The 115,343-nt window shown below is 39.6% G+C and carries 112 protein-coding genes and 1 rRNA gene (1 of these 113 running past the window's edge); 57 read left to right on the top strand and 56 right to left on the bottom strand.

The window, feature by feature from the left end; all coding sequences use genetic code 11:
- From murA to mlaF, 7 genes are all read right to left on the bottom strand, one after another.
- Positions 1-974, bottom strand: partial view of a UDP-N-acetylglucosamine 1-carboxyvinyltransferase gene (murA, locus tag ABN212_RS00560; RefSeq protein WP_349442697.1) — the 5' portion only. It extends 289 nt beyond the left edge of the window; the window shows 974 of its 1,263 coding nt (coding positions 1-974); the start codon lies at positions 972-974; the stop codon falls past the left edge of the window.
- A gap of 47 nt (positions 975-1,021) precedes the next feature.
- Positions 1,022-1,276: a BolA family iron metabolism protein IbaG gene (gene ibaG, locus ABN212_RS00555; protein WP_006535338.1), complete on the bottom strand. Its 255-nt coding sequence runs from the start codon at positions 1,274-1,276 to the stop codon at positions 1,022-1,024.
- Between the two features lie 141 nt (positions 1,277-1,417).
- Positions 1,418-1,711 (bottom strand): lipid asymmetry maintenance protein MlaB, encoded by a 294-nt coding sequence (gene mlaB / locus ABN212_RS00550; protein ID WP_098941205.1) that lies wholly within the window; start codon positions 1,709-1,711, stop codon positions 1,418-1,420.
- 1 nt (position 1,712) lies between these two features.
- Positions 1,713-2,342 carry a phospholipid-binding protein MlaC gene (mlaC, locus tag ABN212_RS00545; protein ID WP_109371945.1) on the bottom strand — a complete coding sequence of 210 codons (630 nt, stop codon included), beginning with the start codon at positions 2,340-2,342 and terminating at the stop codon, positions 1,713-1,715.
- A gap of 96 nt (positions 2,343-2,438) precedes the next feature.
- Positions 2,439-2,975, bottom strand: coding sequence for an outer membrane lipid asymmetry maintenance protein MlaD (mlaD, locus tag ABN212_RS00540; protein WP_099074096.1), 537 nt, complete (start codon positions 2,973-2,975; stop codon positions 2,439-2,441).
- Positions 2,976-2,978: 3 nt separating this feature from the next.
- Positions 2,979-3,758, bottom strand: coding sequence for a lipid asymmetry maintenance ABC transporter permease subunit MlaE (gene mlaE, locus ABN212_RS00535; protein ID WP_109371950.1), 780 nt, complete (start codon positions 3,756-3,758; stop codon positions 2,979-2,981).
- 3 nt (positions 3,759-3,761) lie between these two features.
- Complete coding sequence (gene mlaF / locus ABN212_RS00530; protein WP_100159974.1) at positions 3,762-4,574, bottom strand: phospholipid ABC transporter ATP-binding protein MlaF; 813 nt, start codon at positions 4,572-4,574, stop codon at positions 3,762-3,764.
- Between the two features lie 239 nt (positions 4,575-4,813).
- Here mlaF and ABN212_RS00525 point away from each other — a divergent pair, with 239 nt between their 5' ends.
- From ABN212_RS00525 to rnk, 12 genes are all read left to right on the top strand, one after another.
- The gene (locus tag ABN212_RS00525) at positions 4,814-5,794 is read left to right on the top strand and encodes a calcium/sodium antiporter (protein WP_198619277.1); all 981 of its coding nucleotides are present in this window, start codon (positions 4,814-4,816) and stop codon (positions 5,792-5,794) included.
- Between the two features lie 18 nt (positions 5,795-5,812).
- The gene (kdsD, locus tag ABN212_RS00520; protein ID WP_075671453.1) at positions 5,813-6,787 is read left to right on the top strand and encodes an arabinose-5-phosphate isomerase KdsD; all 975 of its coding nucleotides are present in this window, start codon (positions 5,813-5,815) and stop codon (positions 6,785-6,787) included.
- A gap of 27 nt (positions 6,788-6,814) precedes the next feature.
- Positions 6,815-7,372 (top strand): 3-deoxy-manno-octulosonate-8-phosphatase KdsC, encoded by a 558-nt coding sequence (kdsC, locus tag ABN212_RS00515; protein ID WP_198619276.1) that lies wholly within the window; start codon positions 6,815-6,817, stop codon positions 7,370-7,372.
- Between the two features lie 16 nt (positions 7,373-7,388).
- Positions 7,389-7,967 carry an LPS export ABC transporter periplasmic protein LptC gene (gene lptC, locus ABN212_RS00510; protein WP_196569980.1) on the top strand — a complete coding sequence of 193 codons (579 nt, stop codon included), beginning with the start codon at positions 7,389-7,391 and terminating at the stop codon, positions 7,965-7,967.
- Positions 7,948-8,481 carry a lipopolysaccharide ABC transporter substrate-binding protein LptA gene (lptA, locus tag ABN212_RS00505; RefSeq protein ID WP_198625948.1) on the top strand — a complete coding sequence of 178 codons (534 nt, stop codon included), beginning with the start codon at positions 7,948-7,950 and terminating at the stop codon, positions 8,479-8,481. The genes lptC and lptA overlap by 20 nt, the downstream gene beginning before the upstream one ends.
- A gap of 6 nt (positions 8,482-8,487) precedes the next feature.
- Positions 8,488-9,213 carry an LPS export ABC transporter ATP-binding protein gene (gene lptB / locus ABN212_RS00500; RefSeq protein ID WP_006535352.1) on the top strand — a complete coding sequence of 242 codons (726 nt, stop codon included), beginning with the start codon at positions 8,488-8,490 and terminating at the stop codon, positions 9,211-9,213.
- A 59-nt stretch (positions 9,214-9,272) separates the two neighbouring features.
- A complete protein-coding gene (gene rpoN, locus ABN212_RS00495; RefSeq protein WP_109371958.1) occupies positions 9,273-10,754 on the top strand; it encodes an RNA polymerase factor sigma-54 in 1,482 nt (493 codons plus the stop codon).
- Between the two features lie 23 nt (positions 10,755-10,777).
- Positions 10,778-11,065 (top strand): ribosome hibernation promoting factor, encoded by a 288-nt coding sequence (gene hpf / locus ABN212_RS00490; RefSeq protein ID WP_036913954.1) that lies wholly within the window; start codon positions 10,778-10,780, stop codon positions 11,063-11,065.
- Between the two features lie 149 nt (positions 11,066-11,214).
- Complete coding sequence (gene ptsN, locus ABN212_RS00485) at positions 11,215-11,682, top strand: PTS IIA-like nitrogen regulatory protein PtsN (RefSeq protein WP_023582879.1); 468 nt, start codon at positions 11,215-11,217, stop codon at positions 11,680-11,682.
- A 79-nt stretch (positions 11,683-11,761) separates the two neighbouring features.
- Entirely contained in the window at positions 11,762-12,616 is an 855-nt protein-coding gene (gene rapZ / locus ABN212_RS00480; RefSeq protein ID WP_023582880.1) for an RNase adapter RapZ, read from the top strand.
- Positions 12,613-12,885 carry a PTS phosphocarrier protein NPr gene (gene npr / locus ABN212_RS00475; RefSeq protein ID WP_006535359.1) on the top strand — a complete coding sequence of 91 codons (273 nt, stop codon included), beginning with the start codon at positions 12,613-12,615 and terminating at the stop codon, positions 12,883-12,885. The genes rapZ and npr overlap by 4 nt, the downstream gene beginning before the upstream one ends.
- A 175-nt stretch (positions 12,886-13,060) precedes the next feature.
- Positions 13,061-13,471: a nucleoside diphosphate kinase regulator gene (gene rnk, locus ABN212_RS00470; RefSeq protein WP_075671465.1), complete on the top strand. Its 411-nt coding sequence runs from the start codon at positions 13,061-13,063 to the stop codon at positions 13,469-13,471.
- A gap of 116 nt (positions 13,472-13,587) precedes the next feature.
- Here rnk and pmbA read toward each other — a convergent pair whose 3' ends face one another.
- Positions 13,588-14,916 (bottom strand): metalloprotease PmbA, encoded by a 1,329-nt coding sequence (pmbA, locus tag ABN212_RS00465; RefSeq protein ID WP_109371960.1) that lies wholly within the window; start codon positions 14,914-14,916, stop codon positions 13,588-13,590.
- A gap of 187 nt (positions 14,917-15,103) precedes the next feature.
- On the opposite strand from pmbA, the gene yjgA reads away from it, so the two are divergent.
- Entirely contained in the window at positions 15,104-15,664 is a 561-nt protein-coding gene (gene yjgA / locus ABN212_RS00460) for a ribosome biogenesis factor YjgA (RefSeq protein ID WP_088495963.1), read from the top strand.
- A gap of 73 nt (positions 15,665-15,737) precedes the next feature.
- Here yjgA and ABN212_RS00455 read toward each other — a convergent pair whose 3' ends face one another.
- The 10 genes from ABN212_RS00455 to mreB form a co-directional block, all read right to left on the bottom strand.
- A complete protein-coding gene (locus tag ABN212_RS00455; protein WP_198619275.1) occupies positions 15,738-16,019 on the bottom strand; it encodes a barstar family protein in 282 nt (93 codons plus the stop codon).
- Positions 16,019-16,519, bottom strand: a complete 501-nt coding sequence (locus ABN212_RS00450; protein WP_198619274.1) for a ribonuclease — start codon at positions 16,517-16,519, stop codon at positions 16,019-16,021. The genes ABN212_RS00455 and ABN212_RS00450 overlap by 1 nt, the downstream gene beginning before the upstream one ends.
- Before the next feature lie 86 nt (positions 16,520-16,605).
- A complete protein-coding gene (gene tldD, locus ABN212_RS00445) occupies positions 16,606-18,051 on the bottom strand; it encodes a metalloprotease TldD (protein ID WP_109371966.1) in 1,446 nt (481 codons plus the stop codon).
- Positions 18,048-18,908 carry a deaminated glutathione amidase gene (gene nit1, locus ABN212_RS00440; RefSeq protein ID WP_349442694.1) on the bottom strand — a complete coding sequence of 287 codons (861 nt, stop codon included), beginning with the start codon at positions 18,906-18,908 and terminating at the stop codon, positions 18,048-18,050. The genes tldD and nit1 overlap by 4 nt, the downstream gene beginning before the upstream one ends.
- Positions 18,905-22,705: an AsmA2 domain-containing protein YhdP gene (gene yhdP / locus ABN212_RS00435; protein WP_349442693.1), complete on the bottom strand. Its 3,801-nt coding sequence runs from the start codon at positions 22,703-22,705 to the stop codon at positions 18,905-18,907. The genes nit1 and yhdP overlap by 4 nt, the downstream gene beginning before the upstream one ends.
- A gap of 45 nt (positions 22,706-22,750) precedes the next feature.
- A complete protein-coding gene (rng, locus tag ABN212_RS00430) occupies positions 22,751-24,220 on the bottom strand; it encodes a ribonuclease G (protein WP_109371972.1) in 1,470 nt (489 codons plus the stop codon).
- Complete coding sequence (locus ABN212_RS00425) at positions 24,217-24,804, bottom strand: Maf family protein (protein ID WP_196532389.1); 588 nt, start codon at positions 24,802-24,804, stop codon at positions 24,217-24,219. The genes rng and ABN212_RS00425 overlap by 4 nt, the downstream gene beginning before the upstream one ends.
- 52 nt (positions 24,805-24,856) lie before the next feature.
- Positions 24,857-25,345, bottom strand: a complete 489-nt coding sequence (gene mreD / locus ABN212_RS00420; RefSeq protein WP_100159963.1) for a rod shape-determining protein MreD — start codon at positions 25,343-25,345, stop codon at positions 24,857-24,859.
- 5 nt (positions 25,346-25,350) lie between these two features.
- Entirely contained in the window at positions 25,351-26,403 is a 1,053-nt protein-coding gene (mreC, locus tag ABN212_RS00415) for a rod shape-determining protein MreC (protein ID WP_109371976.1), read from the bottom strand.
- Positions 26,404-26,494: 91 nt separating this feature from the next.
- Positions 26,495-27,538: a rod shape-determining protein MreB gene (gene mreB / locus ABN212_RS00410; protein ID WP_023582893.1), complete on the bottom strand. Its 1,044-nt coding sequence runs from the start codon at positions 27,536-27,538 to the stop codon at positions 26,495-26,497.
- Positions 27,539-28,225: 687 nt separating this feature from the next.
- On the opposite strand from mreB, the gene acuI reads away from it, so the two are divergent.
- The 11 genes from acuI (at position 28,226) to ABN212_RS00355 (ending at position 38,083) form a co-directional block, all read left to right on the top strand.
- Complete coding sequence (acuI, locus tag ABN212_RS00405; RefSeq protein WP_198619271.1) at positions 28,226-29,200, top strand: acrylyl-CoA reductase (NADPH); 975 nt, start codon at positions 28,226-28,228, stop codon at positions 29,198-29,200.
- Between the two features lie 478 nt (positions 29,201-29,678).
- On the top strand, positions 29,679-30,122 hold the full coding sequence (gene aroQ, locus ABN212_RS00400; RefSeq protein WP_006535378.1) for a type II 3-dehydroquinate dehydratase: 444 nt from the start codon (positions 29,679-29,681) through the stop codon (positions 30,120-30,122).
- 33 nt (positions 30,123-30,155) lie between these two features.
- Positions 30,156-30,626, top strand: coding sequence for an acetyl-CoA carboxylase biotin carboxyl carrier protein (accB, locus tag ABN212_RS00395; RefSeq protein WP_023582895.1), 471 nt, complete (start codon positions 30,156-30,158; stop codon positions 30,624-30,626).
- A gap of 12 nt (positions 30,627-30,638) precedes the next feature.
- Positions 30,639-31,988: an acetyl-CoA carboxylase biotin carboxylase subunit gene (accC, locus tag ABN212_RS00390; RefSeq protein WP_109371980.1), complete on the top strand. Its 1,350-nt coding sequence runs from the start codon at positions 30,639-30,641 to the stop codon at positions 31,986-31,988.
- Between the two features lie 272 nt (positions 31,989-32,260).
- The gene (locus ABN212_RS00385) at positions 32,261-32,509 is read left to right on the top strand and encodes a YhdT family protein (RefSeq protein WP_349442690.1); all 249 of its coding nucleotides are present in this window, start codon (positions 32,261-32,263) and stop codon (positions 32,507-32,509) included.
- Positions 32,499-33,944, top strand: coding sequence for a sodium/pantothenate symporter (gene panF / locus ABN212_RS00380; RefSeq protein WP_109372079.1), 1,446 nt, complete (start codon positions 32,499-32,501; stop codon positions 33,942-33,944). Before ABN212_RS00385 ends, panF begins: the two co-directional genes overlap by 11 nt.
- A 23-nt stretch (positions 33,945-33,967) precedes the next feature.
- The gene (gene prmA / locus ABN212_RS00375) at positions 33,968-34,849 is read left to right on the top strand and encodes a 50S ribosomal protein L11 methyltransferase (protein ID WP_198619269.1); all 882 of its coding nucleotides are present in this window, start codon (positions 33,968-33,970) and stop codon (positions 34,847-34,849) included.
- A gap of 321 nt (positions 34,850-35,170) precedes the next feature.
- On the top strand, positions 35,171-36,142 hold the full coding sequence (gene dusB, locus ABN212_RS00370; RefSeq protein WP_069368388.1) for a tRNA dihydrouridine synthase DusB: 972 nt from the start codon (positions 35,171-35,173) through the stop codon (positions 36,140-36,142).
- A 20-nt stretch (positions 36,143-36,162) separates the two neighbouring features.
- The gene (fis, locus tag ABN212_RS00365) at positions 36,163-36,459 is read left to right on the top strand and encodes a DNA-binding transcriptional regulator Fis (protein WP_004245342.1); all 297 of its coding nucleotides are present in this window, start codon (positions 36,163-36,165) and stop codon (positions 36,457-36,459) included.
- 237 nt (positions 36,460-36,696) lie between these two features.
- Complete coding sequence (locus tag ABN212_RS00360) at positions 36,697-37,329, top strand: hypothetical protein (protein WP_198619268.1); 633 nt, start codon at positions 36,697-36,699, stop codon at positions 37,327-37,329.
- A gap of 1 nt (position 37,330) precedes the next feature.
- Positions 37,331-38,083: a DUF3307 domain-containing protein gene (locus ABN212_RS00355; RefSeq protein WP_349442689.1), complete on the top strand. Its 753-nt coding sequence runs from the start codon at positions 37,331-37,333 to the stop codon at positions 38,081-38,083.
- 4 nt (positions 38,084-38,087) lie between these two features.
- Here ABN212_RS00355 and ABN212_RS00350 read toward each other — a convergent pair whose 3' ends face one another.
- Positions 38,088-38,615: an SMI1/KNR4 family protein gene (locus ABN212_RS00350; RefSeq protein ID WP_232797542.1), complete on the bottom strand. Its 528-nt coding sequence runs from the start codon at positions 38,613-38,615 to the stop codon at positions 38,088-38,090.
- Between the two features lie 140 nt (positions 38,616-38,755).
- On the opposite strand from ABN212_RS00350, the gene ABN212_RS00345 reads away from it, so the two are divergent.
- Together ABN212_RS00345 and ABN212_RS00340 are read left to right on the top strand one after the other, a co-directional pair.
- Positions 38,756-39,502, top strand: coding sequence for a hypothetical protein (locus ABN212_RS00345; RefSeq protein ID WP_198619265.1), 747 nt, complete (start codon positions 38,756-38,758; stop codon positions 39,500-39,502).
- A 119-nt stretch (positions 39,503-39,621) separates the two neighbouring features.
- The gene (locus ABN212_RS00340; RefSeq protein ID WP_349442686.1) at positions 39,622-40,812 is read left to right on the top strand and encodes a cyanate transporter; all 1,191 of its coding nucleotides are present in this window, start codon (positions 39,622-39,624) and stop codon (positions 40,810-40,812) included.
- 100 nt (positions 40,813-40,912) lie between these two features.
- On the opposite strand, the gene ABN212_RS00335 is transcribed toward ABN212_RS00340, so the two are convergent.
- Both ABN212_RS00335 and ABN212_RS00330 read right to left on the bottom strand, forming a co-directional pair.
- Complete coding sequence (locus tag ABN212_RS00335; protein WP_198632050.1) at positions 40,913-41,860, bottom strand: carbamate kinase family protein; 948 nt, start codon at positions 41,858-41,860, stop codon at positions 40,913-40,915.
- 323 nt (positions 41,861-42,183) lie between these two features.
- Positions 42,184-42,918: a glycerophosphoryl diester phosphodiesterase gene (locus ABN212_RS00330; protein WP_109372016.1), complete on the bottom strand. Its 735-nt coding sequence runs from the start codon at positions 42,916-42,918 to the stop codon at positions 42,184-42,186.
- A gap of 174 nt (positions 42,919-43,092) precedes the next feature.
- On the opposite strand from ABN212_RS00330, the gene ugpB reads away from it, so the two are divergent.
- The 5 genes from ugpB to ABN212_RS00305 all read left to right on the top strand — a co-directional run bounded on the left by ugpB (position 43,093) and on the right by ABN212_RS00305 (position 48,544).
- Positions 43,093-44,400, top strand: coding sequence for a sn-glycerol-3-phosphate ABC transporter substrate-binding protein UgpB (gene ugpB / locus ABN212_RS00325; protein ID WP_198625940.1), 1,308 nt, complete (start codon positions 43,093-43,095; stop codon positions 44,398-44,400).
- Positions 44,401-44,462: 62 nt separating this feature from the next.
- A complete protein-coding gene (gene ugpA / locus ABN212_RS00320) occupies positions 44,463-45,347 on the top strand; it encodes a sn-glycerol-3-phosphate ABC transporter permease UgpA (protein WP_109372020.1) in 885 nt (294 codons plus the stop codon).
- The gene (gene ugpE / locus ABN212_RS00315; RefSeq protein WP_109372022.1) at positions 45,347-46,195 is read left to right on the top strand and encodes a sn-glycerol-3-phosphate ABC transporter permease UgpE; all 849 of its coding nucleotides are present in this window, start codon (positions 45,347-45,349) and stop codon (positions 46,193-46,195) included. The genes ugpA and ugpE overlap by 1 nt, the downstream gene beginning before the upstream one ends.
- A 1-nt stretch (position 46,196) precedes the next feature.
- Positions 46,197-47,297 carry a sn-glycerol-3-phosphate ABC transporter ATP-binding protein UgpC gene (gene ugpC, locus ABN212_RS00310; protein WP_349442685.1) on the top strand — a complete coding sequence of 367 codons (1,101 nt, stop codon included), beginning with the start codon at positions 46,197-46,199 and terminating at the stop codon, positions 47,295-47,297.
- 494 nt (positions 47,298-47,791) lie between these two features.
- On the top strand, positions 47,792-48,544 hold the full coding sequence (locus tag ABN212_RS00305; protein WP_109372027.1) for a M48 family metallopeptidase: 753 nt from the start codon (positions 47,792-47,794) through the stop codon (positions 48,542-48,544).
- A gap of 55 nt (positions 48,545-48,599) precedes the next feature.
- On the opposite strand, the gene ABN212_RS00300 is transcribed toward ABN212_RS00305, so the two are convergent.
- On the bottom strand, positions 48,600-49,067 hold the full coding sequence (locus tag ABN212_RS00300; RefSeq protein ID WP_349442684.1) for a MarR family winged helix-turn-helix transcriptional regulator: 468 nt from the start codon (positions 49,065-49,067) through the stop codon (positions 48,600-48,602).
- Positions 49,068-49,182: 115 nt separating this feature from the next.
- Between ABN212_RS00300 and ABN212_RS00295 the strand changes: the two genes are divergently transcribed.
- Positions 49,183-50,370, top strand: a complete 1,188-nt coding sequence (locus tag ABN212_RS00295; RefSeq protein WP_198625936.1) for an MFS transporter — start codon at positions 49,183-49,185, stop codon at positions 50,368-50,370.
- An 11-nt stretch (positions 50,371-50,381) separates the two neighbouring features.
- Positions 50,382-50,789, top strand: a complete 408-nt coding sequence (gene panM, locus ABN212_RS00290) for an aspartate 1-decarboxylase autocleavage activator PanM (RefSeq protein ID WP_349442683.1) — start codon at positions 50,382-50,384, stop codon at positions 50,787-50,789.
- A gap of 101 nt (positions 50,790-50,890) precedes the next feature.
- Here panM and ABN212_RS00285 read toward each other — a convergent pair whose 3' ends face one another.
- From ABN212_RS00285 to ftsY, 5 genes are all read right to left on the bottom strand, one after another.
- A complete protein-coding gene (locus ABN212_RS00285) occupies positions 50,891-52,033 on the bottom strand; it encodes a glycerate kinase (RefSeq protein ID WP_198625935.1) in 1,143 nt (380 codons plus the stop codon).
- Positions 52,034-52,127: 94 nt separating this feature from the next.
- The gene (gene rpoH, locus ABN212_RS00280; RefSeq protein WP_023583733.1) at positions 52,128-52,982 is read right to left on the bottom strand and encodes an RNA polymerase sigma factor RpoH; all 855 of its coding nucleotides are present in this window, start codon (positions 52,980-52,982) and stop codon (positions 52,128-52,130) included.
- Positions 52,983-53,349: 367 nt separating this feature from the next.
- A complete protein-coding gene (gene ftsX / locus ABN212_RS00275) occupies positions 53,350-54,327 on the bottom strand; it encodes a permease-like cell division protein FtsX (RefSeq protein WP_109372037.1) in 978 nt (325 codons plus the stop codon).
- Positions 54,320-54,985 carry a cell division ATP-binding protein FtsE gene (gene ftsE, locus ABN212_RS00270; RefSeq protein WP_349442682.1) on the bottom strand — a complete coding sequence of 222 codons (666 nt, stop codon included), beginning with the start codon at positions 54,983-54,985 and terminating at the stop codon, positions 54,320-54,322. The genes ftsX and ftsE overlap by 8 nt, the downstream gene beginning before the upstream one ends.
- A gap of 5 nt (positions 54,986-54,990) precedes the next feature.
- Positions 54,991-56,757 (bottom strand): signal recognition particle-docking protein FtsY, encoded by a 1,767-nt coding sequence (ftsY, locus tag ABN212_RS00265; protein WP_349442681.1) that lies wholly within the window; start codon positions 56,755-56,757, stop codon positions 54,991-54,993.
- Between the two features lie 228 nt (positions 56,758-56,985).
- On the opposite strand from ftsY, the gene rsmD reads away from it, so the two are divergent.
- On the top strand, positions 56,986-57,570 hold the full coding sequence (rsmD, locus tag ABN212_RS00260) for a 16S rRNA (guanine(966)-N(2))-methyltransferase (RefSeq protein WP_198619254.1): 585 nt from the start codon (positions 56,986-56,988) through the stop codon (positions 57,568-57,570).
- A 17-nt stretch (positions 57,571-57,587) separates the two neighbouring features.
- Entirely contained in the window at positions 57,588-57,884 is a 297-nt protein-coding gene (locus ABN212_RS00255) for a DUF1145 family protein (RefSeq protein ID WP_109372044.1), read from the top strand.
- A gap of 80 nt (positions 57,885-57,964) precedes the next feature.
- Here ABN212_RS00255 and ABN212_RS00250 read toward each other — a convergent pair whose 3' ends face one another.
- Positions 57,965-58,351, bottom strand: coding sequence for a DUF2500 domain-containing protein (locus tag ABN212_RS00250; RefSeq protein ID WP_198619253.1), 387 nt, complete (start codon positions 58,349-58,351; stop codon positions 57,965-57,967).
- A 147-nt stretch (positions 58,352-58,498) separates the two neighbouring features.
- Here ABN212_RS00250 and ABN212_RS00245 point away from each other — a divergent pair, with 147 nt between their 5' ends.
- Both ABN212_RS00245 and ABN212_RS00240 read left to right on the top strand, forming a co-directional pair.
- Positions 58,499-59,125 carry a lysoplasmalogenase gene (locus ABN212_RS00245; RefSeq protein WP_349442680.1) on the top strand — a complete coding sequence of 209 codons (627 nt, stop codon included), beginning with the start codon at positions 58,499-58,501 and terminating at the stop codon, positions 59,123-59,125.
- Positions 59,126-59,304: 179 nt separating this feature from the next.
- Complete coding sequence (locus ABN212_RS00240) at positions 59,305-61,686, top strand: zinc/cadmium/mercury/lead-transporting ATPase (protein ID WP_349442678.1); 2,382 nt, start codon at positions 59,305-59,307, stop codon at positions 61,684-61,686.
- A 60-nt stretch (positions 61,687-61,746) separates the two neighbouring features.
- Here the strand turns inward: ABN212_RS00240 and tusA are convergent, their stop codons facing one another.
- A complete protein-coding gene (gene tusA, locus ABN212_RS00235) occupies positions 61,747-62,001 on the bottom strand; it encodes a sulfurtransferase TusA (RefSeq protein ID WP_109372081.1) in 255 nt (84 codons plus the stop codon).
- A gap of 205 nt (positions 62,002-62,206) precedes the next feature.
- Between tusA and ABN212_RS00230 the strand changes: the two genes are divergently transcribed.
- The 3 genes from ABN212_RS00230 (at position 62,207) to ABN212_RS00220 (ending at position 65,554) form a co-directional block, all read left to right on the top strand.
- Complete coding sequence (locus tag ABN212_RS00230) at positions 62,207-62,881, top strand: 7-cyano-7-deazaguanine/7-aminomethyl-7-deazaguanine transporter (protein WP_349442677.1); 675 nt, start codon at positions 62,207-62,209, stop codon at positions 62,879-62,881.
- Positions 62,882-63,245: 364 nt separating this feature from the next.
- A complete protein-coding gene (locus ABN212_RS00225) occupies positions 63,246-64,349 on the top strand; it encodes a glycerol dehydrogenase (RefSeq protein ID WP_198619251.1) in 1,104 nt (367 codons plus the stop codon).
- A 59-nt stretch (positions 64,350-64,408) separates the two neighbouring features.
- Positions 64,409-65,554, top strand: a complete 1,146-nt coding sequence (locus ABN212_RS00220; protein ID WP_349442676.1) for a phosphoenolpyruvate-utilizing N-terminal domain-containing protein — start codon at positions 64,409-64,411, stop codon at positions 65,552-65,554.
- A gap of 180 nt (positions 65,555-65,734) precedes the next feature.
- On the opposite strand, the gene glpC is transcribed toward ABN212_RS00220, so the two are convergent.
- From glpC to glpA, 3 genes are read right to left on the bottom strand one after another with little or no spacing between them, the layout of a single operon-like run.
- A complete protein-coding gene (gene glpC / locus ABN212_RS00215) occupies positions 65,735-66,928 on the bottom strand; it encodes an anaerobic glycerol-3-phosphate dehydrogenase subunit GlpC (RefSeq protein ID WP_088493856.1) in 1,194 nt (397 codons plus the stop codon).
- A complete protein-coding gene (gene glpB, locus ABN212_RS00210; RefSeq protein ID WP_198630462.1) occupies positions 66,925-68,232 on the bottom strand; it encodes a glycerol-3-phosphate dehydrogenase subunit GlpB in 1,308 nt (435 codons plus the stop codon). The genes glpC and glpB overlap by 4 nt, the downstream gene beginning before the upstream one ends.
- The gene (gene glpA / locus ABN212_RS00205) at positions 68,222-69,880 is read right to left on the bottom strand and encodes an anaerobic glycerol-3-phosphate dehydrogenase subunit A (RefSeq protein ID WP_171455253.1); all 1,659 of its coding nucleotides are present in this window, start codon (positions 69,878-69,880) and stop codon (positions 68,222-68,224) included. The genes glpB and glpA overlap by 11 nt, the downstream gene beginning before the upstream one ends.
- Positions 69,881-70,260: 380 nt before the next feature.
- On the opposite strand from glpA, the gene glpT reads away from it, so the two are divergent.
- The 6 genes from glpT to ABN212_RS00175 all read left to right on the top strand — a co-directional run bounded on the left by glpT (position 70,261) and on the right by ABN212_RS00175 (position 75,830).
- On the top strand, positions 70,261-71,613 hold the full coding sequence (gene glpT, locus ABN212_RS00200; protein ID WP_198630461.1) for a glycerol-3-phosphate transporter: 1,353 nt from the start codon (positions 70,261-70,263) through the stop codon (positions 71,611-71,613).
- A 135-nt stretch (positions 71,614-71,748) separates the two neighbouring features.
- A complete protein-coding gene (gene glpQ, locus ABN212_RS00195; protein ID WP_198619248.1) occupies positions 71,749-72,828 on the top strand; it encodes a glycerophosphodiester phosphodiesterase in 1,080 nt (359 codons plus the stop codon).
- Between the two features lie 387 nt (positions 72,829-73,215).
- Entirely contained in the window at positions 73,216-73,773 is a 558-nt protein-coding gene (locus ABN212_RS00190; protein WP_160229943.1) for a LemA family protein, read from the top strand.
- A gap of 21 nt (positions 73,774-73,794) precedes the next feature.
- Positions 73,795-74,868 carry a hypothetical protein gene (locus ABN212_RS00185; RefSeq protein WP_349442674.1) on the top strand — a complete coding sequence of 358 codons (1,074 nt, stop codon included), beginning with the start codon at positions 73,795-73,797 and terminating at the stop codon, positions 74,866-74,868.
- A gap of 90 nt (positions 74,869-74,958) precedes the next feature.
- Positions 74,959-75,420: a LemA family protein gene (locus ABN212_RS00180; protein ID WP_232806233.1), complete on the top strand. Its 462-nt coding sequence runs from the start codon at positions 74,959-74,961 to the stop codon at positions 75,418-75,420.
- Positions 75,417-75,830: a hypothetical protein gene (locus tag ABN212_RS00175; RefSeq protein WP_198619245.1), complete on the top strand. Its 414-nt coding sequence runs from the start codon at positions 75,417-75,419 to the stop codon at positions 75,828-75,830. The genes ABN212_RS00180 and ABN212_RS00175 overlap by 4 nt, the downstream gene beginning before the upstream one ends.
- Before the next feature lie 45 nt (positions 75,831-75,875).
- On the opposite strand, the gene epmA is transcribed toward ABN212_RS00175, so the two are convergent.
- Positions 75,876-76,853: an elongation factor P--(R)-beta-lysine ligase gene (epmA, locus tag ABN212_RS00170; protein WP_023583702.1), complete on the bottom strand. Its 978-nt coding sequence runs from the start codon at positions 76,851-76,853 to the stop codon at positions 75,876-75,878.
- A gap of 944 nt (positions 76,854-77,797) precedes the next feature.
- On the opposite strand from epmA, the gene frdA reads away from it, so the two are divergent.
- From frdA to frdD, 4 genes are read left to right on the top strand one after another with little or no spacing between them, the layout of a single operon-like run.
- Positions 77,798-79,594 (top strand): fumarate reductase (quinol) flavoprotein subunit, encoded by a 1,797-nt coding sequence (gene frdA / locus ABN212_RS00165; RefSeq protein ID WP_109374308.1) that lies wholly within the window; start codon positions 77,798-77,800, stop codon positions 79,592-79,594.
- The gene (locus ABN212_RS00160; RefSeq protein ID WP_023583701.1) at positions 79,587-80,324 is read left to right on the top strand and encodes a succinate dehydrogenase/fumarate reductase iron-sulfur subunit; all 738 of its coding nucleotides are present in this window, start codon (positions 79,587-79,589) and stop codon (positions 80,322-80,324) included. The genes frdA and ABN212_RS00160 overlap by 8 nt, the downstream gene beginning before the upstream one ends.
- A 14-nt stretch (positions 80,325-80,338) precedes the next feature.
- A complete protein-coding gene (frdC, locus tag ABN212_RS00155; protein WP_088493866.1) occupies positions 80,339-80,731 on the top strand; it encodes a fumarate reductase subunit FrdC in 393 nt (130 codons plus the stop codon).
- A gap of 14 nt (positions 80,732-80,745) precedes the next feature.
- Positions 80,746-81,105, top strand: a complete 360-nt coding sequence (gene frdD, locus ABN212_RS00150; RefSeq protein ID WP_006535438.1) for a fumarate reductase subunit FrdD — start codon at positions 80,746-80,748, stop codon at positions 81,103-81,105.
- Positions 81,106-81,243: 138 nt separating this feature from the next.
- On the opposite strand, the gene ABN212_RS00145 is transcribed toward frdD, so the two are convergent.
- The 6 genes from ABN212_RS00145 to hydN all read right to left on the bottom strand — a co-directional run bounded on the left by ABN212_RS00145 (position 81,244) and on the right by hydN (position 84,075).
- On the bottom strand, positions 81,244-81,573 hold the full coding sequence (locus ABN212_RS00145) for a helix-turn-helix domain-containing protein (protein ID WP_198619244.1): 330 nt from the start codon (positions 81,571-81,573) through the stop codon (positions 81,244-81,246).
- The gene (locus ABN212_RS00140) at positions 81,566-81,952 is read right to left on the bottom strand and encodes a type II toxin-antitoxin system RelE/ParE family toxin (protein ID WP_198619243.1); all 387 of its coding nucleotides are present in this window, start codon (positions 81,950-81,952) and stop codon (positions 81,566-81,568) included. The genes ABN212_RS00145 and ABN212_RS00140 overlap by 8 nt, the downstream gene beginning before the upstream one ends.
- Before the next feature lie 400 nt (positions 81,953-82,352).
- Complete coding sequence (gene sugE, locus ABN212_RS00135; protein ID WP_064718792.1) at positions 82,353-82,667, bottom strand: quaternary ammonium compound efflux SMR transporter SugE; 315 nt, start codon at positions 82,665-82,667, stop codon at positions 82,353-82,355.
- 137 nt (positions 82,668-82,804) lie between these two features.
- Positions 82,805-83,095 carry a hydrogenase maturation factor HybG gene (hybG, locus tag ABN212_RS00130; RefSeq protein ID WP_198619242.1) on the bottom strand — a complete coding sequence of 97 codons (291 nt, stop codon included), beginning with the start codon at positions 83,093-83,095 and terminating at the stop codon, positions 82,805-82,807.
- An 8-nt stretch (positions 83,096-83,103) separates the two neighbouring features.
- Positions 83,104-83,445: a hydrogenase maturation nickel metallochaperone HypA gene (gene hypA / locus ABN212_RS00125; RefSeq protein ID WP_198619241.1), complete on the bottom strand. Its 342-nt coding sequence runs from the start codon at positions 83,443-83,445 to the stop codon at positions 83,104-83,106.
- A gap of 72 nt (positions 83,446-83,517) precedes the next feature.
- The gene (gene hydN, locus ABN212_RS00120) at positions 83,518-84,075 is read right to left on the bottom strand and encodes an electron transport protein HydN (RefSeq protein WP_198619240.1); all 558 of its coding nucleotides are present in this window, start codon (positions 84,073-84,075) and stop codon (positions 83,518-83,520) included.
- Positions 84,076-84,479: 404 nt separating this feature from the next.
- Between hydN and ABN212_RS00115 the strand changes: the two genes are divergently transcribed.
- Together ABN212_RS00115 and ABN212_RS00110 are read left to right on the top strand one after the other, a co-directional pair.
- Complete coding sequence (locus tag ABN212_RS00115; RefSeq protein ID WP_196532423.1) at positions 84,480-86,093, top strand: sigma 54-interacting transcriptional regulator; 1,614 nt, start codon at positions 84,480-84,482, stop codon at positions 86,091-86,093.
- 170 nt (positions 86,094-86,263) lie between these two features.
- Positions 86,264-87,151: a 2OG-Fe dioxygenase family protein gene (locus tag ABN212_RS00110; RefSeq protein ID WP_109374303.1), complete on the top strand. Its 888-nt coding sequence runs from the start codon at positions 86,264-86,266 to the stop codon at positions 87,149-87,151.
- Positions 87,152-87,251: 100 nt separating this feature from the next.
- Here ABN212_RS00110 and fdhF read toward each other — a convergent pair whose 3' ends face one another.
- On the bottom strand, positions 87,252-89,396 hold the full coding sequence (fdhF, locus tag ABN212_RS00105) for a formate dehydrogenase subunit alpha (protein WP_198619238.1): 2,145 nt from the start codon (positions 89,394-89,396) through the stop codon (positions 87,252-87,254).
- Positions 89,397-89,927: 531 nt separating this feature from the next.
- On the opposite strand from fdhF, the gene eptB reads away from it, so the two are divergent.
- Positions 89,928-91,619 (top strand): kdo(2)-lipid A phosphoethanolamine 7''-transferase, encoded by a 1,692-nt coding sequence (gene eptB, locus ABN212_RS00100; RefSeq protein ID WP_198619237.1) that lies wholly within the window; start codon positions 89,928-89,930, stop codon positions 91,617-91,619.
- 110 nt (positions 91,620-91,729) lie between these two features.
- Here eptB and ABN212_RS00095 read toward each other — a convergent pair whose 3' ends face one another.
- The 7 genes from ABN212_RS00095 to ABN212_RS00065 all read right to left on the bottom strand — a co-directional run bounded on the left by ABN212_RS00095 (position 91,730) and on the right by ABN212_RS00065 (position 102,195).
- Positions 91,730-92,926, bottom strand: coding sequence for a lactate oxidase (locus ABN212_RS00095; protein ID WP_196569896.1), 1,197 nt, complete (start codon positions 92,924-92,926; stop codon positions 91,730-91,732).
- A gap of 121 nt (positions 92,927-93,047) precedes the next feature.
- Complete coding sequence (ycaC, locus tag ABN212_RS00090; RefSeq protein ID WP_023583682.1) at positions 93,048-93,671, bottom strand: isochorismate family cysteine hydrolase YcaC; 624 nt, start codon at positions 93,669-93,671, stop codon at positions 93,048-93,050.
- 363 nt (positions 93,672-94,034) lie between these two features.
- On the bottom strand, positions 94,035-94,712 hold the full coding sequence (gene narI, locus ABN212_RS00085) for a respiratory nitrate reductase subunit gamma (RefSeq protein WP_349442671.1): 678 nt from the start codon (positions 94,710-94,712) through the stop codon (positions 94,035-94,037).
- Entirely contained in the window at positions 94,709-95,434 is a 726-nt protein-coding gene (narJ, locus tag ABN212_RS00080) for a nitrate reductase molybdenum cofactor assembly chaperone (RefSeq protein WP_167392502.1), read from the bottom strand. The genes narI and narJ overlap by 4 nt, the downstream gene beginning before the upstream one ends.
- Complete coding sequence (narH, locus tag ABN212_RS00075) at positions 95,434-96,987, bottom strand: nitrate reductase subunit beta (protein WP_088493882.1); 1,554 nt, start codon at positions 96,985-96,987, stop codon at positions 95,434-95,436. The genes narJ and narH overlap by 1 nt, the downstream gene beginning before the upstream one ends.
- Positions 96,987-100,748 (bottom strand): nitrate reductase subunit alpha, encoded by a 3,762-nt coding sequence (locus tag ABN212_RS00070; protein WP_198632038.1) that lies wholly within the window; start codon positions 100,746-100,748, stop codon positions 96,987-96,989. Before ABN212_RS00070 ends, narH begins: the two co-directional genes overlap by 1 nt.
- A 52-nt stretch (positions 100,749-100,800) precedes the next feature.
- Complete coding sequence (locus ABN212_RS00065; RefSeq protein ID WP_349442669.1) at positions 100,801-102,195, bottom strand: NarK family nitrate/nitrite MFS transporter; 1,395 nt, start codon at positions 102,193-102,195, stop codon at positions 100,801-100,803.
- A 297-nt stretch (positions 102,196-102,492) separates the two neighbouring features.
- Here ABN212_RS00065 and narX point away from each other — a divergent pair, with 297 nt between their 5' ends.
- Both narX and narL read left to right on the top strand, forming a co-directional pair.
- On the top strand, positions 102,493-104,298 hold the full coding sequence (gene narX / locus ABN212_RS00060; RefSeq protein ID WP_198619234.1) for a nitrate/nitrite two-component system sensor histidine kinase NarX: 1,806 nt from the start codon (positions 102,493-102,495) through the stop codon (positions 104,296-104,298).
- 25 nt (positions 104,299-104,323) lie between these two features.
- Positions 104,324-104,977: a two-component system response regulator NarL gene (gene narL / locus ABN212_RS00055; protein ID WP_109374313.1), complete on the top strand. Its 654-nt coding sequence runs from the start codon at positions 104,324-104,326 to the stop codon at positions 104,975-104,977.
- Here the strand turns inward: narL and ABN212_RS00050 are convergent.
- The gene (locus tag ABN212_RS00050; RefSeq protein ID WP_198619233.1) at positions 104,974-105,876 is read right to left on the bottom strand and encodes a LysR family transcriptional regulator; all 903 of its coding nucleotides are present in this window, start codon (positions 105,874-105,876) and stop codon (positions 104,974-104,976) included. The two genes, narL and ABN212_RS00050, sit on opposite strands and share 4 nt — an antisense overlap.
- 110 nt (positions 105,877-105,986) lie before the next feature.
- Here ABN212_RS00050 and ABN212_RS00045 point away from each other — a divergent pair, with 110 nt between their 5' ends.
- Positions 105,987-106,427: a PACE efflux transporter gene (locus ABN212_RS00045; protein WP_109374292.1), complete on the top strand. Its 441-nt coding sequence runs from the start codon at positions 105,987-105,989 to the stop codon at positions 106,425-106,427.
- Positions 106,428-106,465: 38 nt separating this feature from the next.
- Here ABN212_RS00045 and ABN212_RS00040 read toward each other — a convergent pair whose 3' ends face one another.
- From ABN212_RS00040 to ABN212_RS00010, 7 genes are all read right to left on the bottom strand, one after another.
- Positions 106,466-106,696: a hypothetical protein gene (locus ABN212_RS00040; RefSeq protein WP_349442668.1), complete on the bottom strand. Its 231-nt coding sequence runs from the start codon at positions 106,694-106,696 to the stop codon at positions 106,466-106,468.
- 104 nt (positions 106,697-106,800) lie between these two features.
- Positions 106,801-107,598 (bottom strand): sulfite exporter TauE/SafE family protein, encoded by a 798-nt coding sequence (locus tag ABN212_RS00035; protein ID WP_349442666.1) that lies wholly within the window; start codon positions 107,596-107,598, stop codon positions 106,801-106,803.
- 183 nt (positions 107,599-107,781) lie between these two features.
- Entirely contained in the window at positions 107,782-109,527 is a 1,746-nt protein-coding gene (locus ABN212_RS00030) for an acetyl/propionyl/methylcrotonyl-CoA carboxylase subunit alpha (protein ID WP_349442665.1), read from the bottom strand.
- A 16-nt stretch (positions 109,528-109,543) separates the two neighbouring features.
- A complete protein-coding gene (locus ABN212_RS00025; RefSeq protein WP_198619231.1) occupies positions 109,544-111,121 on the bottom strand; it encodes a 5-oxoprolinase/urea amidolyase family protein in 1,578 nt (525 codons plus the stop codon).
- Between the two features lie 14 nt (positions 111,122-111,135).
- Positions 111,136-111,942 carry a putative hydro-lyase gene (locus ABN212_RS00020; protein ID WP_198619230.1) on the bottom strand — a complete coding sequence of 269 codons (807 nt, stop codon included), beginning with the start codon at positions 111,940-111,942 and terminating at the stop codon, positions 111,136-111,138.
- A 2-nt stretch (positions 111,943-111,944) separates the two neighbouring features.
- Positions 111,945-112,730, bottom strand: coding sequence for a LamB/YcsF family protein (locus ABN212_RS00015; protein ID WP_198619229.1), 786 nt, complete (start codon positions 112,728-112,730; stop codon positions 111,945-111,947).
- 13 nt (positions 112,731-112,743) lie between these two features.
- Positions 112,744-113,994 carry an NRAMP family divalent metal transporter gene (locus tag ABN212_RS00010; RefSeq protein ID WP_160229930.1) on the bottom strand — a complete coding sequence of 417 codons (1,251 nt, stop codon included), beginning with the start codon at positions 113,992-113,994 and terminating at the stop codon, positions 112,744-112,746.
- A 469-nt stretch (positions 113,995-114,463) separates the two neighbouring features.
- Here ABN212_RS00010 and ABN212_RS00005 point away from each other — a divergent pair, with 469 nt between their 5' ends.
- Positions 114,464-115,123, top strand: coding sequence for a GntR family transcriptional regulator (locus tag ABN212_RS00005; protein WP_198630452.1), 660 nt, complete (start codon positions 114,464-114,466; stop codon positions 115,121-115,123).
- Between the two features lie 145 nt (positions 115,124-115,268).
- On the opposite strand, the gene rrf is transcribed toward ABN212_RS00005, so the two are convergent.
- A 5S ribosomal RNA gene (gene rrf / locus ABN212_RS18820) occupies positions 115,269-115,343 on the bottom strand; the annotation flags it as partial.

Genomic DNA, 115,343 nt, shown 5'->3' with positions numbered 1-115,343 from the left:
TCAGTGATCATGCCCGCGCCTTCAGCAACTAAATTTAAAAGGCTAAATTGTGCTTGCATATCGGTTGGAAAACCCGGATGTGGCGCAGTACGCAATGTTACCGCTTTAGGGCGTTTACCATGCATATCAAGGCTTATCCAATCTTCACCCACTTCAATATCTGCACCAGCTTCACGTAATTTTGCTAACACAGCATCTAACGTATCAGGTTTTGCATTACGACAAACAACGCGACCACGCGAAATAGCAGCAGCAACTAAGAAAGTCCCTGTTTCAATACGATCAGGTAGAATTTGATAAGTACCGCCACCAAGGCGTTCTACACCTTCAATAGTAATGCTGTCTGTACCTGCACCACTAATTTTGGCACCTAATGTATTGAGGAAGTTTGCGGCATCTTCAATTTCAGGCTCTCTTGCCGCATTCTCAATGATGGTTTTGCCTTCAGCTAATACCGCAGCCGTCATAATAGTGATAGTGGCGCCCACGCTCACTTTATCCATGACAATATGTGCGCCTTTTAAACGCCCATCAACACGTGCTTTCACATAACCTTCATCCAGTGTAATTTCAGCGCCTAATTGCTCTAAACCTGTGATATGAAGATCAACAGGACGAGCACCAATGGCACAGCCACCCGGTAAAGAAACCTGACCTTGACCAAAACGAGCCACCAGCGGACCTAAAGCCCAAATAGAAGCACGCATGGTTTTTACTAACTCGTAAGGAGCGCAAAATTCATTAATGTTACGAGCATCAACAAAAACAGAGCCATTACGTTCAACATTAGTTCCCAAGCGATTAAGTAACTTAATCGTTGTATCGATATCTTTTAATTTAGGAACATTGGTTAATTCTACTGGCTCTTCGGCAAGGATCGCAGCGAACAGGATTGGTAGTGCGGCATTTTTTGCGCCTGAAATAGTGACCTCACCTGATAAACAGGTTGGTCCTTGTACTCTAAATTTATCCATCTGTAGAACTCTCTTTTTATTTTGCTGTACGCTGTATACCTACTGGATTAAAGCCCGTTAAGTTTACGATCTCTCTTCCACTCTTCAGGTGTGTAGGCTTTAATAGACAAAGCGTGAATACGGTTATCTGCGATATATTCCATCAAAGGGGCATAAATGGTTTGTTGTTGTTTTACTCTGCTCATTCCCTCAAACATTGCGCCAACAACGACAACTTGAAAATGACTACCATCACCATTGACGATGACTTCATCTAACGACAGGCTGTCCATTAATACTTGTTTGATTTCATTTGTATCCATAATTGCTCAATCTCAACGTTAAAATAATAATCAGTCGTCTATCCTAATGGAATCCGCTCTACTCTTAAACCATCAAAAACCCCCTTAATGATAAAAGTATCACGAAGGGGGCTTTTTAATACCTTTACTCAAAAATCTGTATTAGGCAATATTCATAATTTCATCAAGATCATAGAGTGTAATTAATGTTTGAAAACGCTCACTTACACCTTGAATAATAAATTGACGATTTTGCTCTTCCATTTCTGCTTTTAAGTGAACAAAAAGTGCCAACCCTGTTGAATCAATATGTCCTAAGGCAGAAATATCAATGATATTAATATCAGCTAATAATGCTTTACGCTGCTGCCAAGCAGGCAATAACGTTTCACGATCTAGCGTTCCTTGGAAATAGAGGACACCCTCCTTTTTTTCCCAATTTAACGAAGCTGACATGTTATTTTTTCTCATCCAGTGTGATTGGTGTTTTAGCACTGATTTCTAACTGTTTTGTTAAACCATCAACACCTTTAGAATTTAAAATATCTGACCACTCATTCTGTTTTGTTGTGATCATGCTTACACCTTCAGCAATCATATCATAAGCTTGCCATTCACCTGTTTTACTGTTTTTACGCCATTGGAAATCAAGGCGAACAGGTGGGCGGCCATTTGTATCGATAATGGTGACGCGAATAGTTAGCGTTGACTTATCTGCGAAAGGTTTTGCTGGCTCAATACGGTATTCTTGACCTTCATACATGGCTAATGCTTGACCATAGACTTGAGCAAGATACGCTTCAAATGCAGTGAAATAAGCATCACGTTGCGCTGGTGTTGCATTACGATAATGTGGGCCTAACACTAATGCACCTGCATATTTAATATGTACATAAGGCAGTAATTCTTGCTGAACAATTTGACGTAAAAGTTCAGGATTTTTACGAATTTCAGGCTGTTCATTTTTTAATTTACTAAAGGTCTTTTGTGCCGCATCTTCCATCAATGCGTAAGGATTGGTTTTATCTACCGCCATAGCAAAAGGCGTTATCACTAATAGTGCGACCATCAATAAGCGTTTAAACATACGTTCGCTTCTCCTCAAATAGGGTTTCAATAATACGATGCATTTATTACGCTAAATCTAGCTAAATGTATAAGTGCATCGTATAGGAATTCATGATTAAGGTAATGCAGAGTGTTCTTCTGTTGGTTTAGATTCAGATTTAGCTGAATCATCACCATCACCCGTTTTATAAAGGAATTGACCAATAAGATCTTCTAGCACCATTGCTGAATTAGTGTTTGTGATCCGTCCCCCGTCTTTTAACAGAGTAGAATCTAACGCTTCATCATAAAAACCTAAATTCAATGCAAGGAACTGCTCACCTAATAAACCAGATGTACGAATAGACAGTGAGCTACTTTCTGGAATGTGGTCATAAATGCTCAGAATATCGAGCGCGACTTCAGGGCGATAGTTTCCTTCATCTTCTTCTTTTAAGGTGATAGAAGAAACACGACCAATCACCACACCACCAATCTTAACTGGAGAGCGCTCTTTTAACCCACCAATATTACCGAAGCTGGCATAAACGCGATAAGTCGGTTGGTTACCCATTTCTTTAATATCAGCGACTTTAAGACATAAGAAAATCACAGCAGCTAACGCAATCAGAACAAATAGACCAACCCAAACTTCAATTTTTTTACTTTGCATGACTTAGTTCCCAAACATCAGTGCTGTTAGCACAAAATCTAAACCCAATACGGCTAACGATGAATGAACAACAGTACGTGTTGTTGCTCTGCTAATCCCTTCTGATGTTGGGATTGCGTCATACCCGTTAAAGAGCGCTATCCAAGTGACGGTAATGGCAAAAACGACACTTTTAATAAAGCAGTTCACTAAATCGAGTCGCCATTCAACGGCACCCTGCATAGATGCCCAGAAAAAGCCTTCATCGATCCCTTTCCAATCCACCCCCACAATTGCACCGCCCCAAATACCGATGGCAACAAAAATAAGTGAAAGTAATGGCATACTAATAAGCCCCGCCCAAAAGCGAGGGGCAACGACACGTCTTAAAGGATCGACTGCCATCATTTCTAAACTAGAAATTTGTTCTGTGGCTTTCATTAAGCCGATTTCAGCGGTTAAGGCTGAACCTGCTCGACCTGCAAATAATAATGCAGTCACCACAGGACCTAATTCTCTTAACAATGAGAGTGCGACCATCATGCCAAGACTAGCTTCAGCACTAAAAGTGGTTAAAACAAGATAGCCTTGTAATCCCAACACCATGCCAATAAACAGCCCAGACACCATGATAATTAATAAGGATTGAACACCAACGTTATACAGTTGCTTCATTAACAGAGGCCACTGTTTACGAAATTCGGGCTTACCGACTAATGCTCGAAAGAGCATAATGCCAGCTCTCCCGAAGGTTGCAAAAATCGCTAATGCTCTAGTGCCAATGCGAGATAATAAATTTACCACGTACTAATTTCCTCGTCCTAATAGGTCGTCCTGATAATCTCCCGCAGGAAAACGGAAAGGCACAGGGCCATCAGCAATACCATCTAAAAACTGCCTTACTTGCCTATCTGGATTATCCTGTAATTCTTGTGCACTGCCTTGAGCAATCACTTTCTGCTCCGCAACAATATAGGCGTAATCTGCGATACTCAACACTTCGGGTACATCATGGGAAACCACAACACAAGTCACACCAAGCGCATGATTTAACTCATCAATTAGCTTAACCAGCACACCCATTGTGATAGGATCTTGCCCAACAAAAGGCTCATCAAACATAATCAATTCAGGATCAAGCGCGATAGCTCTTGCTAATGCCGCCCTTCTCGCCATTCCTCCTGATAATTCAGAAGGCATTAAACTTGCCGCACCACGTAATCCCACGGCTTCAAGTTTCATCATCACCGTTGTACGGATCAATGCTTCAGGTAAATTTGTATGCTCTCTTAGTGGAAACGCCACATTTTCAAACACATTCATGTCTGTGAACAGTGCGCCTGATTGAAAAAGCATACTCATTTTTTTTCTTGCCTGATACAACGCAGAACGTGATAGCGCAGGAATATTGTCGCCATCAAACCAAATTTCACCACTATCTGGAAGGATTTGTCCTCCCATTAGACGTAACAAGGTTGTTTTACCAATCCCTGAAGGGCCCATAATCGCAGTCACTTTCCCTCTCGGTACAACAAGATTGATCTCAGAGAAGATCTTTCTGCTACCGCGAGTGAAGTTCATATTGCGCACTTCAATTAGATTGTCAGATTGTGCGTTCATGAATAAAACATCCTCAAGCCTGTCTGCATAAACGAATTTTTACGCTATTTTGGCAGGTCATTCGCCATGTTACAAAGAAATCACCACTATTTAGCAATTTATTGCACGGTTAATTTTACTTTTCGTGCTTGGCTAGTCAAAATATGGTTAATTAGCAAAACCTTTTGACAATATGTTTTTTTATCAGCCCTGTCTTATTGGTTTTTTCTTTATTCGCTCATTGTTGGAAAACTGATGGCATGTTGATTACTTTGTCTCTTTTAATTTTTGGGTTGATGTTACTTGTTTATGCATCAGACCGATTAGTTTATGGTGCGAGCGTTTTTGCGCAATCGTTAAAAATTCCGCCAGCCGTTATCGGTATCTTAATTGTAGGTACTGGTACTTCACTGCCTGAGCTTTTTGTTTCAACTGATGCCGCAGTTCATAATTTGCCTGATATCGCTATCGGGACAGCCATTGGCTCGACACTCACCAACCTTCTCCTCATCGCAGGTATTGGCGCGATGATTTACCCCATGAACATTCAGTCCGCAGTGCTAAAAAAAGAGCTTCCCTTAATGATTATAGTCATCATGCTCGTTGGCATTATTGTTTCTAGCGGAAACTTAGGGCTTAGAGAAGGCTCACTGCTCTTTTTTATTGGTTTTGCATCCATTTTTCTAATGATAAAAACAATGCATAAAACACTAACACAAGAGCGCCACGTATTACCTTTAGAAACCTTAACCCGTTTTGAATTACAGACAAATCCCCGTAATTCTGTTGCACTTTTTTGGGTCGTTATTGCTTTACTGATTATTCCAGTTGCGACCCAAATGATATTAGATAATGTCTTTATTTTAATGCAACAGTATCATCTTAGTGGATTTTTTGTTGGTTTAACCTTGCTATCTATTGGAACAAGCCTACCTGAGTTAGCAACAACCATTGTGGCAGCACTAAGACGCGAGAATGAGTTAGCATTAGGGAATATTATAGGTGCTAATATTTTCAATCTAACTTTTGTCTTGGGCATGCCAGCATTACTCTCACCAAGCACATTTAATATCAATACATTTTATTTTAGTTTTGCTGTACTTGGTGTCGCCAGTTTACTGTTTTCTCTCTTTTCATTAGGGCGCAAACAGCGTCTTAATCGAGGAAAAGGGATATTCTTGTTAGTTTGCTTTATTGTTTATATTACGGTGTTGTGCGTCGCACATTCTCTCTTAACCTAAAATAAATGGTACAAAAAAATGACCGAGTTTGATTTTCAGCAAGCGGGTAAAAAAGTCCTTCATATTGAGCGTGATGGGTTAGCTGAACTAGAACAATATATCAACGATGATTTTACGCTTGCCTGTGAAAAAATTTTTCACTGCCAAGGTCGAGTGATTGTGATGGGTATGGGTAAATCAGGCCATATTGGGCATAAAATTGCTGCAACATTCGCCAGTACAGGAACACCTTCTTTCTTTGTTCATCCTGGTGAAGCCAGCCACGGTGACTTAGGAATGGTGACAGAAAAAGATATCGTTCTAGCGATTTCAAACTCAGGGGAAGCCAGCGAGATCCTTGCGCTTATTCCAGTACTGAAACGTAAACAGATAACACTGATTTGTATGACACGCACTCCTCAAAGTACAATGGGGAAAGCGTCTGATATTCATCTTTGTATCAAAGTACCTAAAGAAGCCTGTCCTTTAGGGCTTGCCCCAACAACCAGTACAACGGCAACCTTAGTCATGGGGGATGCGCTAGCGATCGCACTTTTACGTGCCCGTGGTTTTACCGCTGAAGATTTTGCGCTTTCTCATCCTGGTGGTGCACTAGGTCGTAAATTACTCCTTCATGTCAGTGATTTAATGAATAAAGAGGCAGATATTCCGCGCGTCACCAAAGATGCCACTTTACGTGAAGCTCTTGTCGAGATAACCCGTAAAAAATTAGGAATGACCGTCATTTGCGATGATAGTATGCTGATCAACGGTATATTTACTGACGGTGACTTACGAAGAATATTTGATTTAGGGATAGATCTAAATAATGCCAAAATCTCAGATGTGATGACAAGAGGCGGTATTCGTATTCGCCCAGATTGTTTAGCGGTTGAAGCACTGAATTTAATGCAAGCAAAACATATCACCTCGCTATTAGTGACGGAACAAGATAGTGATATCCTGTTAGGTGTTTTGCATATGCATGATTTATTACAGGCTGGTGTTGTATAAGATAGTCATAACGTTCGAAGGATAAAAATGAATACAATGATAGAAACTTGTTATGGTGCAGTAAGCGAACAAATCATCAAAAAAGCAGAAAAAATCCAATTGCTGATTTGTGATGTTGATGGTGTGATGTCAGACGGACTCATTTACATGGGCAATAATGGCGAAGAATTAAAAGCTTTTAATGTCCGTGATGGGTATGGCATCCGTTGTTTGCTTACATCCGGCATTGAGGTTGCTATCATTACAGGTCGTCAGTCTAAACTGTTAGAAGGTCGTGCTAAGACCCTTGGCATTACATATCTTTACCAAGGTCAGCATAATAAGCTTTTGGCGTATCAACAACTGTTAGATACACTAAACCTTAAACCTGAACAAACAGCCTATATTGGTGACGACCTGATTGATTTACCTGTAATGGAAAAAGTAGGACTTTCCGTTGCCGTGGCTGATGCTCATCCATTACTTACACCTCATGCTAATTATGTAACCCGCATTGCGGGAGGGCGTGGTGCAGTACGAGAGTTGTGTGATTTAATCCTTTTAGCGCAAGGTCGGCTTGAAGAAGCTAAAGGTCTTTCGATTTAACGTATAACGATACAGAATGAATAAATTAAAATCCTGGTTTACCTTAATTCTTGCCATTATCGCCCTTGCGCTGATTGGCTGGAACTACACTAATAACACTGAATTCGGTGATGGTGAGATTGTTGATGATGGTCAGCCAACTTATCAATCCAAATCATCGATATCTTTTGTTTACGAGCCAACGGGTATACTCGGATATAAACTTGTTGCTGATGATGTCAAAAATTATGCTCAACAGAAGTTTACATGGTTTACTAACCCTGTCTTAACTACCTATTCACCGACAGGGGATGCAACATGGACAGTACGCGCGAATAAAGCCAAGCTGACAAACAGTAAAATGCTCTATCTTTATGGCGATGTTCAAATTGATAGCTTAACCGATGATTCTCAACTACAGAGAATAAGCACAGACAACGCTATCGCAAATTTAGATACACAGGATGTTTCCTCTGATGATGAAGTGACTATTATCGGCGTCGGACTGAAATCAGTCGGCTTAAAAATGCGAGGCAATCTGCGCGAGAAACGTGCAGAGCTGATTGAAAAGGTAAACACCTATTATGAGATCCCTAATGAATCAAAAAATCCGTAATACACTGATTATCGGTACACTTTTAGCGATAAGTGTACCTGTGATGGCGCTTAAAGATGACACACAACAACCTATTGTTGTGAACTCAGAGAAACAGTCGCTTGATCTAGAAAAAAACGTCACAACCTTTACACAAAATGTTGTGATCAAACAAGGATCTATCGATATTCGTGCTGATAAAGTTGTTGTCACACGCCCAGGTGGTGACTCCAAAAGGATCGTCATAGAAGCTTTTGGTAACCCAGTGACTTTTTATCAGTTACAAGATGATGGTAAACCTATCAAAGGTCGTGGCGAGAAAATGACCTATGAAATGGATAAAGAGTTAATGACCTTAACGGGTAAAGCCTATCTTGAACAATTAGACAGTAATATCACCGGTGATAAGATCACTTATCTCGTCCCAACTCAGCAAATGGAAGCTTTTAGCGGTAAAGGTAAACAAGTAACTACTGTTTTACTGCCTTCCCAGTTGCAAGAGAAAGGCCCTGGTGTTAACAACAAAGGTAAGTAACACTTTATGGCGCTGTTAAAAGCTGAAAATTTAGCGAAAGCATACAAAGGGCGCACCGTTGTCGGTGATGTAAGCCTGAACGTTAATTCAGGTGAGATTGTCGGCTTACTTGGACCAAATGGTGCAGGTAAAACAACCACATTCTATATGGTTGTTGGCATTGTCGCTCGTGATGCAGGTAGTATCACAATTGATGATGAAGACATTACGCTGTTACCATTACATGAACGAGCACGTAAAGGCATTGGCTATCTTCCTCAAGAGGCGTCTATTTTTAGACGCTTAAGCGTTTATGACAACATTATGGGGATCTTAGAAATCCGCCATGATTTAACGCCTGAAGAACGAAAAGATCGAGCAGAAGAACTGCTAGAAGAGTTTAATGTCAGCCACTTACGTAACAGCTTAGGGCAATCATTATCAGGGGGTGAACGCCGCCGCGTTGAAATCGCGCGGGCATTGGCAGCAAACCCTAAATTCATTTTATTAGATGAACCTTTTGCGGGTGTTGACCCTATTTCGGTATTAGATATTAAAAAAATTATCCAGCATCTACGTGATTATGGATTAGGTGTACTGATTACTGACCATAACGTTCGTGAAACATTAGATGTGTGTGAACGTGCTTATATCGTCAGCCAAGGTCACCTTATCGCTCATGGTTCACCAGAAGAAATTCTTGAAAATGAGCAAGTTAAACGTGTTTACTTAGGTGAAGGCTTCCGCCTGTAATCTTTGATTCACTTTTACTCTGTCATGGATGACAACAGCAAAGGACTCATCGCATTATTATGAAACAAAGTCTGCAACTTCGTCTTAGTCAGCAACTGGCAATGACGCCACAGCTACAACAGGCTATTCGTTTGTTGCAACTTTCGACGCTTGAATTACAACAAGAAATTCAGCAAGCGCTTGAGTCTAATCCACTTCTAGAACAAGACGACGATCAACAAGATCCCGTTTCAGATGAGACCTCTCATACAGAGAATCAGTCAGACTCTACAACAGAAACAACAACTGAAAACGGAGTTGAAGAGTTCGACACGCTGGATGCTTTAGAGCAAAAAGAGATGCCTGATGATCTCCCTTTGGATACTCAATGGGAAGAGATCTACACCGCAGGCACGCCTTCTGGCACCAGTAATGACTATACTGATGATGAGCTTCCATTGTATCAAGGTGAAACAACTGCCTCATTGCAAGATTACCTAACATGGCAGGCTGATCTCACTCCATTTTCAGAAACAGACAGAGCGATTGCGATAAGTATTATCGATGCTGTTGATGAAACAGGATATTTAACGGTCACAACAGATGACATCCTTTCTGGAATGGGCGATGATGAATTAGAGCTTGATGAAGTCGAAGCCGTATTAAAACGTATTCAACGCTTTGATCCTATTGGTGTTGCTGCTCGTGATTTAAAAGAGTGTCTTTTGATTCAGCTATCCGCTTTTTCAACAGAAACACCCTATCTTAAAGAAACGCAGTTAGTTATTAGCCAATATTTAGAGTTGCTAGGTAACCGTGATTTTCGTCAATTGATGCGTCAAACGAAGTTACGCGAAGAGACACTAAAATCTGTTATTGAGATGATCCAGTCTCTTGATCCTAAGCCCGGATTAAGTATTGATACAGGCGAGTCAGAGTATGTTATTCCAGATATACTGGTAAAAAAATCAGGTGAACGCTGGCAAGTTGAGTTAAATACAGATAGCATTCCTCGCCTACGAATAAATGAGACTTATGCAGCTTTGGGTCAATCGACTCAAAATGAAAGCGATGGAAAATTTATTCGTGACAATTTACAAGAAGCCAAATGGCTGATAAAAAGTTTAGAAAGCCGTAATGAGACATTATTAAAAGTCGCTCATTGCATTGTTGACACACAGCAGGCATTTTTCGAATTGGGTGAAGAGCATATGAAACCCCTAGTGTTAGCCGATATTGCTGAACAGGTTGAAATGCACGAATCCACCATTTCTCGCGTGACAACGCAAAAATTTTTGCATTGCCCGAGAGGAATTTTCGAATTGAAGTATTTTTTCTCTAGCCATGTGAATACTGATAGCGGAGGCGAAGCCTCTTCAACAGCAATCAGGGCTTTAGTGAAGAAACTAATCGCAGCAGAAAATCCAGCGAAACCACTTAGTGATAGTAAACTGGCTGATATGCTCGCAGAACTTGGAATACAAGTTGCTCGACGTACTGTTGCGAAGTATAGAGAGTCATTATCCATCCCGCCTTCAAATCAACGCAAAGAGTTGGTTTGAGCATAATTGAGAAGGAAGACACTATGGAACTTCAAATCACTGGTCATAATATTGAATTAACCGATGCTCTGCGTGATACCGTCAAAGCAAAAAGCGCGAAATTACCTCAGTTCTTTGACAAAATTAATAACGTTCAGGTTATCCTGAAAGTCGAGAAAGTTAATAAAATCGCGGAAGCGACCATTCAAGTTAATGGCGGTGAATTGCATGCCTCTGCAGAAGCAGAAGATATGTACGCAGCAATTGATGGATTAATGGATAAACTGGCTCGTCAATTAACCAAACACAAAGATAAACTGAGACAACATTAATTCATTTCCCATTGTGAAATGGAGATACAATCGGCGAAGTTACTGCGTTGTTTATGACTCGGTTTAAACCAACGCCTAATCAATATCAGTAACGAAAAACCAGATGTCACTTTGTGGCATCTGGTTTGCTGGTCTAAGTGAATAAGACAATGAACAACGATACAAAGATGAATATTAGCGACGTACTTTCTCTGGCATGTACGCATAATGATGTACATTGCACGAGTAAAAAGCGCGCGTTAGAAATTATCAGTGAAAATGCAGCAAAAGCACTTAATTTACCCGAAACACTGATATTTGAAGCCTTATTGACGCGTGAAAAAGTCGGTACAACAGGGATTGGGGGTGGCTTGGCTATCCCTCATGGACGTATTGAAAGTGATGAAACAGAAAAAGTAGTTGGCGTGTTTCTTCACCTAAGCGAACCTATTGCCTTCGACGCTATTGATAATCAACCTGTCGACTTGTTGTTCGCATTACTCGTTCCTGCAACACAATGTAAGGAACATTTACACACACTGTCTTTGATTGCAAAACAGTTGGCAGACAAAAATTTATGTCGCCGACTACGCTCCGCACAAAGTGATGAAGAGCTTTATCAGATTATCACTGAATAACCCCTACGGGTTTAGTAGGACGCGAATAGCATACAGTGGAATGATATTCATCACTGGGAAATTATAGGGGAGCTACCTCATGGTGCTGATGATAGTCAGCGGACGCTCTGGTTCAGGTAAGTCGGTCGCTTTGCGTGCGCTTGAAGACATGGGATTTTATTGTGTTGATAACTTACCTGTTGATCTTTTACCTGAGCTCGCAAAAACACTGGCTGAACGTGATGCTTCTGCTGCCGCAGTCAGTATTGATGTCCGAAATATGCCAGAGTCGCCGGAGATCTTCGAAAAAGCGCTGGAAAGTTTACCCGCTGAATATTCTCCACAACTCTTATTTTTAGACGCAGATAGAAATACCTTAATTCGTCGTTATAGTGATACACGACGTCTGCACCCTCTCTCAACTAAAAATCTTTCATTAGAAATGGCGATTGATACAGAGAGTGATCTGCTTGAGCCATTACGATCACGAGCTGATCTCATCATTGACACCTCTGAAATGTCAGTTCATGAGCTTGCAGAAATGCTGCGTACTCGCTTATTAGGCAAGCGTGAACGTGAGCTAACGATGGTTTTTGAATCCTTTGGCTTTAAGCATGGTATTCCTATTGATGCGGATTATGTTTTTGATGTGCGATTCTTACCAAATCCACATTGGGATCCTAAACTGCGTCCAATGACAGGTCTAGATCGCCCTGTCGCAGCATTTTTAGATAGACACACCGAAGTTCATAACTTTATTTATCAAACTAGAAGCTATCTTGAACTTTGGTTGCCGATGTTAGAAACCAATAACCGTAGTTATTTAACGGTTGCGATTGGTTGTACGGGAGGTAAACACCGTTCTGTTTATGTTGCTGAGCAACTCGCAGATTATTTCCGCTCTAGAGGGAAAAACGTACAATCACGCCACAGAACACTAGAAAAACGCAAATGACCCAATATCGACAAGTTGCGATTAAAAATCGACTCGGTATGCATGCAAGACCTGCAATGAAGTTGTTTGATTTAGTAAAAACATTTCAATCAACCGTCATTTTACGCAACAACGAAGGGGTTGAAGCACAAGCGGATAGTGTGATTGCTATGCTAATGTTAGATTCAGAGCAAGGCAGTCAAATTGATATAGAAGTTACTGGTAGTGATGAAAATGAAGCTATTGATGCTATTATCGCATTATTTGAATCGGGGTTTGATGAAGAATAATCGCAATAGAAAACAATAGATTAGCATTTCTTAACTAAATAACCCGAAAGAGACTGTGATCACTGTCTCTTTCTTTTTTATACAGAACCGCCTATTATCTCTTATATGAGTTTAACAACACCCCCACCTCACCCGTGGGGGTGTTGTTTTGCATTGGAATAAATTGGAGTGTGGTATGACAAAGCCAACAATTATCATCAACGAACTTGATGCAGAACGTTTAGATTCATTACTTGAACAACCGGCATTTGCAGATAGTCCGATTGCTGAAGCATTGAATGAAGAATTAGATCGTGCTGACATTGTTACACCAGCTGATATCCCTGCTAATATTGTCACAATGAACAGCAAAGTCCGTTTTATGGACTTAAAAAATAATGAAGAGCGCACTCGTACTTTAGTGTATCCCGCTTCATTAAAAGACAGCACTACTGAACTCTCCGTCATGGCACCAATGGGTGCTGCGCTATTGGGTTTAGCCATTGATGATGAAATTAGTTGGAAGCTGCCTAATGGCCTTGAAACCAAGGTTAAAGTATTAGAAATTCTATACCAACCGGAAGCTGCGGGTGAATTACACCGTTAAGCAGAGCTGAAGGTTCGCGTCTTATTTTTATCTTATCGTTTGAAAAGCACACTGATAAACGCGATATCTCAGCCCATTGCGGGCTGAGATTAAAGGTTGTGATGAGTATCTAAAATTTACTCACCTGCAATGCTCATTTCTGGTAACAACAACGATCCACACTGAACATTACTGCGCGTCTCAATATCATCACCCATCGTGGCAATATTTGCCCACATATCTTTTAAGTTACCTGCAATAGTCACTTCGCTTACAGGATATTGAATTTCGCCATTCTCAACCCAAAAACCGCTCGCACCACGAGAGTAATCACCTGTTACTGTACTGACACCTTGTCCCATCAATTCCGTAACAACAAGACCTGTTCCCATCTCTTTTAACAGTGCATCAAACGATAAACCTTGCCCAGGGATATACCAGTTATGAATACCACCAGCGTGACCATTACTCTTTAAGCCCAGCTTTCTTGCTGAATATGTGGTTAACAACCACTCTTGTAATACGCCATCTTTGATAATTTCAGCATCTGTGGTACGCACACCTTCACTATCAAACGGTGTTGATGCCAAACCTCTCATTAAGTGAGGACGCTCTTGAATATTTAACCACTGAGGGAAAATTTGCTTACCTAAGCTATCGAGTAAACAAGATGATTCACGATAAATCATGCTACCACTGATTGCTGCAACCAAATGACCAAAAATACCTGTCGCCACATCTGCCGCAAAAATAACGGGGGCTTTCATGGTTGGTAGTTTACGAGGTGCAAGGCGAGATAAAGTACGGCGAGCGCACTCTTGACCAACCCATTCAGGTGATTCTAGATCATCAAAGCGACGACTAATAGTGTAAGCATAGTCGCGCTCCATATCTTCACCATCACGAGCAATAACACAACTCGACATCGAATAGCGTGAAGATGAATAGCTTTTTAATAAGCCAAGGCTATTACCAAATACACGGGTTCCACTGTGACTATTAAAACTGCCACCCTCGGTGTTGATAATACGGCTATCGCTATCTAAAGCGGCTTTTTCTGCTCTCGATGCTAATTCAATCGCTTTATCTGCTGTGACTTCGGTAGGATGGTAAAGATCAAGGAAAGGTGCATCAAACGCTAATAGCTCTTGATCAGCAGGCCCTGCATATGGGTCAACTGAAGTGTAGCGTGCAATATCCACAGCAGCTTGTACAGCTCGCTTAATCGCATCAGGACTTAAATCTGTTGAAGATGCACTACCTTTGCGTTGTTGTTGATAAACAGTGATGCCTAAAGCGCCATCACTGTTAAATTCAACATTTTCAACTTCACCATAACGCGTACTTACACTAATACCCGTCGATTTATTAATAGCGACTTCAGCACCATCACACTGTTTTGCAGCCAGCTCTAATGCGAGAGAGACGGCGTCTTCAAGCTGTTTTACCTGATCTGAATTATTCATTGAGAACCATTTTTCCTAAGGAGAACACCACTTTTTACTTATTTTTAGCAAAGTAAATCAATTGACAGGTGGTCAACAAGCGATTTTCCCAGTTACAATAGAAGATATATGAATGTTATCACCCGTCGGGCTTTTGGTCATTCACCAAATCACACTCCCGGCTTACTCTGCAACAGGAATTTTTATTATGGCAAAGCAGCCTGAAGAGTGGCATTACCTCAATCCTGAATTTGACGATACCTCGTCAGAAGAGGAAGAAGAGGACGAAATCATCTGGGTCAGCAAAAGCGAAATTAAACGTGATGCTGAAGCACTCAAAAAACTGGGTACTGAATTAGTTGAATTAAGTGCACAAGAATTAGAACGTGTGCCATTAGATGAGAAATTATTAGCCTCTATTCAATTAGCACAAAAAGTACAGCGTGAAGCACGCCGCCGCCAAATTCAATATATTGGAAAACTACTGCGCAATGTAGACGAAGATCCGATCCGTCAAGCGCTTGATAAACTCAAAAACCGCCACAATCAACAGATCTTAGTGTTACATAAACTTGAAGATCTGCGAATTCGCCTTGTTGAAGGTGGCAATGAAGTGATTGAAGAAGTCGTTGCGCTTTATCCAATGGCTGATCGCCAACAATTACGCACACTTATCCGTAATGCGAAAAAAGAAAAAGAAGCGAATAAACCGCCAAAATCATTCCGCTTACTATTTCAATATCTAAAAGATTTATCAGAATCAGCATAAAACCTGATCATCCTGAAAACGCAGTGTAAATTCAGCCTCACTGCGATTTTCAGGGCGTATTTTCTATTCTGAATTACTTTTGTGTTTTATGCTCACAATGAAAGCTTAAAACGTCTTTACCAAGCTCATTTTGTGCTTCTTGCATCAATTCCACCAAAGGTTGAAAATCACAGGAATGATGAGGCAAATGCCTGAAAACAATACTGACTGGCAATTCTATTCCACCCACTAACGCATCCCATAGTGCATCTAGGTTATCGCCAAATTTATCATCTAACTGAAATTGCAGTGCAAAATCGTGATAAAAGGCTTCTCTATCTGCCAGTGTCTTAAAATTGAAGATAACCTGTTTCATTAAGGTGCGACCTTTGTCATTGTACGATAATGATCAGTGGTAACATAAATCAGCCCATCATTCGAATAGAGCAATCTGTCACTGCCACGATGACCACACTGATAATTTACATCCGCTTCATACCACTGGCGTCCAGCTTCTTCTGGCAACTGTTTTTCACGGTTCATAAAGCGATCGCCTCCGATTGCTCTTCCCGGTAAGACTTCACATAAATTGCCCGCTTTCGCATTCCAGCCTTTTTCTCTCGCCTCTTTTTTAGTGAGATAAAAATCTGGCAATTGTTGATGACGTTGCAAATAGTTAGCTACCACATTGGCTTGTGTTTTCTCATCAATAGATAGTGGGATTTGTGCTGGTTTATTGGTGTTATTGCTTGATGATGTCGGAATAGGAGCTGAGGATGAAGGCATTGGCGCTTTGGTTTCAGGCAATAAACCTTTATAAAGAACACCAAATAAAACCGCAATAACAATAATAACTGGTAATAAACGTTTACCCATAAGTTAGCCCCCTTACTGTTGCTAGGATAAAAAACTCCATCAAAAGATGGAGTTCAATAGATACTGACAAATAACGATAGCGATAATTAAGCTGTACCGCCAACCGTGATTTTATCAAGCTTCAACGTTGGTTGACCTACACCAACAGGGAGACTTTGTCCTTCTTTACCACAAACGCCAACCCCTTTATCTAAAGCAAGATCATTACCTACCATAGAAACTTGTTGCATAGCTTCAATACCTGAACCAATTAGAGTTGCCCCTTTAATTGGTTTGGTTATTTTTCCATTCTCGATTAAATAAGCTTCTGAGGTTGAGAAAACAAATTTGCCCGATGTAATATCAACCTGACCGCCACCAAAGTTTGGTGCGTAAATACCGCGATCAACACTGGCAATAATCTCTTCTGGTGAAGACTTACCTGCTAACATGTAAGTGTTTGTCATACGAGGCATAGGAAGATGCGCGTAAGATTCACGACGACCATTTCCCGTTGGTGCAACCCCCATTAAACGCGCGTTCATCTTATCTTGCATATAGCCTTTTAAGATGCCGTTTTCGATTAAAACATTGTATTGACCTGGTACACCTTCGTCATCAATAGCCACAGAGCCACGACGACCTTCAATTGTGCCATCATCAACAATAGTACAAAGCTCAGAAGTTACTCTCTCGCCAATGCGTCCCGAAAATACAGAGGTTTCACGGCGATTGAAATCCCCCTCTAATCCATGACCGACTGCTTCATGCAATAACACACCTGGCCATCCTGCGCCCAATACAACAGGCATCGTTCCCGCAGGTGCCGCAATTGCAGATAAATTCACTAATGCCATACGCACAGCTTCACGCGCATAAGTGATAGCGTGGCTTTCACCATCGACTTTAGTTAGGAAATAATCATAACCAAAACGACCACCGCCACCACTTGCGCCACGCTCACGTTTGCCATCTTCTTCCACCAGCACACTCACTGAAAGACGAACTAAAGGACGCACATCGGCGGCTAACGTGCCATCGGTTGCTGCAACAAGCACATGCTCATAAACACCTGTTAATGACGCATTAACTTGTTTAACGCGTTTATCTTCAGCGCGAGCCGCTTTATCTACCTCATGCAATAACGCAATTTTCTCTTCACGAGAGAGGCTTTGCAGAGGATCGTTTAAGCTGTATAGCGGAGAATGTTGAATAGCACCTAAAGTATGGATGCGACCATTACCTTTAGCCTGAACAATACTTCGTGCAGCATGAGCACTTTGGTTAAGTGCATTAAGCGTTAGTTGGTCTGCATAAGCAAAGCCGGTTTTTTCACCGTAAATTGCTCTAACACCAACACCTTGATCAATATTGTAAGAGCCATCTTTAATAATCTGATCGTCTAGGATCCAAGCCTCGTGATAACTTGACTGAAAATAAAGATCACCATAATCAATTTGACGCTGTGCAAGCTGCTCTAGTGTTGATGCTAAATCATCTAAACTAAGTTTGTTTGCTTCCAACAGACTTTCGCTGACAACAGCTAAACTCATAATTCTTCTTTATCCTTAACTTTTTTGATTAAGTGGGTCAGTTTCGGGCGAAAGCGGTTATGTTTTACAACCCGTATCTGTTCACGCATACCGTGTAGACTTTCGACACCAACATTCAGCGTTAGCGCACTAACAGCATCAGGGTTCTTTTTCAAGACTTTACCCCAACCATCAATCGCCATCGTATGACCCCAAGTCCGGCGCGTATCATGTGTACCCACTTGTGCTGGCGCTAAGATAATACACTGATTTTCAATGGCACGAGCACGTAATAAAGGCTCCCAGTGCGCTTTACCTGTTAAACGGGTAAAAGCCGCAGGTACAGAGATTATCTCTGCCCCTTTTTCTCTTAATGCTTGGAAAATACCTGGAAAGCGTAAGTCATAACAGATTGTTAAACCTAATTTCCCAACCGGAGTATCAACGACTGTTAGGCGCTCACCGCGTTGATAAATAGAAGATTCGTTATATTCGCCTTGCTCATCATCAATACTGACATCAAACATATGGATTTTGTCATAACGAGCTCGAATAACACCTTCATCATCAAACACCAAACTACTGCTGGTAATTTGGTCTAGGGAGTCTCGACTAATCAATGGCATAGAACCGACTAAGATCCACACTTTATAGCGCTGAGCCATTTTAGCGATAGCATTTTGTAAAGGCCCATCGCCCTGAACTTCAGCATGTTTATGATAATCTTTAGAGTTCGAAAAAAGTAACGCATTTTCAGGTGTTAATACAAGCTTCACTGAATCGGGTAATTGCTTAATCTGTTGCTCAATTTGCGCCAGATTATTTTTTGTGTTTTTACCGCTACAAAGTTGCAAAAGTGCGACATTAACTTTTTTCATAACGCCTGATTCTCCTTAAGCTGACGCAGTACTTCGTCAATTTTGGGTTGTTCCATAGTTCCGGTCACATGATAACGGATAACTGAAATCTTACTCCAAAGTGGCCCCAGAACCTTTGATGCCGCAAACACTGCGGCGCCTGCAATTGGGTTTATCGCGAAAGCCGTAGCAACACCGACAGTTGCTGAAATCTCTGGCGTTACCACAACTTGTAGGTCCATTTTACGTTCAAGTAAATCAACTTTCCCACTTATCGCAATATCAGCAATAACACCATCAACTCGGACACTCTCAGCATTCATAATACCTTGATTGATCGTAATTTCACTCTTAATCGAGTCATACTCAAAATGCTCGCTGAAAGTATCCCTAAAATCAAACTGTAATTTACGTAAAAGCGCATCAAAACTCACAAGGCGCAGTAATTTACCCGCTTGTCCAACATTCACTTTTTCGATACGCCCTTTCCCTAAGACAGATTTAATATCACCATTTAAGGTCGCCAGATTAAAATTCCACGGCGTATCACGCCATTGTAATGAAAAATCAGCAGAAAGTGGGGACTGGATAATAGGAATAATAAAACCGAAATAAGCGGCCATTTCATCAATTTCTTCCGCTTTTAATTTACCTATTAACTTCGTCGTATTATTACCTGCATTATCTTCAGACCACACACCATTAACAGACAATTCACCGCTGCTATTTTCCAACTTACCGTCAGTTAGAAATAAAGCACCCTGATTTTGTTTTAACGAACCTTCAATTTTCCCTAAAAGCAAGCCATTTACCCAACATTCTCGGCACTCAAAATCAATAGAAGGAATGTTTTTAACTGAAAACTTCAATGCATTCACATCAGAAGTGTTTGCCATTTTTAACGGTTTTTCTTCTTGAGATAGGGTTGCACCATTAAAATAGAGATAATTAATATTCACTTGCCAAGGTGTCGATGCTTCAGGAATAAACACATCGCCTCGTAATTCACTTCCTGAAAAGGCAAATTTTACCCCTTCACTAACGCGCATAATCTCAGTTTGAGGATTACGCCATTTTTGCCCTGCAAAATTTAAATCAGGCAAACTGATATGCACATTATCAGGAAAAGTGACTTCATTTTCAGACGGCGTTAAAGACGAAAAAGCCATTAATGTCGGCAACCATTTATCCCCCTCTAATCCTTTAAGAGCGATAGTTAAGCGTTGTTGTGAATTTAATTCAGGTAATTTAATAGAAGAAGAAACAACATGGCCTTGTAATAAACGTAGCTGTTTTCCTAATGCCCACTGGCTATTAAGTTTCCACTGTTTCTCAGCACTGGCATTCACGGTTAAGGTTTCACTGTTACCCTTGGCAGAAATCACAATAGGTGGTGAATTTTTTAAATCCTGTGTTTCAGGCGCTGTTAACTTGCTGCTTAATGCATTGATATTTCCGGTTAAATCGACTTGATAATCAACATCACCTTTTTCGGGGATCTTAACATTAACGTTGCCATGCCATGGAAATACACCACTAAACTTATGTTGAATATCGCTAGGTAACCCTTGAATTTTTTGAATATCCCATTGGCCTTTTAAGCCGACATCAACCTGATAATTATCCGTATCATTGTGACTTGTAAATGAGAAAGCAAGCGGCTGCCCAAACCAATTAGCCGTTAATGTATCACTTTCAAGTTTGTCATTATGGTAACGAAACTGCCCACTCACGCCTTTCAATGTGGTATCCATGAAGTTCAAAGTGACATCATTATTTTTTAAATTAACCTCACCAGAAGCCACAACCTCATCACCACCAAAGGGGATATCAAGTTTCAATGTACCGTCAATTTTTCCCGCTACTTTTAGCTCTTCAAGTGTATGACCAATACTCGCCATTTGAGAATCTAAGAAATACTCTTTCAGCTCGTCGCCTGTGGCTTGAATATCCGCATTAATTAAGATTTTTTCTTGTCGATAGCTTTCAATGACTGCACTTAAATTCGTGGCTGTCGCTTTACCCACTTTTGCTTGTGCAGAAGACATCCATAAGCCGTCATTTTTAAAGTCTAGATTAATATCGAGATCAAATAACGCAGGCCATTCACTATCAAATTTAAAGGTCGCGTGTTTGACGGGCGCATAAACTTGGAACCATCCTTTGTGGTTATCAAAAGGAAAATCAGCGGGATCGCCATCAAAAATAAAGGTTCCATTATCGATATTACCCGCAATAATCGCATCTGAGAGATATTGAGTCAGTGCCTTCCCGACATACTCCTCAGGCAAATAACGCCATGTATCACCCGCATTTGTAACTCTAACGCCTGATAAAATGGAAAGACGCTGATCTTCACCTTGTTTCTCATAACGAAAATCGCCCGCAACCCATGCTGATGTAGCTTTAACATCGAGCCCTTGGCTCCAAAGAGACAGGTTATCCCCTGAATGTTGCCAATAAACCGTTCCTTTCCCTTTTTCAATATTCAACGGTGCTTTAAATAATTCGCCCGTGTCTATTTCACTATCTGCTAGGGCAAAGTTAAGCTCACCACGTTGCATACTCCCTTTTAATTGCCCGCTGAAATGCTGTACTGAGGGGATCTCTTGCCAACGCTTCCAACTCACATTTTCCCAAGAGAGATTAATAGCGCTTTGCTCGAAGTTTTCTGGAGTGAGATCTAATGCAAAGTCATTAACCACACCAGAAAATTGGCGATACTGCCACTGGCGAACAAAATCAGGTGTTAAAAAAGAGAATAATGGCAATACAGCATATAACCTATCTAACTCAATATTCTTGGCGCGAATGCGCCATGCTTCATCATGCTGTTTTTCTTTTGGTTGATAAAGCAACGCTAAATAACCGTCAGGCCACTCTTCACCATCCATTGTAATTTTTCGAGTATAAGGAACATCCGCAAGCCAGCCATTTTCTTGCCTTCTCATACGTAAAATTAAGTCTTCAACATTTAATACGTGCGAGGTTCCATCACTACTCCAATCCATTTCACCTTGATGAATTTGCAACTGACTTCCAGTAATACGCCCTTGAGTAATTTCAATCCAGTTAGACAAACTGGCTTTAGCTTCACCTACGCCACTATTATTTTTGACCCACTGACTAAGCCAAGGTGAAATATCGATGTCATCTGCGGTAAGAAATACTTTACCGTTATCGATCAAACCGTTCTCTTTGGTATAGAGATCAAGGCGTACCTTTAACCCCCCATAATGATTAATGGGTGTATCAAGAGTGACTTCACCTTGAGCTCGGTGACGATTTTTCTGATTCAACCACATTAATTCAGGCACATGTAATGTACTGGTATCTCCTGAAGGGGTTAAAAAAATAAAACGGCTTTCAATCAGTTTAAAACGATCAAACTGTTCGAGAAAAAGTGAAGAAATATCATCAGGTTCGGTTAAGGTAATATCACCACTTTGCCCCGTAAAAATTGGCTGTTGGTAATTAACATATAACTGTTCAAAGGTCAGTTCACGAAAATGAAGACGAAAAGCGAATAATGAACGCCACACGTCAAAAGAAAAAGTGACTTTTTCTGCCGTAACGTTCACATCTTTATTGGTAATATTCAGTCCTTCCACTTGAATATCAGGACCAAAATTTTGCCACTCCCCCGTGATCTTTGTCATTGAGACAGGGCTATTGAGTTGCTTCGTAAGATACGTTTCTATTTCAGGGCGATAACTATCTAAGCGTGGCAGAAAGTAGCGAAATCCGCTTAATACCAAGGCAAAAACGATGAGGCAAAAAACTGTTATCACTAACAGGTATTTAGGCAGCCGCTTCATTTTTGTCTCCTTTCTGCCATCATATTCATTAGGAAGGCGAATCCATTACATCATCACCACATCAAATTGCTCCTGACTATAGAGTAGCTCAGTTTGCACTTTCACTTGTTTACCGACAAAAATTTCAACCTCTGCTAATGCATGTGATTCATCGCCTTTTAATGCTTCTGCAACTGCTGAGGAGGCGTAAACTAAGAAGCGATCTGCATCAATCGTTTTATGCACGCGCACTATTTCACGTAAAATCTCATAACAAACTGTTTCAACTGATTTTACCGTACCTCGCCCTTGGCAAGTTGGGCAGTCATCACAAAGCACATGTTCAAGGCTTTCCCGCGTTCTTTTACGTGTCATTTCTACTAAGCCAAGTTGAGAGAAGCCATTAATCGTTGTTTTCACTCTATCTTTACTTAGCGCTTGTTCAAGTGATGCCAATACTCTGCGTTTATGTTCATCATTATTCATATCAATAAAGTCAATGATGATAATACCGCCTAAATTACGTAACCGTAATTGACGTGCAATGGCTTGGCTTGCTTCAATATTAGTATTAAAAATAGTTTCTTCTAAATTTCGATGACCAACAAATGCCCCTGTATTGATATCAATAGTGGTCATTGCTTCAGTTTGATCGATAATCAGGTAACCTCCTGATTTCAATTCAACTTTGCGCTCTAAAGCCCGCTGAATTTCACTTTCTACACCATAGAGATCAAAAATAGGCTGATTACCTTGGTGTAATTCAAGTTTAGCGGTTAATTCAGGAATATATTCACCAATAAATTCCTGTAGTTGATTGTAGGTCAATTTAGAATCAACTCGTATGCTATCTAATTCAGAGCCTGCAAAATCACGTAAAATACGCTGGGCTAACGCTAATTCGCCATAAATTTGAATACGGGTTTTATTTCTTTTCTTACGCTCAATGATTTTATTCCATAGGCGTTTAAGAAAGGCAGCATCTTGCTTAATTTCGTGTTCACCAACACCTTCGGCAGCGGTACGAATAATAAAGCCGCCATTTTCATCGCAATACTCTTCAACCAATTGTTTTAAGCGCTCGCGCTCTTCTTCACTGTCAATTCGCTGAGAAACGCCTACATGAGACGCACCAGGCATAAACACTAAATAGCGAGAAGGCAATGTAATATCCGTGGTAAGGCGAGCGCCTTTTGTTCCTAAAGGATCTTTAACCACTTGTACAATTAAATCTTGCCCTTGATGCACCAGTTGCGCGATATCACGAACATTAAATTTCTTCTGCTCTTCTCCAGCAATACATTCAGTGTGAGGCATAATATCAGAAGCATGTAGAAAAGCGGCTTTATCCAGCCCGATGTCAATAAATGCAGCTTGCATCCCGGGTAATACGCGACTTACCCGACCTTTGTAGATGTTTCCGACGATACCTCGTTTAGCTTCTCTTTCAACATGGATTTCTTGAAGTATGCCTCCGCGAATATAGGCGACACGGGTTTCAGAAGGCGTCACATTCACTAATAACTCTGCTGTCATGAAATCTCCTTCTCATTAGCTAGAGACGAAAATTGAGCTATCAATGCTTCGGTTTCAACAAGAGGCAATCCGACAACAGCATGATAACTCCCCTCAATCCGTTGAACAAAACGGCCTCCTTTTCCTTGAATACCGTAAGCGCCAGCTTTATCCATTGGCTCTCCTGACTCAATATACGCGCTAATCTCACTCTCTGTCATCACTCTAAAAGTGACGTGTGTGACGACTAATTGACTCAATGTGTGTGTTCTATTAGAGATAGCAATTGCTGTCATCACTTGATGTGTTGCGCCTGAGAGTGAACGTAGAATTTGCGCGGCATGGGTTTTATCACGAGGTTTTTCAAGAATATGACCATCATAAACCACAATAGTATCAGAGCCCAAAACGGGATAATCTTGAGGTGCTTGTCTTACACCTTCTTGTGATTTTTCTTTTGCTAAACGAAGAACATACTCTTCTGGTTTTTCACCTTGTTGCCAAATTTCATCAATTGCTGGCGTGATAATACTAAATTCAACATCTAATAACGCGAGAAGTTCACGTCTTCTTGGTGAGCTGGAAGCAAGGTAAAGTGTGGTCACAAATAATGTCCTCATGACGGTAACGCAAAAGTGACCGCCATGATCCAATAACTTAGTGAACTAAAAACTGGTGACGGATTTTGCGAAGTAAAAAATAAAGCCATGGCCAAAGAATACCACTGACTGGGCTATTCCAGAATACTTGAGGGTGAAAAGTCACAGGTGAAAGTAAAAATTCTGCCCAAAATACAGCAAGATCAACAACGACAACACTTAACATTACCACTAAGGCTTGTTGCCATAACGCTAAATTACAAAAAAGCTGATATTTAAAGGCGATGACATAACTCACTAAAGTATAGGCCAATGCATTGACACCTAGGGTAGTTCCTTGGACTAGATCCATAATCATACCTAAGACAAATGCGGTTCCGACACTAACACGATGAGGTATTGCTGTTATCCAATAAATAAGAAATAACATCGGCCAAATAGGTCGATACACTTCTAACTGTTCTGGCCACGGCATAATTTGTAAAACTAATGCGACAAGAAAAGAGAGCCAAACAACCCAACGCCCACGACTTTGATATGGATTCATCGTGTCTACCTACTTCTATTTGTACTAGTAGGTGTATTTGTTGCAGCAGGTGTTGTTGCTGGTGTCGTGGTTCCGTTAGTTTCTTCTGTCGTACTGTCTAACGGCTCTTGAGACATAGAACGAGGAAGCGGTGGCCCTGCTTGTTCATAATTAGGTAAAACTTGAGGCATCAGTTGCATTAAACGCTCATTAGCCGCGTGATAAACCTCTGAAGGTAGAGGAGGCTCTCCCATTTTGTCTGATGCATTCCATAATAAAAGCAAATAGCGTAAACGTTGTAGCTCTGCTGAAGGTCGAACATTAATCACGGAATAAGCCCGTTGATTATCCACTTTAACTGAAGATACCACACCAACAGGATACCCTTCTGGGAAACGGCCGCCCAATCCTGATGTCACTAAAACATCGCCTACACGAATATCAATATTGGCAGGTAATGCTTCTAACAATAAATCATCGGCACAGCCCGCACCAGAAGCTATAACACGGATATCGTTACGTAAAACTTGTACAGGTAATGCATGAGAAGTGTCGCATATTAATAGTACACGACTCGTAAGCTCACTTACGGCAATAACTTGTCCCACAACGCCTTTATCACTAATAACAGGTTGTCCTTCATAGACGCCATCGTTGGTTCCTTTATCAATAACCACTTGATCTCGATAAGGCGTGCTATTCCCAGACAAAACTTGCGTTACTGTCATTTGTTCATTTTGGCGCAGTGGTGAACCAAGTAATTCTCGTAAACGGGCATTCTCTTGCTTAAATTGCTCCAGTAATTGGCTTTCTCCGCTACGGACTAATAACTCTTTTCTTAACGCTTGATTCTCAAATTGTAAACGCTCACGCGTGGCAAATGTTTCTGAAATTTGATCAAGGAAACGGCGTGGACCATTTGCAAGAAAATAGAAGGGACTAACAGCAGTATCAAGATACTGGCGGACTTTAGAAAATGCACCAATACGGTTATCAGCAATCAATAAAGAGATAGCGACAACCACGGCGATTATTAATCTTAGTTGCAGGGAAGGACCCCGACTAAAAATTGGCTTCATAAACTCTAAGATCACTCACACGGAGAAGTAAAAGAACAGGTGTTAATATTCTCATCAAGGGGGAATCCATTCTCCCTTGTTAGAATTAATCTCAATCTTCGCTAAACAGATCGCCACCGTGCATATCGATCATTTCTAATGCTTTACCACCACCACGAGCGACACAAGTCAGAGGATCTTCAGCAACAATCACAGGAATACCTGTCTCTTCCATTAATAAACGGTCTAGGTTACGTAATAATGCACCACCACCAGTTAATACCATGCCGCGCTCTGAAATATCAGAGGCCAATTCTGGTGGACATTGTTCTAATGCAACCATCACTGCACTAACGATACCCGTTAATGGTTCCTGTAATGCTTCAAGAATTTCATTAGAGTTTAAAGTAAAGCTACGAGGTACACCTTCTGCAAGGTTACGACCGCGAACTTCAATCTCATTGACTTCATCAGAAGGATAAGCTGAACCGATATCGTGTTTGATACGTTCTGCGGTTGCTTCACCAATCAGTGAGCCGTAGTTACGACGCACATAGTTAATGATAGCTTCATCAAAACGGTCACCACCGATACGAACAGAAGAAGAGTAAACGACACCGTTTAATGAAATCACGGCAACTTCTGTTGTACCACCACCAATATCGACCACCATTGAGCCTGTTGCTTCAGAAACAGGTAAGCCTGCACCGATTGCCGCAGACATAGGTTCTTCAATTAAGAACACTTCACGAGCACCCGCACTTAATGCTGATTCACGGATAGCTCTGCGTTCTACTTGAGTGGCTCCTACTGGTACACAAACTAATACACGAGGACTTGGACGCATAAAGCTATTGTTATGAACCTGTTTTATGAAGTGCTGAAGCATTTTTTCGGTTACATAAAAATCAGCAATCACACCGTCTTTCATTGGACGGATAGCAGCGATATTCCCAGGTGTACGCCCTAACATCTGTTTGGCTTCATGCCCTACAGCTGCAACACTTTTTGATGTGCCAGCGCGATCTTGGCGAATAGCGACAACGGAGGGTTCATCGAGAACAATACCCTGTCCTTTGACATAAATAAGGGTATTGGCGGTACCCAAGTCAATAGACAAATCGTTGGAAAACATGCCACGAAATTTTTTAAACATACGAAAGGATAATCCTGCAAGCCGGGACGGAAAAATCCGTCTACTCTATCAACCACAATAAGCAGCGACAAGGCGCGATTCACTACTTAGATTAAAGTGGACACGTAAATAATCATAAAGGCACAATATTCTACGTTACTTTTCCCAATTGGAGCAGAAAAAAACTGCATAAAAATGGGCTAATTAGAACGATTAACGCATAATTTCGATCCTACGCTGTTTATATTTGACTTATGTAACAATACAAACAACGTTCACATCAATAAAGAAAAATCTTACTTAGTTGCCACACTGTGACTCAAAAGTCTCATTGCAAGTTCAAATAAAATTTATTCATTTGAATAAGCACAATTATTCTATTGATATTAAATGGTGTTTCACTGGCAAAATTTGACTGAGATAACAACCAAAGTACCCACCTCGAATACTTCTAAGACAACACATTATCTTTATTTCGAGCATAAAGAGAAATGCTAATTTTTATCCAATCGTAACCCATTAACGGTGTTATCTAATTACCAAGATATAAAACTCAGAATAATCTCTGCACCAATAAACGTAGAACCCCCGTTTATACACTAAAAAAGGATTATTTGTCTCATTATTACAATAGATATTGTGCACAATCACGACGAGATCTAAAAAATCACCTATCATGACACAAATAGAAATCGATGAGGGGTCAAGATGAAAGCATTATTAGTAGAACAAAATGACAACAAACTCAGTACCAACGTACAAAACATTGATGAAAAAATACTTCCTATTCATGAGGTTATTGTCGATATTCATTACTCAACGCTTAACTATAAAGATGGGCTCGCTATCACGGGCAAGGGAAAAATACTGCGCCAATTTCCAATGGTGCCGGGTATCGATTTTTCGGGTGTTGTTCATCACACCGAAGATCCTCGCTTCCACATTGGTCAACATGTCTTATTAACCGGCTGGGGAGTAGGTGAAAATCACTGGGGTGGCCTTGCACAAAAAGCAGGTGTAAAAGGTGATTGGTTAACCGTTGTGCCAGAAGGACTCTCTTTAAAAAATGCCATGATAATTGGGACTGCGGGTTTTACTGCCATGCTTTGTGTGATGGCATTAGAACAAGGCGGCATTACACCTGAAAGTGGTGATATTTTAGTCACTGGAGCCAGTGGTGGTGTCGGAAGTACCGCTATTAGTTTGCTAACAGCATTAGGCTATCAAGTTACCGCATTAAGTGGCAGAGCGAGTAACCATGACTATTTACGCAAACTTGGCGCCAAAAATATTATCACTCGTGAAGAGTTTGAGCCTGCGGGCAGAGCTTTAGATAAACAACGCTGGGCGGGTGCAATTGATACCGTAGGTGGGCAAATTCTTGCCAATATTCTGTCACAGACAAACTATAACGGAACAGTAGCGGCTTGTGGATTAGCTGGCGGTTTCTCTTTACCAACAACTGTCATGCCTTTTATTTTACGTAATGTTCGCTTACAAGGCGTCGATTCTGTTTATTTCCCAGCAGAAAAACGCGCTCAGGTTTGGCAACGTTTATTAAAATTACTACCAGAAACGTTCTATCAGCAAGCGATGACAGAAATTACACTTGATGAAGTTCCTCGTTATGCTCAGATGATTATGGATAATCAAGTGACAGGTAGAACCTTAGTAAAACTGTAACTGCTCCCCACCCGCATTAGGCGAGGGTTTACGGCATTTTTTTGCTAATTCTCGGTTTTTATCTGCTTATTTCTGGCATTAATTCACTTTATTTAGTGCCAGAATAAGCTTCTTTGTGTGTGAAACGAATATGAAATTGTGATTCAGATCACATTTATGATATATATTGATGATTGTTCTCAAAGAAGTTCAGATTTCCAGTGACATCAATAAATAACGTGGTGTTATGATTATTTTTTAGACACCTGTTTATTTTGCTTTCTCGCGTTTACAATCTTGTAAAAACTTTTAACTTTTCATCAAAATAAACCCTTCATTCCCTGATTAGACCAGTATTTTGCTGTTATCTTCTGTGAAATGTCTATAATGTCGGACTTTGTGATATGTATCGTAGCAATGGATACAATAAAAGATGACAAAACGAAAAGCACAGGTTATTTTGTCATTTCGTTGACGAATTGACGGAGATAGAAGCATAATGTCGGAAAATTTTCATATTTTGCTCCTGAATGGTCCGAATTTAAACCTGCTTGGAACAAGAGAGCCGGAAACCTACGGACACTTAACTCTGGATGATATCGTTCAAAGTTTGTCAGCAGATGCTCAGGCATTAAATGTGAAACTCAGTCATTTTCAGTCTAACGCTGAATTTGAGCTGATAAATAAAATTCATGCAGCTCGGGGTAATGTCGATTATATATTAATCAATCCTGCAGCTTTCACGCATACCAGTGTTGCACTGCGTGATGCATTATTAGGGGTGAATATTCCATTTATTGAAATTCACCTGTCCAATGTCTACAGTCGGGAGCCTTTCCGTCACCATTCATATCTCTCTGATATCGCAACAGGCGTAATCTGTGGATTAGGTGCAGAAGGTTATCGATTTGCTTTACAGGCAGCGGTCAGCCGCTTGTCTTAATAAAAAACATCAAAAAGAGTACGGAATCAACTCATGGATATTCGTAAAATTAAAAAACTGATCGAGCTAGTCGAAGAGTCTGGCATTTCTGAACTGGAAATCTCTGAAGGTGAAGAGTCAGTACGTATTAGTCGTAACTCTGGTCTTCAGGGTCAAATGGCTCCTCAGCAATATTTTGCGGCACCAGTGGCACCTCAACCTGCATTAGCAAATGCAGTTGCGCCTGTAGCGCCAGAAACACCAGCGGCTACACCAACGCAAGAAATCAGCGGTCACGTTGTTCGTTCACCAATGGTCGGAACGTTCTACCGCTCACCAAGCCCTGAAGCTAAGAAATTTGTTGAAGTCGGTCAGCAAGTCAATGTAGGCGATACTCTGTGCATCGTTGAAGCAATGAAAATGATGAACCAGATTGAATCTGACAAAGCGGGTGTTGTTAAATCTATCCTTTGCCAAGATGGCGACAACGTTGAGTTTGACGCTCCACTCTTTGTTATCGAATAACGAGGCAGGTCCATGCTAGAAAAAATCCTCATTGCCAACCGTGGTGAGATTGCACTGCGTATCCTAAGAGCATGTAAAGAGCTTGGGATCAAAGCAGTTGCTGTTCACTCCACGGCAGACCGTGATTTAAAACACGTTCTGCTGGCAGACGAGACTATCTGTATTGGTCCCGCTGCTTCAGCAAAAAGTTACCTAAATATCCCTGCAATTATCGCAGCGGCTGAGATCAGTGGCGCACAAGCCATTCATCCAGGATACGGTTTCCTGTCTGAAAATGCTGATTTCGCAGAGCAAGTTGAACGCTCTGGCTTTATTTTTATCGGCCCGAAAGCTGAAACCATCCGTCTAATGGGTGATAAAGTTTCTGCTATTGAAGCGATGAAAAAAGCGGGTGTTCCTTGTGTACCAGGATCGGACGGTCCTTTGGGTAACGACACTGCGAAAAATATTGAAATTGCTAAACGTATTGGCTACCCAGTTATCATCAAAGCCTCTGGTGGCGGTGGTGGACGCGGTATGCGTGTTGTTCGTGCTGAAAAAGATCTAGAACAATCCATTACAATGACGCGTGCAGAAGCAAAAGCGGCATTTAGCAACGACATGGTATACATGGAAAAATACCTTGAAAACCCACGCCATGTTGAAATTCAAGTTATGGCTGATGGTCAAGGTAATGCAATCTATTTGGCTGAACGTGATTGCTCAATGCAACGTCGTCACCAAAAAGTTGTTGAAGAAGCTCCAGCACCAGGTATTACCCCTGAAATCCGTAAAAATATCGGCGAACGCTGTGCGAACGCATGTATTGAAATCGGCTATCGTGGTGCAGGTACATTCGAATTCCTGTATGAAAATGGCGAATTCTACTTTATTGAGATGAACACCCGTATTCAGGTTGAACATCCAGTAACAGAAATGATCACAGGCATCGACTTAATCAAAGAACAGTTACGCATTGCATCTGGCTTACCTTTATCAGTAACGCAAGATCAAGTTAACGTTCATGGTCATGCAATTGAATGTCGTATCAACGCAGAAGATCCAAAAACCTTCATGCCAAGCCCGGGTACAATTACTCGCTTCCACTCACCAGGTGGATTTGGTGTGCGTTGGGAATCGCATATTTACGCAGGTTATACTGTTCCACCTCACTATGATTCAATGATTGGTAAATTGATCACTTACGGTGAAACACGCGAAATCGCGATCTCTCGTATGAAAAATGCGTTGGCGGAACTTATCATTGATGGTATTAAAACCAATATTGAACTGCACCAGTTCATTATGAATGATGAGAATTTCCAAAAAGGTGGTACAAACATTCACTACCTTGAAAAACGTTTAGGTTTAGCTGAGAAATAATCTTTCTCGCTTAACAAAAAAAGGCATAGTTTATTTACTATGCCTTTTTTATTGCTGATGACCCGCCATAAACAGATCCATAGAGGACAAATTAAACGCATTTCTTAATTAAAACCTGTACTGTTTTCTTTCATATTTATATTTAAAAACAATAAGATAATCTATTTTTAATATTCCCTCATGACTTTGTGATTAATTTTCACTGAATCAATACTCACTTTCCCGTACAATCCTCCCATTCATTTTTAACCCTATTAAGATTGGGAGAACAGATGGACAAACGTTTTGTTCAGGCCCACAAAGAAGCCCTTTGGGCCCTAATTTTAACTTTTATGTATTTGTTGGGTTGGTTAATTACCTCCTATTTACCTGATAACACACTAGGCATTACTGGTTTACCTCTTTGGTTTGAGCTTTCATGCTTATTCCTACCTGTTTTGTTTTTTCTGTTGTGCTATCTGATGGTGCGCTACTTTTTCAAAGATATGCCGTTAGGAGATGAGCATGACGATGCAAACTGAGGTCATAGTGCCACTGATTGGCTACCTTCTGTTAGTTTTTCTGCTGTCAGCTTATGCTTATCGTAAGCGCGAAAAAGGCGAATTTCTTAACGAATATTTTCTTGGTAACCGCTCAATGGGTGGCTTCGTGCTAGCCATGACTATCACTGCAACTTATGTCAGTGCAAGCTCCTTTATTGGTGGGCCGGGTGCTGCCTATAAATATGGTATTGGTTGGGTATTACTTTCAATGATCCAACTTCCCGCTATTTGGCTCTCTTTGGGTGTTTTAGGGAAAAAGTTTGCCATTTTAGCGCGCCGTTATAATGCTGTTACCTTAAATGACATGCTTTATGCTCGTTACAAAAGTCGTTTCCTCGTCTGGTTTGCCAGTTTAAGCCTGTTAGTCGCTTTTGTCGGCGCGATGACTGTTCAATTTATTGGTGGAGCACGCTTATTAGAAACTGCAGCAGGCATTCCTTATGAATTCGGCTTGCTGATCTTTGGGATCTCCATTGCGCTGTATACTGCGATTGGCGGATTTAGAGCCAGCGTATTAAACGATGCCTTACAAGGCCTTGTGATGCTACTTGGTACATTTATTCTCCTGTTTGCCATTATCTATAAAGCAGGTGGATTAGATGTTGCGATACAAAAACTCAATACCATCGATCCTGCATTAACCTCTCCTCAAGGGGCTGATGGGATTTTAAGTGGCCCGTTTATGGCATCATTCTGGGTACTTGTCTGTTTTGGTGTTATTGGCTTGCCACATACTGCGGTACGTTGCATCTCTTACAAAGACAGTAAAGCCATGCATAAAGGGATCATTATTGGCACAATCGTGATGTCATTATTGATGTTTGGTATGCACTTTGCTGGCGCATTAGGTCGGGCGATCATTCCTGATCTCACGGTTCCTGATCAAGTTATTCCAACATTAATGGTTGAAGTATTGCCGCCTATTGCAGCCGGTATTTTCCTTGCTGCGCCTATGGCCGCCATTATGTCGACGATAAATGCGCAACTGTTACAATCGTCAGCAACTTTGGTCAAAGATCTCTATCTCAATATCGCTCCGCATGCGATAACTAACGAGAAACGCATCTCTCGTTTATCGAGCCTTTCGACCTTGATTTTAGGTGTGTTACTGCTATTTGCAGCATGGAACCCACCCTCAATGATTATTTGGCTTAACTTACTTGCTTTTGGTGGCCTACAAGCTGTTTTCTTATGGCCTTTAGTTCTTGGGCTTTATTGGGAAAAAGCTAACCGTTATGGTGCTATTGCGGGCATGATCACAGGTGCCACACTCTATGCCACCCTTGCGACATTTAACATCCAGATCGCTGGATTTCACCCCATTGTTCCATCACTGTTATTGAGCTTAGTCGCGTTTCTTGTGGCTAATCGATTTGGAGAGCATACTCTGCCTCAATCAGCATCATTACAGTGAATTCGTTTTTAAAGAGACTAATTATGCCTTGGATACAATTAAGACTTAATGCAACCGCCGCTAATGCAGAAGCTATTGGTGATGAATTGGTTGAAAGCGGTGCCGTTTCAGTGACTTTCCAAGATAGTCACGATACCCCTATTTTTGAACCGTTACCGGGTGAAACTCGCCTTTGGGGTGATACTGACGTTATCGGTTTATATGATGCAGAAACTGACATGAAAATCGTTGTGGCGATGTTAGAAAATACGCCTCTACTCGGTAAAGGCTTCCTGCACAAAGTTGAACAACTCGAAGATAAAGATTGGGAACGTGAATGGATGGATAACTTCCACCCGATGCGTTTTGGCGAGCGTTTATGGATTTGCCCAAGCTGGCGTGAAGTACCTGATCCTAACGCCGTAAACGTCATGCTAGACCCTGGCCTTGCGTTTGGTACAGGTACCCACCCTACTACCTCATTATGCCTTCAGTGGCTTGATGGATTAGATCTAGAGGGTAAAACCGTTATCGACTTCGGTTGTGGCTCTGGCATTTTAGCTATTGCGGCATTAAAGCTGGGTGCAGCTAAAGCAATTGGTATTGATATCGATCCTCAAGCCATCCAAGCAAGCCGTGATAATGCACAGCGTAATGGCGTTTCTGACGCACTCACACTGTATCTTGCAAAAGACCAGCCTGATAACCTCAGTGCCGATGTTGTCGTCGCTAATATTTTAGCAGGTCCATTGCGTGAACTTGCACCTGTTATCAGTACACTGCCACGTCAAGGTGGACACCTAGGCCTTTCTGGTGTGTTAGCGACACAAGCAGAAGGTGTAGCAGCCGCCTATGAAGGACTATTTAACTTAGATCCTGTTGCCGAAAAAGAAGAGTGGTGCCGTATTACCGGTGTGAAAAAATAACATCGAACAAATATTAACCAAAATGAGATAATCTCATTGCGTTAAAATTTCACTTAATTATTGTTTATCAGGCATTAATCACATTTTTGCCTGATAAACTCTACTTAGTTCCACTTGTTTATCAATTCTATATCATCAATTTTTAATTTTTTAAAAACAGATAACGTTATGTTTTTATTGATTAAATAATCAATTCATAAAAAATCAAGTGTAAAAAAGTAACTTTTTTTCGCAATTTGGTTAAACTTTGTCCTTTCATATCTGGCAAAAAATGCGTAATATACGCGCCCTTGCAGTCACAGTTTGGCCCTCTTTTCATCTATGCGAATCGGACAGTATCAGTTAAAAAATTGCCTTATCGCGGCTCCCATGGCTGGCGTTACAGACCGACCTTTTCGGTCACTTTGCTATGATATGGGTGCGGGTATGACAGTTTCTGAAATGCTTTCTTCCAATCCTCAGGTTTGGCAGACAGACAAGTCTCGATTACGAATGGTACATAGTGATGAATTGGGGATCCGCTCCGTACAAATTGCAGGAAGTGATCCCGTTGATATGGCGGCAGCTGCGAAAATAAACGCAGATAGTGGCGCTCAAATTATCGACATTAACATGGGTTGCCCTGCAAAAAAGGTGAATAAAAAGCTAGCCGGTTCAGCACTACTTCGTCATCCCGACCTTGTCGCAGAGATCCTCTCTGCTGTGGTTAACGCGGTAGATGTTCCTGTTACTCTCAAGATCCGTACTGGCTGGTCACCTGATGAACGTAACTGTGTAGAGATTGCCAAATTGGCTGAACGTTGTGGTATTCAGGCTCTCACTATTCATGGACGTACACGCGAGTGTTTGTTCAAAGGGGAAGCCGAATACGACAGTATTCGGACAGTTAAGCAGAGTGTTTCTATTCCCATTATTGCGAATGGAGACATAACAGACCCGCTAAAAGCCAGAGCAGTATTAGACTACACTGGAGCCGATGCTTTGATGATCGGTCGCGCTGCTCAGGGAAGACCCTGGATCTTTCGGGAAATCCAGCACTATCTGGACACAGGTGAACTGTTGCCCCCTCTGCCGATTGCAGAGGTACAACAAATAATGCAAAAGCATGTGCGTGAGTTGCACGACTTTTACGGTCAAGGCAAAGGAACTCGCATTGCACGCAAGCATGTCTCTTGGTATCTCAAGGAACATGCCCCTGATGACCAGTTTCGGCGCTCCTTCAACGCCATAGAGGATGCCAGCGAACAGCTGGAGGCGTTGGAAGCATATTTCGAAAATTTTTTGCGTAAATAAATAAAAGAGCTGACAGAACTATGTTCGAACAACGCGTAAATTCAGACGTACTAACAGTTGCCACCGTAAATTCACAAGATCAGGTGACCCAAAAACCTTTACGTGACTCAGTTAAACAAGCACTGAAGAACTATTTTGCTCAATTAAATGGTCAAGATGTTAATGACTTATATGAGCTAGTATTGGCGGAAGTTGAACAGCCATTGTTGGACATGGTAATGCAGTACACCCGTGGCAACCAAACGCGTGCAGCGCAAATGATGGGCATTAACCGCGGCACACTGCGTAAGAAACTGAAAAAATACGGCATGAACTGATCCTAGTCAGTTAGGTCTATTTTTATAAAAAGCCTTTTCTGGTTTTCCAGAAAAGGCTTTTTTGTTGCCTATTTTTCACGCTTGCTCTATAACATAAATCATTAAGTTACCCAATATGGTAACATTTGAGTACGTTACCAAATATGGTAACATCCTCTTTTGTATTTCAATTAAATAACTGAGTAAAAGATCACTATACTCATTCTATTTCTCTCACAAAATAATAAGAGCAAGCTAATGAATAAAGACATCGTAAGTGTGGTTACAGGTGATATCATAGACTCTAGAAACATCACACCTGAAAACTATGATGTTATGCTTTATACCTTGGAGCAAACGGTTCAATTACTCTCAGAACAGTTACCACTTAAATATGACAGATATCGCGGTGACTCCTTCCAACTTGTTTGCTTGCACGCTTGTGATGCCATTAAAGTTGCTATCGTTATTCAATTAGCATTGAAAACGTCAGAATTAAACATCGGTGCTCGTCAAAGTATTGGTATCGGTCAAATTAATTCATTGCGTAATGATATTAGAACATCAATGGGTGAAGCCTTTATCTTATCGGGCGAAGGATTAGATAAGATGAAAAGTGAAATATTAACAATATCAACATCAGATAAAGAATTTCAAAAAAATATTACTTTAGTGACTAAATACTTAGATATACAACTTAAAGAAATAACTCGAGCACAAGCGCAAGTTTTACTTAAATATATGGTTAATGAAGATAAATCTCATTATGCTATTGCCAATGAATTAAAAAAATCGAGAAGTAATATTACACGATTATTGAACGCTAGCCACTACCAGTTAATAGATGAATATATTCAATACTTTAATTATTTAATTAACAAGGCTTATTGATATGTATAATTTTACGCTTCTTATTTCTCTCTATATTGCTCATATTACTTTTGATTTTTATTTACAACCTAAAGCATGGATAGAAGCGCGAAATGCTCTACATTACAAATCTAAAGAGCTTTACTTACACTCACTACTGCACGCTGGAATAACCTTTATTATTCTAGTTTTAATGTCTGAGATAAGTTTTAGTTTTATTTTCATTTATAGTGTAATTATATTAATAACACATTATTTTTTTGATCTTGGTAAATCTTATACTGATAACTCTTTAAGATGGTTTATTACTGATCAAGCTCTTCATTTATTCGTGATTACCTTTTTATGGATAGTGCTTGTTGATCAAAATACTCAAATATTCCATGATCTTAGTTTTAAAAATATTAACTACAAATATCTTATTGTTGTTCTTGCCTACATCATTATTTTAAAGCCTATTTCGAGCCTTATTTATATGTTACTAAAGAAATGGACACCTGTTGCAGTAGAAGGCTCAACACTCGTTTCTGCGGGTCAATCTATTGGTTATTTAGAAAGAACACTAATCTTAACTTTTATTCTTTTAAATCAATTTGCAGCAATTGGCTTTTTATTAGCAGCTAAATCAATATTTAGATTTGGTGAATTACAAAATGATCAAGATAAAAAGCTAACAGAATATGTTATGTTAGGTATACTGATTAGCTTTAGCATTTCTATCTTTATTGGACTTGCTACTTCCTATGTTGTGACTCAACTCCCCATAGGAAAATAACTCATCAAACTTCTGGGCTAAATATCATTTTTTCTGATGGAAATCCCTCGGGGAATGATTGGCAACGTATTCGTTTTGATAAAACTCCCTCTAAAAACCCTGTCAGACTCTCTGCAATAAATTCTACCTCTGATCCTCTAGATGGAATAATTGCCATTGTCCAAAGCTCACTATTTTCTGATAAAACAACCCAAAAAAGCGTATCTCCATTATCCGTGACACCAATGGGTAAAAGCCCATTACATTTTGGATATAGAACAAAACGATAGTAATTAGGATCATCATTGATTAATGAGCTGAAATCTTCAAGGATCTGCTCTTTTTGCTGGAAAAAATTAATGTACTCATTTTGGCTAAAGGGATTAAATAACGTTATAAAATCAGCTACCTGACCTGATCCATATTGGGTGATAAACGCAATATAATCTTTGGGAAAGGCATATTTGTTATCAATTAATGGCCATCTCTCTTCTTTTCCATTTTCATGTATTGCAGAAGGAATAGGTAGTTGCTGATTTAATGCCATTAACATCACTATCTCACTTATTTGAGTTCTATTACACCGTGTAATGTATGATATTTTAGAGTGAGCATCACTTTTATCATAATCATGCTGATAGTTATCACTCTATTACCCTAGTAAACAAACCTATATTTAAAAGAAAACAGACCATGACCACACCAGTACGTACCATTACTTTTATTGATAGTGCCTATCCGAAATCCCATAAAATTACAGAATTTGTCTGGTCAGGTCGATTAGATAAACATGGTCAACTTTGGTTTGATCTTCATCTTAGAAGTGCCGATTACTATTTAAGTGAAGGGGAGGATTATCTGGATGATATCGACGAAGATGAATCAGATGACGAAGAAGAATATACCAGCCTAGCTCACTGGCAAGCTCCCATTGTTTGGGATAATTATCACTGTTGTACACTCTCCTCAACTTATTGGTCTGACGACCAAGGTATTTTGCTCAGCACAGGAAATACGCCGTTCGATTTTGATAACTTTATTACTCATCAATTTAATGTTGATATTGCCCCTCAAATCGATAGTGATACAGATGAATATGAAGAAAGAGCAGAAGTCCCTGCTTTCAGTATTTACTTATTAGGTCATGATGCATGTAAAAATCATCAAATTCACTTCCAGCGCCAACAAGATAATACTTACCACATTAATTGGTCTGGAAAAATCGCACTCTTTTATGCTGGGTTTGATGAATTTATTCATCAATTTAGTGCACAACTTGAAAACATCCCTTTTGATGGCTTTTATTTCCCTAAATCGTGGGCTTTAGATAAAGCAGCACTGGAATTTAAAAAGGTACTTTCTCATTTTGAACATTATGAGTTTGTATTAATTAATCCCAATAGTCAGATTAAACAGTGGAAATTAAAATACATCGCTTAAATAGCGTGATGATTAATTAAAATACCTAATGATATTTATGTTGATATAAAATCCCTCATCTGTTTATATCAACACTGTCCATAAAGCAGGCAATATTTATTGTTTATCAGGGAATTATAATGACTGCCTTACCAAGAAAAAAAACATGGCAGATTGTCCTGACGATTATTTTAGTCGGGATAAATTTACGCCCTTTCTTAACTGGCCCCGGCCCTGTTATTGATAATATTATTGCATCAACAGGAATGAGTTATAGCCAAGTCTCATTACTCACGCTATTACCCATGTTTTTAATGGGTATAGGCGCACTAATCGTTCCTTTCTTACAGCCTTATATTCAAATTCGGAAAGGGCTTTTAGTCGCAATGTTGTTGCTTCTTATAGGCTCATTTTCTCGAGCTTATGTTTCTGATGGTAATCAGTTATTACTGACTGCCCTCTTTTGCGGTTTGAGCGTGGCTTATATTCAAGCGGTATTTCCTGGCATTATTAAAGGATGGTTTGGACATCGAACGCCTATTATGATGGGGCTGTATTCCGCCATGCTAATGGGGGGAGGCGCATTAGGTGCTCAATTATCCCCGATTATTACGGTATCTAATGGTCATTGGCAAAATGCTTTAGCGTGGTTTGCACTTCCAGCAGGATTGGCATTTGTCGCTATTCTTTTTTCTATTAAAAACAGTGCCATATCTGCTAATAAAATATCACTCAATACCTTAATTTGGCGCCCCAGAACAGGATTGCTTATTTTAGGTTTTGGTTGCGTTAATGCAGGTTACGCTTCAGTTGTGACATGGTTGGCACCTTTCTACCAATCGTTAGGAATGCCAAGTGCACAAAGTGGCTCTCTTGTCGCTATCCTTTCGCTTTTCCAAGCCTCTGCTGCTTTAATTATTCCTTTCTTAGCGGCTAAAAATCACGACCGACGTTTTTGGCTTATGCTGACATTACTAAGTCAATTTATCGGTTTTATTGCAATAATGACTATTCCGATGAGTGCGCCTTATCTGTGGAGTATTTTCTTAGGCTGTGGCTTAGGTGGGTGTTTTTCCATGATGATGATTGTCGCGCTCGATCATATTCCTGATCCAGCACAAGCGGGCGCGCTGTCGGCATTAATGCAAGGTGGAGGATTTATCATTGCTGCCTTTGGACCGTTAGTGGCAGTGATATTGCGTCAGCCAGACGGAAGCTTTACTTATGCATGGGCATTTCATGCGGTTTTAGTGATTATCACGATAGGATTATTTTCACGATTAAATCCGCGCCATTACGCGAAAGCCTATCCCGCTAATCACACTATTTAATCATCGATATATTAAGAAACTCTGCATAAAATAAGCGCCTTATTCTTTTATAAATAAGGCGTTTATCAATTAAATAACGGAGTACTTTTGATTGCGAAAATTAAGCAACAATATGCGTTCCGGTTTCACCTTTTAAGGCAGAAGCTAGTTTTTCTGGCGTTGTGATAATCACTCTTTTTCCACCCGCGGCTAAAAATGAGAGGCTGGCTTCGATTTTTGGAAGCATACTGCCCTGAGGGAAATGCCCTTCATGCATATATTGTGTCATTTCCTCAACCGATGTTTCACCCAATGCTTTTTGTTCTGGCTGACCAAAATGAATACAGACTTTTTCAACACCCGTGGTGATGATAAGAATATCTGCATGTAATTCTTTTGCGAGCAATGTTGATGACAAGTCTTTATCAATAACGGCATCGACACTTTGGTAATTTCCCTGTTCATTTTTAATCACAGGAATACCACCGCCACCCACAGCAATAACAACATAGCCGCATTCTGATAGTGACTTAATTGCACTAGATTCAATAACATGTTGTGGAATTGGGGAGGCAACAACACGACGATAACCACGACCAGAGTCTTCAACAAAATGCCATTGAGGATTTTCTTGCTTTAATTGCACCATCTCTTGTTCAGAGAAAAATGCACCAATAGGTTTTGTTGGAGAAATAAAATTAGGATCGTTTTTATCTACTTCAACTTGTGTGATAAGGGTAATTGCTTGTTTATTTTGTTGAACACGAAGCTTATTCGTTAACGCTTGTTGTATTAAATAGCCAATACCGCCTTGTGTATCTGCAACACAGTTAGCTAAAGGTGTTAACGGTAAACCTTCTTGCACATGCGCCACTTCAGCGCGGCGTAAATCAAGCCCTACTTGTGGTCCATTACCATGGGTTAAAACAATATTATACCCTTCAGCCACCATATCACTAATATGGGCTGCAACCTCTTGTACTGCTTGTTCTTGATGAGCGATAGACTGGCTAGCATTGTCTTTAATAATACTGTTGCCTCCAATGGCAACAACAACGAGTTCTTTCATATTTCACTCTCAATTATATTATTGGCAATTAAAGTAGAAATAACGCACCTCTACTCTTAGAGGTTGGGTTAAGAAGGTCGCCATATTCGCTAACCATTTTCCCCATTTTTATTTTTAATGAGATAAATATTACCAAGTTGAATAATATCTATTCATTAATTGCGCAGGATAATAGCAGAGAATGTAAAGAAAACATCTATTACTCAACGTTTCTCTTATTTAATTTCTGTAATTAAAATACGGAAAGAAAAGGATAAAAGGCGTCATCAAACACATCAATAACGCCTTATTCAATACAAGTAAGCAGGATTGTTAGTGCTTTTTCACTTTGCTATTTGATCAACATTAGGTAGATAAACATCAGGCATATCAGTGATCAGCATATCAACACCCCATTGCTCAAAATCTTTCACTTCTTCAGGATTATTCGGGGTATAACAATAAATTTCATAACCCGCTTGTTTCAACATTTGAGCTTGTTCTTGTGTGAGATATTTGTAATTGCAATGCACACTAAAACCATCGATCGCTTTTAGTGTTTCTAAAGCATTATCAGGAATTTCATCCCACAATTGGCCTCTGCGAATAAAAGGTAGGTATCGTTTCATAACGATCAGTGCATGCGTATCAAAAGAAGAAAATAAAATTTGCTCATTCGGAATATCTGCACTTTTTATCATGTCAGAAACCGCTAAACATAAACGTTCAACATCATCATCAGGCCATGTTTTCAGTTCAATATTGAGCTTTGTTCCTGAACGCTTAATAAGCTGCAATCCTTGTCTTAAAGAAGGAACTTTCTCACCTTGATAGAGTGAACTAAACCAACTTCCCGCATCAAGGCGATGTAAATCATCTAAGGTATGAAAACGCACAGCACCTTGCCCATTCGTGCAACGATTAACTGTTTTATCATGAATAAGCACAGGAACATGATCCGCGGTTAATTGCACATCCGTTTCAATCCATTCGCACCCGAAATCAATCGCCATTTTAAACGCAGCCAATGTATTTTCAGGCGCTTTTCCAGAAAAACCTCGGTGAGCAGCTATCTTCATTTCTCTCTCCTTTTCATTTGTGCCGACATCATGACAACCATTTATGACAGCAATTTGACAGTCATACCATCAATATATCTTCATTTAATTGTCACCCATTTGTCATAAACAACATTTAGGGTAATTCGCAGATTAGATTGCACCTTTAACTTTCGATTAAAAAGGAAATTCTGCATGTCGATAAAATCAATAACAGGTCTTGCTGTTGCAATGGCGTTATTTACTTCTCCTACACACGCAAAAACACAAATTGAATGGTGGCATGCAATGGGAGGTGCGCTCGGTCAAAAAGTAAATCAAATCGCCTCTGATTTTAACGCCAGTCAATCTGAATATGAGATAAAACCCGTTTATAAAGGCACTTACGCTGAAACGATGACCAGTGCAGTGGCTTCATTTCGTGCTAAAAACCAACCCGCTATTGTGCAAGTCTTTGAAGTGGGCACAGCGAGCATGATGGGGGCAAAAAAAGCCGTTTTTCCTGTTTATCAATTAATGGAAAAAACTAACGAGCCTTTTGATCCTAATAGTTATTTATCAACTGTCACGGGCTATTACACCACCAGCGATGGAAAAATGATGTCACTGCCGTTTAATAGTTCTACGCCTGTACTTTATTACAACAAAGCCCTCTTTAAAAAAGCAGGCATAGAGCAACCACCAAAGACATGGAAAGAGATGGAAGCTGTTTCTCAAAAACTGCTCGATTCTGGAGTGAAATGTGGATTTACCACCACATGGCAATCATGGACACAAATCGAAAATTTTGGTGCGCGTAATAATTTACCTATTGCGACAAAAAATAACGGTTTCGATGGTTTTGACACTACCTTCCTTTTTAATAAAGCACCTTTCGTGGATCATATTCAACAAATGGCAGATTGGTCGAAATCCGGTATTTTCAAATATGGCGGACGTCAATCGGATGCAATGCCACTGTTTTATACTCAAGAATGCGCCATGGTGATGGAATCATCAGCAGGATTTGCAGGCATTAAAGAGAATATGAAAGGGATTGATATTGGTGTTAGCCAATTACCTTATGACGATTCTCTTGTACAAAAACCTGCGAATACCATTATTGGAGGAGCGTCTTTATGGGTTATGTCGGGACGTCCAGATGCCGAATATAACGGTGTTGCCAAATTCTTTACCTATCTTTCAAGCCCTGAAGTACAAGCCGATTGGCACCAAGCAACAGGTTATTTACCTGTGACTAAAGCCGCTTATGCGTTAACACAACAGCAAGGCTTTTATCAGCAAAATCCAGGCGCAGATACGGCAATATTACAAATGACAACCTCTGAACCAACAGCCAACTCCAAAGGATTACGTTTTGGTAATTTCCTGCAAACTCGAGAAATCGTTGATGAAGAGTTAGAAAAAGTGTGGTCAGGAAAACAGACCGCTCAGGCTGCGTTAGATAATGCGGTTGCGCGTGGGAATGAGCAGTTACGCCGTTTTGAACGAACTCAACAATAGTCACTTATATTAGGCGAGCAAAGTCGCTCGCCTTCTGTTTTTATCGATTTACTGGACATTGTATGGCTTCTCAATCCATTTATTTTAAACAAAAATGGTTACCTCTCGCGCTAATTTTTCCTCAATTAGCTATCACGCTTATCTTTTTCATTTGGCCTGCGGGGCAAGCTTTCTTTCAATCATTTCAATTAGAAGATGCGTTTGGACTTAGTCGAGAATTTGTTGGTTTTGAAAATTTTCAGCGACTTTTTAGTAATCGCTATTATTTTGACAGTTTAATCACGACATTAATTTTCAGTATCAGTGTCGTGTTTCTCTCTATGCTGTCAGCGCTTATTTTGGCGGGTATTGCAGAGCAAGTCTTACGTGGCAAACTGTTTTATCGCACTATTTTAATTTCACCCTATGCCATTGCGCCAGTTATTGCAGGCTTTCTGTGGTTATTTATGCTTGATCCCACAATTGGTGTATTAAGCCAACAATTAAAGAAAATAGGTATTAATTGGGATCCCGTACTTAATACACATCACGCTATGTGGATGGTGATTTTAACAGCGACATGGAAACAAGTGAGTTATAACTTTCTGTTTTTCCTCGCCGCCTTGCAATCTGTACCTAAATCTCTTTTAGAAGCTGCGGCTATTGATGGTAGTGGTCCCATTAAACGCTTTATTACTATCAGTTTTCCTTTAATTTCTCCCACAACCTTTTTCTTACTTGTGGTTAATTTTGCTTACGCCTTTTTTGATACTTTCGCCATTATCCACGCGATGACGCAAGGTGGCCCTGGTAGTAGCACCTCAACACTGGTTTATAAGGTCTATAACGATGGTTTTGTGGGATTAGATTTAGGCTCCTCCGCCGCACAATCCGTTATTTTGATGTTTATTGTCGCGATATTAACCATTATTCAATTTCGTTATGTTGAGAAAAAGGTGGCTTACTGATGGTTGAACGTAGACCTTTATTTCATGCTTTCTGCCACTTTATTCTTATTGTCGGCATTCTTTCTGTGGCATTCCCTGTGTGGATTGCACTAGTGGCAACAACCCATCAAAACACCGAGTTTGCCACAGGCTCTCCTCTTTGGTTTGGTACTGAAGGCTTCAATATTTTTAAAACGATATTTTCACAGGCAGGTACAACGCAAAATAGTGCGATTTCAATTAACAGCATGTTATTGAATTCGTTAGTTATGGCGTTAGTGATCACCATAGGGAAATTAGCTATATCGATTTTATCGGCCTATGCCGTGGTTTTCTTTCGCTTTCCGGGACGGATGCTTGCCTTTTGGACTATCTTTTTTACCTTAATGTTACCCGTTGAAGTTCGCATTATGCCGACATTTGAAGTCGTCACTGATCTTAATATGTTGAACTCTTATGCTGGATTAACTATTCCATTAATTGCTAGCGCCACAGCTACTTTTTTGTTTCGTCAATTTTTCCTGACCATCACCCCTGAATTAATTGAAGCCGCAAAAATTGATGGCGCTGGGCCGATTAAATTCTTTTTCACTATCTTGCTTCCTCTTTCTCGCACCAATATCGCTGCCCTTTTTGTTATCACCTTTATTTATGGGTGGAATCAATATCTTTGGCCAATGCTTATCACAACTGATACCCACTACTACACCATTGTGATGGGAATTAAACAGATGGTTGCGGTTTCTGATGGTGTCGTTGAATGGAATAAAATTATGGCAACCACGTTGATCGCCATGTTGCCGCCAGTCCTTATCGTCATTCTGATGCAAAGAGCCTTTGTAAAAGGCTTTATTGATACGGAGAAATAATATGACAACCGTAACGCTCACTGATTTAGAAAAACGCTATCCTAATGGACACCAAGCTATTTCGAAATTGAACCTTTCTATTGAGCAAGGTGAAATGGTGGTGTTAGTTGGCCCAAGTGGTTGTGGCAAATCAACATTACTGCGAATGATTGCAGGATTAGAAACCATCACACAAGGTGATTTACTCATTGATAATTTACGTGTTAATGAACATGAACCGAGTGAGCGAGATATCGCAATGGTATTTCAAAACTATGCGCTTTATCCTCATATGTCTGTCTATAACAACATGGCATATGGTTTACGTAATCGAAAAACACCCAAAACCCAAATAGAAGAACTTGTCACAAATGCGGCTAACATGCTGGAAATCAGTCATTTATTGGATAGAAAACCCAAAGAGCTTTCCGGTGGACAACGTCAACGTGTCGCAATGGGAAGAGCCATTGTGCGTAAACCCAAAGTTTTTTTATTTGATGAACCACTCTCTAACCTTGATGCAAAATTACGTGTTCAGATGCGTCTGGAGATCAAAAAATTACAGCGAAAACTCTCCACAACCTCGATTTATGTGACGCACGATCAGGTGGAAGCGATGACATTAGCCGATAAGCTGGTGGTTTTAAATCAAGGAAATATAGAGCAAGTGGGGACGCCTTTAGAGATTTATGAAAGTCCAGCTTCCGTGTTTGTGGCAACGTTTATGGGCTCTCCCGCAATGAATATCTTAGATGTCCCAATTAATCATGGTGTAATTGAAATCGCTGATGGGCATATTGCCGTTTCATCTCAGCATCTTCCTTATCAAGCCATTAAATTAGGTTTACGCCCTGAACATTTGATCATTAGCCATCAACATCCCCTTTTTCATGTTGAAGTGGAATTTATTGAAGCACTAGGCGCTGATGTTTTAATTTATGCCACAACTTGCGATAAACAAAAACAGTCTATTGTTATTCGCGCACCTAACAATCATGGTGTGAATATTGGTAATAAAATTGGTCTAACCATTCATCCTGAAAACCTTCATTTCTTTAATGAGCAAACAGGAAAACGTATTAACCGCCCTTTTATGCTCATCAGTGAATTAATGGTTTCCTGATACATCAATATCAATTTATTCATTTTCGGTTTAATCTTAATAGCGATGCTTTAAGCATCGTTATTTATTTATCACTAAGCAATAAATATTAAAAATATAAAATTTGTCAGAATTAAACAAATAAAACCCACATCTAAATACAACGTTCCTTTGATATTATTCCAAGCAAATTCAAAACAGCATAACGTACACTCAGAGTAAGTATAATCAATGATCTACATAGATATTACTAAGAGAAATTTATCTTCTCCCTATTAGACACTATATTAATCTTCTTAAATTTAAAGAAGTTAAAATAACCAATATGTTTTTCCATCATCATTTTAAGAATAAAAAATAATATTTTTTAGATGAAAAAATAGAAATATATATGGAGATAATATTTATTACATAAAATGCTTATATTGCACCGATAGATAAGCATTGTTATTCTTCCGCTCGTATTTAATACGCAATTATATAAAACTGCGCAGCAGAAAAGGACTTAATTCAAAATGAAAATCAAATTACTTGCTACAGTGATGGTATCAGCAGCACTACTCTCTGGTTGTCAAAATCTTAATACCGATATGTTGACCAAATCAGGTACTCAACTATTCCAAGCTGCAACATTAAGCGATAACGATATCAAAGCGCTAACGAATGATGCTTGTAAAGAAATGGATGCTCAAAATAAAGTTGCACCCGCAAATAGCACCTACACTAAACGTTTAAATAATATCGCTAAAGCGTTAGGTAATGAAGTTAATGGCACGCCAGTAAACTACAAAGTTTATATGACTAAAGATGTGAATGCGTGGGCTATGGCGAATGGCTGTGTTCGTGTTTATAGCGGTTTAATGGACATGATGACAGATAACGAAGTTGAAGGCGTGTTAGGTCATGAAATGGGTCACGTTGCTTTAGGTCATACTCGTAAAGCAATTCAAGTTGCACACGCAACAGTTGCAGCACGTACTGCGGCAGCATCCGCAGGGGGTGTAGCAGCGCAATTAAGTAGCTCTCAGTTGGCTGAAATGGGACAGAAACTGGTTAATGCTCAGTTCTCTCAACACCAAGAGTCAGAAGCAGATAATTTCTCTTACGATCTGCTGAAAAAACGTGGGGTAAGCACCGCAGGTTTAGTCACAGGTTTTGAGAAATTAGCTAAACTAGGTGGCGGTGATTCAAGTATGTTTGATTCTCACCCACCATCAAAAGAGCGTGCAGATAATATCCGTAATCGCATTGCTGAAGATAAAAAATAATTACCTTGCCCCTGTATCCCATGATATGGGGGTTTTCTTTTCAGGTTTACCCTTTTTACGAATCGCGAAAAGTATTTATCACATCAGTAAAAAAACGTTGGATCGCTTGTTTTTCACTCTGATTATATTGTTCAAATAACGCAGACCATTTTGCTTGAGATTGTTGATGCAACACCTCATGCGCGTGAAAAAGCCGCTCGCCTTCTTCTGTTAAGATAAAAAATATTTCTTTCTGATTATCTGCTAATTTTATTTTTTCAATCGCGCCTTTCTTTTGTAATCGACTACATATCTTTGAGACAGCACCTCGTGTCATTGCCATATATTCACTGATAGTTGTGAGATTTCTCATACTCTCTTCACCAATACAATGGATCACATGCAGTTCTGTGAGTGAGTAATCATCTAACCCATTCTCTTCTAATACTTTTTTATGATTGCTATCGGCTTGTTCATCTTTAAGATGCAAAAAATCACTTAACCCTTTTAGTAAGTCCTGTGTGGTTATATTCTCTTTCACCATTTTGTTTCCTTGGAAAAAATAATATTAAAAATAGTATCAAAAGTATTTACAACAATCAAAATATCGCTATTATCTATTTTGTTTCCGTGGAAACAAAATAACAAAGGGCAATATTATGAAACTATCAATCCGCAGTCTATTTTATCTCATTTGCTTTAGCGCGCTGCTGGGCTCTTTGGCGCAAAATATCTATACCCCTGTACTTCCCTTGATCCAACAGCTATTTAATACCACGTTATCATTGGTTAATTTAACGGTATCTGCATTTACTTTTGCTATGGCTGTTATGCAACTATTTTACGGCTCATTGATTGATAAATGGGGAAGAAAACCTATTTTGCTTGGCGGATTAGCCATTTCAATCGTGGGAGCTTTGGGCTGTGTTTGGTCTGACTCTATTGGCGTATTGATTTTTTGGCGGGTGATCCAAGCCATCGGTATCGCGGCTATTCCTGTGGTTGCAGCCACTATTCTTGGGGATCTTTATCAAGGAAACGAGCGTGCTAAAGCAATGGGATCATATCAAATGTTATTAGCACTAGCTCCTGCTTGTGGTCCTTTATTAGGCGGGTATTTAGCGCAACATTATCAATATCAAGGTATTTTTATTTTCTTGGCCATAGTCGGTGTCATATTACTTATTACGCATCTCTTTTATTTACCTGAAACACGTCCAGAACAGAAAGAAGCTTTTAAAAGCATGTCTGCAATGCAACAAGTACTTATGGCTCCTGCGGGTAAATCTGTATTTGTCATCAGTTTTATGGTGTTTTATAACTATTTTTGTCTCTTAGTATTTTTACCCTTAATAGCCTTTCATCTCTATCAGCTTAACAGTACCGAAATCGGTGGATTGTATGTCCCTATGTCTATTGCACTGATTTCAGGTAGCTATCTTTACCGTAGGATTTGCCATTTATTTAGCATTGAATTTGGTGTAATTATAACCTCCTGTATTAACCTGATTATGCTGACGCTATTTGCACTCTTTTGGCAAATATCACTTCCTATGATGTTGGGTTTAACTGTGTTATATGGGCTTTCTCTCGGATTAACCATGCCAACACATACCACATTATTAGCGAGTTATTTCAGTACAATGAGAGCAACCGCAATGGGGATTTATAACTTTATTCGTTATTGTGGAATGGCTGCGGGTCCTATGGTGGCGACCTATTTTGTCACTGGTAATAGTTATGAGTATGTCTTTTATTCTTGTGTGATCTTCACGAGTTTGGCATTGTGTTTCACATTCAAAACATTAATGTCATCATTAAAAGAAAAAAGGCACACTGCAAACTAACAGGAAATTTGATGAAACTGACCATTGAAAAACTGACACAGCTTTCAACACAAGACCGTATCGATTTAGGTAAAATTTGGCAAGAGCCTTGTTATCAACATGCACTAACAACCGAAATTACCGAAGATAACACTCTCTTTGTGGCACGTTTTAATGAGCGATTACTGGCGGCTTGCCGTATTCAATTATCGGGTAATAAAGCGATAATCACCGATTTTATGGTCAGAGAAGTAACACGTCGCCATGGTGTTGGGCATTATTTACTGACACAATGTTTATCTGCATATCCTGATATTCCCCATTGGCAAGCAATAAGCTTATCCAACGAAAAAAATGGATATGATGTTGCACATGCTTTTTTAACACACCATCAATTTAATCCATCACCACAATCTGATCTCTATGTTCTCAATATTTGACAATATTCTTACTCTAAACAATTCTACAACTTGCATATATGCAACATATACTCTAAATAATTCTACAACTTGAATATATGCAACATATACTCTAAATAATTCTACAACTTGATATATGACGAATAATAAAGCCTCGCCACATTATAAGCCGTCTCATTAAGATTTTTTTGCGCATTACTTAACGCATCAGAAAGTGTAGAAACACCAGGAACAATAGAAAAAACCGCATCAATACCCTGCTGATGAACTACATCGTAATCTGGTAAATAACCACCGACCAACGCAATAACAGGAAGGTGGTATTTTTTTGCCAACTTAGCAACGCCTGTTGGTGTTTTACCTTGCGCCGATTGGCTATCCATTCTCCCCTCGCCCGTGATCACCAAATCTGCATCAATAAAATATTTTTCTAATTCAACAGCTTTAGCTACCAATTCGACACCTTGCGAAAGTCTTGCTTGCGTAAATGCAAGCAAAGGCAGAGCCAATCCTCCCGCAGCACCACTTCCTGCTATATGGATAAGAGTGCGTTGCGTCATTTTCTCAAGATAAGTACCAAAATGGTGTAATGCGTTATCAAGTTGCGCAATATCGTCTTTGGTTGCTCCTTTTTGTGGACCAAAAATAGCGGATGCTCCTTTTTCGCCACACAATGGATTAGTGACATCGCAAGCAATCTCAATTTCAATATGTTTTAGTTTGGGATTGAGTTTGGTGATATCAATAGAATGAAGTTGGGCTAATGATAGCCCTCCAAAAGGTAAAGATGCCCCAAACTTATCTTTAAGACCAAGACCGAGTGCTTGCATCATCCCTGCGCCAGCGTCATTTGTAGCACTGCCACCTAATCCTAAAATAATTTTTTTAACGCCCATTTCAAGTGCGGCATTAATTAATTCACCCGTACCATAACTGGTTGTTAATTTGGGATCACGTTGAGATGAAGGAATAAGATGAAGACCAGAAGCTTGTGCCATTTCAATCACAGCGGTGGTGTTATCACCTAAAAGTCCCCACGTTGCGGTCACTTGTTTACCTAAAGGCGAACACACTTGTGTAGAGATAAAACGGCCTTGCGTTGCATCCACCAGCGATGTCACCGTGCCTTCACCACCATCCGCCATAGGAATACAACAATACTGAGCATCGGGTAAATAACGTGAAAAACCCTGTTTTATTGCTGTTGCAACTTCTTTCGCACTTAAACTTTCTTTAAAAGAATCAGGGGCGATAACTATTTTCACGTTATTTTCTCCAAGCAATAAAAAAGCGATATTTTCATATCGCTTTTATAACATACTCTACTTTATGGGAGCGTGTGCTTGGTCTGAAATGTGATTAATCTTCAATCGCTAAACGCAATTTCTTCATCGCATTTTTTTCCAATTGACGAACACGCTCGGCAGAAACACCGTATTTTGTCGCCAAGTCTTGCAATGTCGATTTGTTATCATCATCTAACCAACGAGCACGAATAATGTCTTGGCTACGTTCATCAAGAGTTTCAATTGCTGACGTCAGTTTATCTGTCGCATGATTATCCCAGTTATCTTCTTCAATGCCGTCGGCAAAGTCAGAAGACTTATCTTCTAGGAAGAGTACAGGAGCAATAGGATGTGAGTCATCACTATCGTCAGCGGTCATATCAAATGCCATATCTTGTGCTGACATCCGTGATTCCATTTCTCGGACATCACTTTCTGATACACCTAATTCTCTTGCAACAAGCTCCACTTCATCTTGATTAAACCAACCTAAACGCTTTTTATTTTTTCGCAGATTAAAAAATAGTTTACGTTGTGATTTTGTGGTCGCGACTTTCACGATACGCCAGTTGCGTAGCACATATTCGTGAATTTCAGCTTTGATCCAATGCACAGCAAAAGAGACTAGTCGAACACCCACTTCTGGGTTAAAACGACGAACCGCTTTCATCAAACCAATATTACCTTCTTGGATAAGATCAGCTTGTGGTAAGCCGTAACCTGAATAGCTGCGAGCAACATGAATAACGAAGCGTAGATGTGAAAGGATAAGCGTTCTTGCTGCATCCAAGTCACCATCGTAATGCAGCCGTTCAGCGAGTTCCTTTTCTTCCTCTGCGGTTAACATCGGATAGGAATTGGCTGCACGTATATACGCTTCGATGCTGCCTTGCGGAACCAATGCTAAGGATTGCATTTCTTTTGTCATTCAAATCCTCATGAAAATCAAATAAATAATTAAAATTATCGCTGTAAGGGAAAATAGATGAGCCTTATAAATATAGCTTAAATAGGAAGTCTGTTAAGGTTTTTTACGATGTGTTTTTATCATAACGACTATTTGACCAGCATAAAGACTAAAGGTTCATCTCGCATCTATGTTTACATATCTTTGTACTTTTCTATCACAGAAGCAAATATGACTGTTGCCTTATCGTAGAAAAGAGTGCGTGCATTATTATGCCAGAGACGGGGCGTCGATAAAATGGCTGGGTGACGATATTAACGTAACCCAGCCTGATAAAAAAATATCTTCTCATTATTTATGAGGATAAGTATAAAAATGCTCTAATTCATTATTCTGGTGTGAATTGACGCAAATGTTGCATTGTTGTCAACCATGCAGCAAGCCAACCAATTGTCATAGCAACTAGAATAAGAATGATAGATTCATCAAAACCTAGTCCTGAAATGGAAAATGAAGTCCCAAACACGATCGCAGCTTGAGTCACTACATCAGAGAGTTTCCACACCAGTAAAGCTGAAAAGATCAGGGCAAATACGGCACCAATAAAGCCGAGGATCAATCCCCAATTAAGGAAAGGACGCATAATAAAGCCATCGGTTGCACCAATTAGCTTCATCACATTAATGGTGTCACGGCGACTGAAAATATTGAGGCGCACACTGTTACCAATTACCAATAACAGGGCAACAACCATCAATGTGCCAATCACCAAAGCAATTTGCCCGACTAATGAAGTTAACGTTGAAAGCCGAGTAAACCAACTATCATCCATTCTTACTTCGTCAACACCGGGTATTTTCGCTACTGTATCACGCAAATTCGTCATTAATTGTTGATCGCTAGGCTCCATAACAGGTGTCACAATCGCAACCGCAGGTAATGGATTCTCTTCTAACATATCTAACGCACTGCTAAAGCCAGCCCAAGAACGAAATTCTACTAGCGAATCTTGTCGTGAAAGATAGTTAACATCTTCGACTTTTTCTAAGGCTTCTATTTTTTTGATCGTGGCTTCAGCTAATGAATCATCAAGAGATTTATCAAGATAAACAGTTAATTGTGGTGTTGGATACCATTGTTCTGACGCAGTTGAGACATTCTTCCAGACAATATAGAAGATGCTAGGTAAGGTGAGTGATATAGCGACAACCATTACCGTTAAAAAAGAGGAGAGCGGCTGGCGTAAAAAATCAGCCATAGTATTACGCCATGCGTAACGCCATTGTTCTCGTCTTCCCCCTTTTAGCGCCTTGGTTTTTGCACCTGGCGTTGGCATTGATTTACGGGAACTTTTTGCTTTAGCCATTTTGTCCTCCCACCATTCTGCCTTGCCCTAATGTAAGAATACGATAATTTCTACGCTCTATCAGGGACATATCGTGCGTCGCCATTAACACCGTTACACCAACACGGTTGAACTCTTCAAAAAGGCGCATGATACCTTCTGAAAGCTCACCATCAAGATTACCTGTTGGTTCATCTGCGAGTAAAACTGTCGGTTTATTCACAACAGCGCGCGCAATACCGACATGCTGTTGTTCACCACCAGAGAGTTGAATAGGATAATTTTTGGCTTTATCCAATAGTCCTACTTTATCTAAAGCGGCTGAAACTCTTCGCCGAATATCCTCTTCACTCGCGCCAGCAATAATCAGGGGAAGAGATACGTTGTCATAAACCGTTCGATCCATCAATAAGTGGTGATCTTGGAAGATCATCCCAATTTGACGACGCAGAAAAGGGATCTCACTATTTTTTAGTCTACTGATATCATGACCAGCAAACCAAATAGCACCATCACTTGGTCGTTCTATTCCACAAATTAACTTAAGCAATGTACTTTTACCGGCGCCAGAGTGACCCGTTAAAAAAGCCATTTCACCAGGGCGAAGATGAAAATCAACTCCCTGTAATGCTTGTCTTCCACCTAAATAAGCCTTGCTGACGTGTTCGAAGCGGATCATTAAAACTACTCCTCGCGGGCAAACAGAGCCTCAATAAAATCGTCGGCCTTAAACGGACGTAGATCTTCAATACCTTCACCTACCCCGATATAACGGATAGGAATACTAAACTGATCAGCTATGGAGAAGATAACGCCCCCTTTTGCTGTACCATCGAGTTTAGTCAATGTTAATCCAGTTAGCCCAACTGTTTCATTAAAGAGTTTTGCCTGACTAACTGCATTTTGTCCAGTACTTGCATCTAACGTCAGCATCACTTCGTGTGGTGCTTCTTCGTCTAATTTCTTCATAACACGAACGATTTTTTTCAGCTCTTCCATTAAATGGGATTTATTCTGCAATCGTCCTGCGGTATCAGCAATAAGAACATCGACACCTTTTGCTTGGGCTGATTGAATTGCATCAAAAATAACAGATGCAGGATCAGCGCCAGTATGTTGTGCCACAACAGGGATATTATTACGCTCGCCCCAAACTTGTAACTGTTCAACAGCCGCAGCTCGGAATGTATCACCGGCAGCTAACATGACAGATTTACCTTCAGCTTGGTATTGTCGCGCTAATTTTCCGATTGTGGTTGTTTTACCAACACCATTAACGCCAACCATTAAAATAACAAAAGGTTTTTTACCTTCAATATTTAATGGTTTATCAACCTTACTTAAAATATCGCCCATCTCTTCACGTAATTTTCCGTAAAGGGCTTCAGCATCTTTAAGATCTTTATGAGTGGCGTGTTTGGTCAGGCTAGTGATGATTTTAGTGGTGGTTTCCATACCCACATCAGCAATTAAGAGTTGCTCTTCTAACTCTTCAAAAAGCTCATCATCAATTTTCTTACCACGAAATAGGCTAAGGAACCCTGAACCTAAGTTCTGGCGAGTTTTCAGTAAACCTTTTTTCAGTCGGCTAAAAAAGCCTTCTTTCTTAGGTTTCTCTTGTTCAACAACTTTATCTGCTAGTACTTCTTCGCGTAAAGATTCAATATCTTCAGCTTCCGCTTGCGCAATAGCAAGACGTTCGTTTTCTTCTTCTTGCGCTAAACGTTGAGCTTCAGCTTCTTGAGCCAGACGCTCTTGCTCTAAACGCGCCGCTTCTTGACGTTCTTGTTCCGCTTTAAGTTCAGCTTGGCGTTGCGCTTCTTCTTGCGCTAAACGTTGAGCTTCAGCTTCTTGAGCCAAACGCTCTTGCTCTAAACGCGCCGCTTCTTGACGCTGTGCTTCTAAACGTTCTTGTTCCGCTTTTAGTTCAGCTTGGCGCTGCGCTTCCTCTTGCGCTAAACGTTGAGTTTCAGCTTCTTGAGCCAAACACTCTTGCTCTAAACGCGCCGCTTCTTGACGCTGTGCTTCTAAACGTTCTTGTTCCGCTTTTAGTTCAGCTTGACGTTGCGCTTCCTCTTGCGCTAAACGTTGAGCTTGTGCTTCTTGAGCCAGACGGGCTTGTTCTGCATGCTCGGCCTCTAAACGCGCTTGCTCTGCATCTATTTCTGCTTGGCGCTGGGCTTTCTCTTGTTCTAAACGTTGTTTTTCAGCTTCTTGTGCCAATCTATCTTGCACAACACGTTGCGCTTCTTGGCGCTCTACTTCTAAACGTTCTTGTTCCGCTTCTAATTGCGCTTGGCGAGCCGCTTCTTCTTGCGCCTCTTTTGCCAAACGTTCTTGTTCTAAACGCTCTTCTTCTAAGCGTTGCTGTTCTTTCTCTTGCTCAATATTTTCTTCTTTGTTACGCCCAAAACCGAGCCACGAGAAAAAACCTTTTTTTTCTTTTGCCATTAGCTACTAAACTCCTCGCACTAAATCATGGCGCGATTACATTGACGATATTGAAAATAATAATGAAGTCTATCATTTGATCATAGATAAACGCATCTTTTATACGAATTTTATGGTAAATTATTGCGGATTAAATCAAGGGAAGTCATCGAGATAACAACAGACACGAATTCCTTATTCCCAAAGACACTCCAAAACTCACGTTTAAACGATATAAATCAAAATAATATGGCCAAAAAACCACAAAAAGCCCCAATGGGACAAATCAGAATAATTGGGGGAAAATGGCGTGGTCGTAAACTTCCTGTTCTCGATAGCCAAGGATTACGACCAACAACGGATAGAGTGAAAGAAACGCTCTTTAATTGGCTAATGCCTGTTATCCAAGATGCCCGTTGCCTCGACTGTTTTGCAGGAAGCGGTGGTTTAGGAATTGAAGCTCTTTCTCGCTATGCTCGTGAAACCACGTTTATCGAATATGAACGTGCCGTTGCCCAACAAATTACCGCAAACTTAACCTTACTAAATGCAGAAAATGGGCATGTCATTCAAGACAGTGCATTGTCATATCTCGCTAAACAAGGTTCACCTTATAATGTCGTTTTTTTAGATCCTCCTTTTCATAAAGGCATGTTGTCAGACACTATCCAATTATTAGAAAATAACGGCTGGTTAGCGCAAGATTGCTATATTTATATCGAGGAAGAAATTAAAGCACAGACTTATACGCTTCCTACCACTTGGACATTGCATAGAGAGAAGATCGCAGGGCAAGTTGCGTATCGTCTTTATATTCGCAATCTATCTGCTTAATTTTTTATGGAGCTGCTATGTTAATCTTTTTTGGCCGATTTTTAATGGTCGGTGTTTGGGGCTTTCTATTTTTAAATATTATTTCCCCGTTTCCTAAGCCTTTAAAATATTTTATGGATATCGCCATGATTTTTATGGTGATTATGCATGGTTTACAAATTGTCATGTATAAAGCAGGACAGCCTAAAGATCAAAAACCGTCAACGGCATTACAATTTCGTATTTTCTTTTTTGGTATTTTTGAGCTATTAAAAATACAAAAAGAACTACGAAAAGAATACGAAGAAAAACAAAAGAATAAAACGAAACAATAACCGTAATATCGTTATATCCTCGCAATTATCTGGGGTGGTCAACCAACCCCAGAGGTTGCCAACCTTATCAACAAATTCTCTTATTTCTTGTTTGATTCATCATTTGGCATATCAGTTTCAAATTTCACAAAACGACTGCCTTGCATAAATAAACGCCCTTTCATTTTAGGCTCGATATCTTGATAAGACGATTTATCAATCTTTAACACTAAATCTTTACGCGAGTCAGTGGTTAAACGAAAAGTCACTTGATAATAATGTGTTGTTTCAGGGCCATTCACATCATTTTCTCTTGAGCGCCGTTCATTTGCAGCAACTTCTTTTTTATCAATCACTTCGACCATATAGAGTGTAACAGGTGAATTATCATCACTTATTCGCTGCTTTCTTTGTTCAAAAAAACGATAAGTTGCTGACGCTATAATAACGATCAGTACCGCAATTCCTAAAATAGCCGCTTTATTCATTACATTAATTCCTATCGTTATATGGATTAAAAAGTAAGGTGCTTTATATTATTTTAATAAGTCCGTCAGTTTCGTCATTAACCGCTATTCTTAAATTAAACTTTCTGTTATCAATAATAAAACAGTTCTAAATATAAGGAAGATATTATGAGTTGGCCTTTTCTCGCCGTATTATTCTCTGGGTGGCTTTATATCGATGCAGCATATCGAGGCCCTAATTGGCAACGATGGTTATTCCGTCCTATCACGCTACTTCTTTTATTACTTTGGGCATGGCAAGTTCCTGAACACAGTATCAATAGCTACCTTATTGTAGGTGCATTATTAGCTACTTTGCTTTCTGACATATTAAGAATGTTTGATAGTAAGTATTTACTACCATCCTTTACCTTGGTTTTCTTAAGCTACATTCTTTATATGGTCAGCTTTTTATTACCACTGCAACTCTCTTTCTATCTTCCTTTACTTGGATTCGTCATTCTTGCTTTCATTATCATTTTAGTGATTGTTTGGAGTAAGCTCGATAAATTAGCTATCCCAGCATCTCTTACTTTATTAGCTGCATTTGCTATGTTTTGGATTGCTGGAGAAAAATTCTTCTACTTAAGTAACGATTACAACCTATCTATTATGATTGGCTCATTGTTGTTAGTAATTGCTTACTCCATATGGCTTATCAACCGCTTCCGCTTCTCATTCTCGGCTTCTAAAGGGCTTGTCAGCGCCTGTTATTTTATTGGGCATTTCTTTATCGTCAGAGCCTTATTCATTTAGCATCCATTAACCCCTTGTTTTTACAAAATAGAATGAGGGGTTAATTTTTTGACCTAATTCGCACTTTTTGCCAATGAATATGCCTTCGATATCTTGACTCTGGACTCTACTCCAAGCTGTAAAGTACTTATCAGATAAATGAATTTAAACTTTACTTAGTTGAACAAGGAGAGCCAGTTATGACTAAACATGCTCATCAACACGATAATCATAAACATACCGATGCTTGCTGCTCAAGCTCTCAATGCTGTTCAGGTCACTCAGAGAATAGTACGCACTCACATACTGAAAGCGGACATTCTCATACCAAGATAGATAAAAGTGACCCTGAATCCGAGGATGAGCATCACCATGATCATGATGGTCACGATCATAGCCATGATGGGCATAGTCATGCTCATGGAAGCTGTGATATCAACGCCCCTGTTTCTAACATTGAGCCAGAAAAGATTGCACAACAACGCTTTAGCTGGAAAGTGCAAGGTATGGACTGCCCAAGTTGTGCACAAAAAATTGAAACCGCAGCACTTAAAGTGGCTGGTGTAAAACAAGCAAAAGTCCTTTTTGCCACCGAAAAATTGGTCGTTGATGCGGATAGCGATCTACGCGCAGATGTCATTGCCGCAATTAACAGTGCAGGATTTGAGCTTTTTGATCTTTCATCTCCTCAATCTAAAAAAGTGGCTAAGCAAAGCCTATTAAAAGAGAGCTCGTTTGTCATTGTACTTGCGATTTTAATGGCGATTAGCTGGGGTGCTGAGTTTATTGATCCTCAAGCAGGACGTGCCGCTTTTCTTGCAACAACCTTAATTGGCCTATTCCCCATTGTGAAAAAGTCTTTGCAACTTATTCGCAGTGGTACACCTTTCGCCATAGAAACGTTGATGAGTGTTGCCGCAATTGGTGCGCTCTTTATTAATGCTACCGAAGAAGCAGCAATGGTTATTTTGCTGTTTATGATTGGTGAAATGCTGGAGTCTTATGCCGCAGGACGCGCTCGTCGTGGTGTCAGTGCATTAATGGCATTAGTGCCAGAAGAAGCGACATTAATCAAAGATGGTAAAAAACAAACTGTGCCTGTTGCGCAATTACGTCCAGGCGACATCATCGAAATTGCACCAGGTTCACGCTTACCCACAGATGCGGAATTAGTCAGTGCATTTGCAAGCTTTGATGAAAGTGCATTAACGGGTGAATCCGTACCAGTAGAGCGTCTACAAGGCGAAAAAGTAGCAGCAGGTTGTTTATCTGTGGATAGATCTGTACAGATGAAAGTGGTATCTGAACAAGGACAAAATGCTATCGACCGTATTTTGCAATTGATTGAAGAAGCTGAAGAGCGTAGAGCGCCGATTGAGCGTTTTGTGGACCGCTTTAGCCGCTACTATACCCCTGCTATTATGCTGTTCTCTGCATTAGTGATTATTGTGCCACCACTGTTCTTTGCTCAGCCTTGGGAAACATGGTTCTATCGCGGCTTAACGCTGTTATTGATTGGTTGTCCTTGTGCGTTGGTTATCTCAACACCAGCAGCAATTACCTCAGCATTAGCTGCTGCTACAAAACGTGGTGCGTTAATTAAAGGAGGTGCAGCGTTAGAGCAATTAGGCACCGTCAATACCATCGCACTTGATAAAACAGGTACATTGACTGAAGGGAAACCTCAAGTTACGGATGTTGTTGCTGAAACGGGGTTTAATGAAAAAGAAGTCCTGACTTTTGCTTCATCCGTAGAAGTCGGATCACATCACCCATTAGCAAAAGCCATTATCAATAAAGCACAAGAACAAGGCGTGCTTGTTGTTGAAGCGGAAGATCGTAAAGCCTTAGCGGGTAAAGGTATTGAAGGTTATTTAAATAGCCAACACATTCTAGTGAGTGCGCCGTCTCAATTATCAGAAACAACAACATTATCGCCTCAATGGCAACAAGAGGTTGCACGCCTTGAAGATGAAGGTAAAACCGTTGTTGTTGTATTAAAAGAGAGTCAGCTAATCGGTGTTATTGCTATGCAAGATACCTTACGCAGTGATGCCATTGAATCAATGAAATTATTGAAAGAGATGAACATTAATGCCGTAATGCTAACGGGCGATAACCCAAGAGCCGCAGCGGCGATTGCGAAAAAACTTGGCATGGATTTCCGTGCAGGATTACTCCCTGAAGATAAAGTGACTTCAGTGATGGAAATCAGTAAAACGCATAACACCATGATGGTCGGTGATGGTATTAACGATGCGCCAGCAATGAAAGCAGCGACTATTGGTGTTGCAATGGGAAGCGGAACTGATGTCGCACTGGAAACCGCAGATGCAGCATTAACACATAACCGTTTAACAGGTTTACCTGAAATTATTCAGTTATCTCGTGCAACACGCAAAATCATTCGTGAAAACATCACTATCGCGCTAGGCTTAAAAGCCGTGTTCTTAGTGACCAGCTTATTAGGAATAACAGGGCTTTGGGTTGCAGTATTGGCTGACTCTGGTGCAACAGCCCTTGTCACCGCCAATGCCGTAAGATTGTTAAGAGTAAAACTTAAATCATCTAGCAAAGAATAAACTAAAAAACCCAAACTTCAATAATTGAGGTTTGGGTTATTTTTTTAGCGCGATGATAAATTACAGATTGCTCTCTTTTTTACGGATAAGATAACGATAAGGTGCAGATTCAGTCTCTTGATTTAATAAATCATGTTCCATAAAACGGCAAAAGCCGGGAATATCACGCACTGTGGCAGGATCATCCGCAATGACTAAAAGCGTATCACCTAATGCCATATTTCTTATGGTTTTACGCACTAACATCACAGGCTCAGGGCAACGTAGGCCTAGCGTATCTAATGTCTTAGTTGCATCATCAAATTGAGCATTCATTCTATTAACCATTCTTCTTACACTGACAGATTGTGTCATTATATCTCGCTTTCGTGTTCACATCACGGCACATTAAGCACAAAGGTATTCCCGCTAACCTTTGCTTTTGTTGCGCAACAGGCGTATTATGCGCATCCTCTCATTTAAGAGAGAAATCACTGTTTTATTGGGTTCCCTCACCCCAATCACTAAAAAGGTACAATTTATGTATACGTTTACTCCCCGCCAAAAAGCGGTGGCGCTGTTATGGCTTTCTTTGTTCCACATTCTGATAATTACATCTAGTAACTATCTTGTGCAATTGCCTATCTCCATTTTGGGTTTCCATACCACTTGGGGTGCCTTTACTTTTCCGTTTATTTTTCTGGCAACAGATTTAACGGTTCGTATTTATGGTGCGCCTTTGGCTCGACGCATTATTACTGCCGTCATGATCCCTGCATTAGCGATTTCTTACCTGATCTCAACGCTCTTTTTCCAAGGAAGTTGGCAAGGTTTTGCCTCATTAACTGATTTTAATATCATGGTGGCAAGAATTGCGACAGCAAGCTTTATGGCTTATGTGTTAGGTCAAATCATGGATGTGTCTGTCTTTAATCGTTTAAGACAACAACAAAAATGGTGGGTAGCACCAAGTGCAGCGATGTTCTTTGGTAATTTACTCGACACACTCGCCTTCTTCTTTATTGCATTTTATCGTAGTACTGACGCATTTATGGCGGAGAATTGGGTTGAAATTGCATTGGTTGATTACGTGTTTAAATTGACCATCTGTATGCTGTTTTTCTTGCCTGCATATGGTGTTTTGTTGAATTTTATTTTGCGTCACTTTTTCGCACAAGAAAATCAAAAACAAGATTATGCTGAAATTCGCTCATAATCTGTCTCACCTCGCAAAAAAATAATGACATAAATGTCATAATTCAAATAATAAAGCTTCATAAGTCAATTTTATGAAGCTTTATTCTGACTGAAATAATTTATTATTTTACGTAAATATTTCTTATAGTAATTAATTAGCATGATTAGTCAAACAACGTACAGAATATTACTTAAATATCATTATTATGATGTTTTTTGCATGCTAATATAAAAATGATTAATTGTTTACAATGAAATATTTTATTCGTCTATTAAACTGTTAATGTATTTAAGTTCATCTCCATAGAATTCTGTGTCAATTGGGATGACAAGCCCCACCATAAGGATTTTTTACTCTCTTTTGCGAATAGTAGGAGTCTATTATGTTAAAAGTTATTCAATCCCCCGCTAAATATATTCAAGGACCAGATGCGCTATACCATATTGGTAAATACGCAAAACCTTTTGGCGATAGAGCACTGATTATTGCTGATAAATTTGTTATGGATCTCGTCGGAAGTACCGTCAAAGACAGCATGTCTCAATATGAAGTGAATGGGCACTTTGAACTGTTTAATGGTGAATGCACACACAAGGAAATCAATCGGTTATCTGAACTCGCAAAAGCACAAGCCTCTCTTGTGATCATCGGCGTTGGTGGAGGTAAAACACTTGATACTGCCAAAGCTGTTGCTTATAAATGTCAGCTTCCTGTCGTCATCTCTCCAACCATTGCTTCCACTGATGCACCAACAAGCGCACTTTCTGTCATTTATACAGAATTAGGCGCGTTTGATAGTTACCTTTTCTACCCAACAAATCCTGATGTTGTCGTGATGGACACCAATATCATCGCTTCTGCGCCAGCTCGTTTATTAGTGTCTGGAATGGGAGATGCTTTAGCAACCTACTTCGAAGCAAGAGCCTGTAGTCATGCCCAAAAACAGACTATGGCAGGAGGCAAATCAACACTAGCAGCTCTAGCTCTGGCTGAACTTTGCTATAACACTCTTTTAGAAGATGGTTATAAAGCAAAACTCGCAGTCAGCCGAGGTGTTTGTACAACTGCAGTAGAAAATATTATCGAAGCTAATACCTTCTTAAGTGGTATCGGTTTTGAAAGTGCGGGTCTTGCAGCTGCCCATGCTATTCATAATGGGTTTACGGCATTAGAAGAGTGTCACAATATGTACCATGGTGAAAAAGTCGCCTTTGGTACATTAGTCCAATTAGTGTTAGAAAACAGTCCATTAGAAGAGTTAGAAGAGTTCCTCGATTTCTGTATTTTAGTCGGGCTACCGGTCACTTTAGAAGAGTTGGGTATCAATGCAACAGGCGATGAATTAAATGAAAAAATCATGGCGGTTGCTGAGTTAAGTTGTGCTGAAGGTGAGACAATTTACAACATGCCATTTGATATCGATTCCGATAAGGTTTATGCCGCTATTTTAACTGCCGACCAATTAGGACGGGAATGGCTTTATTAAAGCCTGAGTAAACAGGGAGTGTTTATCTCCCTGTTTGCATTTACAAAAAAGGGTGATTTATGGTCAGTATCGTATTAGTTTCAAAGAGCCTTACGCTCGCCAATGGTATTAAAGAGCTCGTTAATCAGACTGTAGATCGCCAAGTAAAAATTGCCATTGCGACCAACTATCAAACACCCTCTGATCTTGCTAATGAAGTGTCACCAGAAACGATACTCACAGCAATTAAAAAGTGTTATAGCAAACAAGGTGTACTCGTTTTACTCGATACTTATCATTCAGCACAAAATGCAGCACTCGCTATCGCTAATCTGGAGCATAACGTAGCCATTAACGTCGCGTTAAGTTCAGCACCAATTGTTGAAGGCACCTTGGCTGCCGCCAATAGTATTGCGTTAGGCGCTTCGCTTGAAGAAGCAGAAAAAGCGGCGCATAAAACCATTACAATTAAAAAACTGCAATTAGGTGAAAATCTGCCTAATTTTAATATTCACCCTAAAAACACAAATTACGAACCTATCAGAATTATCACCGCACCTGTTTGGTTATACCCTTATCATCGTTTTGTGATCCCTCGTAAAAAAATATCCTCTCACTTATTACTTGAAGAGCAAAAACGTCTCGTAAAAGCCATTGAGCGATCCAAAAAAGATATAGACTGGTTAACAGAAGAAGCGTACCGCACGATTGGAGAACAATATGCCCATATTTTTTCTAGTCACCGCTTCTTATTAGAAAATACCGAATTACAACTGACTGTATGTAGCATGATAAGCAAACATCACTGTAATGCTGAATTTGCCTTACAGCAGACATTCATTGATTTAATAGATACTTATGCGCAAATGGATGATGATAATATGCGTGCTCGTGAAAGTGATTTAGATGATATTTTATCTCGATTACTACGCTATTTAACTTCAGCACCTCCGCCAATCACGCATCCTCCTTATACAAACGCAATTCTGGTGACAAAACAGCTTCATCCCTCCACATTAATGGCTCTTGATACCAATAAGATTAAAGGAATTTTATTAAGCCACGGCAATCCTCTGTCTAATACAACCGTATTGGCTAATGCACTAGATATTCCAATTATTAATGAAGCCGGAAAACAAGCGCTCTCGCTGACCGACGGGCAAAATATAACGCTCAAAAAAGTCCAAAATATTTGGCTTTATCAAAATACCTATATCTCACATTAAAAATAAGAGTATTTAAATAACCTGAGTTCCACCGTATCAGGTTATTTCATTTTCTTATTCTTTTATATTTCACAACTGTTTTTACTAAAAATAAAAAAAGGGAATAAAAGATCCTCTTTTATTCCCTAGCTGCTTGTTATCTTAGTAATCAATTACTTTTTATTATCGAATAGGTAGTACTTATAATGCTCTTGCTAATAAACTAATAGGGTGTTCACATTTTTTCGTCGTTGACATCTCAATTTGCCATTTACAGGTTTCACAGTCTGTAATTACCAAATCACAGCCACTCTCTTCAATCTGGCGGAATAAGCCCGCACCAATGCCTTGAGCAACATCATAGTTTTCAGATTTAAAACCGTAAGTTCCAGCAATACCACAGCATTGAGAATCTAAAACAATGACTTCAACACCAGGGATACGCTTAATTAAATCAATGGAATACGCTGTCCATCCCATTTTTTCCATATGACAAGGTGTGTGATACGCCACTTTTAACGGAGTGTGCTTCAGTGGTAATTCACGACCTTCTTCTAATAAGCGATAAATATAACGTGTCGCTAATTCAATGTTTTCACGTACTTTTGATGTATCAACATCAAGGATATGTTCATACTCATCACGAATAGTGAAAGTACAGGTTGATGATGTTGCAACAACAGGAATATTGTTTTCAACAATTTTTTCTGTCAGAGATTCAAGGTTTACCGCGGCTTGTTTTTTAGCTTGTTTAACAAAGCCATTCGCAATTAATGCAACACCACAGCATTTTTCACGTTTTAATAACTGAACACCAATCTCCATTTTGTTGAATACTTTAACTAAATCTTTCCCTAATTGTGGGTGGTTATAGTTAGCATAACAACCATGAAAGAAGGCAACTTGATCTTTAAAACGCGCCTGCTCTTCAACTTGTTTTTTCATCCATGTTCTAAATGTACCAAAAGAGTATTTTGGTAATTCGCGACGATGGTCGATTTTAAGTGCTTTATCCAAGATCTTGCGTACAGGTTTTAATCCTGTAATGGTATTTACTATCGGCGCCATTGGCGTTGATAATGTACCCATTAGATCCGTATGACTTAAAATAGCATCACGAAGTTTTGGTGTTTTTGTATTGTAGTTCAGTTTCGCACGCGAAATGATGTCACCAATCTTCACATCTGACGGACAAGCAACTTCACAACGCTTACAATTGGTGCAATATTTCAATGCTTCATCATAAAGCATCGGATCTTTTAAGCGTAAACGCTCACCATCAGGACCCGCTTGTTTAGGGCCCGGATAAAGTGGATTCACTTTTGCAACAGGGCAGTAAGTCGTACAAACAGTACACTTAATGCACGCTTCAAAACTGTTATCATGTAAACTCATTGTGCTGCCTCCACAACCGCAGATGTGGTTTGTTTTGATTTATTGTGCTGTAAAATTTGCTGCGCTGCATAAAGTGCGCTGATCATTGAAACACCTGCGCCACAACCTTCATTAAGTGGGTCAAACCCACCTAATACAGCACCTACGGCGTAAACATTCTCTAAGACTTCGCCATATTTCATCGGTCTTAATTGACTATCTGTATCAACACCAAATCGCATATAAGGCTGTTTCGCAAAGACATTCTCTTTTGTCCACTCATTGCGAGGTAATGTTTCTAGCAAATCAAGTTCCATCAAAGGTTCATAGACACGATCAAACTCTGCAATTAATCCATTATTGAAGAAGCTGCCCGTTGCCAATACAACATGCTCACTGCGAATCGGAATGTCAGTATGGTTTCGAGTATGAATACCTGTAACTTTATTCCCCACTAAATCAACTTGTTCTGCACGATCGCCCGGCATTATTAAACCGCCAGCTTTTTGGAAACGCAGTTTTAATGCTTGATGTAAACGAATACCTAATAGTGATGGTGGCAATGTCGGTAATAAACAGATAGGTTTACCGACAAGTTGTTGAAGTAGCATCACTGGCTCTTCAGCATCCAGTCCAATACATGCAGGTAAAATAATTGCTTCAACACTATCATCGATATGCTTTTTCAGCTCTTCCGCTAACGCTTTAGTGTTTTCAGGTTTATCTAAATAGCGCGCAATATTGACTGCTCTAAATTCACTTGGATTATCACGTAATCTGTCTAATAGCGGTAAGTGAATATGATAAGGAATAGACTCAACACCTTGCTCATTAAGCGTATTGCTTGCAAATTGTGGCTGAAAATCTAAGAAGCCTTCGATTCCAACAACAGCCAGCTTTTTCCATGGCAACGCTTGATCAACACCATGCGTTGGCACACGTTTTGGGCTCATCCAACTCATACGTGAACGCCCAACGGGTGTAATACGATAATGGTTTTCATCACCATTACCTTGATATTCAAGACCACTCGTATTTGCTAATAGTGCTTGAGCCTGTTCAATGAAAGTTGAAACCTGAATTTCACCAATACGGCTATAAGGATGCTTAGGGGCTAATTCAGCTAATGTTGCCAATGCTTTTTTAGGTTGAGTCACGACTGAACCATCAGGAAGATGGGTTAATAAATCCAATGAACCTGATGAAAAGTGTAGCGCACTTTGACCATTACTGATGATTGCACAAGACTTACCGGCTTCAGCAAGACGAATACCTGCGGTTAATCCTGCAAGCCCGCTACCTATAATGATGACGTCAAATTTCATTATCTGCCTCCGCTGAAGCTGTTTTTTCAATCATATCAGCATCTAAACCACATAAACCTTGGTAAACCCAACTGGTGAATTCACTCTCACGTAACGCATTACCCCAAGCAATTGGTCGAATACCTTTCCAACGCTCATTTAAGAAATGGGCAAGTTGCTGTTCTGATTCGTGAGGAGTAGTGACTTGTAAACGGTTTAATAAACCCGCTGCACGACAAGCACAAAGTTCACCTTGGCATGTTCCCATACCCACGCGAGTACGGCGGCGTAAATCAAGTAAGTTATTGACAGTTAAAGAGTTAACCGCATAGCGAACTTCCCCTGCCGTAACGGCTTCACATTCACAGACTAAGCTCTTATCGCTACGTTCATTACTCAATAATTTATTAGCTAAATCACCGTGGCGATAAACCGCAGAACCACGAATTGGCGCAGGTAATGAAACAACGCTACGTAATGCTTGCTCTGCTGATTGGCGAGAGCCCGGTAAGGCTTCTTCTGCGGTTGTACATTTAGCAGAGACATTTAATTTTTCGCAGATTTTATCTGTTGCCCATTCAGCCATTAAACGGTAAGTCATTAATTTACCGCCAGTAATAGTAATAAATCCTTCTAATCCATCACGTTGCGCATGATCGAGTAAAACAATACCACGGCTAACATTACGACCAGATGGATCATCATCACTTGCAACTAAAGGACGCACACCTGCATAAGCACGTAAAATTCGAGTTTGAGCCAGTTTTGGCGCTAACATTGAACCTTCACGAATAAGAATATCGACTTCTTCAGGGGTGACATACATATTGTCGATTTCATCGTAAGGTACTCGTGTTGATGTTGTACCAATTAATGAAATGGTATCGCCAGGCACTAAAATATCGGCATCCGCAGGTTTACGACAGCGGTTGATCACCATATTGTTAATACGATGACCCAAAATCAACAACGCACCTTTGGCTGGGAACATACGAACTTTTAACTCGCCATATTCAGCGATTTTTTGCCCCCAAATTCCCCCTGCATTTGCCACTATTTGCGCGCGAATTTCATACAGTTTTTTCGCTTGATGATCGTAAACTTTCACACCTTTAACACGGTCGCCTTCACGAATAAGTCCAACAACTTCATGATAAGTCAGTACTTGGGCGCCATGTTCGCGGGCATCTAACATATTTGCGGCAGTTAAACGGAAAGGATCGACAGTACCATCTGGCACTTTAACCGCGCCGATTAAATTTGGGTTAACAGATGGCTCTAAGCGAATAGCTTCTTCGGGTGAAATCGCTTGAGCATCAATACCTGCTGCTTGGCAAGATTGAATAAAGGTCTGTTGAAACTCTAAAGAATCTTCAGGAAGGGTAATAAAAAGGCCATCCGTTTTTTCAACACAATGACGAGCGACCCGTTTTAAAATCATGTTTTCTTCAATACACTCACGCGCTGACTCAGGGTCTGTTACTGCATAACGCGCACCACTGTGTAACAATCCATGATTTCGACCGGTCGCACCGGTTGCAATATCATGTCTTTCTAGCAGGACACAACGTAATCCACGGCGTGCACAGTCTCTTGCCATGCCTGCACCGGTTGCTCCCCCGCCAATAATAATGACATCAGTTTCTGTCACTGGTGAACCGCTCATCATAGAGATGCCCTCTCACATTACATTCAGCAAACGCTTAATTATTCTTTAGCGTTAATTATAGTGTATAAGATACACAAAAAATGTGGTTAATGTTTGATAATGAGCAAAAACGAAAGAGAAACGCTCACGAGTGAAAAATTAAAACCACAAGTGTGATACTAATCACAAATTATTTAACAAAAAGTATTTGATAAAGTTAACATATCACTCAAAATTGCACATCTTGAAAAATTATTCGACAACTGAGTAATACCTCACAGTAAATTTGATTGTATAAGTTTACTATTAAGTTCGTTAAAGAAAATTTTTTGATAACTTCACTGTTCGTTTTGTCATTATTTAATATCAACATATTAAAATAAAAGCCATCGGAGGCTAATATGTTAAGTCTGTTTAGACCTGCGCCACATAAAGCGCGTTTGCCAAAAGAGCAGATAGATCCTGTCTATCGTCGTCTGCGTTGGCAGATCTTTATGGGGATTTTCTTCGGTTATGCTGCTTATTATTTAGTAAGAAAAAACTTTGCGTTAGCAATGCCTTATCTTGTAGAAGAAGGGTTTTCTAAAGGTGACCTAGGTTTTGCTTTATCAGGGATCTCGATTGCTTACGGTTTCTCTAAGTTTATCATGGGCTCATTCTCTGACCGTGCTAACCCTCGTTATTTCTTACCAGCAGGTCTTATTTTAGCATCCGCAGTGATGCTATTTATGGGCTTTGTACCATGGGCAACTTCGAGCATTATGGTAATGTTCGTTCTGTTGTTCCTTTGTGGTTGGTTCCAAGGTATGGGCTGGCCTCCTTGTGGACGTACAATGGTGCACTGGTGGTCACAAAAAGAACGTGGCGGTATCGTTTCTATCTGGAACTGTGCGCATAACGTTGGTGGTGGCTTACCTCCATTACTGTTCTTATTAGGTATGGCATGGTTTAACGACTGGAAAGCAGCGTTATATATGCCAGCATTTGCAGCAATCTTAGTTGCTATGATTGCATTCGCATTAATGCGTGATACCCCACAATCTTGTGGTTTACCTTCAATCGAAGAGTACAAAAACGACTATCCACCAGATTATAAAGAAACAGACGAACAAGAACTGACTGCCAAAGAAATATTCATGAAGTATGTGTTCCCTAACAAACTTCTGTGGATGATTGCAATTGCGAACGTGTTCGTTTACTTACTGCGTTACGGCGTACTGGACTGGTCACCAACTTATCTGCGTGAAGTTAAACACTTTGCAATGGATAAATCATCATGGGCTTACTTCTTATATGAATACGCTGGTATTCCAGGCACGCTGCTGTGTGGTTGGATGTCGGATAAAGTGTTCAAGGGTAATCGTGGTGCAACAGGCGTGTTCTTCATGACCTTGGTAACTATCGCAACTATCGTATTCTGGATGAACCCAGCGGGTAACCCGAATGTTGATATGGCGTGTATGTTAATCATCGGTTTCTTAATCTACGGTCCTGTTATGTTAATTGGTCTGCATGCGCTAGAGCTTGCACCGAAAAAAGCCGCAGGTACAGCAGCAGGCTTTACTGGTCTATTCGGTTACTTAGGTGGTTCTGTTGCAGCAAGTGCTATCGTAGGTTACACCGTTGACTACTTCGGCTGGGATGGCGGCTTTATGGTCATGATCGGCGGTAGTGCGCTATCTGTTGTGTTATTACTTATCGTGATGGTTACTGAAACCAAACACAAACGTGAAATGCTTCAGAAGTACGAATAATCGCTAACTGATTATTTATGAAATTAGTTAAATCTCATCTCTAAAAACCAAGCCACATCAACTGTTTTGATGTGGCTTTTTTATTGCCAACTGTACATAACTTTGTTGTACATAGAATTAAAATGGAGCAGCTTTATGAGTAAATCTTTTAGAATAAAACCGTTAGTTGCAGGCGTTCTTTTAACTCTATCTTTAAGTGCAATCGCACAAGCGGCAAGTGATAAGGTCGTTATCGCTCACCGTGGTGCAAGTGGTTATTTGCCTGAACATACGCTTCCTGCCAAAGCATTAGCTTATGCTCAAGGCGCAGATTATCTAGAACAAGACTTAGTGATGACAAAAGATAACGAACTGGTTGTCTTACATGATCACTATCTTGATCGTGTAACAGATGTGGCTGAACGTTATCCAAATAGAGCAAGAAAAGATGGTCGTTATTACGCTATCGACTTTACGCTTGAAGAGATCAAAGGGCTAAAATTTACCGAAGGTTTTGACATTGTTGACGGTAAAAAAGTCCAAAGTTATCCAAACCGTTTCCCTATGGGTAAATCCGATTTCCGTGTACACACATTCCAAGAAGAGATTGAATTTGTTCAAGGTTTAAACAAATCAACAGGGCAAGATATTGGTATTTACCCTGAAATTAAAGCGCCTTGGTTCCATGAACAAGAAGGCAAAGACATTACCTCTAAAGTGCTCGAAGTGCTTAAACAATATGGTTACACGAAAAAAACCGACAATGTTTATCTGCAATCTTTCGATGCTAACGACCTAAAACGCATCAAAACAGAATTAATGCCTAAAATGGGTATGGATTTAAAACTCGTTCAGTTAATTGCCTATACAGACTGGAATGAGACTTATGAAAAACAACCTGATGGAACATGGACAAACTACAGCTATGAGTGGATGTTTAAGCCAGGTGCAATGAAAGAAATTGCCACTTATGCCGATGGTATTGGCCCTGACTACCATATGTTAGTCGAAGAAAATTCAACACCAGAAAAAATCACCTTAACGGGAATGGCTGCTGATGCGCATGCTAATAAACTAACCATTCATCCATTTACTGTTCGTATTGATAAACTGCCTAAATACGCAAAAGATGGTGATCAGCTTTACGACATCATTTATAACCAAGCAGGTGCTGAGGGTGTCTTTACAGACTTCCCTGATTTAGGAGTTAAATTCTTACAAAAACAAGCTAAATAACTTATCACATTTTAGTTGCACCTTAAATAACTCAAGGTGCAACTTGAAGTATAACAAGTCAATACTCTAAATAATTCAAGGTGCAGCTAGGCGACAAATGAATGAGATGCTAGGAGCATACATAAGTATGTGACTAGTACGAATGAATGTAGTCAACAACGCTGCAACTTGAAGTATGACGAGTATATAAGTATGTGACTAGTACGAATGAATATAGTCAACAACGCTGCAACTTGAAGTATGACGAGTATCCTAGATATTTGCGCCCTTTCTGATTGTATATTCCTTAATCTTTCTCTAACTTATTCTAATAATTTAATTAAAAATCATAATCACTTTTTAATTTAGCTATCATTATTTATTAAATATTTAGAGGAAGGGATCACGATGACAATAATGGCGATTATTTTACTTGTTCTTATCGTTCTTTTTATTGGTTGGGGAATTTCCATTTACAACCGTCTTATTGCAACACGCAATCAAGTAAGTAATCAGTTTGCGAATATTGACGTTATTTTAAAACAAAGAGCTGACCAAATTCCTCAATTAATGGCTATAGCTGAAAAAGCCATGGAGCACGAAAAAGGTGTATTTATTGCATTAAGTGACGCAAGACAACGCTATTTTAAAGCACAAAATATTAATGAAAAAATTAGCGCAACAAATGAGATGAATACAGCACTGCGAGGCATGATTGCCCTTGCTGAAAATTATCCGACGTTAATTTCAGGTGAGCAATTAGCACTACTTCAAACAGGTGTTAGTGATGTAGAAAATAAAATTGCTCAACGTCGTGAAGGCTTTAATGATGCAACAACTAACTACAACACTGCAATAGAGATGTTTCCTGATAGCTTAATTGCTGGCCTTTTTCGCTTTGAACGTATGCAATTACTTGAAATACCAAAAGAAGAAATGAAATTTGAAGGAATTCACTTTAAATAACCGCATTAAGGATAAATTGCAGTGTTAATTTATTTTTTTATCGGCTGTGCTGTGGGTGCATTAATCTATTTTTTACGCAGCAAACGTCCTCAAAAAAAGAAGAACAGCTTGAGTATTGTTCCCTTTTTAGGGATCGCTTTTGCTGCTGGAAATTATCTGTTTTTTTCGAGAGAAACGGACGTTTATCCTAGTGGTGAAGACTCTGTTGTTAATCTTATCTCCGGAATTGCATTCGCTGTTATTTTGCTATTTGCATATGGTATTTCAACCCATATTGCGAATATTGGAGAGAAAGCGATAAAGAATTACCATCAATTACAAAATGAAGGAACCTCTAAATTTTCAGCACTTATCAACACTGTATTTGTTAGCCTTTTATTGCTGAGTTTAAGCTTCAGCTTGTTTATCGACCAAAGATTGTTCTTTTTAAGTTTCGTTTTAATGTTCGTTTACCAAATCGTCAGAAGAACACCTGAAAAACGTTTTTTACGTTTTCAAAAAATTCTAGCGACATCTAAAATTCGCTCTTTAGCCATTGGACTTGTTGAAATTGAAGGCAAGATAACTGCGGGGAAAATCTTAAATAGTCGATTAGGTAAAAAAGAGTGTTATGGCTATTTCTATTATGAATACGACATATCCACAGACAAAGAAGGTAAAAAAAGCTATCAGCAAACGCTTTGCGAAAAAGAAATCAATAATTTCACGATGACAGATGATACAGGATCAATTCAAGTTCTTGCGGCTGATACTCCTTTTATACACTTTGGTATCAAACCTCATCAAGATTTTGAATCCAACAGTAAACGTTTTAAAGAGTACATTTTAGACAAAAATACAACATATTTATTAATTGGTGATGCAGAGTCCGTCAATGGCGAAGTGGTTATCACACGTAAAGCGCCTCATTACCTACTGGGTTTATCGCCACAAGATTATATTGTTAGTTGGAACAAAGCGCGTCCTTTACGTCGTAACGCGACTATCATCGTTATCCTTGCTCTTTTTGTTATCTTTTCCATTTTAGTAATACCGATGGAATATCAAGACGGCATCTTAACGCTTTATTTTAATAACACCTCTTCACCTTGGTAATTAATTATTATGGAATGGCTTATTTTCATTATTTTTATTCTCACCTTAGTGTATTTTTTAATACGCCAATTAGTGATGATTTATAACAACATGGTGATGCTAAAAAATAATTGCTATAAAGCCTTTGCAAACATTGATGTTTTATTAAAAAAACAAGCTGACTTGATCCCCATGCTGATAGTGATTACACAAAAAGCAATAGATCATGAGAAAGCCTTATTTGAAAAATTGGCTGAAAATAGAGATCACTATTTACATGCAGATGTATTAGATGAAAAAGTTAATTTAGCTAATCAGTTATTACCACAAATAAAAAAATCACTCATTATTGCTGAAAAATATCCTGAACTTATCAGTGGGAAAAATTTGCACCTATTACAAATACAAGCGAAAGAATTAGAAGAATGCATAGCTGACAGGCGAGAATTCTTCAATCAATCCGTGACTCTCTATAATACTGAAATACGTATTTTTCCTAATATAGTGTTTACGTTTATTTTTAAATTTAAAGATATCCCTCTTTTTTACCCTAGTAGGGAGGCAATATCATGATAGAAATTCCCTTTTCTTTTTTTGGTATAACGGATTGGTTTCTAAGCTTTGATGAACCTATCTCGATTATTATGTTTGCCACATTTGGCGTACTGTTCTCTATGGTAATTATCTTGCCATTAATCAGTATCACACCTTTAAAAAAATATATGTCGCAAATTGCAGGAGGATTATTTAGCTCGATATTTGTCAGCTTAATGGTCTTAATTAGCTTTAATTTAATGCTGGGTGTTAATTCTGCATTAAAGCTACTGTTAATTTGGTGGGTTATTTTATTTTCATGTATTACGTTTTGGTTTATTAATTATCGCTATATGAAAGACGTAACAGGGAATAAGTTTGCGAAGTTTCAAGAAAAAGCCCTTGAAGCAGAAGAAAAACGAAGACAAAGCCGAAAATCCAAAAAATAAAAAAGAGAGCCTCGGCTCTCTTTTTTAGCACTATTGATATCGCACTTATGCCCTGTAAACAGGGAATGCAATAACATCACTAAGGCGTTCAACACCCAGTGCTAGCATAATAAGGCGATCAACGCCTAAAGCTACACCCGAACACTCAGGTAGTCCCGCTTCAAGAGCAGCTAAAAAGCGCTCATCAATAGGTTGCTCTGGTAATCCCATTGCCACTCGCTGACGATTATCACGTTCAAAGCGATGACGTTGCTCTTGTGCATCCGTCAGCTCACGGAATCCGTTCGCTAACTCAACACCTTTAAAATAGACTTCAAAACGCTCTGCTACACGATGATCTTCAGAGCTGATTTCAGCTAATGAGGCTTGTGATGCAGGGAAATGATAGATAAAGGTTGGCTTTTCTAAACCGATATGAGGTTCAACTCCAGAAACAAATAGCAACTGAAGTAGCGTATCTTTATCTTCTTCAGTATCTGCAATATTTGATAAATCCAGTTTTGCCGCCACTTCACGCAATTTTTCTTTATCAACAGATAAAGGGTCAATATCGAGATAACGCAAGAATGCTTGCTGATAAGAGAGTGACTCTGATGCTTCACAATCTAACACTTCTTGCAGTAGATCATCGACTTCATTCATCAACCGGTACATATCAAAACAAGGGCGATACCACTCAAGCATCGTAAATTCCGGATTATGATATCTACCGGCTTCCTCATTACGGAAGCAACGCCCCATTTGATAAATCGGCCCACTGTTTGCAGCCAATAAACGCTTCATGTGGTATTCAGGGCTTGTCATCAAATAAAGTTTTAGCCCTTGAGAAGCACCAGGCCCCACAAATTGGGTTTCAAATGGGTAAAGATGAACATCGGTAACGGTAGCCTGACTCATCATCGGTGTTTCAACTTCTAACACACCACGATCAGTGAAAAAACGCCTAATATTACTGACTATTTTCGCCTTTTTTAATAAGTTGGCGATTGAGGCGCTTGGCTGCCAATCCGCGATTTCACTCATGAACGAAAAACTCCAACAGAAAACAAAGCGTGCAGTTTACTCGCATCCTCTTCAACAGACAAATTTCTCCTAATAAAGAGAGGTTTCATTTTATATTTTTTCACTGATCTTTTCTTTTATTAAGTAAAAACACATAAGATAAATAAATATAATTCTACAAAACATCTACTTTTGGGCACTTTTTATCGTTTAAATAAACACCAATTTAAAGTAAGAAACTCAGTGCTTTTTCGCTATTTTTATAAAAAGAGTTAATTAGAATAATTCTTTTTCTCAATTACAAATAACAATAAACTAACACTATGCTTATATTTAAATAGCCAAACTCATCTAAACTTCAAAGTTAACTTTCTATTTAAATCTACGTATTTTGATGAATATTAAAAACCTTTAGAAATATTATTAATATTTTATTAACAATTAACAAGACAAACCGATTTGTTTTAGATAAATAGTAAAAAATTTATTTTAGTTTTTAAAATGGAATTTTATTAATTAAAATTAGACTTAAGAAAGATAAAAGCATTTACCCTTTAAAATCAACATTTAATAAAAAATCATTGTCATTTCCAATTAAAGTTATCTATACTTTCAAAATAGGTTATTCATTACTATTTATAAATTTTCAATTTAGAAAAATATATTCTATTTAATCTTCAAGTTTCTCTGGTGGCTTATTAGTTAAACCCAGAATTCTTGGCATAGATCACACTTTTTTTGCGAAATACGGGAAAACCATCATTCATATCAAATTTCGGTGCCCTACATTTCGTTATACTAAAATTACAGTCAATGATAATAAAGATGTTATCAAGCGCAGTCACAAGGTAGTGAAACAATTTCGTTACGGATAGCGTAAAAAAATAGCATTACAAATTAATAATGTCAGTGAATTGAATTCTAGACAATTATTCCAATTTTCACTTGAACAATGGAGAAGCGCAGTGCAAACCTTTAATGCCGATATAGCGATAATCGGAGCCGGGGGCGCAGGCTTACGAGCAGCAATAGCTGCAGCGGAAGCTAATCCTCAACTGAAAATTGCTCTGATCTCAAAAGTTTACCCAATGCGTAGCCACACCGTGGCAGCAGAAGGCGGATCAGCAGCAGTGACTCAGGCTCACGACTCCTATGATTTCCACTTCAATGATACCGTTTCAGGCGGTGACTGGTTGTGTGAACAGGATGTCGTCGATTACTTCGTTGAGCATTGTCCAACAGAGATGACTCAACTAGAACTCTGGGGCTGTCCTTGGAGCCGGAAAGAAGACGGGTCAGTCAACGTCCGACGTTTTGGTGGGATGAAGATCGAACGGACCTGGTTCGCAGCCGATAAAACCGGCTTCCATATGCTACATACCCTGTTCCAAACATCCTTAAAATACCCACAAATTCAACGTTTCGACGAACACTTTGTTCTCGATATTCTTGTTGATGAAGGTCACGCTCGTGGTCTTGTTGCTATTAATATGATGGAAGGTACGAAAGTTCAAATTCGTGCTAACGCAGTCATTATGGCAACCGGTGGTGCGGGACGTGTTTATCGTTTCAATACCAATGGCGGTATTGTTACTGGTGATGGTATGGGTATCGCTTTACGTCATGGCGTTCCACTGCGTGATATGGAATTTGTTCAATATCACCCAACTGGCCTACCAGGTTCAGGTATCCTGATGACCGAAGGTTGTCGTGGTGAAGGTGGTATTCTGGTCAATAAAGATGGCTATCGTTATCTGCAAGATTACGGCCTAGGACCAGAAACACCATTAGGTAAACCAGAAAATAAATACATGGAATTAGGTCCTCGCGATAAAGTTTCTCAAGCTTTCTGGCATGAGTGGCGCGCAGGCCGTACCATCAAAACTCACCGTGGTGACGTTGTTTATCTTGACTTACGTCATCTGGGTGCGAAAAAACTTCATGAACGTCTGCCATTTATTTGTGAACTGGCAAAAGCGTATGTGGGTGTTGACCCAGTTAATGAACCAATCCCTGTTCGTCCTACTGCTCACTACACTATGGGTGGTATCGAAACTAACCAACAAACTGAGACTCGTATTAAAGGTCTGTTTGCGGTGGGTGAATGTTCATCTGTTGGCTTACACGGCGCTAACCGTTTAGGTTCTAACTCACTGGCAGAGCTGGTTGTATTCGGTCGTCTTGCTGGTGAAGAAGCGGTTCGTTGTGCACAAGAAGCAGCACCAGCTAACGCATCAGCATTAGATGCTCGTACTCGTGATATCGAAGATGGCCTGAAAAATCTGATGAACCAAAAAGGTTCTGAAAGCTGGTCACAAATTCGAGACGAAATGGGTGAATCAATGGAAGAAGGTTGCGGTATCTATCGTACACCTGAATTAATGCAAAAAACCATTGATAAACTGGCTGAATTAAAAGAACGTTTCAAACGCGTTGAAATTAAAGACACGAGCAGCGTCTTTAATACAGATTTACTGTACAAAATTGAGCTTGGCTTTGGTTTAGATGTCGCTGAATGTATGGCTCATTCCGCAATCAATCGTAAAGAGTCTCGTGGTGCACACCAACGTCTTGACGAAGGTTGTACTGAGCGTGATGACGTGAACTTCCTGAAACATACTCTGGCGTTCTATAACCCAGAAGGTGCCCCTCGTTTAGAATATAGCGATGTGAAGATCACGAAATCTGCTCCTGCTAAACGTGTCTATGGTGGTGAAGCGACTGCACAAGACAAGCAGAATAAGGAGAAAGCGAATGGCTGATGACATGAAGCACATTAAAATGGAAGTCATGCGCTATAACCCAGAAACAGACGAAGCGCCTCATTTCGTCACTTATGATGTTCCTTATGATGAGCAAACCTCATTACTGGACGCATTGGGTTATATTAAAGACAATTTAGCGCCTGATCTTTCTTATCGTTGGTCTTGCCGTATGGCGATTTGTGGCTCTTGCGGCATGATGGTCAACAAAGTGCCTAAATTGGCTTGTAAAACGTTTATTCGTGAATATCCAGACGGTATAAGAGTTGAAGCGTTAGGTAACTTCCCAGTTGAGCGTGACCTTGTTGTCGATATGACTCACTTTATTGAAAGCTTAGAAGCGATTAAACCTTATATCATCGGTAATGATCGTAAGCCTTCAGAAGGGACGAATAAACAGACTCCTGCTCAAATGGCAAAATACCACCAATTCTCTGGTTGTATCAACTGCGGTCTTTGCTATGCAGCATGCCCGCAGTTTGGTCTAAACCCAGAGTTTATTGGCCCAGCAGCGATTACATTAGCTCAACGTTACAACACAGATAGTCGCGACCATGGGGCAAAAGAGCGTATGCCTCAGTTAAATGGTGAGAACGGTGTCTGGTCTTGTACCTTTGTTGGCTACTGTTCTGAAGTCTGTCCAAAACATGTGGATCCTGCTGCCGCTATTCAGCAAGGTAAAGCAGCCAGTGCGCAAGACTTTGTCATTGCGATGCTGAAACCACGTTAAGGAGGAAACAAGACATGACAACAAAACGTAAGCCTTATGTTCGTGGCATGCAACCAAACTGGTGGACGAAACTTGGATTCTATCGTTTCTATATCACCCGTGAAGGGACTTGTCTTCCACAACTTTGGTTCAGTCTGGTTGTACTGTTTGGTGTATTCGCACTGAAAAATGGACCAGAAAGTTGGGCAGGTTTCGTTGGATTCCTGAGCAACCCAATTGTAATGCTAATTAACATTGTGACCCTAATTGCGACGGTCTTCCACTCTGCAACTTGGTTCAAACTTGCACCAAAAGCAGTGGTTATCGTTGTTAAAGATGAAAAAATGCCACAAGAACCCATCGTTCGTGGTTTCTGGGGTGTCACTATCGTTGTTACTGCCGCTATTCTGGCAGTGGCGTTAATTTAACCCAGGAGGAAATAATGAATCAGAATCAACTTCCTAAGCGCTCTGATGAACCTATTTTCTGGGGATTATTTGGTGCAGGTGGTATGTGGAGTGCGATTGTTTCTCCAGCAATCATCATCCTGCTCGGTATCCTAATCCCTATGGGTATTGCGCCAGAAGCATTTACTTATGAACGTATTATGGCATTTAGCCAAAGCATCATTGGCCGTCTGTTCTTACTGCTAATGATTATTCTGCCAGTTTGGTGTGCATTACACCGTATTCACCATACTCTGCACGATTTTAAAGTGCATGTACCTGCAAGCAAATGGGTATTTTATGGTGGTGCAGCAATTATCAGCGTTATCGCTATCATTGGTGTATTTACACTGTAATTGATTAATACGTAAAAATTAAAAGCCACTCATTGAGTGGCTTTTTTTATGAAAAAAATTTTCTATAATTAACTTTTTTATATTTGAACTATATCTCCACAGTAAACAAAAAGCACTTAACGGCTTATCGTCTCTCACTTAAATTATTAGGACTTCAGGTCCCTGACGTTCTAAAATACGTAACATTCTTAGCGCTGGTCCACTTGGCTTCTTTTCACCTCTTTCCCATTTAGATACGCTCTCTTTTGACATACCTAAAGCTCGGGCAAGAACAGCCTGTGACATTCCAAATTTAGTGCGCAAAGTTTTAATCTCTGCACCACTCATCGCCGATACGCATTGTATTTTGTCATTAATTTCACGAGTGTGAACAATACTTTCAATTTCTTGAACCAAGCTATCGGGTGATGTACCTGCGGCATTTAGCTCTTTAGCCAATTCAAGCATGTTATTTAGCTTGTTACTCATCAGTTATTTCCTCTAAAATTCTGCAAGAAATTAAATGATTAATAGTACTTTCATCATAATTTAAAAACTCATTTGCTAAATGTTTATAGGCCTGCAATTCGTCATCTTCTATTTCTTTTTTTCCCTTTGCATTAACGGCATTTTTCGTCCAGCCATCAGCGAAAAAAAGATGATTGTTGATCTTAAAAAATATGATGACTCTAACACTTCCGCTTTTACCTTGTCCTTGTATTGCTAGACGTTTTTTTATTACTCCACCACCCAAGTCAGCTTCATATTTTCCTTGCTGAACTTCTTTTGCAGCTACAGATAACTGCTTATCCGTTATGGGTGTTTTCTTCACACTTCTCTTAAAAGAAGATATTTTATATATTCCCATGCCACTCCCTCTGCAGTAATGAGTACTATAGTAACCAGTACCACTTTTTCAATCAATGTTTCTTTAACCACTTAGATTAAAAACCAAGAAACAAAAAAAGTTAGGTGATTGCATTTTTTATTCTGCAAAAAGGATATGGGAGAAGCTAGAAAATATCGTACCCAATTGATTAGAGCAAAATCAAAGTCTCTAAATTCTCCCCAAAATAGGACACTTATTTTGGGGGGTTCTATGGTTAAATGTTACCGCTTATTGACTATCAAAATTTTAACGCAGATCTTTTAATTATCATTATCTAATTGATTTTTGATGATTTTCATTAGAACAATAACATAAGTAAAAAGATTTTAATTACGCTAATCTTATTAGAAAATTTTTTAATAAATCAAACCTATCACAATTAACTCGCCAATTTCAGCCCGATAATGCCAAAAATTATCATCGCTAAACTCAATAAACGATAAATATTGGCAGACTCACCAAAAACTAAAATACCAAAAATTGCAGTACCGACAGCACCAATACCTGTCCAAATCGCATAAGCGGTGCCTGCTGGTAAGCCTTTCATGGCATAAGATAACATGCCCATGCTCACAATCATGGCCGTTATCGTAATAATGCTTGGTGTTAGTCGCGTAAATCCATGAGTGTATTTCAAGCCAACAGCCCAAACTATCTCAAGTAAACCAGCAACAAATAGAATTGCCCAGGACATAAATTACCCCTTTTATATAAAACATATTTGGGGTCGTCCCCTGAATGAACAACAGAAAGCTGGGTCGTCCCAGCTTCAGAGAAATGAGATTGAATTATAAGAAAAAGTAATAAAGCATGCAATAGCTTGAAATTTATTCAAACTTGCTTAGGTGCGCCCTCTTCGCCATAAAGAAAAGCAGAGACATCATCTTCAACTTCTCCCATTGCCATCAGAGCATCCAGCGTCTCTTTTGCTTCTTCTTCATTGACAATACTCATGGCGAAACCAACATGCACTAACACCCACTTACCGATCATCGTATGAGGCTCACCCTCGCAGACTAACGCAATATTCACTTCTCGTTTAACGCCACAAACATCGACCATTGCATTTTCAGTGATTGTTTTTCCGACTTCAACAACCTGACCTGGAATACCAAGACACATAACAACCCCTATTCGATCTCTATTTGCTTTATTCGCATTGCATCATCATTTTCAACGCGCAAATTTTGGCTACCACAAGACGGACAACCTGCATTAAAGGTTGAAACAGTGACAACTTGATGACAATCCCAACACCATGCTTTCGCGGGGATAACCTCAATATGTAATTCACAACCTTGGGCAAGGGTGTCTCTGCAAACAATATCAAAGCAAAATTCAAGTGCACTGACTTCAACACAAGATAATGCGCCCAATTCCATCCATACACTTTTTACTTTTTTTGCATTATTTAATTTAGCTTGAGAATCTATTATCTCAAATGCGCTCTGGCAAAGCGTAATTTCATGCATGTCGATACCTTATTGAAGCAGGATAAATAATAGCAACTATAGTACCAGTACATAGTTGCTTTATTATTGATCTTAGAACAACAATTCAGCACCGGTTTCAAAAGCTGCTCTGCGACGACGCTCTTTAACCATCTCTTCAAGTGCATCTCTATCAATACACACTAAAGCATGAGTTGGGCAGACTTCAATACATGCGGGACCCGCTTCACGATGGTGGCATAAGTCGCATTTGTTGGCTTCCGCTTTAAATGCCTCAATCGCATTGAGCGCGGTTGATGTGCGCATAACTGGACGAGAAACCACTTCCATCGTGCCATAAGGGCAAGCCAGTACACAGGTTTTACAACCTATACATTTTTCCTGATCAACATAGTAATAATCTTTGTTATGAATGATAGCGCCATTCGGACACACATTAGCACAAGGGGCATCTTCACATTGATGACAAACAACTGCCGTACTGATTGAAAATCCTTTGACCACATGAATTCGGGGTTGGAAATTCTGCTCACTAATTTGCTCAATGGCTAAATTATCTTGGTCTACTTGCTGATGTGACACGACACAAGCCACTTCACAAGTATGGCAACCAATACATTTTTTAGGGTCTGCAATGATGAAACGGTTCATCATATTCTCCTGATCTTTGTTATATATAGCCGTTATATATGGCGATAAATGCAACGAGTTATTCTAATTAAGAGTAATAATTAGAGTATCAATAGAATGAATCTAGCACGGTTCATGCCAATATATTTTTGATATAACTATTCCTTATTTTTCAATTAAATAATTTTCAAATAAAAATGATTATTAATTAATAAACAAGTCACTTCGTCAAATTATTCGACAATTTTGACGATAAAATAAATCGATATATATTTGATTATATAGTGATTTGATAAATTTATATTCTTAAGTTTCACTACATATACAAAAATAGCGGGTTGGATCAAAAATGATTCAGTCATTGATATAAATTTATTATAAACCTACTACAATATAGCTAATTTTTTAGGGCAATCGGTGGTGTCATGAAATTAAGCAGTAACAATGCTGAAACTATGGAGAGCCTTCGTAATGAGCGCAACCAATATCGAATATTGGTTGATATCACAAATTCTGTATTAGCTCATCTAGACATGGATGGTCTTATTTCTGAAGTCTCTAAAGAAATACATCGTTTTTTTGGATTGAACCATATTAGTCTTATGTTATGCCGTACCTCATCACAAAATAGTGGTGAAGGTATTCTTTACTCTAGTCGTTATCAGACTGGGAAATCAGTCATTCGCCAACAACGTAAGTTTAGTAGCGCGAATAACAAAGCAGAAGAAATTATTAATCAGAATAAACCTGTCTTAATTGATATTAATAAAGAAGATCAAGAAGATGTTTTGATTAAGCGTCTAGTTAAGCAAAATATGCAGACGGCTTTGTTATTGCCACTGGCTTTTAATCATAAACCGCTAGGCTTATTAATTTTAGCACACGAAGTAGGAAGCGTTTTTACTAACGATACTTGCCAATTGCTACAACAAATTGCAGCTCGTATTGGTATCGCCATTGAAAATGCAGCGGCTTATGAAGAAATAACACATTTAAAAGACAGTTTAAAGAATGAGAATATTTGGCTTAATGAGCAAATAGATAACAATGCATGCTTCAGTGAGATTATTTATCAAAGTGACGCTATGCATAATGTGCTAGAACAAATTGAATTAGTGGCACAAAGTGATAGTACTGTACTTATATTAGGTGAAACAGGTACGGGTAAAGAATTAATTGCGCGCGCTATTCATCGTCTAAGTCTGCGAAAAAATAAGTCGATGATAAAAATGAACTGTGCCGCAGTACCTTCTGGCCTTTTAGAAAGTGATCTCTTTGGCCATGATAAAGGCGCATTTACAGGCGCAACCAATACACATATTGGCCGATTTGAGATGGCAGATAAAAGCACGCTATTTCTTGATGAAATTGGTGATATGCCAATTGACTTACAACCCAAATTGCTTCGCGTTCTTCAAGAGCGAGAAATAGAAAGGTTGGGTGGTAATAAAGTGATCCCAGTTGATGTTAGGCTAATTGCAGCGACCAATAAAGATCTGCATGAATTAACAGATGAAGGTGAATTTCGAGAAGATCTTTATTATCGTCTTAATGTTTTTCCTATTATTATTCCACCACTAAGAGAGCGACCTGAAGATATTCCGCTTTTAGCTAAACATTTTACGCAAAAAATTGCGCGTAGAATGGATAGAAAAATAGATTGTATACCTGCCAACGCATTGGAGCAGCTAACACTTTATCCATGGCCGGGTAATGTTCGTGAACTTGAAAATATTATTGAGCGTGCCGTTATTTTAACGCGAGGATCAACATTAAACCTTCAGTTAAAAGAGCTTCATATTAACAAGCCCTCTCGTTTAAAGCAGGTACTGACGCAACCTTCATCCATTGAAAAGCGCATGCAGACGAATGCGCCAGAAAGCGATGATGAAGAGCGAGAAAGGATAATTCAAGCATTAAGAGAAACCAATGGTGTAGTTGCTGGCGCTAGAGGCGCTGCTTTAAAACTAGGATTAAAAAGAACAACGTTATTATCGCGGATGCAACGTCTCGGTATTTCAATTCCAGAAATACTTTAACCCTAAAATAGTTTCTTACTTATCTAAAAGAGTGTAATTATTTTATTACACTCTTTTTTTGTACATTTGAAACTTATTAATCTCTATCTATAATCTAAATGATTATATTTTATTAATTACTCACTTTATTAACTATTAATAATATAAACCATCAATGGAGCATATTATATATGAATAGCCTGCTTATAAATAGAATTAGTGAAATAAAAAAAGAATATAAGAATAATAAATATGTCTTTATTCCCCAAAGTATTGTCATTGATTTAATAAAACAATTAGGTGCTGAAGAAAAAGATATTAATGCACTCATGGAATATGGTGACTATTTAGCACAAGATCCGACTCTTTCATTTCGTCATTCTCGAACAGGACGCTACCTTTTTGATAATGATATAGAAACGATCTCCAGACTAGAATATCAACCTTTTGTTCTCACTGAAGAAGATGGATTTATTCGTGAAGACAGTGGCACACAAAGGCATTTTAGAGCACTTGATGATCGCTGGCAGAGCAATACGGCTTATCAAGCGTTATTAAAATTAAAAATGCTATTAATTCAAGGTAATAAATTTACATCTCGTCACTTAACCGATCAAAATTCGCCTAAATCAATATCAACTGTTTTTCATTTAAGATTAATTGCCCAACCAGATTCTTTAAGTGAACTTTCAATTGAAGGGGTTCATAAAGATGGCGTTGATCACACCATGATTGTGATGATGAATAAGAATAACGTTAAGGATAATACTGGCGCTTTACGTGTTCATTCACCAAAAGAGGCGATAGGAACAGCTTGGCAAAAAATTGATCCTAAAAATGTACTTTATGAACACAATAATGCGCAATATCTTGATATTTTACTCATTGCAGATAATGAATTAAATCATAGTGGTACACCTATTTTTACGCATGATAATAAAAAGCAGGCTTACCAAGATTTTATTGTTTTACTATCTCGCTATCCAACGGTTGATTCTCATCCATCACATAAATTTGATTCGATGGATCCGCATCCTGACTTACCTTTAACACTTTATTTAAATCAGTCCGTCGCTTAGTTGTGCACAAAATAATAATCTAATAAAAAACCGAGCTTACTGACGCTAAGGTCAATAAACTCGGTTCTAAGGCAGAAAGACAATATTAATCAGACGAAGATCAACCCTCGGCGGCTTCTCTTAAACGACGTTTAATATTGCTATATTCCGTTTTCACATAGTGTTCTGCCTGAGCCTGTTCCTTGATTGGCTCAACACATACTGCACAATATTTATACTCAGGTGTTTTGGTAATTGGGCTTAAATTCTCTGCAACCAGTTCGTTACAAGCACCAATCCACCATTGATAAGTCATATATACAGCACCTTTATTCGGTCTATCACTGACCGCAGCACGCGTAATGACTTTACCTTGACGAGAGCGTATCCAAACTAACTCTTGATCTTTGATACCCAACTGTTTGGCATCTTCTGTGTTTAATTGAACATAACCCGGTTCATCAGCCAACGCCGCCAATGCTTTACAGTTACCTGTCATTGAACGGCAAGAGTAGTGTCCAACTTCACGGACGGTTGCCAATACCATTGGAAACTCATCAGAGAGTTTGTCAATTGGTGGAGCCCACTCACAAGTAAAGAATTGACCTTTACCGTTAGGAGTATCGAATTTACCACCATCGTACAGATATTGTGTACCTGGGCTATCTTCTGTTGGGCAAGGCCATTGGATATAAGCCAAGTCCGCCATTTTTTCGTAAGTCGCACCATAATAAATTGGGCATAACTCACGCAACTCATCCCAAATTTCTTTGGTATTGTTGTAATGCATTGGATAACCCATTGCTGTTGCCATCAGACTGATAATTTGCCAGTCTGTTTTCACATCACCAACAGGTTCAACAGCTTTATAGAAGCGTTGGAAACCACGGTCTGCCGCAGTATAAACACCTTCATGCTCACCCCATGATGTTGCAGGGAAAATAACATCAGCAATAGACGCCGTTTTGGTCATAAAGATATCTTGCACTATCAGTAGATCCAGTTTTTCAAACGTTCTACGGATTGTTGCTAAATCAGGCTCAGTTTGCAGTGGATCTTCACCCATTACATAGTGAGCTTTTAATAAGCCGTGATCGATATTATGAGGAACTTCACTTAACGCATAGCCCACTTCTTCAGGCATTGACTCAATGCCCCAGAATTTAGCAAATTTCTCACGCGCTTTTTCGTCAGTAACGTATTGATAACCTGGTAGTGTGTTAGGCAATGCTCCCATATCACACGCACCTTGTACGTTATTTTGACCACGAACTGGGCCAACCCCGACATATTTTTTACCTAAATTACCCGTTAATAAAGCTAAACTAGTCAGTGAACGTACCGTTTCAACACCTTGGTAGAATTGAGTTACACCCATACCCCAAAGAATTGTCGCTGTTTCTGCTTTCGCGTACATACGTGCAGCTTCACGAATAATTTGAGCACTTAAACCTGTTATTTCTTCAACAGATTCAGGTGTATAGCTTTCAACTAATTTACAATACTCGTCAAATTGCTCGGTGTGATTTTCGATAAAGGATTTATCATGCAATCCTTCTTCAATAATCACATGCGCAATCGCATTTAATAGCGCAATGTTAGAGCCATTTTTTAAGCCTAAGTGTAAATCGGCTAAACGTGCTGTTTCGATGTAACGAGGGTCACATACAATAATTTTGGCACCCTTTTCTTTCGCCTTAACAATACGGCGAGCAACAATAGGATGCGAATCTGCGGCGTTATAGCCGAAGACAAATAGACATTTGGTATCCTCAATCTCAACGATTGAGTTGCTCATAGCACCATTACCGACCGAACGCTGCAGACCTGCAACCGAAGGGCCGTGTCAGACACGAGCACAGCAGTCTATATTATTATTTCCGATAACCGCACGAGCGAATTTCTGCATAACGAAGTTAGCTTCGTTACCCGGGCCTCGTGAAGAGCCGGTTGTCATAATAGATTTAGCACCGTATTTCTCTTTGATAGCAAGAAGCTTGCTACTTGCAAACTCAATCGCTTCATCCCAAGAAACCGATTCTAATTTTCCGCCTCTTTCACGACGGATCATTGGTGTTTTAAGACGTGGAGTCAGTATCTTAGTATCATGGATAAAATCCCATCCATAATACCCTTTCAGACACAGCTCACCTTGGTTTGTTAAACCATTGGCTCCTTCAGCGCCAATAATTTTACCGTTTTCCACCTTCAGGTAGATTTTGCATCCTGAGGCGCAATACGGACAGACCGTGATGACTTTTTTCATCAACATTGCTCCTGTGTTCATCAACTTTCAGGTTATTACCTGATCTTCTCCTCTATCTATGCAGAGAGTGTGCCAAATAAGCACGCTTTTTCACTTTTCCACAACACAATGAAAAATAAAGAGAAATAAAATCCGTTGAATGAGCAAGAAAACAATGACAGCTAAAGTAGTAGGAAGTGCTCGACACTAATGACGATATTTATGTCGATTTGTATTTCTATCAAAATTCGTTATACATTAATATTTATAACGTAATAATACTTATTTATTTCATCTGCGAAATCAAAATAATAAATACGCTTTCTTATCTGCCTTTATCGGGATCTTGCCGTATATAATGATGACAACCTTCTAATATCTCTATCAATATTCCTATCTACTAAAACTATTTAAAATTAATAATTTTGATATTTATGTAAATCAAATAAAAAATTTTTAAACTTCAATAAAAAAAAGAACATAATACTGAACCTGAAAACAACCTCGCGGTCTTAAAGACCTCTACACCATATAAATTGATAATAACTGAACATGCAAAAATTAAAGTTTTTACGTTTTTCTAAAGAGAACATTGCCCTTTTTTTAGCTGTCTACCTTGGTTTCTTTCTTAATCTTTCCGTTTACATTGGCCGATACGGCACACAAAATACAAACAACCCCCTCATTGATGCATTATATATTCTAGGTGAAATTGCTGTTAACATTGCCTTTACCTTCTTTCTATTACGGCTACTCTCTTTTTTCGGCTCTCTATTCTTTAAAATCGTCGCCTCTTTTATTCTCGTCGTGAGTGTTTGTGCGAGTTACTATATTTCTTTTTATGATGTCGTCATTGGATACGGCATTATTATTTCAACACTAACCACGGATACGGATTTATCTAAAGAGCTGGTTAGCCCAAATGTGATTATTTGGATTATTGGCTTATCTATTTTGCCATTAGCTCTTATTTGGCTAGGTAAAAAACCAGAGAAAAATCTAACTACACAACAAAAGAAAAAAATCTGGATAAAAAATACCGTCAAAATGCTTGTGATTGCACTGGCTGTTTTTGCCTATTTGAAAACACTTGATTCAAAACAAAAAGCCTATGAAATAAAAAATAACTTGGATCTGCCAAGCTATAGTGGTGGCTTAAGTTATGCGTATTTACCTACAAATTGGATTATCCCATTATTTCAATATGCAATAACGCAGTATGACGATACGTTTAATAACCAAAATATTTTTAATCCTGCCGATCACTTCACTTATGAGCCTTCAAAGGCAAATGAAGATGTGTATGTTGTTTTTATTATTGGTGAAACAGCAAGATGGGATCATATGGGATTGTTAGGATATGAACGTCAAACAAATCCTCTATTAAGCCAAGAGAAAAATCTTGTTGCCTTTAAAGGTATTTCTTGTGATACCGCAACCAAGCTCTCTTTAAAATGTATGTTTGTACGAGAAAACGGGACAGAAAGTAACGATCAGCGGACATTAAAAGAGAACAATATTTTTTCAGTATTAAGCCAATTAGGTATGTCATCAGAGTTGTTCTCCATGCAAAGTGAATTATGGTTTTACAATAAACTTGATTTAAATAACTACGCAATGAAAGAGATGATGACTGCAAAAAATAGCAATTTTGGTAAAGAACTTGATGACACCTTATTAATTACTGAAACGGCAAATACGGTTGCCCAACATCCAAAGGGAAATCATTTAGTAATTTTACACACTAAAGGCTCTCACTTTATGTATTCACAGCGTTACCCTGAATCATTCAAAAAATACCAACCTGAATGTTTAAATGTGGATGATGAGTGTACTAAAGAGCAGTTAGTGAATGCTTATGATAACTCTATTCTTTATACCGACTATTTTATTGATGGCATACTCGACACATTGCGCGATAAAAAAGCCATTGTGTTTTATACCTCCGATCACGGTGAATCTATTTCAGAAAAAGGTGGCTTACATGGCACTCCAAAAGAAATTGCCCCACCAGAACAATTTAAAGTACCATTCTTAGTTTGGATGTCAGATAGCTATTTAGCAGAGCCTGAAAATAAACAGCTATTTGATAACTTAAAGCGCAATCAAGATGCAGAACGCACGTTCTATCATCACAATATTTTTGATTCAATGTTAGGTTGTCTAGGTTATTCATCGTCAGATGGTGGTATTAATAATCAAAATAACCTCTGTTTTAGTGACACACCATCAACCCAAGAATAATTTTTTAAACTAACAATATTCTTTTAAGTTGATAGAAAAAATAAGTTAATAGAAAAAACCCACGTTCAATATTGAGCGTGGGTTTTATTACTTTTAACTTTATAAACTAATTATTGATTAAAACTTGCATCGGTATAAAGTGGAGTGGCTTGAATATCTTTTACTGTTTTTGCGCCACCTAACATCATATTAATTTTTAATTCTTTATTTAAATGTTGGATAACTGAATTAACACCTTCAGCACCCCCTAAATTTAATCCATAAAGAATTGGGCGACCGACGGCAACAACATCTGCACCACTTGCTAATGCTTTAAAGACATGTGAACCACGACGCACACCACTGTCAAACACGATAGGTACACGTTTATTCACCACTTTGGCAATCGCAGGTAAGACATCAATTGTTGCTGGTGCGCTATCTAATTGACGACCACCGTGATTAGAAACCCAAATTGCATCTGCGCCGGCTTTAATTGCAGTATCTGCATCTTCAGGTGATTCGATACCTTTTACAATCACAGGTAAACCAGACATTTTTTTCACATACTGAATATCTGCGGGTGTAAATGCTTGTTTAGCTTGAGCATAAATTTCGCTAATACCCGCACCTTTACCTGTTTTAGATTTATCATCACTGATTTTTGCAAACGCTTCTAAGTTGGCAAAACCTAATGGGAATTGGAAGTTATTTTTCACATCATCTTCACGATAACCACCCACTGAAGAGTCGATAGTCATAATGATACCTTTAGCGCCATACTGTTTTGCTTGAGATAAAATATACTCATTAAAGGCATCATTTTTACTCATGTACAACTGAAAGAAAAATGGGTAACCGGGTTGGGCGTCCGCTACTTCTTTAATGGTTTTATTACCATAAGTGCTTAATGAAAAAATAGAGCCGGCTTTCGCCATACCTTTTGCTGTGGCAACTTCGCCTTGTTGATGTGCAAGCCCTTGAGCTGCCATCGGTGCCTGAATAATAGGCGTATCTAATTTAATACCCAAAAATTCTGTTTTTAAATCTAAGTCAGAAAATTCGATGCCTTGTAATGAACGAGGCATAATATATTTTTTATCAAATGCACTTGTATTAGAGCGTAAGTTATTTTCATCTTCAGCACCACCGCGAATATAACCGAAGGCGCCTTTTTCCATATTTGCTTGAACTTGAGCTTCCATTGCTTTTAGGTTTACTATTTTTATTGGACCTTCAGCAGTACTTGCTTTATATTCAGCGGCCTGTGCAACACCTACACTTAATGCCATAGCAACAGCGGTAGCTTTTAATATTTGACTTTTCATTTCTATTCCATTTTTAATTAAGGGCTTACATCTATAATTTAATAAAATTAAAATTCAATTAAATTATATTTTTCAAAAAATAATATAAGCCCTATTTTTAGGTAAAACTTAAATTAACCGCTTACTTTTTTGTTAAAGTATTATAGCTTGTCATCAGATTACGATAATCTGGAATATGGTTAGCAAACAGTGTACCTAATCCTTCGACATCATTACGCCAATCACGGTGTAACTCACAAGCTAAACCAAACCAGTTAATTAATTGAGCCCCTGCTTTTGACATTCTATCCCATGCAGAGTCGCGAGAAATGGCATTGAAAGTACCTGAAGCATCAGTGACAACAAAGACTTCAAAGCCTTCTTCAAGTGCTGATAATGCAGGGAATGCAACACAAACTTCAGTCACAACGCCCGCAATAATCAGTTGTTTTTTACCCGTTGCTTTAACTGCTTTGACGAAGTCTTCATTATCCCATGCATTGATTTGACCTGGGCGAGCGATATAAGGAGCATCTGGGAACATTTCAACGAGCTGAGGCATTAGAGGACCATTAGGACCATCTTCAAAAGAAGTCGTTAAAATGGTAGGTAAATTAAAGTATTTAGCAGCATTGGCTAATGCTAGTACATTATTATTGAATTTATCAGGCTCGATATCTCTGACTAAAGAGAGTAATCCAGCTTGATGGTCTACCAACAGAACAGCGGCATTATTTTTATCAATACGATGATATTTAAAGCTCATAATAATCTCCGATAGCATAATAGAGGTAAGACTCAATTAAATCATAGCACCAAATTTACATGACAATATTCAGATTAATTTAAATTTGAGTTTATTTATAATAAACAACCAATTATAAATATTTAAATTTAATTAAATATCACGATATTTAATTAACTATTTATTGCCTTATATAAATTCATTTCGTTAAAAAGAATTATAAGTGCAACTATTCTTAAATGAATCTAAAGATTATTGCTTTAACCATTCAAATTTTTTGTTCAAGTTTTAAGGGAGAAAAAAGATAAAAAAAACCCCCGCGGGCGGGGGTGAGATAAGCGCAATTAAAAGGTCTCTAATTTACTATCAGGAGATGGGTATTCATTAATGACGATTACGCACAATTTGATAGCGACGAGTTAAGTACTCAACTGGCACGCTCCAAATATGAACTAATCGACAGAATGGGAACAATAAGAAAATCGTCATACCTAAGAAAATGTGCAATTTAAACACGAATGCGACACCTTCAAGATGAGCCGAAGCACCGCCGTGGAAAGTCACTATAGATTGTGCCCAAGCCACCAGCTTCATCATTTCGCTACCATCCATATGTTGTGCTGAGAATGGAATAGTCAGTAAACCTAGCGCTACTTGAATAACCAAAAGCGTTAAGATCATGATGTCACCAAATGAAGATGTAGCTCTAACCCGTGGATTGGTTAAACGGCGTTTTAATAACATCACGCCCCCCACCAGCATTAATACACCACAAGTACCGCCACCGACCATTGCCATAATTTGTTTGTATTCAATAGGCAGGAAAGATTCATACATCCAGTGAGGTGTTAGCATTCCCAGAAAATGACCAGCAAAAATACCGATGATCCCGATATGGAACAAGTTAGAAGCCAATCGCATATTTTTCTTGTCTAACATCTGGCTAGAGCCGGCTCGCCATGTATATTGACCATAGTCGTAACGTAACCAGCTACCGAAAATAAAAACGGCACCAGCAATATAGGGATAGATATCAAAAAATAACATATTGATGTAATTCATTTTTGTGCTCCCGTATCCAACGAATTCCCCACGTTGAGATATTGAACTGTCGTCTCTTGTGCAAAACGGCGCTGATGTTGGCTGATTTTGCCACTGCCACATTGCGTACCTTCGCCAAGAAACGTTACTTGTTCTTCTTCCCACACAGCATCTAATGCAGCAGGTGTATCATCTAAAGGCTCTTTTTCTACTTGAGCAGTCAGTTGTGATGCTTCCAATCCACTTTGTGAGAGGCAAAGCAACACATCAAAGAGCGCGTGATAATCACTGCCTCGTTGTTTCAAACGCTCACCTAACAGCGCCAAAATAGGCGCAATGTTATTTAGCCCTTCAATACAGTCTGTCGTTGGCAGGAGCGTTAAATACTCAAGATAAGTAGGCAAATAGTCAGGAAGTTCACGACTACTTAATGTGATCCCTGCTTGTTGATATTGATTGAGTAGATCAACCATTGCTTGACCACGATCACGAGACTCACCATGAACGTGTTCAAATAACAGTAGTGATCGCGCCCGCCCTCTATCAAAAAGCTCGCTGTAATTGGCTTGCGCATCTAACAACTCTTGTTGCGTTAAGGTATGAATAAATGCCATTAATTTCGCAACTTGAGTCACAGGAAGCTCATCAGCTTCCTGTAATGCATCGATAAGTTCGCCTCGGTTATCCCACAATTCTTGTGTGGGATAATCTAAGAGATGTGAAATGACTTTCAGAGAGATCATTATATTTTCTCCTCTGATCGGCGTTCGTCTTGAGGTGTTCTTGATGTGATATCAATCGCGTCAATACGATGGCTATTAAACAAATTAAATTTGCTATCACTGCCATGACAACCATCACCAAAGCTAAAACCACAACCATTACGTTCTGGGAAAGCTTCTCTTGCAAGTTCACGATGGCTTGATGGAATAACAAAGCGATCTTCATAATTTGCAATAGCTAGATAACGATACATCTCTTGTGCTTGCGCTTCAGTCAAACCTACTTGCTCTAATGCACTTAAGTCTGTTTTGCCTTCTACGGTTTCAGCACGTTTATAATGACGCATCGCTAACATGCGTTTTAATGCTAATAACACAGGTGCAGTATCCCCAGCTGTCAGTAAGTTTGCTAAATACTGAACTGGAATACGTAAGCTTTCTACATCAGGCAGAACGCCTGTATGTGGTAGCACGCCCGCATCAGCAGCAGACTGAATAGGTGACAAAGGTGGTACATACCAAACCATTGGTAAGGTGCGATATTCAGGGTGCAGTGGTAATGCCAGCTTCCAATCCACCGCCATTTTGTAAACAGGTGAACGCTGCGCTGCATCAATCACACTTAATGGAATACCTTGCTCTTCAGCGGCTTTGATCACTTCAGGATCAAATGGATCCAAGAAGATATCTAATTGGCTTTGGTATAAATCTTTTTCATTATCCGCACTGGCGGCTTGTGAAATTTTATCTGCGTCATACAGCATCACACCCAGATAACGAATACGTCCTACACAAGTTTCTGAGCACAGTGTTGGCTGACCGGCTTCAATTCGTGGATAACAGAAAATACATTTTTCTGACTTACCACTTTTCCAGTTGAAGTAGATTTTTTTGTATGGGCATCCGGTTAAACACATGCGCCATCCACGGCATTTATCTTGGTCGATAAGCACAATGCCATCTTCAGCACGTTTATAAATCGCACCACTTGGACATGTTGCAACACAAGCAGGATTTAAGCAGTGTTCACATAAACGTGGTAAATACATCATGAATGTATTTTCAAACTGCCCATACATCTCTTTTTGCATATTGGCGAAGTTTTTATCCGCAGCACGTTTGCTAAATTCGCCACCTAAATCGTCTTCCCAGTTTGGGCCTTTTTCGATTTTGGTCATGCGCTGACCGGTGATCAGCGAACGAGGTCGTGCTGTCGGTAAAGAGCCTTCTGGTGCATTTTTTAAATGCTCATAGTCATAATCAAATGGCTCATAGTAATCATCTAATGCTGGGACATCTGGGTTGGCAAAAATTTTCGATAATAGACCAACACGGTTGCCCATTCTTGGTACCAATTTACCTTTGATATTTTTGATCCAACCGCCTTTCCATTTCTCTTGGTCTTCCCAATTTTGTGGATACCCTGTACCTGGTTTTGTTTCAACGTTATTGAACCATGCGTATTCAACACCTTCACGGCTCGTCCAAACATTTTTACAGGTTACTGAACAGGTATGGCAACCGATACATTTGTCGAGGTTCAGTACCATACCGACTTGTGAACGAATTTTCATTATGCCTTCTCCTGTCCATTCAGGGTCTGTTGATAAGCATCACCTTCACCATCAAGCCAATCAATCTGTTTCATTTTACGCACCACAACAAACTCATCACGGTTAGAGCCCACAGTGCCGTAATAGTTAAAGCTATAAGCCAACTGAGCATATCCACCAATCATATGGGTTGGTTTAGGGCAAACACGCGTCACAGAGTTGTGAATACCACCACGCATTCCTGTTATTTCAGATCCTGGCAGATTTATTTGACGTTCTTGTGCGTGATACATATAAATCATGCCATCAGGAATACGTTGGCTGACAATCGCTCTCGCCGTTAGCGCACCATTACTGTTGTATGCTTCAACCCAATCGTTATCACTAATTCCCATCTCTTTAGCATCATCTTCACTCAGCCAAACCACAGGGCCACCACGACCAAGCGTTAACATCAGTAAGTTATCGCTATATGTTGAGTGAATACCCCATTTCTGGTGAGGCGTCAGGAAGTTCAGCGCTTTTTCAGGGAAACCATTTGGTTTTTTGCCTTTAACTGCATCAATGGCTTTGGTATCAATTGGTGGACGATAAACCACTAAACTTTCACCATAAGCACGCATCCACTCATGATCTTGATACAATTGCTGACGACCACTTAACGTACGCCAAGGGATCATCTCGTGAACGTTGGTATAACAGGCGTTATAAGAGACGTGCTCATCTTCAAGACCAGACCATGTCGGGCTTGAAATAATCTTACGAGGTTGAGCAACAATATCGCGGAAACGAATTTTTTCGTCTTCTTTTACTTTAGCTAAATGAGTGTGATCGCGTCCTGTCACTTTACTCAGTGCATCCCAAGCTTTTACCGCTACTTGGCCATTAGTTTCAGGGGCTAAAGAGAGGATAACTTCAGCTGCATCAATTGCTGTTTCAATCGCTGGACGCCCTTTTGCAGCACCTTCATGACGAACACGGTTCAGTTTTTTCAGGAAATCGACTTCTGTTTGTGTATTCCAACTGATCCCTTTACCGCCATTACCCAATTTATCCATTAGAGGGCCTAATGACGTAAAGCGAGCATAGGTATTAGGATAATCACGCTCTACAGGAATAAGATGTGGTGCGGTTTTACCCGGAATAAGGTCACATTCGCCTTTTTTCCAATCTTTCACATCGAAAGGCTGTGCCATTTCAGCGGCTGAGTCATGCTGAATAGGTAATGTCACTAAATCAGTTTCAACACCTAAATGACCCACACATAATTTAGAGAAGGTTTTAGCGATGCCTTTATAGATTTCCCAGTCTGTTTTAGATTCCCAAGCAGGATCAACCGCGGCTGTTAATGGATGAATAAACGGATGCATATCCGACGTATTCATATCATCTTTTTCATACCACGTTGCGGTTGGTAAAACGATATCTGAGAATAGGCAGGTGCTCGACATACGGAAGTCTAACGTCACCACTAAATCGACTTTACCTTCACCGCCTTTATCTTGCCACTCCACTTCTTGTGGTTTGACTTGACCTTGTTCGCCTAAATCTTTACCTTGCAGGCCGTTTTCAGTACCCAGCAAGTATTTCAGTAAATATTCATGCCCTTTACCCGCCGAACCTAACAAGTTAGAGCGCCAGATAAATAAATTACGTGGGAAATTTTGTGGGTTATCAGGCTGTTCTGATGCAAAACGAATCTCACCTGACTTCAATGCATTAACGGTATAGTCAGCCGCACTCACACCCGCTTCTTGTGCTTTTTTCGCAATAGACAATGGGTTTAAGTTTAATTGAGGTGCGGAAGGTAACCAGCCCATACGTTCTGAACGCACGTTCATATCCACCAAACTACCGCTAAAGCGAGATTTATCCGCTAATGGCGATAATAACTCTGTTGGCGATACGGTTTCATAACGCCACTGACTTGAGTGGTTATAGAAAAACGAGGTGCTGTTCATATGACGAGGCGGACGCTGCCAGTCAAGACCAAAGGCTAATGGCAACCAACCAGTTTGCGGGCGCAGTTTTTCTTGTCCAACATAGTGTGCCCAACCACCACCACTTTGACCGACACAACCACAGAAAATCAGCATATTGATAATGCCACGATAAGTCATATCCATGTGATACCAGTGGTTAATACCTGCACCGACAATCACCATTGAACGACCATGTGTTTTTTCTGCGTTATCCGCAAATTCACGCGCTATACGGGTGATATCTTGGCGGCTTACGCCTGTAACTTTTTCAGCCCATGCGGGTGAATATGCTTTGATTTCATCGTAGTTTGACGCACAGTTTTCATCATTTAAACCGCGATCAACACCGTAGTTGGCTAATAATAAGTCATAAACTGTTGTGATGTATTTCTCTTCACCATTCGCAAGTGTAATACGCTTAGCCGGTAGCTTGTGAACAAGCACATCATCAAGCGCAACACCTTCAAAATATTCGCTTTTAATGCCACCAAAATAAGGGAATGCCACATCAACAATATCATCATGATTATCTAAAAGACCTAATTGTAATGTGACATTTTCGCCACTTTTACCGTCTTTAGGCTCAAGATTCCATTTAGCCGCTCCTTCCCAACGAAAGCCCATAGAACCTTGAGGAGCAACCAATTGTTGGGTTTGCTCATCAATGGCAACAGTTTTCCATTCTGGGTTTTTCTCCTGATCTAGATTGTTCACTAAATCAGAGGCACGTAACATTCGACCTGCAACTAATTTGCCTGAGTCGTGTTTATCTAACATCACCAACATTGGCATATCAGTGTAAGTGCGCACATAGTTGCGGAAATATTCTGTTTGGCGCTTAACGTGGAATTCGCTAAGAATAACGTGTCCCATCGCCATTGCCATTGCGCTGTCTGTACCTTGTTTTGGGTTTAACCATTGGTCACACAGTTTAGCGATTTCAGCATAATCAGGCGTTACGGCAACTGTTTTAGTGCCTTTATAACGAACTTCGGTAAAGAAGTGCGCATCAGGAGTACGGGTTTGAGGTACGTTAGAACCCCACGCAATCAGATAAGAAGAGTTATACCAGTCGGCTGATTCTGGTACGTCTGTTTGCTCACCCCAAGTCATTGGCGAAGCAGGTGGTAAGTCACAATACCAATCATAGAAACTTAAGCACGCGCCACCAATAAGCGATAAATAACGCGCACCCGCCGCATATGACACCATCGACATAGCAGGAATTGGCGAGAAACCGATAATACGATCAGGACCAAACTCTTTTGCTGTAAACACGTTAGAAGCTGCAATGATTTCATTCACTTCTGACCATGAAGAGCGAACAAAACCACCACGACCACGCGCTTGCTTATAGCTTTTGGTTTTTTCTGGCGAGTTAACAATAGAAGCCCATGCATCAACGGGATCGCTATGTTGTGCTTTTGCTTCACGCCATAATTTAACGAGGCGTTTACGTACCATTGGGTATTTAACGCGGTTCGCGCTATATAAATACCATGAATAGCTTGCACCACGAGGACAGCCACGAGGCTCATGATCAGGCAAATCAGGACGTGTACGCGGATAGTCAGTTTGTTGGGTTTCCCATGTGACTAACCCATTTTTGACGTAGATTTTCCAACTACATGAACCTGTACAGTTTACCCCATGAGTAGAACGTACAATTTTGTCATGTTGCCAACGACTGCGATAACCATCTTCCCAGTCACGATTAACATTTAGCTCTTGGCCATGATCCTTTGAAAAGGTATCGCCAAGTTGTTTGAAATAGCGGAATCTATCGAGAAACTTACTCATCAGATACTCTCCCAATGCGCGCGAGCGCTCTCACATTGCGTATAATTCGTCATTATTGTTTATTGTGTTTACGTCCATAGACCAACCAAGTGATCAAGACGCAGGCGATATAAAATAGAACAAAGATTTTCATGGCACCGGCAGGAGAGCCAGTCATAGCCAATGATGTACCAAAGGCTTTAGGAATAAAGAATCCACCAATTGCACCAATGGCAGAGATAAAACCAAGCGCTGCGGCACTTTCTGTTACCGCTTCTTTTTGAGCCGCGTCATCTGTGGCACCTTGGGCTTTCATGCGATCAACAGTGATTTTTCTAAACACCACTGCAATCATTTGGAATGTAGAACCACTGCCTAAACCGGCGGTTAAAAACAGCACCATAAAGACACCGTAGAACGCGATAAACGAACCACCAGCACCGTTTTCAGGTAACGTTAAAAAGAGTAATGCAGAGAATATTGCCATGATGATAAAGTTAATCAGCGTAACTCTAATACCACCAAATTTATCAGAAAGCGCACCACCGACAGGACGTGCTAAAGCCCCTAATAAAGGTCCAAAGAAGGCATAATGCAGAATGACAATATCTGGGAATTGGGTTTTTGATAACATGGCAAAACCCGCAGAGAAACCAATAAATGAACCAAAAGAGCACAGGTATAAAATACTTAATAACCAGAGATGACCCCGTTTTAAAACAGGTAATTGCTGACTTAAAGAGGCTTTATTAGCGGCAAGATCATTCATACCAAACCAAGCAGCAAAGGTAAAAAACAATAAGAAAGGCACCCAAACCCACGCCGCATTTTCTAGCCATAAGTGCGAACCATCAGGTTGAACAACACCGGGACCACTAAACATTGCAAAAACACCCACACCAATCACTAATGGGGCAATTAATTGCATAACGCTTACGCCAAGATTACCTAATCCACCATTTAATCCTAATGCACCACCTTGACGTGCTTTAGGGAAGAAAAAGCTGATGTTTGCCATACTTGATGCAAAGTTTGCACCTGCGAAACCACATAATAGTGAAATCACAATAAAGGTTGAGTAAGACGTTGTGGTATCTTGCACTGCAAAACCAAGCCAAATACAAGGAATGATCAGAAATACGGTACTGATCGCAGTCCAACGACGGCCACCAAAGATAGGAATAACAAATGAATAAGGAACGCGTAAAATAGCGCCAGAAACAGAAGGTAGTGCCGTCAGCATAAATAGCTGATCTGTGGTAAAGTTAAAACCGACTTTGTTCAAATTTACTGCAACTGCACTAAAAAGCATCCATACGCAGAATGATAAGAGTAAACAAGGAACAGAAATCCATAAATTGCGTGAAGCGATCTTTTGACCAGTTTTTTCCCAAAAAGCTTTATCTTCAGGATGCCAATCTTCGATCACCCCTTTTCTCATTTTTTCTGGGTGTTGAGTGAGTGCCATAACAACCTCGATTAACGGTTAGATTGGCACCTTTTTACGATTAGAATTGTTAATTAGTCATGATCTGCATCAAGCAAAGATTTGTTTGATTTTTAAGCTAAAATCGTTCTTTACACCTAAGTATTAATAGGGTTATCCTTTATTTTTCATTTTAAATTAATAAGTTAAATTAAAACCGCTATAATTTACAAGTGAAATTACCTCCATAAGATATTTAGGGGTAATACTTTAGTAGTATATGACATTTGATGCCTTTTTAAGGCAAGATAGTGCCTGAATAAATTTGGAAAAATAGCGATGAGTACTCATAAAATCCAATGGCATTACCGTTTTTCAATTATTAATCAAATCGCAATATTAATGTTACTTTTCACCCTATTGGGTGTTGTGGGTATGGCGGTTTCTAACCATATTATTTTAAGTGTGCAAGGTAATGCCCATGCGATTAATAAATCAGGCTCTTTGCGTATGCAGAGCTATCGCTTGTTATCTGCTTTACCCCTAGATGAACAACATCGTTATTATCTTCACGAATTAGAAACCGACTTAGACAGTAGTGAATTACTTCAAGTCTTAAGCAATGAATCGCTACAATCACAATATGCTCAATTAAATACTTACTGGAAAGATACCTTAAAACCAACATTGCTCTATGCAAAACAACGTGATGATGCAAAAGAAGAAGTTATCTTTTTTGTTTCTCAACTCGATAAGTTAGTGTTAAGTATAGACCAGCTAACAGAGCAAAAAATAAGGATGGTGGCTTATACCCAGCTAATTTTTACTGCGCTCACTCTGTTATTACTGTTTGGCTCTGTTTGGCATTTTCGCCGTCGTTTATTACATCCTTGGCAACAATTAATGGCGATGGCGAATTCGATTGGTCATGGTGATTTTTCAGCACGTTTTCATCAGCGCGCACACCATGATGAAATTGCCACATTGGGTATCGCACTCAATACCATGTCAGAAGAGCTTTCTACGCTGTATAGTGAATTAGAAAAAAGAGTGGTCGAAAAAACGCACGACTTACAACAGAAAAATAAAGTGCTCTCTTACCTCTATCATTCAAGCCAGCAGTTACACTCCCCCGCACCGCTGTGTGCTCGATTAAGACAGATATTATTTGAGCTTCAACAAATTATTCCTAATGCGTATTTGCAGATACGCTTATATGAAGATAATCATCACACACTGTTTAATGAAATTAGTTTAGCGCCTCAATCACGCCCGCATCATTGCCCTGATCAGCAATGTGAACGTTGTGAAGATAATACGCCAATAGCAACTTTGCTAAATAGTGAGTTATTACATTGGGAATTAGCCGATCAAATCCATCGTTATGGCTTGTTTGTTATGCAGTTACCTGAAAATACGGTTTTAACGGATGAACAAAATAATTTAATGCTATTACTGACAAAACAAATTTCAGCCATGCTGGCAATGGAACAACAAAACGAGCAACAGCAACAGCTTCTATTAATGGATGAGCGTTCGGCAATTGCTCGCGAATTACATGACTCTATTGCCCAATCACTTTCCTGTTTAAAAATGCAAGTCAGCTATTTGCAGATGCAGTCAGAAACCTTACCCGATAATTGCCAAAAACTACTCAAAGAGATGCGTGAAGAGCTTAATGTGGCTTATCGCCAATTAAGAGAACTGTTAACCACGTTTCGCTTAAAACTGACTGAACCAGGATTACTTGCTGCGTTAGAAAGTACATTAACTGAATTTAATCAACGCCTTGGTTTTGCTATTAATTTTGACTATCAATTACCTGCAAAATGCGTAAATTCACATCAAGGCATTCATGTGGTTCAAATTGTGCGTGAAGCGTTAAATAATATTTTACAACATGCCAATGCCAACTGGGCGGAAGTCTCTTTATCACTTGATAATGGCATGGTTGAGCTAAAAATTAATGATAATGGTGAAGGAATTAGCCCTAACCCTGAAAAATTAAATCATTATGGTCTTATTATTATGCGTGAACGCGCAAATAGCCTAAATGGTTCTTATACTATAAAAGTACGCGAACAGGGCGGTACTCAAGTGTTTGTTAAATTTCCATTAATAACTACTCATAAAGACCCTGTCTAAATTGGAGCAAGTCGTAATGAATAATATGGGATCCTCCACAGAAAAAGCGACAATTTTACTCATTGATGATCACCCGATGCTACGCAATGGTGTAAAACAACTTTTAAGTCTTGATACAACACTAACTGTCGTTGGGGAAGCGGGAGATGGTATTCAAGGTGTGAAACTAGCTGAAGAGTTAGATCCTGACTTAATCTTACTCGATCTGAATATGCCAGGAATGAATGGTTTTGAAACACTTGATCAACTGCGATTAAAGTCGTTATCAGGTCGGATCGTCGTGTTTAGTGTATCAAACTACAGTGATGATTTAGTCACCGCCTTAAAACGTGGTGCTGATGGTTATCTTTTAAAAGATATGGAGCCGGAAGAATTACTTGCGGCTCTTAAACAAGCTGCCGCAGGGAAAATGGTCGTCAGCCCTACGTTAACCCCTATTTTGGCCGAGTCATTACGTGAAGATCGTTCTGAAGGTGAGCGAGATATTGAACAACTCACCCCGCGTGAACGCGATATTTTAAAGCTGATCGCGCAAGGGCTATCAAATAAAATGATCGCACGTAAGCTTGATATCACTGAAAGTACGGTCAAAGTACACGTCAAACATCTACTGAAAAAAATGAAGCTAAAATCTCGTGTTGAAGTTGCCGTTTGGGTTCATCAACAACGTGTAGATTAATCAAAATTAGGTACGATGGGCTGGTGAGTATTCATCAGCTCAACTAACTCTTTTGCCCCTTTTTGTAACGACTCCCCTTTTAGCCACATAGCATGAATAGGTAATCGCAACTCATTTTTGGTATTTTTAAACTGAAGCTGCTTGAGCTTACCTTTTTGTAATTGGGTATAAATCAGTGAATACGGTAAATTCCCCCAGCCCATTCCCGCTTCAACCATACCTAATGCCATTTGAAAACTATCAGTTTGCCAATAATTCGTTGCCACTAAAGAGCGTACATCACGTAATTCCTGAGTATGACTGGCAATAATGATTTGGCGAACATTCACTAAATCTTCAATAAATACACCTGCGGGGTGAGCAAGAGCTATATGGCTGGCTGATATTGTTGCAACAAGTGATTCAGAACCTAAATATTGAAATTGCTCATCACCATTAACATACATTCCACCATAAACTAAGCAGAGCTGTATTTTACGCGCATGTAGCATTTCAATTATGTCATCTTGTGCAGCTGTTATCACATTCACATTAAGTAACGGATAACGTTGCGTTAATTCAGATAACGCAGGTAATAAATAATCAGGATTAATATCAGCCGCAACACCAATATTTAAGACACTTTCGAGATCCATCGAAAGCTCTTGTGCATGCACTTGTAATAATTTTAATTGCTCTGCAATCATTCGGGCATGGGGTTCAAGTGCTTTGGCTTTTTCTGTGGGCTGTGGCTCTCGTGATGAACGCTCAAAAAGTGCATAACCTAATTCAGCTTCCATATTCGCAATTGCCATACTGACTGCTGATGGAACGCGTTTTAATGAACGTGCAGCCGCAGAGAAAGATCCCTTATCCATCACGGCTAAAAATATCGCAATATGTTCACTTGAGAACTGCATGTTCACTCCTGATGTTTCAGTCAAATTGATACTAGCTAACTTTTTCTATCATTCTTACTGATTTATCTTACGATGCTTAACGACACAGATCCACAGAAAAAGAGAGCACAATGCAAGGTATCAAACGAAAAATTGTCTACGTGACAGCTTATGAAATTTTTGGCTGGGTTATTTCATCAGTCGGGCTTGCACTTTTGGCTGATAGCTCAACAGCAGTAACTGGCCCATTAGCGCTTGTGATCACAACAATCGCGGTGAGTTGGAATTTTATTTATAACTGTCTATTTGAATTTTGGGAGAGTCGGCAGGTTTCAAGAATTCGAACATTTAGACGTCGCCTAGTACATGCGATTGGGTTTCAGCTAACACTGGTGCTCTATTTAATTCCGTTAATAGCATGGTGGCTTAATGTTTCGTTATGGCAAGCGTTAGTGATGGACTTTGCACTGATCATCATCATCCCTTGTTATACCTTCGTTTATAACTGGGTATTTGACAAAGTGTTTGGCTTACCAAAATCTGCATTACCTGAAAATGCGCCCGCTGCCTAAGCAACAAATTAAGTAAAGAGAGTGATCCCAATAACGGATCACTCTTTAACAGGATAGATATCTTCTAACGCAAATTGTTCAATACCACCCTCTAACTCGCAACGACCTAAACCAATATTTTTGTCATCAGCTGTCATTCTTCTTAGTAATTTACCTGTCACTTGGGAAAGCGTTGGATCAATTTCAATCACACGGTAATACTCTTTCATATAACTCTCTTCACCCAGCGCCATATAAACTAAAAACTCATCACCTGTTTTAATGTTCATCTCGTTTTTACTTACTCTTAATAGTTAATCTAATGATGATAGAATAAGTTTAGTCTAACTAAAGGTAATAAGAGAAAGATTGACTCACTCGATATTACATTAAGTTAATTTATTAATTTCCAACTCATCATAATGATGCTGATCAGAATAAAAGACAGTGTTAAATATTGGAAAAAACGCTCTGATAAATACACAAGTAAATAGCGTGCTAATGGAATAGAGAGTAATGAGCCTAAGCAAAGAATAAGTGCCGTGTGAACATCGGTATAACCACCAGCACTATAAGCGATAGCTGATCCACCAGAAAGGATCGTGGTAATAAAAATAGAAGTGCCGATTGCCTCTTTAATCCCCATTTGTGCAAAACGCATTAACACAGGCAACACCACTAATCCCCCTCCTACGCCAGTTGCACCAAGTACAAACCCAGCACTTACTCCCGGCACAAATAAGGAAGAAAAAGTAACAGAAGAAGGTGCCGATAAAGGGCTCAATGGAGCTGAAAGTGATGATTTTCTTATCATTCGCTGTAAAAATAAGAACAGCGAAAATACAATAGCCACAATCATTAAGATATTAATTGCAGATTCAACACGAGCATAATATTGAGGTTGTGATCCCAACCATGTCACGCCATAACTCGCTAAAAATGTCGTAGGAAACATGATCCCCAAAATCAATAGTGCAGGTTTTAATGGAATATTGCCTAAACGAAAATGGATATAAGAAGATGAGAGTTTCATTAGCATAGAAAGTAAATTTGCTGTCGCAACTGCCGCTAGTGCATTCATACCAAAAAGATAAATAAGAACTGGCAATAAAATAACACCACCGCCAACACCAGTTATTGTAATAACTAACCCTATCGTAGCGCCAATAAGCAGTTGTGTTACAAGCAACATCTTATTTCCTTTTTGCTCAAAATTTCACAAGCTTCGATTATAGGCAAAATAACTTATAACCAAAAGGAATTAGATATAACAAATAGGAATATAAATTTCATTGTTATAAAAAAGCTCCTTAATATGAGGTTTATTCATATTAAAGAGCTCACTTTGAAAAAAGATATTTTATTGATTAATCATTTAGTTAATTTCAGCCAAAATGGTTTCTGCTGAAAAATAATCACCTGTTTTCGCTTTTTGCAGTAACACACCATTACGAGAAGCCACAACCTGAACTTCCATTTTCATGGCTTCCATAATAGCAATGACATCGCCTTCTTTGACTTTGTCGCCATCAGATAAAACCCAGCTATGTAATACACCAGAAATAGGTGCAGTGACGGCTTTTTCATTCTCTTCTTTCTCATGGCTCGCACCGATTGCTGTCGGTATTACCGCAGAGAGAGAAAGTAATTGAGCAGGTAAAGCTAATTCGTGACGACGACCATCAATTTCAATAAAAGTACGTACTAGCTCTTCATTTTTTGCCTGTGTGCTACGAGGGAAATGGGTATTTTTTGCCTGAAAATCAGTTTCAATCCAACGAGTATGCACTTTAAAGTTTTTAGTAAAATCAGTATGCTCCATCATTTCACAATGGAAAGGCAATACACTTGCCACGCCTTCAATTTTAAATTCAGCTAATGCTCGACGAGCACGAGAAATAGCTTGTTCACGCGTTGCCCCAGTGACGATTAATTTCGCCATCATGGAATCAAATTGACGTGAAACCTGATTATTTTCAGCAACACCACTATCTACACGAATACCTGGACCTGAAGGCTGAGAGAAATGCGTAATTAAACCCGGTGTTGGCAAAAAGCCTTTGGCGGGATCTTCTGCATTGATCCTAAATTCAAAAGAGTGACCGCGTGGAACGGGGGTTTTATCAATACTTAGTGGTAAACCTTCCGCAATACGTAATTGCTCAATCACTAAATCAATACCTGCGGTTTCTTCGGTAACTGGGTGCTCAACTTGTAAACGCGTATTTACTTCAAGAAAAGAGATAGTCCCATTAGCACTTAATAAAAATTCAACTGTACCTGCGCCCACATAGCCCGCTTTAGCGCAAATATCTTTAGCTGATTGGTGAATACGTTCACGTTGTTCATCTGTTAAATAAGGTGCTGGTGCTTCTTCAATTAACTTCTGATTACGACGTTGTAATGAACAGTCTCGCGTTCCTACAACCACAACGTTACCCAGTTTATCTGCAATAATTTGCGCTTCGATATGGCGAGGTTTATCTAAGAATTGTTCGACATAACATTCACCACGTCCAAAAGCTGTTACAGCTTCTCGTACTGCTGAATGATAAAGCTCTTCAATCTCTTCCATTTTATGGGCGATTTTTAAACCTCGACCTCCACCACCAAAAGCAGCTTTAATGGCAACGGGTAGACCATATTGTTTAGCAAAATCTAGAACCTCTTTGGCATCATTAACAGGATCAGCCGTACCATTTACAAGAGGAGCACCAACAGATTGTGCAATTTTGCGAGCTTTCACTTTGTCGCCAAGTACTTCTATCGTTTCTGGGTTAGGGCCGATCCAAATAAATCCCGCGTCTTGTACCGCTTTTGCAAAGTCAGCTCGTTCAGAAAGAAAACCGTAACCGGGATGGATCATCGTGGCATTGGCTTTATGGGCAATATCAATAATTTTATTAATATCTAGATAGCTCTCTTTCGGCAAATTACCATTGAGCCCATAAGCTTCATCAGCAAGACGAACGTGCAGTGCATCAATATCATCATTGGCATAAATAGCGATGGAAGTCGCGCCATAGTCCTGACAAGCTCGAATAATACGAACAGCGATTTCGCCTCTGTTGGCAATCAGTACTCTATGCTTCACTCGTTGTTTTTGGTTAATTGTTGTCATGAGTGGCATTCTCCTATCAATATTCTTGAAATTCGGTAATTGGATTAAAACGAATTTTAGCGTTAACAGGGATCTGCCCTGCGAGTGGTAAGTGATATTCAGCAACAGCGCCGATAACAGGGTATCCTCCTGTTAAAGGGTGATCGTTAAGGAACAAAACAGGTTGCCCATTAATCGGAACTTGAATTGCACCAATGCAAGTGCCTTCGCTCGATAGCTCTTGTTGTTGCTCTCGTGCCAGAGGTATTTCGCCCAACAGACGTAACCCAATACGATTAGACTGTGGTGTCACTTGCCATAATTGAGACGTTAACGTCTTTATTGCATCCGTTGTAAACCAGTCTGTACGAGGGCCTAGAACAACATCCAGCGTAACGATATCGCCTTGTTTTGGCAGTGTTGATGTAGGTTGTTCCTCAGCAATAATCCCATTTAGCGTACTTTCGTGATTAAGATGAAGCACGTCACCTTCTTGTAAAGCATTAGGACCAATTTGCGCTAAAGTATCAAACGCATGGCTGCCTAAAACCGCTGGTAATTCAAAACCACCTCTAACGGCTAGATAACTACGTACACCCGCTTTTGGCATACCTAAAATAATTTCATCACCACAACGAACATCTATAGGCTGATAACCTGATAAATATTCGCCCTCACCCGATTCATGTTTTAATAAAATAGAACAATCTGCACCGGTTAATGCAATCACACAGTCTTGTCGTGCTTTAAGCGTCAATCCACCTTGCGTTATTTCAAGCGCCACAAATGAGATAGGATTACCCACTAGACGATTAGCTGCATGTAAGGCTGGCTTATCGAGTGCACCTGAAGCAGATACGCCCATTGATGCCGCACCAATACGCCCTTCATCTTGAAATAAAGTTTGTAGCCCCGCTGAAATGACATATAACCCTTTATCATTTAACGAGAGCTGGGAAGCTACTGCTGATTTTTTCTCAGGTAATGAAACTGTTACTGGGGATTTTTGGGCATCAACAAAATGCACTTCATTACCTGGTAATAAAAAGGCAGGTTGTTCACGAGAAAGATCCCACATTTTTATTTCTGTGGTGCCAATTAATTGCCAACCACCTGGGCTTTGTTGTGGATAAACACCACTAAACTCACCGGCTAATCCGACAGATCCAGCAGGAATTCGTGTGCGAGGTGTTTTACGGCGAGGCACATAGAGCTGCGTTTCATCGGCAATCAAATAAGCAAAACCTGGGGCGAAACCAGTGAATGCAACCTGATAGGTTTGTTCTGTGTGCCTGCGGATCACCTCATTGGTAGCGATCCCTAATAATTCAGCGACCTCATTAAGATCTTCACCTTGATAATGAACAGGGATCGTTAATGATTGTGTTTGACGAGCTGATATCGCTTTGACTTCTAATTGTCGAAGCTGACACACAAGTTCTTCAGCCGTGATTAGCCACGGCGTATAGTGAATTAAGAGTGTTTTTGCCGCGGGTACAATATCTTGAATAGCAGCAATATTCGCTTGTTTGACAGATTCATACAATGCGAGCGTCTCTTTCAAAGAAGAAAGCTCAACTAATAAGTGAGATAAATTAACGGGTAAAAAGCGCAAAGTATCTTCCTCCTTTATACGTGATAAGCCGCATCAGGCACATCCGTAATAAACATATGTCCCGGAGAATGACTTAAGGCGAAAGGTACACCTGAACGCATAACTGCCGCTTGTGGAGTTACACCGCAAGCCCAAAATACAGGGATTTCACCTTGTTCAATTCTTACTGGAGAACCAAAATCGGGTGACATAATGTCTTTAATACCCAGCGCTTCTGGTGAACCGATATGAACCGGAGCACCATGTACAGAAGGAAATCGACCACTGATCATTACAGCATCAGCAACTCGGTCAGCAGGAATAGGACGCATCGAAACCACTAACTCGCCTTCTAATCGCCCAGCAGGGCGACATAAGCGATTCGTTTTATACATCGGAACATTGCTGTTATCTGTGATATGGCGGATTTCAATGCCCGCTTCTAACATTGGCGTTTCAAATGTGAAACTACAGCCAATAAGGAAAGTGACTAGATCCGGATGCTGTGCCCAAATCTCAGTGGCATCCGTAATTTCATCAACTAATTTGCCATCTTCCCAAACACAGTAACGGGGAATATCAGTGCGTAGATCAGCGTCTTTTGCTAAAACAGTGCGATAACTTCCTGATTCACACACATCTAAAATAGGGCAACTTTTTGGATTACGTTGAGCATAAAGCAGAAAATCAAATGCCCAATCACGCGGCAAACTAATCATATTAGCTTGTGTCATTCCTTTTGCCATACCCGCTGTTGGAATATCCAAACCATTGCGAATGGCAAGTCGAGCTTCTTGTGCTTTTGTGATTGCCTCAGGTGTTGCCTTCATTAAATAAGTCATTTTTACACCTCATTGTTCAGTGAAGAAGGGGCAAAAGGCTTAATGCTAACACCATGATTAATTAAAATTTCTTTTACACTTTTGGCAAGAGCTACAGCATCTGGGCTATCACCATGAACACAAATAGAATCAGCCTGTATCGTGGTAAAAATACCTTCTATAGATTCAATTCCACCTTCTTGCACAAGGCGTAACATGCGTTGTGCAACAAGTTTGGGATCATGTAAAACGGCACCCTCTTTTTTGCGAGAAACTAATGTGCCATCAGAATGATAAGCTCTATCTGCAAAGGCTTCAGCAATCACACGAAGCCCTTTTTCCTTTGCAAGTTCAATAAGGGGTGATCCGGCTAAAGCAACTAATATAAGTTGTGGATCGATGGAGAGGATCGCATCAATAACAGCAAGTGCTTGACGTTTATCATGAGCAATAGTGTTATAAAGCGCGCCATGAGGCTTAACATAAGTCACACTCATTCCAACCGCTTTAGCTAATCCTTGTAATGCACCTATTTGATAAATCACATCTGCGGTTAATTCATCACTGGCGATATCCATATTACGGCGACCAAAACCCACTAAATCAGGATAAGCGACGTGAGCCCCTATCGCGACATTGTGTTGTTTCGCTGCTTTTAATGTTTTTAAAATTCCATCTGGTGAACCTGCATGAAAGCCACAAGCAATATTTGCACTACTGACAATTTCAAGCACTGCATCATCATTGCCCATTGTCCATTGACCGAAGCTTTCACCTAAATCACTGTTTAAATCGACTGCTTTTATCATCGTTATTATTCTCTTAAGCAATGTTGAGGTAGTTGAAAATAGCACCCACGGACATAATGCCCATATACCAAGTCAGCGCACAGACAAAAATACCAGACCACAGTAGCCATGCAGGATATTTATAACCATTCATGAGATCTTGGCGGCGCCATGCAACAAAAATGAAAAGTGTCATACCAATAGGTAAAATGAGTCCATTAAAACCACCGGCAAAGACTAATAATGCAGCCGGTGCAGTTCCCATTACCATATAAATGGCGAGTGAAATAGCGATGAAAATAATGGTTGCGATATTACGTTGACGCTCAGTAACACCTTCTTTAAATACAGTAATAAATGACATTGAGGTATAAGCAGCACCAATCACACTCGTTAATGCAGCAGCCCATAAAATAAGGCCAAAGATGCGTAATCCAGTTAAACCCGCTGCATGTTGAAATGCTTGAGAAGCTGGATTTGCTGCATGGCTAGAAATATCTAATGTTACGCCACTGGCAACCACACCTAAAATGGCAAGGAACAGGATATAGCGCATTAATCCAACGACTAAAATTCCCTTGGTTGCAGCGCTTGATACCGCATCAATGTTCTCAATCCCCGTTGTTCCTTTATCAAGGAGACGGTGAGCCCCCGCATAACAGATATAACCGCCTACGGTCCCACCAACAATTGTAGTGATCGTAGCGAAGTTAATTGCATCAGGTAAAACAGTTTGTCTTAATGCTTCACCTACTGGAGGATTAGACGCAATCATGACAAAAACCGTCAGTAGGATCATAACGATACCAAGAACAATGATCATACGATCAATAAAGTTACTGGCTTTGCGTGATGAGAAAATATAGATCGCAAGTAAAGCACTTAAGATCCCGCCCCATTTAGGATCAAGACCAACCATTGCATTAAGCCCTAAGCCAGCACCTGCAATGTTACCCACGTTAAATACTAAGCCGCCAAAAATAACTAATACAGCAAGTAAGTAGCCACTGCCAGGTATTGCTTTGTTAGCAATATCTGAAGCTCGCATGTTGGTAACCGTGATCACTCGCCAGATACTTTGCTGAACAACATAGTCGATGATGATTGATGCCAAAATACCAAACGCAAATGCGGCTCCCATAGTGGCAGTAAAGGTTGCAGTTTGAGTAATAAAACCTGGCCCAATTGCTGACGTTGCCATTAAAAAAATGGCAGCTATCAGAGAAGAACGTCTATTTTTTATAAACGTATTTGATGTTGTATTTGCAGTGTCTTGTGTAGCCATGAGCTACCCCCTTTATCATCATTATTTTAATTATTATTACTAAGGCAATTAGCGTGCCATTGTTGAGCATGAATACGTAATTGTTAATCACCTGATATTAGATTGTTGAACAATTAATAATAATAGATGAATAAATAAGCAAATAGATTTAAATATGGGATGATAAAAGTGCAAACAAGATCGCATTTTTAACATTTTATTGACAATTATGACTCGTTAATTAGTCATGAATATGCACTTAAATGAGGCATAAAAAGATCAAATGCACAAAAATAGTGCGCTAATATAGAAGGAAAAATATGTTTAATCACTAAAATATCGTAAGGAAAAATTAATTTTTTTTGATGGAAATAAATAGAAAGTTATATTCGATACAGTGAGAAGTACGACAGAGTGGCATAATAGAGGTTATATATTACAAAACACACTGATAGAATAGACGCTTCTATTAAGCTAATAGCAGAAGATAATGCAGAAAAAAACATCTCCACAAATTCTTTCTCAAAAAGTTGCAAATATTATTCGGCAAAAAATCACTATTGGAGAATTACCTCCTGGCGAAAGATTGTCAGAAACTGCATTAAGTGAAACGCTAGAAATATCGCGTAATACTTTAAGAGAGGTTTTCCGCGTTCTTACCCAAGAAGGGCTTTTGACTTATAAACCTAATCGTGGTGTTTTTGTTTCTGTACCAGATATGGCAAGTATCATGGATATTTATCGTGTAAGACGATTAATTGAATGTGATGCTCTACGACATTCTTATCCCATGCATCCCGCTATTGTTAGAATGCAAGATAGTGTTAATCAAGCAAAAATTTTTCAAGAACAACAAGATTGGAACGGTGTAGGAACCTGCAATATGCACTTTCATACCGCGATTGTTGAGCTTTCAGATAGCCCTAGACTGTTTAAACAATACCAACTTATTCTAGCTGAATTACGTTTAGCATTTGGCTTACTCAATGATCCTCAATTACTACACGCACCTTATATTGAAAAAAATGAACAGATTTTAATGCTGTTGATGGATGGAAAAGCACAAGAAGCCGCAACAACAATGGAAGACTATTTAGAAATTTCAGAAAGAACAGTACTCGCTGCATTTTCTCGTCATAACTTTTGTTAAAAGATCATAAAAAATGCCCTAATTTAGGGCATTTTTATATTCAGAATTTAGAATAATATTTAAAATTCACTGATTTTTGATCTTTTTAAAAACCCCAAACGCAAAAAAGCCAACCCATTGGGTTGGCTTTCTCGTCTTATTTAATGCCTGGCAGTTCCCTACTCTCACATGGGGAGACCCCACACTACCATCGGCGCTACAACGTTTCACTTCTGAGTTC

It is taken from the genome of Proteus genomosp. 6, assembly GCF_040139785.1.
GTDB lineage: Bacteria > Pseudomonadota > Gammaproteobacteria > Enterobacterales > Enterobacteriaceae > Proteus.
This window is presented reverse-complemented; position numbering and strand designations above follow the sequence as displayed.

Bases quoted from the DNA above. Each gene is read 5' to 3' on its own strand.
- ibaG (WP_006535338.1), bottom strand. From the start codon at position 1,276: ATGGATACAAATGAAATCAAACAAGTATTAATGGACAGCCTGTCGTTA.
- mlaB (WP_098941205.1), bottom strand. From the start codon at position 1,711: ATGTCAGCTTCGTTAAATTGGGAAAAAAAGGAGGGTGTCCTCTATTTC.
- mlaC (WP_109371945.1), bottom strand. From the start codon at position 2,342: ATGTTTAAACGCTTATTGATGGTCGCACTATTAGTGATAACGCCTTTT.
- mlaD (WP_099074096.1), bottom strand. From the start codon at position 2,975: ATGCAAAGTAAAAAAATTGAAGTTTGGGTTGGTCTATTTGTTCTGATT.
- mlaF (WP_100159974.1), bottom strand. From the start codon at position 4,574: ATGAACGCACAATCTGACAATCTAATTGAAGTGCGCAATATGAACTTC.
- ABN212_RS00525 (WP_198619277.1), top strand. From the start codon at position 4,814: ATGTTGATTACTTTGTCTCTTTTAATTTTTGGGTTGATGTTACTTGTT.
- kdsD (WP_075671453.1), top strand. From the start codon at position 5,813: ATGACCGAGTTTGATTTTCAGCAAGCGGGTAAAAAAGTCCTTCATATT.
- kdsC (WP_198619276.1), top strand. From the start codon at position 6,815: ATGAATACAATGATAGAAACTTGTTATGGTGCAGTAAGCGAACAAATC.
- lptC (WP_196569980.1), top strand. From the start codon at position 7,389: ATGAATAAATTAAAATCCTGGTTTACCTTAATTCTTGCCATTATCGCC.
- lptA (WP_198625948.1), top strand. From the start codon at position 7,948: ATGAATCAAAAAATCCGTAATACACTGATTATCGGTACACTTTTAGCG.
- lptB (WP_006535352.1), top strand. From the start codon at position 8,488: ATGGCGCTGTTAAAAGCTGAAAATTTAGCGAAAGCATACAAAGGGCGC.
- rpoN (WP_109371958.1), top strand. From the start codon at position 9,273: ATGAAACAAAGTCTGCAACTTCGTCTTAGTCAGCAACTGGCAATGACG.
- hpf (WP_036913954.1), top strand. From the start codon at position 10,778: ATGGAACTTCAAATCACTGGTCATAATATTGAATTAACCGATGCTCTG.
- ptsN (WP_023582879.1), top strand. From the start codon at position 11,215: ATGAACAACGATACAAAGATGAATATTAGCGACGTACTTTCTCTGGCA.
- rapZ (WP_023582880.1), top strand. From the start codon at position 11,762: ATGGTGCTGATGATAGTCAGCGGACGCTCTGGTTCAGGTAAGTCGGTC.
- npr (WP_006535359.1), top strand. From the start codon at position 12,613: ATGACCCAATATCGACAAGTTGCGATTAAAAATCGACTCGGTATGCAT.
- rnk (WP_075671465.1), top strand. From the start codon at position 13,061: ATGACAAAGCCAACAATTATCATCAACGAACTTGATGCAGAACGTTTA.
- pmbA (WP_109371960.1), bottom strand. From the start codon at position 14,916: ATGAATAATTCAGATCAGGTAAAACAGCTTGAAGACGCCGTCTCTCTC.
- yjgA (WP_088495963.1), top strand. From the start codon at position 15,104: ATGGCAAAGCAGCCTGAAGAGTGGCATTACCTCAATCCTGAATTTGAC.
- ABN212_RS00455 (WP_198619275.1), bottom strand. From the start codon at position 16,019: ATGAAACAGGTTATCTTCAATTTTAAGACACTGGCAGATAGAGAAGCC.
- ABN212_RS00450 (WP_198619274.1), bottom strand. From the start codon at position 16,519: ATGGGTAAACGTTTATTACCAGTTATTATTGTTATTGCGGTTTTATTT.
- tldD (WP_109371966.1), bottom strand. From the start codon at position 18,051: ATGAGTTTAGCTGTTGTCAGCGAAAGTCTGTTGGAAGCAAACAAACTT.
- nit1 (WP_349442694.1), bottom strand. From the start codon at position 18,908: ATGAAAAAAGTTAATGTCGCACTTTTGCAACTTTGTAGCGGTAAAAAC.
- yhdP (WP_349442693.1), bottom strand. From the start codon at position 22,705: ATGAAGCGGCTGCCTAAATACCTGTTAGTGATAACAGTTTTTTGCCTC.
- rng (WP_109371972.1), bottom strand. From the start codon at position 24,220: ATGACAGCAGAGTTATTAGTGAATGTGACGCCTTCTGAAACCCGTGTC.
- mreD (WP_100159963.1), bottom strand. From the start codon at position 25,345: ATGAATCCATATCAAAGTCGTGGGCGTTGGGTTGTTTGGCTCTCTTTT.
- mreC (WP_109371976.1), bottom strand. From the start codon at position 26,403: ATGAAGCCAATTTTTAGTCGGGGTCCTTCCCTGCAACTAAGATTAATA.
- mreB (WP_023582893.1), bottom strand. From the start codon at position 27,538: ATGTTTAAAAAATTTCGTGGCATGTTTTCCAACGATTTGTCTATTGAC.
- acuI (WP_198619271.1), top strand. From the start codon at position 28,226: ATGAAAGCATTATTAGTAGAACAAAATGACAACAAACTCAGTACCAAC.
- aroQ (WP_006535378.1), top strand. From the start codon at position 29,679: ATGTCGGAAAATTTTCATATTTTGCTCCTGAATGGTCCGAATTTAAAC.
- accB (WP_023582895.1), top strand. From the start codon at position 30,156: ATGGATATTCGTAAAATTAAAAAACTGATCGAGCTAGTCGAAGAGTCT.
- accC (WP_109371980.1), top strand. From the start codon at position 30,639: ATGCTAGAAAAAATCCTCATTGCCAACCGTGGTGAGATTGCACTGCGT.
- ABN212_RS00385 (WP_349442690.1), top strand. From the start codon at position 32,261: ATGGACAAACGTTTTGTTCAGGCCCACAAAGAAGCCCTTTGGGCCCTA.
- panF (WP_109372079.1), top strand. From the start codon at position 32,499: ATGCAAACTGAGGTCATAGTGCCACTGATTGGCTACCTTCTGTTAGTT.
- prmA (WP_198619269.1), top strand. From the start codon at position 33,968: ATGCCTTGGATACAATTAAGACTTAATGCAACCGCCGCTAATGCAGAA.
- dusB (WP_069368388.1), top strand. From the start codon at position 35,171: ATGCGAATCGGACAGTATCAGTTAAAAAATTGCCTTATCGCGGCTCCC.
- fis (WP_004245342.1), top strand. From the start codon at position 36,163: ATGTTCGAACAACGCGTAAATTCAGACGTACTAACAGTTGCCACCGTA.
- ABN212_RS00360 (WP_198619268.1), top strand. From the start codon at position 36,697: ATGAATAAAGACATCGTAAGTGTGGTTACAGGTGATATCATAGACTCT.
- ABN212_RS00355 (WP_349442689.1), top strand. From the start codon at position 37,331: ATGTATAATTTTACGCTTCTTATTTCTCTCTATATTGCTCATATTACT.
- ABN212_RS00350 (WP_232797542.1), bottom strand. From the start codon at position 38,615: ATGTTAATGGCATTAAATCAGCAACTACCTATTCCTTCTGCAATACAT.
- ABN212_RS00345 (WP_198619265.1), top strand. From the start codon at position 38,756: ATGACCACACCAGTACGTACCATTACTTTTATTGATAGTGCCTATCCG.
- ABN212_RS00340 (WP_349442686.1), top strand. From the start codon at position 39,622: ATGACTGCCTTACCAAGAAAAAAAACATGGCAGATTGTCCTGACGATT.
- ABN212_RS00335 (WP_198632050.1), bottom strand. From the start codon at position 41,860: ATGAAAGAACTCGTTGTTGTTGCCATTGGAGGCAACAGTATTATTAAA.
- ABN212_RS00330 (WP_109372016.1), bottom strand. From the start codon at position 42,918: ATGAAGATAGCTGCTCACCGAGGTTTTTCTGGAAAAGCGCCTGAAAAT.
- ugpB (WP_198625940.1), top strand. From the start codon at position 43,093: ATGTCGATAAAATCAATAACAGGTCTTGCTGTTGCAATGGCGTTATTT.
- ugpA (WP_109372020.1), top strand. From the start codon at position 44,463: ATGGCTTCTCAATCCATTTATTTTAAACAAAAATGGTTACCTCTCGCG.
- ugpE (WP_109372022.1), top strand. From the start codon at position 45,347: ATGGTTGAACGTAGACCTTTATTTCATGCTTTCTGCCACTTTATTCTT.
- ugpC (WP_349442685.1), top strand. From the start codon at position 46,197: ATGACAACCGTAACGCTCACTGATTTAGAAAAACGCTATCCTAATGGA.
- ABN212_RS00305 (WP_109372027.1), top strand. From the start codon at position 47,792: ATGAAAATCAAATTACTTGCTACAGTGATGGTATCAGCAGCACTACTC.
- ABN212_RS00300 (WP_349442684.1), bottom strand. From the start codon at position 49,067: ATGGTGAAAGAGAATATAACCACACAGGACTTACTAAAAGGGTTAAGT.
- ABN212_RS00295 (WP_198625936.1), top strand. From the start codon at position 49,183: ATGAAACTATCAATCCGCAGTCTATTTTATCTCATTTGCTTTAGCGCG.
- panM (WP_349442683.1), top strand. From the start codon at position 50,382: ATGAAACTGACCATTGAAAAACTGACACAGCTTTCAACACAAGACCGT.
- rpoH (WP_023583733.1), bottom strand. From the start codon at position 52,982: ATGACAAAAGAAATGCAATCCTTAGCATTGGTTCCGCAAGGCAGCATC.
- ftsX (WP_109372037.1), bottom strand. From the start codon at position 54,327: ATGGCTAAAGCAAAAAGTTCCCGTAAATCAATGCCAACGCCAGGTGCA.
- ftsE (WP_349442682.1), bottom strand. From the start codon at position 54,985: ATGATCCGCTTCGAACACGTCAGCAAGGCTTATTTAGGTGGAAGACAA.
- ftsY (WP_349442681.1), bottom strand. From the start codon at position 56,757: ATGGCAAAAGAAAAAAAAGGTTTTTTCTCGTGGCTCGGTTTTGGGCGT.
- rsmD (WP_198619254.1), top strand. From the start codon at position 56,986: ATGGCCAAAAAACCACAAAAAGCCCCAATGGGACAAATCAGAATAATT.
- ABN212_RS00255 (WP_109372044.1), top strand. From the start codon at position 57,588: ATGTTAATCTTTTTTGGCCGATTTTTAATGGTCGGTGTTTGGGGCTTT.
- ABN212_RS00250 (WP_198619253.1), bottom strand. From the start codon at position 58,351: ATGAATAAAGCGGCTATTTTAGGAATTGCGGTACTGATCGTTATTATA.
- ABN212_RS00245 (WP_349442680.1), top strand. From the start codon at position 58,499: ATGAGTTGGCCTTTTCTCGCCGTATTATTCTCTGGGTGGCTTTATATC.
- ABN212_RS00240 (WP_349442678.1), top strand. From the start codon at position 59,305: ATGACTAAACATGCTCATCAACACGATAATCATAAACATACCGATGCT.
- tusA (WP_109372081.1), bottom strand. From the start codon at position 62,001: ATGAATGCTCAATTTGATGATGCAACTAAGACATTAGATACGCTAGGC.
- ABN212_RS00230 (WP_349442677.1), top strand. From the start codon at position 62,207: ATGTATACGTTTACTCCCCGCCAAAAAGCGGTGGCGCTGTTATGGCTT.
- ABN212_RS00225 (WP_198619251.1), top strand. From the start codon at position 63,246: ATGTTAAAAGTTATTCAATCCCCCGCTAAATATATTCAAGGACCAGAT.
- ABN212_RS00220 (WP_349442676.1), top strand. From the start codon at position 64,409: ATGGTCAGTATCGTATTAGTTTCAAAGAGCCTTACGCTCGCCAATGGT.
- glpC (WP_088493856.1), bottom strand. From the start codon at position 66,928: ATGAGTTTACATGATAACAGTTTTGAAGCGTGCATTAAGTGTACTGTT.
- glpB (WP_198630462.1), bottom strand. From the start codon at position 68,232: ATGAAATTTGACGTCATCATTATAGGTAGCGGGCTTGCAGGATTAACC.
- glpA (WP_171455253.1), bottom strand. From the start codon at position 69,880: ATGATGAGCGGTTCACCAGTGACAGAAACTGATGTCATTATTATTGGC.
- glpT (WP_198630461.1), top strand. From the start codon at position 70,261: ATGTTAAGTCTGTTTAGACCTGCGCCACATAAAGCGCGTTTGCCAAAA.
- glpQ (WP_198619248.1), top strand. From the start codon at position 71,749: ATGAGTAAATCTTTTAGAATAAAACCGTTAGTTGCAGGCGTTCTTTTA.
- ABN212_RS00190 (WP_160229943.1), top strand. From the start codon at position 73,216: ATGACAATAATGGCGATTATTTTACTTGTTCTTATCGTTCTTTTTATT.
- ABN212_RS00180 (WP_232806233.1), top strand. From the start codon at position 74,959: ATGGTGATGCTAAAAAATAATTGCTATAAAGCCTTTGCAAACATTGAT.
- ABN212_RS00175 (WP_198619245.1), top strand. From the start codon at position 75,417: ATGATAGAAATTCCCTTTTCTTTTTTTGGTATAACGGATTGGTTTCTA.
- epmA (WP_023583702.1), bottom strand. From the start codon at position 76,853: ATGAGTGAAATCGCGGATTGGCAGCCAAGCGCCTCAATCGCCAACTTA.
- ABN212_RS00160 (WP_023583701.1), top strand. From the start codon at position 79,587: ATGGCTGATGACATGAAGCACATTAAAATGGAAGTCATGCGCTATAAC.
- frdC (WP_088493866.1), top strand. From the start codon at position 80,339: ATGACAACAAAACGTAAGCCTTATGTTCGTGGCATGCAACCAAACTGG.
- frdD (WP_006535438.1), top strand. From the start codon at position 80,746: ATGAATCAGAATCAACTTCCTAAGCGCTCTGATGAACCTATTTTCTGG.
- ABN212_RS00145 (WP_198619244.1), bottom strand. From the start codon at position 81,573: ATGAGTAACAAGCTAAATAACATGCTTGAATTGGCTAAAGAGCTAAAT.
- ABN212_RS00140 (WP_198619243.1), bottom strand. From the start codon at position 81,952: ATGGGAATATATAAAATATCTTCTTTTAAGAGAAGTGTGAAGAAAACA.
- sugE (WP_064718792.1), bottom strand. From the start codon at position 82,667: ATGTCCTGGGCAATTCTATTTGTTGCTGGTTTACTTGAGATAGTTTGG.
- hybG (WP_198619242.1), bottom strand. From the start codon at position 83,095: ATGTGTCTTGGTATTCCAGGTCAGGTTGTTGAAGTCGGAAAAACAATC.
- hypA (WP_198619241.1), bottom strand. From the start codon at position 83,445: ATGCATGAAATTACGCTTTGCCAGAGCGCATTTGAGATAATAGATTCT.
- hydN (WP_198619240.1), bottom strand. From the start codon at position 84,075: ATGAACCGTTTCATCATTGCAGACCCTAAAAAATGTATTGGTTGCCAT.
- ABN212_RS00115 (WP_196532423.1), top strand. From the start codon at position 84,480: ATGAAATTAAGCAGTAACAATGCTGAAACTATGGAGAGCCTTCGTAAT.
- ABN212_RS00110 (WP_109374303.1), top strand. From the start codon at position 86,264: ATGAATAGCCTGCTTATAAATAGAATTAGTGAAATAAAAAAAGAATAT.
- eptB (WP_198619237.1), top strand. From the start codon at position 89,928: ATGCAAAAATTAAAGTTTTTACGTTTTTCTAAAGAGAACATTGCCCTT.
- ABN212_RS00095 (WP_196569896.1), bottom strand. From the start codon at position 92,926: ATGAAAAGTCAAATATTAAAAGCTACCGCTGTTGCTATGGCATTAAGT.
- ycaC (WP_023583682.1), bottom strand. From the start codon at position 93,671: ATGAGCTTTAAATATCATCGTATTGATAAAAATAATGCCGCTGTTCTG.
- narI (WP_349442671.1), bottom strand. From the start codon at position 94,712: ATGAATTACATCAATATGTTATTTTTTGATATCTATCCCTATATTGCT.
- narJ (WP_167392502.1), bottom strand. From the start codon at position 95,434: ATGATCTCTCTGAAAGTCATTTCACATCTCTTAGATTATCCCACACAA.
- narH (WP_088493882.1), bottom strand. From the start codon at position 96,987: ATGAAAATTCGTTCACAAGTCGGTATGGTACTGAACCTCGACAAATGT.
- ABN212_RS00070 (WP_198632038.1), bottom strand. From the start codon at position 100,748: ATGAGTAAGTTTCTCGATAGATTCCGCTATTTCAAACAACTTGGCGAT.
- ABN212_RS00065 (WP_349442669.1), bottom strand. From the start codon at position 102,195: ATGGCACTCACTCAACACCCAGAAAAAATGAGAAAAGGGGTGATCGAA.
- narX (WP_198619234.1), top strand. From the start codon at position 102,493: ATGAGTACTCATAAAATCCAATGGCATTACCGTTTTTCAATTATTAAT.
- narL (WP_109374313.1), top strand. From the start codon at position 104,324: ATGGGATCCTCCACAGAAAAAGCGACAATTTTACTCATTGATGATCAC.
- ABN212_RS00050 (WP_198619233.1), bottom strand. From the start codon at position 105,876: ATGCAGTTCTCAAGTGAACATATTGCGATATTTTTAGCCGTGATGGAT.
- ABN212_RS00045 (WP_109374292.1), top strand. From the start codon at position 105,987: ATGCAAGGTATCAAACGAAAAATTGTCTACGTGACAGCTTATGAAATT.
- ABN212_RS00040 (WP_349442668.1), bottom strand. From the start codon at position 106,696: ATGAACATTAAAACAGGTGATGAGTTTTTAGTTTATATGGCGCTGGGT.
- ABN212_RS00035 (WP_349442666.1), bottom strand. From the start codon at position 107,598: ATGTTGCTTGTAACACAACTGCTTATTGGCGCTACGATAGGGTTAGTT.
- ABN212_RS00030 (WP_349442665.1), bottom strand. From the start codon at position 109,527: ATGACAACAATTAACCAAAAACAACGAGTGAAGCATAGAGTACTGATT.
- ABN212_RS00020 (WP_198619230.1), bottom strand. From the start codon at position 111,942: ATGACTTATTTAATGAAGGCAACACCTGAGGCAATCACAAAAGCACAA.
- ABN212_RS00015 (WP_198619229.1), bottom strand. From the start codon at position 112,730: ATGATAAAAGCAGTCGATTTAAACAGTGATTTAGGTGAAAGCTTCGGT.
- ABN212_RS00010 (WP_160229930.1), bottom strand. From the start codon at position 113,994: ATGGCTACACAAGACACTGCAAATACAACATCAAATACGTTTATAAAA.
- ABN212_RS00005 (WP_198630452.1), top strand. From the start codon at position 114,464: ATGCAGAAAAAAACATCTCCACAAATTCTTTCTCAAAAAGTTGCAAAT.